General features: G+C 76.2%; 109 protein-coding genes, 2 tRNA genes and 3 pseudogenes (2 of these 114 cut by a window edge). 45 read left to right on the plus strand and 69 right to left on the minus strand.

Features of this window, described 5'->3' with window-relative positions; all coding sequences use genetic code 11:
* Together F1641_RS08920 and F1641_RS08925 are read left to right on the plus strand one after the other, a co-directional pair.
* Window positions 1-401, plus strand: partial view of an ABC transporter permease gene (locus F1641_RS08920; RefSeq protein WP_194904523.1) — the end only. The gene continues 772 nt to the left of window position 1, outside the view; 401 of the gene's 1,173 nt are visible here — the last part of the coding sequence; the start codon falls outside the window, past its left edge; it ends in the stop codon at window positions 399-401.
* Window positions 398-1,615 carry a substrate-binding domain-containing protein gene (locus F1641_RS08925; RefSeq protein ID WP_194904525.1) on the plus strand — a complete coding sequence of 406 codons (1,218 nt, stop codon included), beginning with the start codon at window positions 398-400 and terminating at the stop codon, window positions 1,613-1,615. Before F1641_RS08920 ends, F1641_RS08925 begins: the two co-directional genes overlap by 4 nt.
* 60 nt (window positions 1,616-1,675) lie before the next feature.
* On the opposite strand, the gene F1641_RS08930 is transcribed toward F1641_RS08925, so the two are convergent.
* Together F1641_RS08930 and F1641_RS08935 are read right to left on the minus strand one after the other, a co-directional pair.
* On the minus strand, window positions 1,676-2,353 hold the full coding sequence (locus tag F1641_RS08930) for a histidine phosphatase family protein (protein ID WP_194904527.1): 678 nt from the start codon (window positions 2,351-2,353) through the stop codon (window positions 1,676-1,678).
* Window positions 2,350-2,748 carry a helix-turn-helix domain-containing protein gene (locus tag F1641_RS08935; RefSeq protein WP_194904529.1) on the minus strand — a complete coding sequence of 133 codons (399 nt, stop codon included), beginning with the start codon at window positions 2,746-2,748 and terminating at the stop codon, window positions 2,350-2,352. The genes F1641_RS08930 and F1641_RS08935 overlap by 4 nt, the downstream gene beginning before the upstream one ends.
* 82 nt (window positions 2,749-2,830) lie before the next feature.
* On the opposite strand from F1641_RS08935, the gene F1641_RS08940 reads away from it, so the two are divergent.
* The gene (locus F1641_RS08940; protein ID WP_194904531.1) at window positions 2,831-3,691 is read left to right on the plus strand and encodes an NmrA family NAD(P)-binding protein; all 861 of its coding nucleotides are present in this window, start codon (window positions 2,831-2,833) and stop codon (window positions 3,689-3,691) included.
* Between the two features lie 7 nt (window positions 3,692-3,698).
* On the opposite strand, the gene F1641_RS08945 is transcribed toward F1641_RS08940, so the two are convergent.
* The 3 genes from F1641_RS08945 to F1641_RS08955 form a co-directional block, all read right to left on the minus strand.
* Window positions 3,699-4,352: a response regulator transcription factor gene (locus F1641_RS08945; protein ID WP_194904534.1), complete on the minus strand. Its 654-nt coding sequence runs from the start codon at window positions 4,350-4,352 to the stop codon at window positions 3,699-3,701.
* A 91-nt stretch (window positions 4,353-4,443) separates the two neighbouring features.
* A complete protein-coding gene (locus F1641_RS08950; protein WP_194904535.1) occupies window positions 4,444-5,736 on the minus strand; it encodes a sensor domain-containing protein in 1,293 nt (430 codons plus the stop codon).
* A 260-nt stretch (window positions 5,737-5,996) separates the two neighbouring features.
* Window positions 5,997-6,072: transfer RNA gene (locus F1641_RS08955), tRNA-Thr, on the minus strand.
* A gap of 104 nt (window positions 6,073-6,176) precedes the next feature.
* Here F1641_RS08955 and F1641_RS08960 point away from each other — a divergent pair.
* The gene (locus F1641_RS08960) at window positions 6,177-6,461 is read left to right on the plus strand and encodes a hypothetical protein (protein WP_194904537.1); all 285 of its coding nucleotides are present in this window, start codon (window positions 6,177-6,179) and stop codon (window positions 6,459-6,461) included.
* 96 nt (window positions 6,462-6,557) lie between these two features.
* Here F1641_RS08960 and F1641_RS08965 read toward each other — a convergent pair whose 3' ends face one another.
* The 11 genes from F1641_RS08965 to F1641_RS09015 all read right to left on the minus strand — a co-directional run bounded on the left by F1641_RS08965 (window position 6,558) and on the right by F1641_RS09015 (window position 22,187).
* The gene (locus F1641_RS08965) at window positions 6,558-8,144 is read right to left on the minus strand and encodes an alpha/beta hydrolase (protein WP_194904539.1); all 1,587 of its coding nucleotides are present in this window, start codon (window positions 8,142-8,144) and stop codon (window positions 6,558-6,560) included.
* The gene (locus F1641_RS08970; protein ID WP_194904541.1) at window positions 8,141-9,280 is read right to left on the minus strand and encodes a DNA polymerase III subunit delta'; all 1,140 of its coding nucleotides are present in this window, start codon (window positions 9,278-9,280) and stop codon (window positions 8,141-8,143) included. The genes F1641_RS08965 and F1641_RS08970 overlap by 4 nt, the downstream gene beginning before the upstream one ends.
* Window positions 9,277-11,517 carry a dTMP kinase gene (gene tmk, locus F1641_RS08975; RefSeq protein WP_309225500.1) on the minus strand — a complete coding sequence of 747 codons (2,241 nt, stop codon included), beginning with the start codon at window positions 11,515-11,517 and terminating at the stop codon, window positions 9,277-9,279. The genes F1641_RS08970 and tmk overlap by 4 nt, the downstream gene beginning before the upstream one ends.
* A gap of 120 nt (window positions 11,518-11,637) precedes the next feature.
* Entirely contained in the window at window positions 11,638-12,465 is an 828-nt protein-coding gene (locus F1641_RS08980) for an anti-sigma factor domain-containing protein (protein WP_194904542.1), read from the minus strand.
* A gap of 41 nt (window positions 12,466-12,506) precedes the next feature.
* On the minus strand, window positions 12,507-13,115 hold the full coding sequence (locus F1641_RS08985; RefSeq protein ID WP_219729520.1) for a sigma-70 family RNA polymerase sigma factor: 609 nt from the start codon (window positions 13,113-13,115) through the stop codon (window positions 12,507-12,509).
* Window positions 13,116-13,236: 121 nt separating this feature from the next.
* Window positions 13,237-16,059, minus strand: coding sequence for a type I DNA topoisomerase (gene topA, locus F1641_RS08990; RefSeq protein WP_309225501.1), 2,823 nt, complete (start codon window positions 16,057-16,059; stop codon window positions 13,237-13,239).
* A 129-nt stretch (window positions 16,060-16,188) separates the two neighbouring features.
* Window positions 16,189-17,157: a phosphatase PAP2 family protein gene (locus tag F1641_RS23115; protein WP_194904544.1), complete on the minus strand. Its 969-nt coding sequence runs from the start codon at window positions 17,155-17,157 to the stop codon at window positions 16,189-16,191.
* The gene (locus F1641_RS09000; RefSeq protein ID WP_194904546.1) at window positions 17,154-18,719 is read right to left on the minus strand and encodes a methyltransferase; all 1,566 of its coding nucleotides are present in this window, start codon (window positions 18,717-18,719) and stop codon (window positions 17,154-17,156) included. The genes F1641_RS23115 and F1641_RS09000 overlap by 4 nt, the downstream gene beginning before the upstream one ends.
* A 15-nt stretch (window positions 18,720-18,734) precedes the next feature.
* A complete protein-coding gene (locus tag F1641_RS09005) occupies window positions 18,735-21,284 on the minus strand; it encodes a sodium-translocating pyrophosphatase (protein ID WP_194904548.1) in 2,550 nt (849 codons plus the stop codon).
* Window positions 21,285-21,390: 106 nt separating this feature from the next.
* A complete protein-coding gene (locus tag F1641_RS09010; RefSeq protein ID WP_219729521.1) occupies window positions 21,391-21,828 on the minus strand; it encodes an ATP-binding protein in 438 nt (145 codons plus the stop codon).
* Window positions 21,829-21,830: 2 nt separating this feature from the next.
* On the minus strand, window positions 21,831-22,187 hold the full coding sequence (locus F1641_RS09015; RefSeq protein WP_194904549.1) for an STAS domain-containing protein: 357 nt from the start codon (window positions 22,185-22,187) through the stop codon (window positions 21,831-21,833).
* 197 nt (window positions 22,188-22,384) lie between these two features.
* Here F1641_RS09015 and F1641_RS09020 point away from each other — a divergent pair, with 197 nt between their 5' ends.
* Together F1641_RS09020 and F1641_RS09025 are read left to right on the plus strand one after the other, a co-directional pair.
* Window positions 22,385-24,856, plus strand: a complete 2,472-nt coding sequence (locus F1641_RS09020) for a DEAD/DEAH box helicase (protein ID WP_375541465.1) — start codon at window positions 22,385-22,387, stop codon at window positions 24,854-24,856.
* A 52-nt stretch (window positions 24,857-24,908) separates the two neighbouring features.
* A complete protein-coding gene (locus tag F1641_RS09025) occupies window positions 24,909-25,319 on the plus strand; it encodes a hypothetical protein (protein ID WP_194904553.1) in 411 nt (136 codons plus the stop codon).
* 8 nt (window positions 25,320-25,327) lie between these two features.
* Here the strand turns inward: F1641_RS09025 and F1641_RS09030 are convergent, their stop codons facing one another.
* The 7 genes from F1641_RS09030 to ssd form a co-directional block, all read right to left on the minus strand.
* Window positions 25,328-25,708: an Rv3654c family TadE-like protein gene (locus F1641_RS09030; RefSeq protein ID WP_206690794.1), complete on the minus strand. Its 381-nt coding sequence runs from the start codon at window positions 25,706-25,708 to the stop codon at window positions 25,328-25,330.
* Window positions 25,705-26,091, minus strand: a complete 387-nt coding sequence (locus tag F1641_RS09035; protein WP_194904555.1) for a TadE family type IV pilus minor pilin — start codon at window positions 26,089-26,091, stop codon at window positions 25,705-25,707. The genes F1641_RS09030 and F1641_RS09035 overlap by 4 nt, the downstream gene beginning before the upstream one ends.
* Window positions 26,088-26,276, minus strand: a complete 189-nt coding sequence (locus F1641_RS09040; protein ID WP_194904557.1) for a DUF4244 domain-containing protein — start codon at window positions 26,274-26,276, stop codon at window positions 26,088-26,090. Before F1641_RS09040 ends, F1641_RS09035 begins: the two co-directional genes overlap by 4 nt.
* A gap of 181 nt (window positions 26,277-26,457) precedes the next feature.
* The gene (locus F1641_RS09045) at window positions 26,458-27,048 is read right to left on the minus strand and encodes a type II secretion system F family protein (protein WP_194904559.1); all 591 of its coding nucleotides are present in this window, start codon (window positions 27,046-27,048) and stop codon (window positions 26,458-26,460) included.
* Window positions 27,049-27,055: 7 nt separating this feature from the next.
* Window positions 27,056-27,778, minus strand: coding sequence for a type II secretion system F family protein (locus F1641_RS09050; protein WP_194904561.1), 723 nt, complete (start codon window positions 27,776-27,778; stop codon window positions 27,056-27,058).
* Complete coding sequence (locus tag F1641_RS09055) at window positions 27,775-28,818, minus strand: TadA family conjugal transfer-associated ATPase (protein WP_194904563.1); 1,044 nt, start codon at window positions 28,816-28,818, stop codon at window positions 27,775-27,777. Before F1641_RS09055 ends, F1641_RS09050 begins: the two co-directional genes overlap by 4 nt.
* Window positions 28,815-30,038 (minus strand): septum site-determining protein Ssd, encoded by a 1,224-nt coding sequence (gene ssd / locus F1641_RS09060; RefSeq protein WP_194904565.1) that lies wholly within the window; start codon window positions 30,036-30,038, stop codon window positions 28,815-28,817. Before ssd ends, F1641_RS09055 begins: the two co-directional genes overlap by 4 nt.
* Window positions 30,039-30,267: 229 nt before the next feature.
* Here ssd and F1641_RS09065 point away from each other — a divergent pair, with 229 nt between their 5' ends.
* The 5 genes from F1641_RS09065 (at window position 30,268) to F1641_RS09085 (ending at window position 35,873) form a co-directional block, all read left to right on the plus strand.
* A complete protein-coding gene (locus tag F1641_RS09065) occupies window positions 30,268-30,618 on the plus strand; it encodes a DUF485 domain-containing protein (RefSeq protein WP_194905085.1) in 351 nt (116 codons plus the stop codon).
* Window positions 30,619-30,674: 56 nt separating this feature from the next.
* On the plus strand, window positions 30,675-32,246 hold the full coding sequence (locus tag F1641_RS09070) for a cation acetate symporter (protein WP_206690955.1): 1,572 nt from the start codon (window positions 30,675-30,677) through the stop codon (window positions 32,244-32,246).
* A gap of 98 nt (window positions 32,247-32,344) precedes the next feature.
* On the plus strand, window positions 32,345-34,336 hold the full coding sequence (gene acs / locus F1641_RS09075; protein ID WP_194905087.1) for an acetate--CoA ligase: 1,992 nt from the start codon (window positions 32,345-32,347) through the stop codon (window positions 34,334-34,336).
* 154 nt (window positions 34,337-34,490) lie between these two features.
* Window positions 34,491-34,889, plus strand: a complete 399-nt coding sequence (locus tag F1641_RS09080; protein WP_194904566.1) for a phage holin family protein — start codon at window positions 34,491-34,493, stop codon at window positions 34,887-34,889.
* A gap of 36 nt (window positions 34,890-34,925) precedes the next feature.
* Complete coding sequence (locus F1641_RS09085; RefSeq protein ID WP_309225506.1) at window positions 34,926-35,873, plus strand: alpha/beta hydrolase; 948 nt, start codon at window positions 34,926-34,928, stop codon at window positions 35,871-35,873.
* A gap of 25 nt (window positions 35,874-35,898) precedes the next feature.
* Here F1641_RS09085 and F1641_RS09090 read toward each other — a convergent pair whose 3' ends face one another.
* From F1641_RS09090 to F1641_RS09115, 6 genes are all read right to left on the minus strand, one after another.
* Entirely contained in the window at window positions 35,899-37,083 is a 1,185-nt protein-coding gene (locus F1641_RS09090; RefSeq protein WP_194904568.1) for a MarP family serine protease, read from the minus strand.
* Window positions 37,080-37,799 carry a CoA pyrophosphatase gene (locus F1641_RS09095; RefSeq protein ID WP_206690795.1) on the minus strand — a complete coding sequence of 240 codons (720 nt, stop codon included), beginning with the start codon at window positions 37,797-37,799 and terminating at the stop codon, window positions 37,080-37,082. The genes F1641_RS09090 and F1641_RS09095 overlap by 4 nt, the downstream gene beginning before the upstream one ends.
* On the minus strand, window positions 37,796-38,461 hold the full coding sequence (nth, locus tag F1641_RS09100; RefSeq protein WP_194905091.1) for an endonuclease III: 666 nt from the start codon (window positions 38,459-38,461) through the stop codon (window positions 37,796-37,798). Before nth ends, F1641_RS09095 begins: the two co-directional genes overlap by 4 nt.
* A 148-nt stretch (window positions 38,462-38,609) precedes the next feature.
* A complete protein-coding gene (locus tag F1641_RS09105) occupies window positions 38,610-39,290 on the minus strand; it encodes a Crp/Fnr family transcriptional regulator (RefSeq protein ID WP_194904570.1) in 681 nt (226 codons plus the stop codon).
* 79 nt (window positions 39,291-39,369) lie between these two features.
* The gene (locus F1641_RS09110) at window positions 39,370-39,846 is read right to left on the minus strand and encodes a RidA family protein (protein ID WP_194904572.1); all 477 of its coding nucleotides are present in this window, start codon (window positions 39,844-39,846) and stop codon (window positions 39,370-39,372) included.
* Between the two features lie 3 nt (window positions 39,847-39,849).
* On the minus strand, window positions 39,850-40,011 hold the full coding sequence (locus F1641_RS09115; RefSeq protein WP_219729533.1) for a DUF4177 domain-containing protein: 162 nt from the start codon (window positions 40,009-40,011) through the stop codon (window positions 39,850-39,852).
* A 65-nt stretch (window positions 40,012-40,076) separates the two neighbouring features.
* Between F1641_RS09115 and F1641_RS09120 the strand changes: the two genes are divergently transcribed.
* From F1641_RS09120 to F1641_RS19795, 3 genes and pseudogenes are all read left to right on the plus strand, one after another.
* The gene (locus F1641_RS09120; RefSeq protein WP_194904574.1) at window positions 40,077-41,153 is read left to right on the plus strand and encodes an ArsA-related P-loop ATPase; all 1,077 of its coding nucleotides are present in this window, start codon (window positions 40,077-40,079) and stop codon (window positions 41,151-41,153) included.
* Window positions 41,154-41,230: 77 nt separating this feature from the next.
* Window positions 41,231-41,668, plus strand: a pseudogene (locus F1641_RS23790) (ArsA-related P-loop ATPase); the annotation flags it as partial.
* A 391-nt stretch (window positions 41,669-42,059) separates the two neighbouring features.
* Window positions 42,060-42,392, plus strand: coding sequence for a hypothetical protein (locus F1641_RS19795; protein ID WP_206690796.1), 333 nt, complete (start codon window positions 42,060-42,062; stop codon window positions 42,390-42,392).
* Window positions 42,393-42,447: 55 nt separating this feature from the next.
* Here F1641_RS19795 and F1641_RS09130 read toward each other — a convergent pair whose 3' ends face one another.
* Entirely contained in the window at window positions 42,448-42,771 is a 324-nt protein-coding gene (locus F1641_RS09130; protein ID WP_194904576.1) for a WhiB family transcriptional regulator, read from the minus strand.
* A gap of 275 nt (window positions 42,772-43,046) precedes the next feature.
* Between F1641_RS09130 and F1641_RS09135 the strand changes: the two genes are divergently transcribed.
* The 3 genes from F1641_RS09135 (at window position 43,047) to F1641_RS09145 (ending at window position 46,859) form a co-directional block, all read left to right on the plus strand.
* Complete coding sequence (locus tag F1641_RS09135) at window positions 43,047-45,227, plus strand: transglycosylase domain-containing protein (RefSeq protein ID WP_194904578.1); 2,181 nt, start codon at window positions 43,047-43,049, stop codon at window positions 45,225-45,227.
* Window positions 45,209-45,568 carry a hypothetical protein gene (locus F1641_RS09140; RefSeq protein ID WP_194904581.1) on the plus strand — a complete coding sequence of 120 codons (360 nt, stop codon included), beginning with the start codon at window positions 45,209-45,211 and terminating at the stop codon, window positions 45,566-45,568. Before F1641_RS09135 ends, F1641_RS09140 begins: the two co-directional genes overlap by 19 nt.
* Window positions 45,569-45,635: 67 nt before the next feature.
* Window positions 45,636-46,859 carry a nucleoside transporter C-terminal domain-containing protein gene (locus F1641_RS09145; RefSeq protein ID WP_206690797.1) on the plus strand — a complete coding sequence of 408 codons (1,224 nt, stop codon included), beginning with the start codon at window positions 45,636-45,638 and terminating at the stop codon, window positions 46,857-46,859.
* 221 nt (window positions 46,860-47,080) lie between these two features.
* Here the strand turns inward: F1641_RS09145 and F1641_RS09150 are convergent, their stop codons facing one another.
* Entirely contained in the window at window positions 47,081-47,569 is a 489-nt protein-coding gene (locus F1641_RS09150) for a GatB/YqeY domain-containing protein (protein ID WP_194904584.1), read from the minus strand.
* A 26-nt stretch (window positions 47,570-47,595) separates the two neighbouring features.
* On the opposite strand from F1641_RS09150, the gene F1641_RS09155 reads away from it, so the two are divergent.
* From F1641_RS09155 to F1641_RS19805, 4 genes are all read left to right on the plus strand, one after another.
* Window positions 47,596-48,507: a metallophosphoesterase gene (locus F1641_RS09155; RefSeq protein ID WP_309225508.1), complete on the plus strand. Its 912-nt coding sequence runs from the start codon at window positions 47,596-47,598 to the stop codon at window positions 48,505-48,507.
* 65 nt (window positions 48,508-48,572) lie between these two features.
* Window positions 48,573-48,646, plus strand: a tRNA-Pro gene (locus tag F1641_RS09160).
* Between the two features lie 165 nt (window positions 48,647-48,811).
* Window positions 48,812-49,321, plus strand: coding sequence for an amino acid permease (locus tag F1641_RS19800; RefSeq protein WP_206690798.1), 510 nt, complete (start codon window positions 48,812-48,814; stop codon window positions 49,319-49,321).
* Window positions 49,303-50,370, plus strand: coding sequence for an APC family permease (locus tag F1641_RS19805; protein ID WP_206690799.1), 1,068 nt, complete (start codon window positions 49,303-49,305; stop codon window positions 50,368-50,370). The genes F1641_RS19800 and F1641_RS19805 overlap by 19 nt, the downstream gene beginning before the upstream one ends.
* An 82-nt stretch (window positions 50,371-50,452) precedes the next feature.
* Here the strand turns inward: F1641_RS19805 and F1641_RS09170 are convergent, their stop codons facing one another.
* On the minus strand, window positions 50,453-51,559 hold the full coding sequence (locus tag F1641_RS09170; protein WP_194904587.1) for an aspartate-semialdehyde dehydrogenase: 1,107 nt from the start codon (window positions 51,557-51,559) through the stop codon (window positions 50,453-50,455).
* Window positions 51,556-52,830, minus strand: a complete 1,275-nt coding sequence (locus tag F1641_RS09175) for an aspartate kinase (protein WP_194905097.1) — start codon at window positions 52,828-52,830, stop codon at window positions 51,556-51,558. Before F1641_RS09175 ends, F1641_RS09170 begins: the two co-directional genes overlap by 4 nt.
* A gap of 159 nt (window positions 52,831-52,989) precedes the next feature.
* Between F1641_RS09175 and F1641_RS09180 the strand changes: the two genes are divergently transcribed.
* The gene (locus tag F1641_RS09180) at window positions 52,990-54,345 is read left to right on the plus strand and encodes a DUF4032 domain-containing protein (RefSeq protein WP_194904589.1); all 1,356 of its coding nucleotides are present in this window, start codon (window positions 52,990-52,992) and stop codon (window positions 54,343-54,345) included.
* Here F1641_RS09180 and F1641_RS23120 read toward each other — a convergent pair.
* The 6 genes from F1641_RS23120 to F1641_RS09210 all read right to left on the minus strand — a co-directional run bounded on the left by F1641_RS23120 (window position 54,231) and on the right by F1641_RS09210 (window position 62,254).
* Window positions 54,231-55,367: a GGDEF domain-containing protein gene (locus F1641_RS23120; protein WP_194904590.1), complete on the minus strand. Its 1,137-nt coding sequence runs from the start codon at window positions 55,365-55,367 to the stop codon at window positions 54,231-54,233. The two genes, F1641_RS09180 and F1641_RS23120, sit on opposite strands and share 115 nt — an antisense overlap.
* Window positions 55,364-57,175, minus strand: coding sequence for a bifunctional diguanylate cyclase/phosphodiesterase (locus F1641_RS09190; protein ID WP_194904591.1), 1,812 nt, complete (start codon window positions 57,173-57,175; stop codon window positions 55,364-55,366). The genes F1641_RS23120 and F1641_RS09190 overlap by 4 nt, the downstream gene beginning before the upstream one ends.
* Window positions 57,176-57,247: 72 nt before the next feature.
* Window positions 57,248-58,297, minus strand: a complete 1,050-nt coding sequence (rlmB, locus tag F1641_RS09195; protein ID WP_194904592.1) for a 23S rRNA (guanosine(2251)-2'-O)-methyltransferase RlmB — start codon at window positions 58,295-58,297, stop codon at window positions 57,248-57,250.
* A gap of 35 nt (window positions 58,298-58,332) precedes the next feature.
* Window positions 58,333-59,784, minus strand: coding sequence for a cysteine--tRNA ligase (cysS, locus tag F1641_RS09200; RefSeq protein WP_194904593.1), 1,452 nt, complete (start codon window positions 59,782-59,784; stop codon window positions 58,333-58,335).
* A 122-nt stretch (window positions 59,785-59,906) separates the two neighbouring features.
* Window positions 59,907-61,316 carry an APC family permease gene (locus F1641_RS09205; protein WP_194904595.1) on the minus strand — a complete coding sequence of 470 codons (1,410 nt, stop codon included), beginning with the start codon at window positions 61,314-61,316 and terminating at the stop codon, window positions 59,907-59,909.
* Window positions 61,313-62,254: a proline iminopeptidase-family hydrolase gene (locus F1641_RS09210; RefSeq protein ID WP_309225509.1), complete on the minus strand. Its 942-nt coding sequence runs from the start codon at window positions 62,252-62,254 to the stop codon at window positions 61,313-61,315. The genes F1641_RS09205 and F1641_RS09210 overlap by 4 nt, the downstream gene beginning before the upstream one ends.
* 262 nt (window positions 62,255-62,516) lie before the next feature.
* On the opposite strand from F1641_RS09210, the gene F1641_RS09215 reads away from it, so the two are divergent.
* Genes F1641_RS09215 through F1641_RS09225 form a run of 3 tightly spaced genes read left to right on the plus strand, consistent with a single transcriptional unit; the run spans window position 62,517 to window position 64,668 of the window.
* A complete protein-coding gene (locus tag F1641_RS09215; RefSeq protein WP_194904597.1) occupies window positions 62,517-63,602 on the plus strand; it encodes an S-(hydroxymethyl)mycothiol dehydrogenase in 1,086 nt (361 codons plus the stop codon).
* Window positions 63,599-64,243, plus strand: coding sequence for an MBL fold metallo-hydrolase (locus tag F1641_RS09220; protein WP_194904599.1), 645 nt, complete (start codon window positions 63,599-63,601; stop codon window positions 64,241-64,243). The genes F1641_RS09215 and F1641_RS09220 overlap by 4 nt, the downstream gene beginning before the upstream one ends.
* 20 nt (window positions 64,244-64,263) lie before the next feature.
* A complete protein-coding gene (locus F1641_RS09225; RefSeq protein ID WP_219729522.1) occupies window positions 64,264-64,668 on the plus strand; it encodes a GntR family transcriptional regulator in 405 nt (134 codons plus the stop codon).
* Between the two features lie 107 nt (window positions 64,669-64,775).
* Here F1641_RS09225 and F1641_RS09230 read toward each other — a convergent pair whose 3' ends face one another.
* Window positions 64,776-65,729: a ferritin-like domain-containing protein gene (locus F1641_RS09230; protein ID WP_309225510.1), complete on the minus strand. Its 954-nt coding sequence runs from the start codon at window positions 65,727-65,729 to the stop codon at window positions 64,776-64,778.
* Between the two features lie 312 nt (window positions 65,730-66,041).
* On the opposite strand from F1641_RS09230, the gene F1641_RS09235 reads away from it, so the two are divergent.
* Complete coding sequence (locus F1641_RS09235; protein WP_194904601.1) at window positions 66,042-66,668, plus strand: superoxide dismutase; 627 nt, start codon at window positions 66,042-66,044, stop codon at window positions 66,666-66,668.
* Between the two features lie 54 nt (window positions 66,669-66,722).
* Here the strand turns inward: F1641_RS09235 and ispF are convergent, their stop codons facing one another.
* The 3 genes from ispF to F1641_RS09250 are packed head-to-tail and all read right to left on the minus strand — an operon-like array spanning window position 66,723 to window position 68,424.
* A complete protein-coding gene (gene ispF, locus F1641_RS09240) occupies window positions 66,723-67,211 on the minus strand; it encodes a 2-C-methyl-D-erythritol 2,4-cyclodiphosphate synthase (protein ID WP_194904603.1) in 489 nt (162 codons plus the stop codon).
* Window positions 67,208-67,900, minus strand: a complete 693-nt coding sequence (locus F1641_RS09245) for a 2-C-methyl-D-erythritol 4-phosphate cytidylyltransferase (RefSeq protein ID WP_375541466.1) — start codon at window positions 67,898-67,900, stop codon at window positions 67,208-67,210. The genes ispF and F1641_RS09245 overlap by 4 nt, the downstream gene beginning before the upstream one ends.
* A gap of 41 nt (window positions 67,901-67,941) precedes the next feature.
* Entirely contained in the window at window positions 67,942-68,424 is a 483-nt protein-coding gene (locus F1641_RS09250) for a CarD family transcriptional regulator (protein WP_194904605.1), read from the minus strand.
* A 195-nt stretch (window positions 68,425-68,619) separates the two neighbouring features.
* On the opposite strand from F1641_RS09250, the gene F1641_RS09255 reads away from it, so the two are divergent.
* Window positions 68,620-69,249: a hypothetical protein gene (locus F1641_RS09255; RefSeq protein ID WP_194904607.1), complete on the plus strand. Its 630-nt coding sequence runs from the start codon at window positions 68,620-68,622 to the stop codon at window positions 69,247-69,249.
* An 82-nt stretch (window positions 69,250-69,331) separates the two neighbouring features.
* On the opposite strand, the gene F1641_RS09260 is transcribed toward F1641_RS09255, so the two are convergent.
* Both F1641_RS09260 and F1641_RS23125 read right to left on the minus strand, forming a co-directional pair.
* Complete coding sequence (locus tag F1641_RS09260; RefSeq protein ID WP_194904609.1) at window positions 69,332-70,021, minus strand: response regulator transcription factor; 690 nt, start codon at window positions 70,019-70,021, stop codon at window positions 69,332-69,334.
* Entirely contained in the window at window positions 70,018-71,196 is a 1,179-nt protein-coding gene (locus tag F1641_RS23125) for a cell wall metabolism sensor histidine kinase WalK (protein ID WP_206690800.1), read from the minus strand. The genes F1641_RS09260 and F1641_RS23125 overlap by 4 nt, the downstream gene beginning before the upstream one ends.
* A 223-nt stretch (window positions 71,197-71,419) precedes the next feature.
* On the opposite strand from F1641_RS23125, the gene phoU reads away from it, so the two are divergent.
* A complete protein-coding gene (phoU, locus tag F1641_RS23130; RefSeq protein ID WP_194904613.1) occupies window positions 71,420-72,082 on the plus strand; it encodes a phosphate signaling complex protein PhoU in 663 nt (220 codons plus the stop codon).
* Window positions 72,083-72,177: 95 nt separating this feature from the next.
* Here phoU and F1641_RS09275 read toward each other — a convergent pair whose 3' ends face one another.
* The gene (locus F1641_RS09275) at window positions 72,178-72,918 is read right to left on the minus strand and encodes a phosphoglyceromutase (protein ID WP_194904615.1); all 741 of its coding nucleotides are present in this window, start codon (window positions 72,916-72,918) and stop codon (window positions 72,178-72,180) included.
* A gap of 52 nt (window positions 72,919-72,970) precedes the next feature.
* Window positions 72,971-74,256: pseudogene (mshA, locus tag F1641_RS21250) on the minus strand (D-inositol-3-phosphate glycosyltransferase).
* A 149-nt stretch (window positions 74,257-74,405) separates the two neighbouring features.
* On the opposite strand from mshA, the gene F1641_RS09285 reads away from it, so the two are divergent.
* Window positions 74,406-75,239 carry a class I SAM-dependent methyltransferase gene (locus F1641_RS09285; protein ID WP_194904617.1) on the plus strand — a complete coding sequence of 278 codons (834 nt, stop codon included), beginning with the start codon at window positions 74,406-74,408 and terminating at the stop codon, window positions 75,237-75,239.
* Window position 75,240: 1 nt separating this feature from the next.
* On the opposite strand, the gene F1641_RS09290 is transcribed toward F1641_RS09285, so the two are convergent.
* From F1641_RS09290 to F1641_RS09300, 3 genes are read right to left on the minus strand one after another with little or no spacing between them, the layout of a single operon-like run.
* The gene (locus tag F1641_RS09290; protein ID WP_194904620.1) at window positions 75,241-75,570 is read right to left on the minus strand and encodes a DUF2516 family protein; all 330 of its coding nucleotides are present in this window, start codon (window positions 75,568-75,570) and stop codon (window positions 75,241-75,243) included.
* 30 nt (window positions 75,571-75,600) lie between these two features.
* Window positions 75,601-76,038: a D-aminoacyl-tRNA deacylase gene (dtd, locus tag F1641_RS09295; protein ID WP_194904622.1), complete on the minus strand. Its 438-nt coding sequence runs from the start codon at window positions 76,036-76,038 to the stop codon at window positions 75,601-75,603.
* Window positions 76,039-76,048: 10 nt separating this feature from the next.
* Window positions 76,049-77,131: an asparaginase gene (locus F1641_RS09300; protein ID WP_219729523.1), complete on the minus strand. Its 1,083-nt coding sequence runs from the start codon at window positions 77,129-77,131 to the stop codon at window positions 76,049-76,051.
* A 131-nt stretch (window positions 77,132-77,262) separates the two neighbouring features.
* Here F1641_RS09300 and F1641_RS09305 point away from each other — a divergent pair, with 131 nt between their 5' ends.
* The gene (locus tag F1641_RS09305; protein WP_194904623.1) at window positions 77,263-79,554 is read left to right on the plus strand and encodes a bifunctional diguanylate cyclase/phosphodiesterase; all 2,292 of its coding nucleotides are present in this window, start codon (window positions 77,263-77,265) and stop codon (window positions 79,552-79,554) included.
* Window positions 79,551-81,023 (plus strand): bifunctional diguanylate cyclase/phosphodiesterase, encoded by a 1,473-nt coding sequence (locus F1641_RS09310; RefSeq protein WP_194904625.1) that lies wholly within the window; start codon window positions 79,551-79,553, stop codon window positions 81,021-81,023. The genes F1641_RS09305 and F1641_RS09310 overlap by 4 nt, the downstream gene beginning before the upstream one ends.
* On the opposite strand, the gene F1641_RS09315 is transcribed toward F1641_RS09310, so the two are convergent.
* Window positions 80,986-81,531, minus strand: a complete 546-nt coding sequence (locus F1641_RS09315; protein ID WP_194904627.1) for an aerial mycelium formation protein — start codon at window positions 81,529-81,531, stop codon at window positions 80,986-80,988. The genes F1641_RS09310 and F1641_RS09315 overlap by 38 nt on opposite strands.
* Window positions 81,532-81,697: 166 nt before the next feature.
* Here F1641_RS09315 and F1641_RS09320 point away from each other — a divergent pair, with 166 nt between their 5' ends.
* On the plus strand, window positions 81,698-81,940 hold the full coding sequence (locus F1641_RS09320; protein WP_194904629.1) for a hypothetical protein: 243 nt from the start codon (window positions 81,698-81,700) through the stop codon (window positions 81,938-81,940).
* Between the two features lie 10 nt (window positions 81,941-81,950).
* Here F1641_RS09320 and F1641_RS09325 read toward each other — a convergent pair whose 3' ends face one another.
* Entirely contained in the window at window positions 81,951-82,472 is a 522-nt protein-coding gene (locus F1641_RS09325) for an FABP family protein (RefSeq protein WP_194904631.1), read from the minus strand.
* A gap of 294 nt (window positions 82,473-82,766) precedes the next feature.
* On the opposite strand from F1641_RS09325, the gene F1641_RS09330 reads away from it, so the two are divergent.
* Window positions 82,767-82,994 (plus strand): hypothetical protein, encoded by a 228-nt coding sequence (locus F1641_RS09330; protein WP_194904634.1) that lies wholly within the window; start codon window positions 82,767-82,769, stop codon window positions 82,992-82,994.
* A 24-nt stretch (window positions 82,995-83,018) separates the two neighbouring features.
* Here the strand turns inward: F1641_RS09330 and F1641_RS09335 are convergent, their stop codons facing one another.
* The 3 genes from F1641_RS09335 to F1641_RS09345 form a co-directional block, all read right to left on the minus strand.
* Window positions 83,019-84,125, minus strand: a complete 1,107-nt coding sequence (locus F1641_RS09335) for a folate-binding protein YgfZ (RefSeq protein WP_194904636.1) — start codon at window positions 84,123-84,125, stop codon at window positions 83,019-83,021.
* Between the two features lie 78 nt (window positions 84,126-84,203).
* Window positions 84,204-84,353 carry a hypothetical protein gene (locus F1641_RS09340; RefSeq protein WP_194904638.1) on the minus strand — a complete coding sequence of 50 codons (150 nt, stop codon included), beginning with the start codon at window positions 84,351-84,353 and terminating at the stop codon, window positions 84,204-84,206.
* A 119-nt stretch (window positions 84,354-84,472) separates the two neighbouring features.
* The gene (locus F1641_RS09345; protein WP_194904640.1) at window positions 84,473-85,243 is read right to left on the minus strand and encodes a hypothetical protein; all 771 of its coding nucleotides are present in this window, start codon (window positions 85,241-85,243) and stop codon (window positions 84,473-84,475) included.
* A gap of 243 nt (window positions 85,244-85,486) precedes the next feature.
* Between F1641_RS09345 and F1641_RS09350 the strand changes: the two genes are divergently transcribed.
* The 4 genes from F1641_RS09350 to F1641_RS09365 are packed head-to-tail and all read left to right on the plus strand — an operon-like array spanning window position 85,487 to window position 90,598.
* Entirely contained in the window at window positions 85,487-86,242 is a 756-nt protein-coding gene (locus tag F1641_RS09350; RefSeq protein WP_194904642.1) for a response regulator transcription factor, read from the plus strand.
* 40 nt (window positions 86,243-86,282) lie between these two features.
* Window positions 86,283-87,221: a mycothiol synthase gene (gene mshD / locus F1641_RS09355; protein WP_194904644.1), complete on the plus strand. Its 939-nt coding sequence runs from the start codon at window positions 86,283-86,285 to the stop codon at window positions 87,219-87,221.
* A gap of 12 nt (window positions 87,222-87,233) precedes the next feature.
* The gene (locus F1641_RS09360; RefSeq protein WP_194904645.1) at window positions 87,234-89,531 is read left to right on the plus strand and encodes an RNA degradosome polyphosphate kinase; all 2,298 of its coding nucleotides are present in this window, start codon (window positions 87,234-87,236) and stop codon (window positions 89,529-89,531) included.
* 11 nt (window positions 89,532-89,542) lie between these two features.
* Complete coding sequence (locus F1641_RS09365; RefSeq protein ID WP_206690802.1) at window positions 89,543-90,598, plus strand: NUDIX hydrolase; 1,056 nt, start codon at window positions 89,543-89,545, stop codon at window positions 90,596-90,598.
* Window positions 90,599-90,628: 30 nt separating this feature from the next.
* Here F1641_RS09365 and F1641_RS09370 read toward each other — a convergent pair whose 3' ends face one another.
* The 3 genes from F1641_RS09370 to F1641_RS09380 are packed head-to-tail and all read right to left on the minus strand — an operon-like array spanning window position 90,629 to window position 92,620.
* Window positions 90,629-91,051 carry a DUF3349 domain-containing protein gene (locus F1641_RS09370; protein WP_309225513.1) on the minus strand — a complete coding sequence of 141 codons (423 nt, stop codon included), beginning with the start codon at window positions 91,049-91,051 and terminating at the stop codon, window positions 90,629-90,631.
* Entirely contained in the window at window positions 91,048-91,356 is a 309-nt protein-coding gene (locus F1641_RS09375; RefSeq protein ID WP_194904647.1) for a hypothetical protein, read from the minus strand. Before F1641_RS09375 ends, F1641_RS09370 begins: the two co-directional genes overlap by 4 nt.
* A gap of 37 nt (window positions 91,357-91,393) precedes the next feature.
* Window positions 91,394-92,620 (minus strand): inorganic phosphate transporter, encoded by a 1,227-nt coding sequence (locus F1641_RS09380; protein ID WP_194904650.1) that lies wholly within the window; start codon window positions 92,618-92,620, stop codon window positions 91,394-91,396.
* Window positions 92,621-92,845: 225 nt separating this feature from the next.
* On the opposite strand from F1641_RS09380, the gene ppk2 reads away from it, so the two are divergent.
* The 5 genes and pseudogenes from ppk2 (at window position 92,846) to pstB (ending at window position 98,188) form a co-directional block, all read left to right on the plus strand.
* Complete coding sequence (ppk2, locus tag F1641_RS09385; RefSeq protein ID WP_309225514.1) at window positions 92,846-93,832, plus strand: polyphosphate kinase 2; 987 nt, start codon at window positions 92,846-92,848, stop codon at window positions 93,830-93,832.
* Between the two features lie 241 nt (window positions 93,833-94,073).
* On the plus strand, window positions 94,074-95,195 hold the full coding sequence (gene pstS / locus F1641_RS09390; RefSeq protein WP_194904652.1) for a phosphate ABC transporter substrate-binding protein PstS: 1,122 nt from the start codon (window positions 94,074-94,076) through the stop codon (window positions 95,193-95,195).
* 178 nt (window positions 95,196-95,373) lie between these two features.
* Window positions 95,374-96,311 (plus strand): annotated as a pseudogene (gene pstC / locus F1641_RS23135) (phosphate ABC transporter permease subunit PstC).
* Between the two features lie 6 nt (window positions 96,312-96,317).
* Window positions 96,318-97,379 (plus strand): phosphate ABC transporter permease PstA, encoded by a 1,062-nt coding sequence (gene pstA / locus F1641_RS09400; RefSeq protein WP_194904654.1) that lies wholly within the window; start codon window positions 96,318-96,320, stop codon window positions 97,377-97,379.
* Window positions 97,380-97,408: 29 nt separating this feature from the next.
* Window positions 97,409-98,188, plus strand: a complete 780-nt coding sequence (gene pstB, locus F1641_RS09405; protein ID WP_194904656.1) for a phosphate ABC transporter ATP-binding protein PstB — start codon at window positions 97,409-97,411, stop codon at window positions 98,186-98,188.
* An 84-nt stretch (window positions 98,189-98,272) separates the two neighbouring features.
* Here the strand turns inward: pstB and F1641_RS09410 are convergent, their stop codons facing one another.
* The 3 genes from F1641_RS09410 to F1641_RS09420 all read right to left on the minus strand — a co-directional run bounded on the left by F1641_RS09410 (window position 98,273) and on the right by F1641_RS09420 (window position 100,267).
* Window positions 98,273-99,283 (minus strand): inorganic phosphate transporter, encoded by a 1,011-nt coding sequence (locus F1641_RS09410; protein ID WP_194904658.1) that lies wholly within the window; start codon window positions 99,281-99,283, stop codon window positions 98,273-98,275.
* Window positions 99,280-99,894, minus strand: coding sequence for a DUF47 domain-containing protein (locus F1641_RS09415; RefSeq protein ID WP_194904659.1), 615 nt, complete (start codon window positions 99,892-99,894; stop codon window positions 99,280-99,282). Before F1641_RS09415 ends, F1641_RS09410 begins: the two co-directional genes overlap by 4 nt.
* 64 nt (window positions 99,895-99,958) lie before the next feature.
* Window positions 99,959-100,267, minus strand: coding sequence for a hypothetical protein (locus F1641_RS09420; protein ID WP_194904661.1), 309 nt, complete (start codon window positions 100,265-100,267; stop codon window positions 99,959-99,961).
* Window positions 100,268-100,596: 329 nt separating this feature from the next.
* On the opposite strand from F1641_RS09420, the gene F1641_RS09425 reads away from it, so the two are divergent.
* Complete coding sequence (locus F1641_RS09425) at window positions 100,597-101,655, plus strand: PHP domain-containing protein (protein ID WP_194904662.1); 1,059 nt, start codon at window positions 100,597-100,599, stop codon at window positions 101,653-101,655.
* Here F1641_RS09425 and F1641_RS09430 read toward each other — a convergent pair.
* Together F1641_RS09430 and galE are read right to left on the minus strand one after the other, a co-directional pair.
* Window positions 101,639-103,588 carry a bifunctional diguanylate cyclase/phosphodiesterase gene (locus F1641_RS09430; RefSeq protein ID WP_194904664.1) on the minus strand — a complete coding sequence of 650 codons (1,950 nt, stop codon included), beginning with the start codon at window positions 103,586-103,588 and terminating at the stop codon, window positions 101,639-101,641. The two genes, F1641_RS09425 and F1641_RS09430, sit on opposite strands and share 17 nt — an antisense overlap.
* A gap of 140 nt (window positions 103,589-103,728) precedes the next feature.
* A complete protein-coding gene (galE, locus tag F1641_RS09435) occupies window positions 103,729-104,754 on the minus strand; it encodes a UDP-glucose 4-epimerase GalE (RefSeq protein WP_194904666.1) in 1,026 nt (341 codons plus the stop codon).
* Between the two features lie 38 nt (window positions 104,755-104,792).
* Between galE and F1641_RS09440 the strand changes: the two genes are divergently transcribed.
* Window positions 104,793-105,482 (plus strand): HAD family hydrolase, encoded by a 690-nt coding sequence (locus F1641_RS09440; protein WP_194904669.1) that lies wholly within the window; start codon window positions 104,793-104,795, stop codon window positions 105,480-105,482.
* Here F1641_RS09440 and F1641_RS09445 read toward each other — a convergent pair.
* The 5 genes from F1641_RS09445 to F1641_RS09465 form a co-directional block, all read right to left on the minus strand.
* Complete coding sequence (locus F1641_RS09445; protein WP_194904672.1) at window positions 105,472-105,945, minus strand: ATP-binding protein; 474 nt, start codon at window positions 105,943-105,945, stop codon at window positions 105,472-105,474. The two genes, F1641_RS09440 and F1641_RS09445, sit on opposite strands and share 11 nt — an antisense overlap.
* Window positions 105,942-106,943 (minus strand): NAD-dependent epimerase/dehydratase family protein, encoded by a 1,002-nt coding sequence (locus F1641_RS09450; RefSeq protein ID WP_194904674.1) that lies wholly within the window; start codon window positions 106,941-106,943, stop codon window positions 105,942-105,944. The genes F1641_RS09445 and F1641_RS09450 overlap by 4 nt, the downstream gene beginning before the upstream one ends.
* Window positions 106,944-106,953: 10 nt before the next feature.
* A complete protein-coding gene (locus F1641_RS09455; RefSeq protein ID WP_194904676.1) occupies window positions 106,954-107,727 on the minus strand; it encodes an SDR family NAD(P)-dependent oxidoreductase in 774 nt (257 codons plus the stop codon).
* Window positions 107,727-108,791 carry an NAD(P)-dependent alcohol dehydrogenase gene (locus F1641_RS09460; protein ID WP_206690803.1) on the minus strand — a complete coding sequence of 355 codons (1,065 nt, stop codon included), beginning with the start codon at window positions 108,789-108,791 and terminating at the stop codon, window positions 107,727-107,729. Before F1641_RS09460 ends, F1641_RS09455 begins: the two co-directional genes overlap by 1 nt.
* A 91-nt stretch (window positions 108,792-108,882) precedes the next feature.
* Entirely contained in the window at window positions 108,883-111,381 is a 2,499-nt protein-coding gene (locus tag F1641_RS09465) for a DEAD/DEAH box helicase (RefSeq protein ID WP_194905114.1), read from the minus strand.
* A 241-nt stretch (window positions 111,382-111,622) separates the two neighbouring features.
* Here F1641_RS09465 and F1641_RS09470 point away from each other — a divergent pair, with 241 nt between their 5' ends.
* The gene (locus F1641_RS09470) at window positions 111,623-112,528 is read left to right on the plus strand and encodes an ATP-binding protein (protein ID WP_194904680.1); all 906 of its coding nucleotides are present in this window, start codon (window positions 111,623-111,625) and stop codon (window positions 112,526-112,528) included.
* A 53-nt stretch (window positions 112,529-112,581) separates the two neighbouring features.
* Here F1641_RS09470 and F1641_RS09475 read toward each other — a convergent pair whose 3' ends face one another.
* Window positions 112,582-112,800, minus strand: the end of a protein-coding gene (locus tag F1641_RS09475; RefSeq protein WP_194904683.1) for a TrpB-like pyridoxal phosphate-dependent enzyme. Its footprint extends 1,152 nt past the window's final position; 219 of the gene's 1,371 nt are visible here — the last part of the coding sequence; its start codon lies off the right edge, out of view — the gene reads right to left on this strand; it ends in the stop codon at window positions 112,582-112,584.

Consider the following 112,800-nt stretch of genomic DNA (forward strand, 5'->3'; position numbering starts at 1 on the left):
GGCCGGAGTACCTGCTGCCGGCGCTGACCGCCGCCTTCCTGGGGTCGACCACCATCCGCCCCGGTCGCGTCAACGCGCTCGGCACCCTGCTCGGGGTCGCCATCGCCACCATCGGCATCTCGGGCCTCCAGCAGCTGCTGCCCGGACGGTTCTACCTCGAGCCCCTCTTCAACGGCCTGACGCTCGTGGCGGCCATCACCATCGCCAGCCTCGCGAGCCGCCGCCGCGTGGCGCAGGCCGACGCACCCCCCGCAGCCACCGCTCCCGACGAGGGGGCGGGAGGGGTCCGGGCCGACCCCGGGGGCGGCCCGGCCGACACGGCCGACCCGCCCCCGGGGACCACCCCTGACCGCTCGACCAGCACGACCCGTCCACCCACCACCACGAGGAGCACCCCATGAACCGCACCCGGAGGACGCAGCGCCGCGTCCTCGCAGCCCTCGCCCTCCCCGTCGCCCTCCTGCTCGCCTCGTGCTCCAGCGGCTCCGTGGCGGAGCAGAGCGGGAGCACCGCGGCCGGCAGCGCCTCGACCGCAGCGTCGGACGGGGCCACCGCCTCGGACACCTCCACCGCCGACTTCAGCTCGATCCTGCCGCAGGGCGACCCGGTCCAGTTCAGCAAGGACCTCGTCGCCACCAGCCTCGAGGGCAAGGAGGGCTTCACGCCCCCCTCGACCGGGCCGAAGGCCCAGCAGCCGGGGGCGACCATCGCGTTCGTCGCCGGAGACCTGTCCAACGGCGGGCACAACACGGTGTCGAAGGCCGTCGAGGAGGCCGCGGGCGCCATCGGGTGGAAGGTCAACGTCTACGACGGCCAGGGCACGCCGCAGGGCAACACCGACGCGATGAACCAGGCCATCACCTCGGGCCCGGCCGCGATCGTCCTGGGCGGGCTCGACCCCACCGAGCAGGCCGCCCCCGTCAAGCAGGCCACGGACGCGGGAATCCCCGTCATCGGCTGGCACGCGGGCGTCCTGACCGGGCCGGGCAACGGCATGGTCACCAACGTCAGCACCGACCCGCTCGTCGTCGCGCAGCTCGCCGCCGCCTACGCCGTGGCCGACTCCGACGGGAAGGCCGGTGTCGCGATCTTCACGGACGGGCAGTACGAGCTGGCCGTCACCAAGGCCCGGGCCATGGAGGCCTACGTGAAGGCCTGCTCCGGGTGCCAGGTGCTCAGCTTCGAGGACTCGCCGATCGCGGACGCCGACAGCCGCATGCCCGGTCTGGTCAGCAACCTGCTCCAGCAGAACGGTGACGCCCTCGGCTACCTGATGGCCATCAACGGCAACTACTTCGGGGGTGCCGCCACCGCCCTGCGCGACGCGGGGCGCAGCGCCGACGGGCCGCCGAAGTCGGTCGCCGCGGGCGACGGCGACGCAGCCGAGATGCAGCGCATCCGCACCGACAACTACCAGGCCGTCACCGTCGCGGAACCGCTCGACCTGCAGGGCTGGCAGCTGGTCGACGAGGTGAACCGCGCGCTCGCCGGCGAGGCGCCGTCGGGGTTCGTGGCCCAGCCGGGTCTGATCACGAAGCAGAACGTGCCGACGGGCGACGTCTTCGACCCGCCGAGCGGCTACAAGGACATCTACACCGCGATCTGGAAGGGCTGAGCAGCAGTTCCGTCCCGGGTCCCCGCCGCAGCGGTCGGCGGTGGGGGCCCGGCGTCCGGGCTACCCGCCGAAGGCGGCGGGGCGCACCGGCTCGGCGGCCGGGCCTGAGGCCCACAGGGGGCTGTCCGGGCCCTCGAGCGGCTCCCCCGCCCACGTCAGCGCGGTCCAGCCGCTGCGCGGGTCGCCGTCGACGACCACCAGGCCGGTGTTGAACAGCGGGTGCGACGACGCGAAGTCGGCGCTGACCTGCGTGCGCGCCGCGACCCAGCCGCGGATCGCGGCGCCGTGGCTCACCACGAGCGCCGTCCCGCCCTCGGGCAGCGACGCTGCGACGGCGGCCACGCCGGCGTCGAGCCGGGCGAGGGCGGTGTGCCCGTCCTCGGCGCCCGGGAGGTGCGCGCCGAGGTCGCCGCGGGCCCAGGTGAAGGTGGTCTCCAGGTAGGCCAGGACGTCGTCGTCCTCCCCCGACATCTCCAGGTCTCCGGCCTCGAGCTCGCGCAGGCCGTCTTGCACCCGGACCTCCATGCCGCGCGCCCGCGCCAGCGGGCCGGCCGTCAGCTGGGTGCGGACGGCGCTGGAGGCCCACACGGCGTCGACCCGCTCGTGCGCGAGCGCGTCGACGAGGGCGCGCGCCTGCTCCTCGCCGAGCTCGGTGAGCCCGGGGCCGGGGACCTGCGTGTCGAGCACGCGCAGCACGTTGGACGGGGTCTGGCCGTGGCGGACGAGCAGGAGCCTCACGCCTCGATCCTGCCCGCCTCCCGCGCGCCGTGCGCCGCCCGGGCCACCTCGACCTCGCCGACGGAGCCCTCGAGGACCTCGACGAGGTCGCGCAGGCGCGCCGCGATGCGCCGCCCGAGGGGGGTGAGGGCGTACTCGACGCGCGGGGGCGCGGTGCTGACGACGTCGCGCACCACCACGCCGTCGCGCTCGAGCGCCTGCAGCGTCTGGGACAGCATCTTCTCGCTGACGCCGTCGACCCGGCGGCGCAGCGCGCCGAACCTGGCGGTGCCGTCGGCGAGGGCCAGGACGGCCAGGGAGCCCCAGCGGCCGGTGACGTCGGCGAGCAGGGAGCGGGAGGTGCAGGCGCGGGCGAAGACGTCGGCCACCAGGGCGTCGTCGGGCTCGGCTTCCACGTGGTCAGCCTACCGCCGCAGCGGGGGTACGCTGCGTTTCCGAAAGCCCTCACTTTTCGTAAGCACCCCTTGGAGGCCTCACATGACCACGCACGCCGTCACCGGAGCCACCGGCCAGCTCGGCCGCCTCGTCGTCAGCGAGCTGCTCGAGCGCGGGACCTCCCCCGCCGACGTGGTGGCCCTGGTCCGCACCCCGTCGAAGGCCGCCGACCTCGCCGCGCTCGGCGTCCAGGTGCGCGAGGCCGACTACGACCGTCCGGAGACCCTCGCCCCGGCGCTGGCCGGCGTGGACGCCCTGCTGCTCGTCTCCGGCAGCGACATCGGCCAGCGCGAGCGCCAGCACCGCGCCGTCGTCGACGCGGCCGTCGCCGCGGGCGTCCAGCGCGTCGTCTACACCTCGGTGCTGCGCGCCGACAGCACCGAGCTGCCCGTGGCCCCCGAGCACGTGGTCACCGAGGAGCTGCTGCGGGCCTCCGGCCTGCCCACCACCGTGCTGCGCAACGGCTGGTACACCGAGAACTACGCCTCGACCCTCGACCAGGCCCGCGCCACCGGCTCCGTCACCAGCGCCACCGGAGGCGCGCCGATCGCGGCCGCCGCCCGCGCCGACTACGCCGCCGCCGCGGCCGCGGCCCTGCTCGACGCCTCGACGGCGGGTCGCACCTACGAGCTCGGCGGCACCCCGTTCACCTACGACGACCTCGCCGCCGCCCTCTCGGAGGTCCTGGGCCGCGAGGTCCGGCACCAGGTCGTGGGAGCCGACGAGCTGGCCGGCGGCCTGCGCGCCGCCGGGCTCGACGAGGGCCTGGTGGGCTTCCTCGTGGCGGTCGACACCGCGACCGCCCGCGGCGCGCTCGACGCGGACCCGGCCCCCCTGGCCCAGCTGGCCGGACGCCCCAGCACCCCGCTGGTCGACGTCCTGCGCGCCGCCGCGCAGGGCTGACGGGCCCTCAGGTGCTGGTCGCCCGCAGGTAGGTGACGGCGGCCAGCACCCGGCGGTGGTCCGTGGTCGAGGGCGGCAGCCCGAGCTTGGTGAAGATGTTCGCCACGTGCTTCTCCACCGCCCCCTCGCTCACCACGAGGGCCTCGCGGATGGCGGTGTTCGAGCGGCCCTCCGCCACCAGCGCCAGCACCTCGCGCTCGCGCGGGGTCAGGGCGGCGAGGGGGTCGTCGGGGCGCCGGCGGGCCAGCAGCTGCGCGACCACTTCTGGGTCGAGGGCCGTCCCACCTCCGGCGACGGCGTCCAACGCCCGGATGAGCGCGTCGAGGTCCGCCACCCGGTCCTTGAGCAGGTAGGCCACCCCGCCGCGCCCGTCGCCCAGGAGGTCGGCCGCGTAGGAGGCCTCCACGTACTGCGACAGGACGACGACGGCCAGCCCCGGCTGGCGGCGCCGGGCCTCGACCGCGGCGCGGAGCCCGTCGTCGGTGTGGTCGGGAGGCATCCGCACGTCGACGACGGCGACGTCGGGCGCGTGCTCCGCGACCGCGAGGAGCAGCGACGGGGCGTCACCGACGGCCGCCACCACCTCGTGGCCGGCCTCTGCGAGCAGCCGCACCAGGCCCTCGCGCAGGAGCACCGAGTCCTCGGCCAGCACCACCCTCACGCCCCCGATGCTCGCAGACCCCCACGCGGAGCACCGTGATCGTGGGCTCCCCGAACACCGCGTTCGGGAAGCCCATGATCTCGAAGCGGGATCAGCGGAGGGGGAGGCGGGCCTCCACCACGGTGGGGCCGCCCGCGGGGCTCGAGACGGTCAGTGCGCCGTCCACCGACTCCGCGCGGGCGCCCAGCCCCCGCAGCCCGGTGCCCGTGGCGCTCTCGGGGTCGGCGCCTCCGACGCCGTCGTCCTCCACCCGCACCACCAGCCAGGTCGCCTCCGGCTGCGGCTCGCCGCGCAGGTCGACGACCACTGCGCGTGCGCCGCTGTGCTTGGCGGCGTTGGTCAGGGCCTCGGCGACCACGAAGTACGCGGTGCGCTCGACGGCGCTGGGCAGGCGGCGCCCCTCCAGCGACGGCCCCAGGTCGGCGTGCACCACGGTGGGCACCGCACTGCGCGAGGCCAGCGACTCCACCGCGGCCACGAGCCCGCGGTCGACCAGCACCGGAGGCGCGATCCCGCGGGACAGCGCCCGCAGCTCGGCCAGGGCCTCCTGCGCCTGCAGGCGCGCCTCGCCGACGGTGGTGGCCGCGGCGTCGGCGTCGCCGGCGGCCAGGCGGCGCTGGGCGGCGGCGAGGTCCATCTCCAGGCGCACGAGGCGCTGCTGGGGACCGTCGTGCAGGTCGCGCTCCAGGGAGCGCAGGGCGGCGGCCTCGGCGTCGGAGGCCGCGGCGCGGCTGGCGGTCAGCACCTCGACGCGCTGGGCGAGGGCCCGCACCGAGGAGTTGCCGATGGTGCCGCGGGCGAAGGCGGCGTGGGCGAAGGCCAGGCCGCGGGCGACCGGCACGAGGGTCACGAGCAGGACGACGCCGACCACGACCTGCCACGCGACCGGGAGCCCGGTGATGCCGGCGATCGTGATGCTCCCCGGGCCCGCGGCGGCCTCGGCGCGCTCGCCCCACGCCCAGTAGCTGACCCCAGCGAGGCCGGTGACCAGCCAGGCGACGGTGATGGACCAGGTGAGGGTGGCCAGGGCGATGGCGATGGCGCCGTGCAGCAGGTCGAGCCAGAGCTGGCCGTCGCGCAGCCAGTCCCACCACCGCCACCAGCGGCCGGTGCGGTTCGGGGCGGGCGGCGTCAGCGGCGAGCCGGCGGGTGCCGGCGCGGGGATCCGCTCCCCGGTCCAGGAGAGGCGGAAGCGCTCCAGGTGGGCGAACCCGCGGGCGCAGGCCAGCGTGGCCAGGAGCACCAGCAGGGCCACGGGCAGCAGGACGACGGTGCTGGCGAGCCCCGTCACCAGGCTGGAGAGCACCCAGCCGACCACCGCCGAGGCGATGGCGACCGGGAGGCCGGTCAGCAGGTACAGCAGGTCACCGGGGGTGCGCAGCACCCACCCCAGCGGCGAGGACCCCCCGCGGCCGGGGACGGGCCCCGCGGGCGGGGGCGGCGGTGGCGTCACGGGCGCGGCGCCGGAGGGAGGGAGGGGACGGTGTCGGTCGCTGTGGACATGTCGTCGAGCCTGGTCTCCGGGGCGCCACGTTCCCAGGGTGCTCCCCGGCGTCTCCGAGGTGGGGACAGCCCCACCCCGGAAGAGGTGACACCCCCCGCTCACCAGAAGACCCCCCGCCGCTGCTGCGACGAGGGGTCTGGTGGAGCCGCCTCGGGGAATCGAACCCCGGACCTATTCATTACGAGTGAATCGCTCTGCCGACTGAGCTAAGGCGGCGCGCACGACGACGAGCGCCGTGCAGCGCGCCCACCATACCCGGCGCGCCCGCCCGGACACGCCGCACTCCTCAAGACACCGGCGCGTCGCACCGTTGAGGAGTCATGCGCAACGGTGCGACGACCCTCGACCTCACCCCCGGGCCCGCCGGGCGGCCCGCTGACCAGCCCGCCGGCCCGCCGCCGGGTCCCCGCTCGGCGGGCCTGCCCCCGGCCGCCCCCCTGCTGCAGCGCGCCCCCCGCCGGCGCCCCGCGCCGCAGGTGCGCCAGGTGGTCGACCTGGAGGCCGGGTCCGTGCTGGAGCTACTGGACGACGCCGTCGACGAGTCGGGCCTGAGCATCCAGGACCGCATCCGGCTGCGCGCCGCCGAGGCAGCCGCGCAGCGCTGACCCGCGACGCTGACCCGCGACGCTGACCCGCGACGCTGACCCGCGGCGCTGGCTCGCGGCGCTGGCTCGCGCAGCACCAGCGCAGGGGCGCTCCCCTCAGCTGGTGCAGGTGGCGCCCTGGCCCGGCAGCACCCCTTCGACCAGGTAGCCGTCGACGGCGGCGTCGACGCACGCCGAGCCCCGGCGGTAGGCGGTGTGCCCCTCGCCCTGCCAGGTCAGCAGCCGGCTCCCCGACAGCTGCGCCGCCAGCGACTGGGCCCACACGTACGGGGTGGCCGGGTCGTTGGTGGTGCCCACGACCAGCGACGGCGCCGCGCCCTCGGCCGAGACCGGTGCGGGCGTGCGCGTCGGGCCCACGGGCCACACCGAGCACTGCAGCGCCCCGTAGCTGAGCGACCTGCCGAACGTCGGCGAGCGCTGCTCCAGCTGGGCGGCCTCGGCGGCCATCGCCTCCGGGCTCGCGTCGACGGGCCGGTCGAGGCAGTTGATCGCCGTGAACGCCTCGAGCAGGTTGGAGCTGTACTGCCCGCTGGGCAGGCGCCCGGCGTAGGCGTCGGCCAGCTGCAGCAGCGGCGAGCCGTCACCGGACTCCGCGGCCTTCGTGGCGCGGTCGAGGTAGGGCCAGCTGGCCTGGTTGTAGAGCGTCGCCACCACGCCCTGGAACGCCAGCGGCGCCGTCACCGGCCGCGCCGGGTCGGAGGTGGCCAGGGGGCGCTCGCGCGCGCCGTCCAGCACCGCGCGGACCCGCTCGACGACGGCGTCGGCGGTGTCACCGAGGTCGCAGCCCGAGCGCTGCGGGCAGTCGGCGGCGTAGGCCCGCAGCGCCTGCTCGAGGCCCTGCGCCTGGACCAGCGTGACGTCGCTCGCGCTCGACGCGGGGTCGAGCGCGCCGTCCAGCACGAGGCGCCCCACGCGCTGGGGGAACTCCTGCGCGTACACCGCTCCGAGCAGCGTGCCGTAGGACTTGCCCAGGTAGTCGAGGTGCTCCGAGCCGACCACGGCGCGCAGCACGTCGAGGTCGCGGGCGGCGTCGACGGTGCCCAGGTGCCCCAGGAGCAGGCCGGCGTCGATCTCGCACCCCTGCGCGAAGGCCTCGTCCTGGGCGGTCGCCTCCTCCAGGCCCGCCGGAGTGCTGGCGTCGGTGGTGGCGGCGCGGTAGGCGTCGAAGTCGGCGTCGGCCAGGCAGTCGACGGGCTGGGAGGCCCCGGTGCCGCGCGGGTCGAAGCCCACCACGTCGTAGTGGGCGGCGACGGCGTCGGAGACGACCGCCTGGCTGCCCCCGCGCAGCCACGCCACCCCGGAGGCGCCGGGACCACCGGGGTTGACCAGCAGCGCCCCGAGGCGCTCGGAGGGGTCCGTGGCCGGCTGGCGGGCCACCGCGAGGCCGAGCTCGTCGCGGTCGGGGGCCGCCCAGTCGACGGGCACCTGCACGGTGGCGCACTCGAGCCCGCCACCGCAGTCGGTCCAGCTGGGGCTCTGCCCGTAGAAGCGCGCGAGGGCGGGGTCCGTGGCCGCCTCGCCCGGGGCGCTGACGCCCGTGCTGGGCGCGGGGAGGGTGGTGGGGGCGCCGCCGGTGGGCTGCGGAGGACCGCTGCACCCGGTGGCCAGCACCGCGACCACCGCCAGGAGCGCCAGCCGCGCCCGCCGGCGGCGGCGGGGCCCCGCGGTCGTGGTCGCGGTCACGGGCGCAGCGCCAGGGCCATCGCCTCGACCGCGAGGAGGGGGTTGACGTTGGCCGCGATCCGGGTGCGCGCCCTGCCGACCGCGTCGAGGCGGGTGAGGGTCTGCTCGGGAGCCGACCGGCGCGCCATCGTCGCGACCTCGGTGGCCAGCTCGGCGTTGACCAGCTCGACGGTGGCGCCCAGCTGCACCACGAGCACGTCGCGGTACAGGGAGGCCAGGTCGACCAGGGACCTGTCGAGCGCGTCGCGCTTGGACCGGGTGGCCCGCTTCTTCTGGTCGTCCTCCAGGGCGCGCACCTGCGAGCGCAGCGCCGGCGGCAGCGCGCCGGCGGCCTCCGCCCCCAGCGAGCGCAGCAGCGCCGCGCGCTCCGCGGCGTCGCGCTCCGCCGTGGCGGCGGCCGCCTCCTCCGACGCGACCTCGACCAGCTCGCCCGCGCGCACCACGGCATCCCCCACGCCCGTCACCTCGAGCGCGAGCTGCAGCACCTGCCGGCGCCGCAGCCGAGCCCCCTCGTCACGCGCCAGGCGCCGCGCGAGGCCGACGTGGCTCTGCGCGGCGCGCGCCGCGTGAGCCGCCATCGTCGGGTCGATCCCGTCGCGGCGCACCAGGAGCGCGGCGACGTCGTCGACGGACGGCACCCGCAGGCGCACCGGGCGGCAGCGCGACTGGATCGTGGTGACCATGTCCTCGGGGCTGGGGGCGCACAGCAGCCAGACCGTGCGCGGCGGCGGCTCCTCGATCGACTTCAGGAGCGTGTTCGCGCTCTGCTCGGTGAAGCGGTCGGCGTCCTCCACGAGCACCACCCTCCACGGTCCGGACGACGGACGGCGCGCGGCGCGCTGGACGAGCACGCGCACGTCGTCGACGCCGATGCTCAGCTTCTCCGTGGCGACGACCTGGACGTCGGCGTGGGTGCCCGCGAGCACCGTGCGGCAGGCGTGGCAGCGGCCGCAGCCGGGCTCGCCGACCCGCTCGCACTGCAGGGCCGCGGCGAAGGCGCGCGCCGCGGTCGAGCGGCCCGACCCGGGCGGCCCGGTGAAGAGCCAGGCGTGGGTCATGGCCGTCGGGTCCTCGGCGGCGCCGCGCAGCTGGGCCACCACCTCGGGCTGGCCGGCGACGTCGTCCCAGACGCTCACCGGCCGGCGTCCCAGCCGTCGGCGGGGTCGTCGAGGGGCTGTGCCGGGGGCGCCGCGGGGGGCGCCGCGGGGGACGGCGCGGGGGACGGCGGCTGGGCTGGCGACTGGGCTGCCGGCTGCCCTGCCGACGGGGCCGCGACCGGCGTCGTGGCGTCCGCCGCCGGCCGCGGCCGGCGGCGCCGGTCGAGGTGCGGCGGGGGCGGCAGCAGCGGGTCGAGCCCCCCGCGCACCTGCTCCGCGACCGCCTCGGCGGGGGCGCCGGCGTCGACCACGAGGTAGCGGCGGCGGCTGCGCCGGGCGATCTCGCGGAACCGCTCGCGGACGGCGGCGTGGAACTCCGCCGGCTCACGCTCGAGGCGGTCGAGGTCGGACCCGAGCCGCGCGCGGGCGGCGGCCGGGTCGAGGTCGAGCAGGACGGTCACGTCGGGGAGCAGGTCCTCGGTGCCCCACATCGACAGCGAGGCGACCTCGTCGCCGTCGAGGTGGCGGCCCGCCCCCTGGTAGGCGACGGAGGAGTCGACGTAGCGGTCGGTGACCACCACCGCCCCCCGCGCCAGGGCGGGCCTGACGACGGTCGCCACGTGGTGGGCGCGGTCCGCCGCGTAGAGCAGGGCCTCCGCGCGGGGGGCCACGTCACCGCCGTGCAGCAGCAGCTCGCGGATGCGCAGGCCGAGCTCGGTGGCACCGGGCTCGCGGGTGAGCACCACCTCGTGGCCCAGTGCGCGCAGGCGCTCGACGAGCAGCCGCGCCTGGGTGCTCTTGCCGGCGCCGTCGCCGCCCTCGAGGGCGACGAAGAAGCCGGGCCCGGAGCGGCGCCGCTCGGGGCGGGCGGTGGCGCGCAGCCGCCAGGCGCGGACGAGGTCGTCGCGCAGCGGGCCCGCGTGGCCGTCGTCGAGCACGCGGTAGGCGGCCAGCCCGATGCCGGTCGCGAGCACCGCCGCCACCAGCAGCGTCAGGGCGGCGCCGTTGTAGGTGATGCCGGCGGTGTCGGTGAACTCGATGCGGTGCGTGCCGAAGAGCGCCGCCAGCGCGGGCGCCAGGGCCAGGACGCCGACGAGCACCACGCGGGCCGAGGACTGCACGAAGGCGAAGGTGCGGCCGCGCACCTCGTCGGCCACCTCCAGGCCGAGCAGCGTGTAGCCGGTCACCCAGGCGATGCCGCCGCAGGCGCCGACCACCACGGACAGCGCCGCGACGATGACGATGTTGGGCACCAGCGCCAGCGGGAACAGGGCCAGGCCCGCCAGCACCAGGGAGAGCGCGAAGAGCCGCCAGCGCGGCAGCGCGGCCAGCACGCGCGGTCCCGTCCACATGCCGAGCGCCAGCCCGGTGAAGACGGCGGCGAACAGCACGCCGTAGCCGGGGTCTCCGGCGCCGAGGTCCTCCACGAAGGTCCGGGCGACGCCGATGACGAACCCGCCGGCCGCGAAGGCGCCGAGCATGCCCACCACGAGGCCGCGCACCAGGGGCGTCACCCACACGTAGCGCCAGCCGTCGACGATGCTCCGGCCCACGCCGAGCGGCTCCTCGCCGTCGTCGGTCGTCGCGGCGGTGGTGCGCGGGGGGATGACCAGGCCCGCCACCACCACGGCGGCCACCAGGTAGGTGACCCCGTTGCCGTACAGCGACAGCGAGACGCCGTCGAGGCCGCCGGGGAGCACGGGGTTGAGCAGCGACAGGCCGCTGAACAGGAGGGCGGCGACCGGGGCGGTGCCGTAGGTGACCACCAGCGTCAGCTGGTTGGCCGCCTCCAGGCTCCGGCGCGGCACGAGGTTGGGGACGGTGGCGTCCTTGGCGGGCGTCCAGAAGAGCCCGACGACCTCGATGAGGACGGTCGCCACCAGCAGCCACCACAGCTCGCCGACGACCGGGACGGTGATGAACAGCAGGCCGCGCAGCACGTCGCCGACGACCATCGTGGTCTTGCGGTCCCACCGGTCGGCGACGACGCCGGCGAGCGGCCCGAACACGATGGCCGGGGCCAGGCGCAGCACGAGCACACCGGCCACCGCGAGGTTGGCGGCCGCGTAGTCCTCCAGACCACCGCCCTCCGCCGAGCCCCCGGACAGGCTGACCGCGAGCGCGGTGGTGGCGAGCAGGCCCAGCCAGTCACCCAGGCTCGAGAGCCCCAGGCACCACCAGAGCTGCCGGAACGGCTTGATGGCCAGCACGGCGCGCACGCCGTGGTCGGGCTCGACCTGCGCGGCGGCGCCGCCCGGCACCGCTGCGTCCGTCACCGCAGCAGGGTAGCCGCGCCGCCCGGCCCCAGCGGCACCGTCCACAGCCGGGACGCGCGCGGGCACCCCGTCGGCGGAGCCGGGCCGCCAGGAGCCGGGGGCGGTCAGGCGGTCAGGCGGTCAGGCGGTCAGGGGGTAGACGGCGACCGGGGTGGTGGTCGGGGCCTGGCTCCCACCGGCGGGCTCGAGGGTCACCGCGACGGCGTCGGCGCCGTCCACGGCACCGGAGAGGACCGCGGCGGAGCCGGCGCCGGTGAAGGTCCCGGCGGGGCGGGCGTCTCCACCGGAGACGAACCAGAGCTGCCAGGTGCGCCCCGAGGGGGCGTCCTCGACGCCGGTCGGCACGAGGACCGCCTCGCCCAGGGAGCGCGACACCATGACGCGGCTGCTCCCCCAGCCGTCGGCCCCGGCCTGGGCGTCGACCATCTGGGCGTCCGGCGCGCCGGCCACCTCGGTGATGGCCTGCGCCACCTGCTGGGCGGACTGCGCGTCGGCGCGCCACTGCAGCGCGGCGTACCCGGTGACGGCAGCACCGGCCACCACCACGGCCGCCGCGGCCGCGACCAGACCCTGCACCCACCGGCGCGGGGCCGTGCCGCGGGAGCGTCCGGGGCGGGGGGCGGGGCCGCTGGCGGCCCGGTCAGCGCCCTCGTGCTGCGCGCGGCGCCTGGCCAGCTCGTCGTCCGGAGCGGACGGCGCGGTGAGGGCGGGCAGCTGGGGGACGTCGTCGAGCGCGGCCATCACCCGGGCGCGCAGGGCGGCCGACGACGGCTCGGCGGGCTCGTCGGCCACCGCAGCGGCCAGCGCCTCGCGCACCTCGACCAGCTCCTCCCGGCAGGTGACGCAGCTGTCGAGGTGGGCCTCAGCGGCCGCCACCTCCCCGGGCTCCAGGGCGTCGACCGCGTACAGGGGCGTCAGGGCGTGCGCACCGCCGTCGTACCCGTCCACGTCCCCTCCTCCGCTCGTCCCGTCCGCCCGACCCGTCTCCGTCATGATGCGCCCCCGGCCGCCGGTTCCCCGCGGGCCAGGTCACCGCGCAGCCGCTGCAGGCCGTCGCGCAGGCGCGTCTTCACCGTGGGCACCGGGACCCCGAGCTGCGCCGAGATCTCCGTGGACGTGCGCCCGCCCCAGTAGGCCATGACCACGGCCTCGCGCTGCAGCTCCGTCAGGCCCTTCAGGGCCTTGCGGACCCGGGCCTCGTCCTCGTGCTGGAGCACCTGCTCGGACACCTCGTCGTACTCGACGCGGCCCTCACCCGCGACCACGCGGTCCTCGCGGTCCTCGCGGGCGCGCACCGAGCGCACCCTGTCGACGGCGCGGCGGTGCCCGATGGTGGTGGCCCAGGCCGCCACGGAGCCCGCGGACGGGTCGTAGCGCGCGGCCTGCCGCCAGACCTCCAGCAGCACCTCCTGCGTGACCTCCTCGGCCATGGAGGGGTTGCGCAGCACCGCGCGCGTCACGGCCAGCACCTTGGGCGCGACGGCGTCGTAGACCTCGCCGAAGGCGTCGCGGTCTCCTGCGGCGACCCTGGCCATGGGTGCGGCCAGGGGGTCGACGGCGCGCTCGCGCTCCACACCGGTCCCACCTCCCCCGCTCACCGCGCCACCTCGGCGCTCCTAGGACGTGTTCGGTCCTGCGAGGGTCGTGGATGGGAGCCGTTCGGGTGGACCACGCTCGCGACCGTAACGGCTGGGCCCTCCTCGACGCGCGCGATGGTGATCAGCTCTTGCGCGCCGCCCCGGCGCTCTTCGCCGCGGGCTTCTTGGCCGCCGGCTTGCGCGCCGCGGGCTTCTTCGCGCCCTTCGTGGCCGGGGCCTTGGCGCGCTTCTCCGCGAGCAGCTCCGCCGCGCGCTCGATCGTCACGGACTCGACGGAGTCGGCGGTGCGCAGCGTGGCGTTCGTCGTGCCGTCGGTGACGTAGGGGCCGAAGCGCCCCTCCTTGACGACGACGGGCGCGCCGCTCGCGGGGTCCGTGCCCAGCTCGCGCAGGGGCGCCGCCGCCGCGCGGCCGCCGCGGCCCCGCTTGGGCTCGGCGTACAGGGCGAGGGCCTGGTCGAGGGTGACGTCGAAGAGCTGGTCCTCGCTGGTCAGCGACCGCGAGTCGGTGCCCTTCTTCAGGTACGGCCCGTAGCGGCCGTTCTGCGCGGTGATCTCCTCGCCCGTGGCGGGGTCGGTGCCCACCAGGCGCGGCAGCGACAGCAGGCGCAGCGCGTCGTCGAGGGTGACGGTCTGCAGCTGCATGCTCTTGAACAGCGACCCGGTGCGGGGCTTGGCGCTCTTGGGCGCGCCGTCCTCCAGCACCTCGGTGACGTACGGGCCGAAGCGGCCGGCGCGGACCACCACGGTGCGGCCGGTGGCCGGGTCGGTACCGAGCTCGCGGTCGCCGTCGCCGGCGGCCTCGAGCAGCTCGCGCGCCTTGGCGGGGGTGAGCTCGTCGGGGGCGAGGTCGTCGGGCACGGGAGCGCGCTGCGGGTCGGCACCCTCCGGGGAGCCCTCCGCGGGGGGCAGCTCCAGGTAGGGCCCGTAGCGCCCGACGCGCAGGGTGATGCCCTCGCCGACGTCCAGGGAGTTGATGCCGCGGGCGTCGATGTCGCCGAGGTCGTCGACCAGGGGCTTCAGGCCCACGCGCGCGCCCGGGGTCCCGGGGCCCGAGCCGGTGCCCGTGCCGCTGGCGGCCCCCGCACCGCCCTCGGCGCCGAAGTAGAACCGGCTCAGCCAGGCGCGGCGGTCCTCGGAGCCGCCGGCGATCCGGTCGAGGTCGTCCTCCATCTCGGCGGTGAAGTCGTAGTCGACGAGGTGGTCGAAGTGGTCCTCGAGCAGCCTGACCACCGCGAACGCCAGCCAGCTGGGCACCAGGGCGCTGCCCCGGCGCCAGACGTACCCGCGGTCGGAGATGGTGGCGATCGTGGCGGCGTAGGTGGAGGGGCGGCCGATGCCGCGCTCCTCCAGCGCCTTCACCAGGCTCGCCTCGGTGTAGCGCGGCGGCGGGGAGGTCTCGTGGCCGTCAGCGGAGGCGTCGAGGACGTCGACGCGCTGGCCCTGGACCAGCTCGGGCAGGCGGCGCTCGGCGTCGCCGCCGCCGGAGTGGCGCTCCTCGTCGCGGCCCTCCTCGTAGGCGGCCAGGAAGCCGCGGAAGGTGATGACGGTGCCCGAGGTCGACAGCTCGACCTCGCGGGCACCGGCGCTCAGCGAGCCGGTGCCGGGCGCCACGGCGACGTCGCCGGCGAGGCGGACGGTGGCGGTGGAGCCGCGCGCGTCGGCCATCTGGCTGGCGACGGTGCGCTGCCAGATCATCTCGTAGAGGCGGAACTCCTCGCCGCGCAGCTGGCCGGCGACCTGGGCGGGGGTGCGGAAGACGTCGCCCGAGGGGCGGATCGCCTCGTGGGCCTCCTGGGCGTTCTTGGCCTTGGAGGCGTAGGTGCGGGGCGCGGACGGCACGTACTCCGCGCCGTACAGCTCGGCGGCCTGCGAGCGCGCCGCGCTGACCGCCTGCTGCGACAGCGACACCGAGTCGGTGCGCATGTACGTGATCCAGCCGTTCTCGTACAGCGACTGGGCGGTGCGCATGGTCTGGCGGGCGGAGGAGCCGAGCTTGCGGCTGGCCTCCTGCTGCAGCGTGGACGTGGTGAACGGCGCCGCGGGCCTGCGGGTGTACGGCTTGGTCTCGAGCGAGCGCACCACGAGGGCGTCGGAGCCGGTGTCGCGCAGCGCGGAGGCGACGGCGGTGGCGGCGGCCTCGTCCAGGCGCACCAGCCCGGCGCCGAGGCCCGCGGCGCGCTCGGTGAGCTGGCCGCTGTCGGCGAAGTCGCGGCCCGTGGCCACGCGGGCGCCGTCGACGGCCACCAGGCGCGTGGTGAAGCGCTGGGAGGCCCCGGCGCCGGCCGGGGAGGTGCCGGCCTGGACGTCCCAGTACGACGCCGAGCGGAAGGCCATGCGCTCGCGCTCGCGCTCGACCACCATCCGGGTGGCGACCGACTGCACGCGGCCGGCGGACAGGCCGGCGCGGACCTTGCGCCACAGCACCGGGGACACCTCGTAGCCGTACAGCCGGTCGAGGATGCGGCGGGTCTCCTGCGCGTCGACCATGTGCGCGTCGATGTCGCGGGTCGACTCCAGCGCCCGCTGGATGGCCTCGCGGGTGATCTCGTGGAAGACCATCCGCTTGACCGGGACCGTCGGCTGCAGCGTCTGCAGCAGGTGCCACGCGATGGCCTCGCCCTCGCGGTCCTCGTCGGTGGCGAGGTAGAGCTCGTCGGCCTCCTTGAGGGCCCGCTTGAGCTCGGTGACCTTCTTCTTCTTGTCGGCGTCGACCACGTAGTACGGCTCGAAGCCGTTGTCGACGTCGACGGCGAACTTGCCGAACGGGCCCTTCTTCATCTCCGCGGGCAGCTCCGAGGGCTGCGGCAGGTCGCGGATGTGGCCGACGCTGGCCTCGACCTCGTACCCGTCGCCCAGGTAGCTGGCGATGGTGCGCGCCTTGGCGGGCGACTCGACGATGACGAGCCGGCGCACGGGCGCTGCGGAGGTGGAGCTTCGGGCCACGGACGGGCCTGCCTTCCGGGTGGGAGCGGTTCGGTTCGGGACGCGGGCGGCCGCGCTGGTCGAGCGCTGCGCCACGGCGAGTGTGCAGGACGCGGCGGCGGGGCGTGGGTCGGACGGGTCGTCCGGGCCTCAGGCGGCGCTGCGGCCGTCGGGGCCCGGCGGCCGGGCACCGGGCGCCGCCGCGGGGTGCTCGCCGTGCACGGTACCCCCCGGGGGACGCGCTCCAGCCGTCGAGCCGGTGGCGCGGTCGGCAGCGCGGTCGGCGGCCCGCTGGAGCAGGAGGAGCACCAGGAGCCCGGCGCACGCGGCCCCGCCGACGCCCAGGGCGCCGCCGACCCCGGCCACCAGCTGCCCCGTGCGGCCGGTCGGCTCGGGCGGCACGCTCACCCACACGGCGGCCAGGGCGGCGGCTCCCCCGGCCAGGCCGACGACGGCGCCGACGACCAGCACGGTGCCGGCCACCGCGCGGCCGGAGGAGCCCGCTCCGCCCGAGGCCCGGCCGCCGGCCAGCGGCGCCAGCAGGGCGCTCCAGGCGAGCACCACCAGGGCGGCGGCGACGACGTCGCTGGGCCGGTGCCAGCCCGCGGCGAGCGTCCCGACGCCGATGACCGCCGTGTAGGCGGCCCCGACCACGGCCACGAGCGGGCGCAGCCGCACGGGCGAGACGAGCAGCGCCGCGGCGGACACCGCCGCCGCGAAGGTGGTGTGCCCGCTGGGCAAGGAGTTCTCCAGCGCGTAGGTGACGTCGAGGTCCGGACGGGTCAGCAGCAGCCTCTTGACCACCTGCGTGGTGGCGAGCGCCCCCACCACCAGGGCGGTGGCCGCGAGCGCGAGCCGGACCCGGCGCTGCACCAGCGCGACCACCGCCACGGCCGCCAGCGCGGCGAGCACCGCCACCGCCGAGACGCTGTCGAGCACGAGCTCGGCGCCGTCCTGGAGGCGCCACAGCCGCGCGCGGGCCCCCACGAGGGCGGCCTCGTCGACCAGCTGGCCGTGCGCCGTGGTCACGAACACCCGGTGGAGCGCCACCACGCCCGCGGCGCAGGCGAGCGCCACCAGCACCCCGGCCACCAGCGGCAGCCTCGACCCGCGGGTCACGAGGGCCACTCGAGCAGGCCGTCCTCCAGGAGCCCCCGCACCTGCGGCAGCAGCTCGGCGCGCAGCGCCGCGGCGTCGACCTCGAGCAGCACGGCCAGGGCCGCCACCACCTGGCCGACCGCGAGCTCGCCGTCGCAGGCGCCCACCAGGCCCGCCAGCGCGGTGCCGACCGACGCGGTGCGCCCCAGCCCGCCGCCGGCCCGCAGGAGCACGGCGCGGGGGCCGCCCTCGCCGGGGCGGGCGTGGCGCTCCTCGGTGACGTCGTCCGCCACGCGCAGCCGGGCGGCGAGCAGGTCGTCGTCCCCGGCGGTGGCGAGGCGGTCCCGCGCCGCGAGGACGGCCGCGACGTGGCCCCCGAGCGGACCGTCCAGGCGGCCGGTGACCTCCTCGACCCTGCGCCAGCGCGGCCGGTCGGCGGCACCCGCGGGCGGGGCGTGCAGGACGACGAAGCCCAGCCCCACCGCCTCGACGCCGCGGGCGGCGAAGTCGTCGAGCCACGCCTCCAGCAGGGCGTCGGCGACCGGGCCGGGGCGCTGGCCGCCGTCGCGGATCCAGGTCTCGGCGTAGTCGGCCGGGTCCTGCACCTCGCGCTGGACCACCCAGCCGTCGAGGCCGGACTCCTCCAGCCAGCCGGTCACCCGGTCGCGCCAGCCCTCACCGGTGCGGTGCTCCCAGTTGCCGAGCAGCTGCGCGCTGCCCCCCGGCGCCAGCGCGGCACCGAGGCCGGTGACCAGGCGGCGCACCACCTCGTCGCCGACCAGGCCGCCGTCGCGGTACTCCCAGCCGGGCACCCCCGCGGCCCGCGGGGTGACCACGAACGGCGGGTTGGAGACGACCTGGTCGTAGCGCTCACCGGCCACGGGCTCCAGGAGGCTGCCGCGGCGCAGGTCGAGCCGCACGCCGGCGAGCGCCGCGTTGAACGCGGCGAAGTCGAGGCACCGCTGGGAGGTGTCCGTGGCGGTGACCGAGCGGGCGTGGCGGGAGGCGTGCAGGGCCTGGACGCCGCTGCCCGTGCCGATGTCGAGCACCCGGCCCACCGGCTCGCGCACGGCCAGGCGGGCCAGGGAGGCGGAGGCGCCGCCGATGCCGAGCACGTGCTCGACGGGCAGCGCCTCGCCGGTGACGGGCTCGCCGAGGTCGGAGGCCACCCACCAGGTCACCTCCCCGCCGGTGCCGGTGGCGCTGCCGGCGGCGCTGTGGGGGCGCAGGTCGACGGCGGCGCGGACCTCGTCGTCGGGCGAGGCGCCGGCGGCGCGCACCAGGCCGACCGCCTCGGCGCCGGAGGCGCCCGTGGCCGGCAGCGCGCGGTCGAGGGCGGCGCGCGGCACCGGCCGGCCGAGGAGGAACAGGCGGGTGAGGACGGCGGCGGGGTCGCCGGCGGCGGCCGGCCCCTCGGTCACCCGCAGCGCGGGGACCAGCGACTCCCGGCGCAGCGCGGCCTCGGCGACGGGGCCGAGCAGCTCCTCGACGCCGTCGACGGTCCACCCCGAGGCCTCGAGGTCGTCCCTCAGGGGCGCGACGACGCCCCCCGGCAGCACGGGCGCGGGGGGCGTCGTCGTCATGGTGCCGACGGTACGTCAGCGGGCGGGGCGCTCCGCGGGCTCGCGCCCGGCGGCCGGTGCGGCCGGTGAGCTGCTCGCCCCGACCGCCGGCTCGTCGACCCGCACCGCGGCCGGCTCGGTCGCCGGGTCGGTCGTCGGCTCGAGGGCGTCGCCGTCGCCGTCGTCGTCCAGGTCGTCGTCGAGGTCGTCGTCGTCCTCGTCCTCGTCGAGCGCGCTGGTGCGGCGGGCGGAGACGACCACGGCGATGACGATGACGAGCAGCGCAGCGCCGGCGATCCCCAGGCGGACGGCGGGGCTGGCGCTCTCGCCGATGGTGAGGGTCACGATCGCCGGGACCACCAGGATCGCCACCAGGTTCATGACCTTGAGCAGCGGGTTGATGGCCGGGCCGGCGGTGTCCTTGAACGGGTCGCCGACGGTGTCGCCGATGACCGTGGCGGCGTGGGCCTCAGAGCCCTTGCCGCCGTGCTGGCCGTCCTCGACCAGCTTCTTGGCGTTGTCCCACGCCCCGCCGGCGTTGGCCAGGAAGACCGCCATGAGGCAGCCGGTGCCGATGGCCCCGGCGAGGAAGCCCACCAGCGCCGAGACGCCGAGGCCGAAGCCGACGACGACGGGCGCGAGCACCGCGAGCAGACCGGGGGTGGCCAGCTCGCGCAGCGAGTCGCGGGTGCAGATGTCGACGACGCGTCCGTACTCCGGCTTCTCGGTGCCGTCCATGATCCCGGGCTTCTCGCGGAACTGGCGGCGGACCTCGAAGACGATCGCGCCGGCGGCGCGGGTGACCGCGTCGATGGCCAGGCCCGAGAACAGGAAGACCACCGCGGCGCCGACGAGCAGGCCCACCAGCACCGAGGGCACCGACACCAGCCCGAGGGCCACCGCGACGTCGAGGTTGTTGCGGGAGGGGACCAGGCCCAGGGAGGAGATGTCGTAGTACGAGGGCTGGTTGGCCTGGGTGAGCGTGGCGGCGGCGCTGTTGAGCGCCGTGCCGAAGCTGTCGGCCAGGGAGCCGAACAGGGCGGTCGCCGCGAGCACCGCCGTGGCGATGGCGATGCCCTTGGTGATCGCCTTCGTGGTGTTGCCCACCGCGTCGAGGTCGGTGAGGGTGCGCGCGGCGTCCTCGTCGACGTCGCCGGACATCTCGGCGATGCCCTGCGCGTTGTCGCTCACGGGACCGAAGGTGTCCATGGCCACGATCACGCCCACCGTGGTGAGCAGGCCGGTGCCGGCCAGCGCCACGAGGAACAGCGAGAGCGCGACGGCGCCGCCGGCCAGCAGGAAGCACAGCAGCACGGCGATGCCGATGATCAGCGTCGTGTAGACGGCCGAGGTCAGGCCCAGCCCGATGCCGGAGAGCACCACGGTGGCCGGACCGGTCAGCGACGTGCGCGCCACGGCCCGGGTCGGCTTGGACTCGGTGCCCGTGTAGTAGCCCGTGATCCAGAGGATGACGACGGCCAGCAGGATGCCGACGATCACCGCGGCGGAGGCGAGGAAGCGGGGGTCGCCCGCGCTCTGCGCCGCGGCCAGGCCCGGCAGGTCGGCGAAGCTGGCGGGCAGGTACAGGAACGCCACGACCGTGCTGCCCACCGCGGAGACGACGGCGGAGATGTAGAAGCCCCGCTGGATGGCGGTCAGGCCGTTCTCGGTGCCGCGGGTCCGCGTGAGCATGATGCCGAGCACCGCGGTGAGGGCGCCGACGGCGGGCACCAGCAGCGGGAAGACCAGGCCGGCGTCGCCGTAGGCCGCCCGGCCCAGGATCAGCGCGGCCACCAGCGTCACGGCGTAGGACTCGAACAGGTCGGCGGCCATGCCGGCGCAGTCGCCCACGTTGTCGCCGACGTTGTCGGCGATGGTGGCGGCGTTGCGGGGGTCGTCCTCGGGGATGCCCTGCTCGACCTTGCCCACGAGGTCGGCGCCGACGTCGGCGGCCTTGGTGAAGATGCCGCCGCCGACGCGCATGAACATCGCGACGAGCGCGGCCCCGAAGCCGAAGCCCTCGAGCATCGTGGGGGCGTCGGCCTTGAAGAAGAGGACCACCAGGGCGGAGCCGAGCAGGCCCAGGCCGACGGTGGCCATGCCGACGGTGCCGCCGGTGCGGATGGCCAGGCGGAAGCCCGCCGCGCGGCCCTCGGGGTCGCGCGAGGCCGCGGCCACGCGCACGTTGGCGCGCACCGCCAGGGACATGCCCAGATAGCCCACCGCCGCGGAGAACAGCGCTCCCACCAGGAAGAGGACGGCGCGGCCGATGCGCACCTCGGCGTCTCCCGGCAGCAGGAACAGCAGCGCCACGACCGGCAGCGCGAAGACCGCCAGGGTGCGGAGCTGGCGGCGCAGGTAGGCGCTGGCGCCCTCCTGGACCGCCGCGGCGATCTCCTGCATCCGCTCGGTGCCCGCGCCCGCGGCGAGCACCTGGCGCCGGAAGACGAAGGCCATCACCAGCCCGAGCGCGGCGACCACCGCCACGCCGACGACGATCCACTGGTCACGACCGGTCACGGCCGTGCTGGCGGTGGTGGCGCTGCCGGCTGCAGCCAGCACGGTCCCGCTCGTCAGCCCGAGCATCCGTCCTCCTCGACGAGGCTGGGGCGAGCCCCTCCTGGTGGCCTCGCGGCACCCGTCGGAGGGACAGAAGGTCGGCGTGAGACTACAAGGCGCTCCGCCGGTCGCGTCAGGACGCCGGGTCGGTGGGCAGGCCCCACGTCAGCCGGGTGGTGCCACCGGGGCCCCCGGGGCCCGCCGTCACGGAGACCTCGTCGGCGAGGCCCTCCATGAGCAGCATCGCGACCTCCTCGGACTCGACGCCGTCGTCACCGGCGCCGTCGACGACCTCGACCACGAGCACCCCCGACGCCGCGGTGAGGACCATCTCCACGAGGTCGGACGCGCCCGCGGACTCGCTGCGCTGCACCGCGCGCCCGCACGCCTCGCCCACGGCCAGGCGAACGCCCTCGACGTCGGTGGTGTCCAGGCCGACCCGGCGCGACAGCGACGTCGCCACGAGGCGGGCGGTGCGGACGTGCTCGGGCAGGGCCGTGAAGCGCAGCACGACCGGCCCCAGCGCCGCGGGGGCGCCGGGACCGGCCGGGTGCTGCGAGGGGGGCGCCACGGTCAGGAGGCGGACTCTCCGCTGGACGCGGCGACCGCGTCGTCGACGGTGCTGTGGATCGGGAAGACCTTGGTCAGGCCGGTGATGCGGAAGACCTTGAGGATCTTCTCCTGGGTGCACACCAGGTGCAGCGAGCCGTCGTGCGAGCGCACGCGCTTGAGGCCGCCGACGAGCACGCCGAGGCCGGTCGAGTCGAGGAAGTCGACCTTCTCCATGTCGACGACCAGGTGGTGGCGGCCCTCGCCGACGAGGTCGTTCAGGCGCTCGCGCAGGACGGGGGCGGTGTAGACGTCGATCTCGCCGCCGACCTCGACGACGGTCCGGCCGCCCTGCTCGCGGCTGGTCACGGACAGGTCCACGGTGGCTCCTCGGGGTCGGGCTGGAACTCGGTCGGATGATCGGGCTCGCGGCGGCGCCGGCGCTGGCGACAGCGGGCCCCTCACGGGAAGTGAACCACCCGCACCCGACCTCGGCCACGCGCGGTGGTCACCTCGCGGTCGCCCGACCACCGCCCGAGCACCGCCCGAGCACCGCCCGGCCACCGCCCGGCCCGCGGGTGGGTGACCATGGGGGTGTGGTGAGCACGAGCGGGGCGGCCGACCTCGCGGGCGCCGTGCAGCACCTCCTCGCCGCCCCCGGCCGCCGCGAGCGCGTGCTGCACGAGCACCTCGTGCCGGCCCGCGCCGGCACCACCGCCGCCTGGCCGGCCTGGGTCGACCCGGCGCTGCGGGCCGCGCTCGGCGAGCGCGGCGTGCACGAGCTGTGGCAGCACCAGGCGGTGGCCGCCGAGGCGGTCCGCGCCGGGCGCCACGTGGTGGTCGCCACGGGGACGGCGTCGGGCAAGTCGCTGGCGTACCTGCTGCCGGCGCTGACCGCCGTCGCCGAGGGCGCGGGCGAGCCGGGCGGGCGCGGGTCGACGGCGCTGTACCTGTCTCCCACCAAGGCCCTCGCCGCCGACCAGCTGGCCTCGGTGCGGGCGCTGGGCGTCCCCGGGGTCCGGGCGGCCACCTACGACGGGGACCTGCCCTCCGAGGAGCGCCGGTGGGTGCGCGAGCACGCCAACTACGTGCTCACCAACCCCGACATGCTCCACCGGTCGCTGCTGCCGGGCCACGGGCGCTGGCAGCGCTTCCTGCGGGCGCTGCGCGTGGTGGTGGTCGACGAGTGCCACCGCTACCGGGGGCTGTTCGGCTCGCACGTGGCGGCGGTCCTGCGCAGGCTGCGCCGGCTGGCCCTCGCCGCGGGCGGCCCGGGGCCGGTGTTCGTGCTGGCCTCCGCCACCGCCGCCGACCCCGCCACCACCGCCTCCCGCCTTCTCGGCGTGCCCGCCGCCGACGTGCTGGCCGTCACCGACGACACGGCCCGGCGCGGCGCCACCCGGTTCTGGATGTGGGAGCCGCCGCTGCTGCCGGGCACCGGGGAGAACGGCGCTCCCACGCGCCGTCCCGCCCCGGCGGAGACCTCCGAGCTGCTCACCGACCTGGTGGCCTCCGGCGTGCGCACGGTGGCGTTCGTGCGCTCGCGCCGCGGGGCCGAGGCCGTCGCCGTCGCCACCCGCCGCGCGCTGGCCGACGTCGACCCCGACCTGCCGCGCCGGGTGGCCGCCTACCGCTCGGGGTTCCTGCCCGAGGAGCGGCGCGCGCTCGAGCAGCGGCTGCGCTCGGGCGACCTGCTCGGCGTCGCCTCCACCAGCGCCCTCGAGCTCGGCGTCGACGTCTCGGGGCTGGACGCCGTCGTCATCACCGGGTGGCCCGGGACGCGCTCGGCGCTGTGGCAGCAGGCGGGCCGCGCCGGGCGGTCCGGCACCGACGCGCTCGCCGTGCTGGTGGCCGACGACGACCCGCTGGACACCTACGTCGTCCACCACCCCGAGGCCGTGCTGGGCGCCCCCGTGGAGCAGACGGTGCTCGACCCCGACAACCCGTACGTCCTCGGTCCCCACCTGTGCGCCGCCGCCGCCGAGCGGCCCCTGGTCCGCGACGACCTCGCCCTCTTCGGCCCGTCCGCGGAGCCCGTGCTGCGCCACCTCGTGGCGGGCGGCCTGCTCCGGGCGCGCCCCGGCGGGTGGTTCTGGACGTCCCGCCAGCGCGCGACCGACCTCGCCGACCTGCGCGGCACCGGCGGCGAGCCCGTGCGCCTGGTCGAGAGCTCCACCGGCCGCGTGCTCGGCAGCGTCGACGCCGCCTCCGCCCACCACGCCGTGCACCCCGGGGCGGTCTACCTGCACCAGGGGGAGACCCACGTGGTCGAGGAGCTCGACGAGGAGGGCTCGGTCGCGCTGGTGCGCCGCGAGGACGTCGAGCACACCACCTCGGCGCGCACCACGACGGAGGTGCGCATCCTCGCCGAGGCGCGCTCGCGCGACTGGGGCCCGGTGCGCCTGAGCACGGGCACGGTCGAGGTGACCTCGCAGGTCACCTCGTTCCTGCGGCGGCGGGCCGCGACCGGCCAGGTGCTGGGCGAGGAGCCGCTCGACCTGCCCGAGCGGGTGCTGCGGACGAGCGCCGTGTGGTGGACGGTGCCCCCCGAGCTGCTCGAGGCCGCCGGGGTCTCCCCGGCCGACGTGCCGGGCGCCGCCCACGCCGCCGAGCACGCCGCCATCGGCCTGCTGCCGCTGGTCGCCACGTGCGACCGCTGGGACGTGGGCGGGGTCTCGACGGCCCTCCACCCCGACACCGGCCTGCCCACCGTGGTGGTGCACGACGCCGCCGCGGGCGGCGCGGGCTTCGCCGAGCGCGGCTTCACCGCGGCGCGGACCTGGCTGCGCGCCACCGCCGACCTGGTCGCCGAGTGCGAGTGCGCCGCCGGCTGCCCCTCGTGCGTGCAGTCGCCGAAGTGCGGCAACGGCAACGAGCCGCTCGACAAGGCCGGGGCGCTGGCGATGCTCGAGCTGGTCCTCGCGCAGGCCGACGACGACGGCGGACCGCGCGACGCCGTCGTCGACCTGCGCGACGGCGCGGGGGGCGACGCGCCGGGGACCGAGCCGGACGCGCTGCGCCAGCGCGCCGAGCGGGCAGCCCAGCGCTAGCGTCCGTCCCCCGGCCGGCGGGCAGCGCCGGCCCGTCCTCGGGAGCGCCCTCGTGATCGTCCTCGCCGTGCTGCTGCTCCTCGTGGTGGCGCTCGTCGTGCTGTTCGTGGTCGTCACGGGCACCACCCCGACCGTCTCGCTCGAGTGGGCGCAGATCAACACCACCATCACGCTGACCGCGCTCGCGGTCTTCCTCCTCGGGGCGGCGTGCCTGCTCGTGGCCCAGCTGGGGCTGAGCCTGCTGCTGCGCGGCAACCGCAAGAGCGCCGAGCGCCGCAAGGAGCTCAAGCACCTGCGGCGCGTCGAGGCCGAGCGCGCCCGCCACGCCGGCGGGCCCGCCCCCTCGGAGGCCCCCCGCTCCGGAGGCGCCCCCACCGGCTCGGCCACCGGCTCCACCGCCCCCACCTCGACCACGGCCCCGCGGCCGGACGCCGGCGGCAGGGCGGGGTCCAGCCGGTCCTGACCGGCGGCTCACGGGACGGGGCCGGCCCGGGCCCGTGCGGTGGCCGGGCCGGTCAGCGCCCCCACCGCACCGCCCGGGGCGGCGGCCACCTCGACGTCGACGACGCCTCCTCCGGCGAGGGAGCAGCCGACCAGCTCGGCGCCGGCGGACCGGGCGGTGGCGCCGGCCACCGCGCAGGGGTCTGCGCCGGTGGTGGCCGCGGCTGCCGCGGCGAGGGCCGAGGCGTCGGCAGCCCCTGCGGCCCTCGCCGCGGCCACGGTGGTCGAGGAGGCGGCAGCCGCCCCGGCCCCCAGGAGGAGCGCGGCCGCCACCAGGGCCAGGACCAGCACGCTGCCCGACCCGTCGTCGCGGTGGGCTGAGCGGCCCGCACCCGACCGGGTCACCGTCACGGTGGCACCGGCACCGGGTCCGCGGGGGCCTCGAGGGGCGCCACCGCCTCACCGGCCACCTCGACGCGGGCGCCCAGCACGGGCACCTCCAGCGGCGCCACGACGCGGACCCGCACCAGCCCCGCCTCGTCGGCGCGCTCGCTCCTGGCCCCCTCCCCCACCGCGGACGCCACGCGCTGCTGCACGGCGGCCGGGTCCTCGCCGCGCGCCAGGGCCCGCGCGGCGGCCCCCGCGGCCAGCTGCACCCGGACCTGGGCCGCGCCGGCCGCGGCGAGCCACCCCGCCAGCACCAGGACCACGCCGACGACCAGCAGCCCGACGGCCAGCTCGGCCGTGACCGCGCCGCGCTCGGCGTCGCGGCGGGGTGGCCCGCACCGGGTCACACGAGGCTCAGGGCGCGCTGCACGAGGTCGAGGAGCATCTGGCGCACCTCGCCGCTGGAGAGGACCGCGAGCAGCAGCGCGGCGAACCCGCACGCCGCGAGCGTCGCGATGGCGTACTCCGCGGTGGCCATCCCCGCGTCGGCGGGGGCGTCGTGGGGACGGCTGGTGTCGGTGGTGGTGGTCATGGCGGGCCTCCGGTGCTCGTCGGTCGTGTCCTGGCGCCGGCCGGGGGCCCCGGCCGGCGGCCGCGGTGGGGTCCACCGGGCCTGCGTCCACCGTGGCGGCGCCGAGCGGTCCCGGGCGGTGGAGCGCGGCCCCTGTGGACGGCGGGCGCGAGCACGCCCCCTGTGGGCGCAGCGACGGCGGTCAGCCCGCCAGCAGGTCGCGGCCGAGGGAGATCAGCACGGGCACCACGGCGAGCGCGGCGAAGGCCGGCAGGGTGCACAGGCCCAGCGGGGCGACCACCCGCACGCCCAGACGCGCCGCGGCCAGCGCGGCGGCGCGCCGACGGCGCCGACGCAGCTCGTCGGCCGCGGAGCGCAGCAGCACCGCGACGGGCGCTCCCGTCTGCTCCGCCAGCTCGAGGCACCGCGCCAGCGGGCCCCGCAGCGACGCGACGGCGTGCTCGGCGCCGCGGTCCAGGTGCCCCCGGCCGCCCGGGGGCGCCGGGAGCCCCGGAGCAGCCGCGCCCAGCCCGGCCAGGTGCTCGGCGACGGGCGACCCGGCCTCGCGCAGCACCCGGGCCACCGCGTCGACCGCCGCGGGCGGCGGGGCCCCCGCCTCCACGACGGCGGCCACCAGGTCGAGCAGGAGCGCGGCGTCCGGCAGGGGCGGCCGCGCACCGCCACCACCACGAGCGGCTCGAGGGCGCGCCGGGCGGGGGCGCCCGGGCAGCACCAGGCGCGCCACCGCCACGAGCAGCGCCGCCACCAGCGCCGTCCCCGCGGCGGCGCTCACCGGGAGCTCACCGGGCGCGCTCCGCGGCACGCACGAGCAGGGCCGTCCAGACCCACCCGAGGACGGTGGCCAGCACCCCGACCGCGGCGCACCACCTCCCGGGCACCGTGCCGAGGAGCACGCCCACGGGGTCGGCCCCGACCAGCACGCCCAGCACCACCCCGGCCAGGGGCAGGACGGCGAGCAGCCGCGCGGTGGCGCGCGGACCGGCGAGCGCGGCGTCGCGGGCGTCCTGGGCGCCGGCGTCGTCGAGGAGGGAGGTGACCAGCCTGTCGAGGACCGCTGCCGCGGGCGCCCCGGTGGTCTCGCTGGTGCGCCAGGCGAGCGCCAGGGCGTCGAGCGCGGCGGCGGCACGGGGCGGCCGCGCGCCGGAGCGGAGCTCGGCCGCCAGGTCGTCGCCCCGGAACGCCGCGCGGGCGGCGCGGTCGAGGACCCCGCCCAGCGGCGCCGGCCCGGCCCCCGGGTCCCACCGCTGCGGCGCCCACGCGGCCACCGGCGGGGCGCCGGCGCGCAGGAGGGCCGCCACCTCGGCGGCGGCCCGCGCGACGACCACCCCGGCCGGCTCGGCGGTCTCGGCTCCCGGTCCGCTGCGCCACCGCGCGCGCAGGCGGCGGCCCGGCGCGGCGCGCCGTCCGCGCTCGCGCGCCGCGCCAGGGGTGGCCGGCCCCAGGAGCAGCCACCCCGCCAGCCCCGCCGCACAGACCGCCGCAGCGGGCAGCAGACCGCTCACGGCGCCGCCGGCAGCGGTGCGGCCGGGTCCTGCAGCAGCGCGGCCAGCCGCTCCCACCCGGGACCGCGGGTGCCGGGGTGGTGCGGGGAGGGGCCGGCGACCAGCGCCGGGACCACCGCGAGCGCCCCGCCGGCGCTGCTGCGCCCGACGACGCCCACCTCGACCACGCGGCGCAGGGCGCCCTCGCGGCGCAGGTGCACGACCACCTGGAGACCCGCCTCCGCCTGGGCCGCCAGGGCGGCCGGGCCGAGTCCCCCCAGGGCTCCGAGCGCCGCCAGGCGGGCGGGGACGGCGGACGCGGCGTTGGCGTGCACGGTGCAGCAGCCGCCCTCGTGGCCGGTGTTGAGGGCCAGCAGGAGGTCGGCGACCTCCGCGCCGCGCACCTCGCCCACGACCAGCCGGTCGGGACGCATCCGGAGCGCCTGGCGCACGAGCTCGCGCTGGCCCACGGCGCCGGCGCCCTCGACGTTGCCGTGCCGCGCCTGGAGCCGCACCACGTGGGGGTGGGCGGGCGCCAGCTCGCCGGCGTCCTCGACGAGGACGATCCGCTCGCGAGGGTCCGCGAGGCCGAGCAGCGCGGCGAGCAGGGTCGTCTTGCCGCTGCCCGTGCCGCCCGAGACGAGCAGCGACAGCCGGCGCCGCACGACCGCCACCAGCACCGGCCCCCAGCCCGGGGGCACGGACCCGCCCGCCTCGAGCTCGGACAGCCGCAGCGGCGCCCGGCTGGGGACCCGCAGCGACAGCAGGGTGCCGCTGCCGGAGATCGGGGGCAGCACGGCGTGCAGGCGGGTGCCGTCGGCGAGGACGGCGTCGACGCAGGGGCTGGCGTCGTCCAGGCGGCGGCCGGCGGTGGCGGCGAGCCGCACCGCGAGCGCCCGCAGGCCGTCCTCCGCCCCGACGTCGAGGTCGACGCGCTCGAGGCCGTCGCCGCGGTCGACCCACACCGAGCCGGGTCCGTTGACCACGACGTCGGTGGTGCCGGGGACGTCGAGCAGCTGCTGGAGCGGGCCGGCGGCGCCGGGTGCGGTGGCCGGGCTCATGCGCGCCTGCGCCGACCGCGGCCGCTGCGGGGACCCGTGGCGGCGACGGCCCCCGGCGCGCTGCTGACGAGGGCTGCGGCGTCGCGGGGGTCGAGGGCGTCGACGGCCCGCAGCACGGAGCGCGCGCACCGGGCGAGGGCGCCCCGCGGCCGGGGCAGCGGCTCCCCGCGGCCGAGGGCCGCGCGCACGTCAGCGCCGTGGCCGAGGTGGTCGAGCAGCGGCAGGGCGAGCGCGTCGGCGACGTCGTCGGGGGCCAGCGGAGCCCCGGGCCGGGTCGAGACGACGAGGCGCACGTCGCCCGCGGGCCCGACCAGGCCCGGCAGCAGCGCCTGCGCCGCGGTGACCGCGCGCAGCTGGGCGGGCACGAGCACCACGAGCAGGTCCAGCTGCCACAGCAGCGGCTCCACCGCGCGGCCCGTCCGGGGGAGGTCGACGACCACCAGGTCGCTGGCGCGCGCCGCGGCCGCCACCACGGCCTCCGCGGAGTCCGCCGGCACCGCACCGCCGGGCGGGACGGTGCCCCAGGGCTCCTCGCCCGGGCCGGCCGACCACGCGAGGACGGGCAGACCGGTGCTCGTGCGCGGGAGGCCGTCGCGCAGGGCGGCGGCGCGCAGGCGGGGGCCGGCACCGAGCAGGTCGGGCCAGCGCAGGCCCGGCTCGTCGTGGACCCCCAGCAGGAGGTCGGCGCCGCCGCCCACGGGGTCGGCGTCGACCAGGAGGGTGGTGCGCGGTGGTGCGGCGCGCGCCACCGCCGCGGCCAGCACGGACGCCCCCGCTCCGCCGCAGGCGCCCACCACGCCGACCAGCCGGCCCTGCAGGCCGGGACCCTCGGCGGCCGCGGCGAGGGCGCTCGCCACCAGCGGGGCCTGGTCGGGCAGCTCGGCGACGGCCGCCGCCCCGGCGTCGACGGCGGCGCGCCAGAGCCGGGCCCCTCCGCCGGCGTCGTCGGTGCCGCTGGGGGCGACGAGCAGGACCCCGGACCGGCGCAGGGGCACGCCCCGGGCGGCGGCGTCGTCGCCGAGCAGCACGGTGCCCGCGTCGCGCCACAGGCTGCCGGCCGCGGCGACGTCCTCGGCGACCCGCACCCGCACCCCCTCGGCGGCCGCCAGCCGCAGCACCTGCTCCACGACCACCGACCGGCCGGTCACGAGCAGCACCTCGTCGGCCGCGGGGGGCGAAGGCGCCCGCGCGACCCGGTCCTCAGCAGCACCGACGTCCACGGGTCCGACCCTGGTCCGGCACGGGCCGGGCGGACGGCCCGGCGGCCCCGCCTGTGGACGGAGGGCCCCTGCGGGCGTCCCTGTGGGCGCAGCGGTGCCCACGCCCCCCGGCGAGCGAACACGACCACCTCAGGACCCCGTCTTGACCTCCTCTTGACGGACGCGCCGCAGCGGGCTGCACTGTGGGCCGGTCGGTGCGACGAGGCGCCGACCGGCTCCAGGAGGTTCCATGACCGCCGACCACCGCCCGCCCGAGGGGGCCCAGCGCCCGCCGGGGTTCGACGAGGTGCGCGACAGCGCGGAGTTCGCGGCGCTGCGCCGCTCCTTCCGCCGCGTCGTCTTCCCGACCACCGCCGGGTTCCTCGCCTGGTACGCCCTCTACGTGCTCCTGGCCGCCTACGCGCCGGAGCTCATGGGCACCCGCCTCGGCGGCAGTACGATCACCGTCGGGCTGCTGCTGGGCCTCGGGCAGTTCGTGACCACGTTCGCCATCACCATGGCCTACCGGCGCTGGGCCGACCGCCGCTTCGACGCCCGGGCCGAGGCCCTGCGCGCGCAGATCACCGGCGGTGCGCGGTGAACCTCGGCAACCCCCTGGTCAACATCGGCATCTTCGGCGCCTTCGTGGCGGTGACCATGGTCATCGTCCTGAGGGCGTCCCGGAACAACAAGACCGCCGCCGACTACTACGCCGCCGGCCGCTCGTTCTCGGGCCCGCAGAACGGCACCGCCATCGCCGGCGACTACCTCTCGGCGGCCAGCTTCCTGGGCATCGCGGGCGCCATCGCCATCTACGGCTACGACGGCTTCCTCTACTCGATCGGCTTCCTGGTGGCCTGGCTCGTGGCGCTGCTGCTCGTGGCCGAGCTGCTGCGCAACACCGGCAAGTTCACGATGGCCGACGTCCTCAGCTTCCGGCTGCGCCAGCGGCCCGTGCGCATGGCCGCGGCCCTGGCGACCCTGGCCGTCTGCTTCTTCTACCTGCTGGCGCAGATGGCCGGCGCGGGCGGCCTGGTGGCGCTGCTGCTGGGCATCACCGCGCCCGCCGGGCAGTACGTCGTCGTCGCCGTCGTCGGCGTCCTCATGATCGTGTACGTGCTGGTCGGTGGCATGAAGGGCACCACCTGGGTGCAGATCGTCAAGGCCGTGCTGCTCATCGCCGGCGCCGCCGCCATGACGGTGTGGGTGCTGGCCACGTACGGCTTCAACGTCTCGAGCCTGATGCAGGCGGCGATCGACACGGCCGCCGCGCAGGGGGTGGAGGACCCGGAGGGCCTCATCGAGCCGATGAACCAGTACGGCGCGACGGCGCTGACCAAGCTCAACTTCCTGTCGCTGGCCCTGGCGCTGGTGCTGGGCACCGCGGGGCTGCCGCACGTGCTCATGCGCTTCTACACGGTGCCCGACGCCAAGCAGGCGCGCCGCAGCGTGGTCTGGGCGATCTGGCTGATCGGCCTCTTCTACCTGTTCACGCTGGTGCTGGGCTACGGCGCCGGGGCGCTGGTGGGGCCGGAGGCCATCCGCGCCGCCCCGGGCGGGGTCAACAGCGCGGCGCCCCTGCTCGCCTACGAGCTGGGCGGCACGCTGCTGCTGGGCTTCATCGCGGCGGTGGCCTTCGCGACGATCCTCGCCGTCGTCGCCGGCCTGGCCATCACGGCGGCCGCCTCGTTCGCGCACGACGTGTACGCCAGCGTGGTCAAGGACGGGAAGCCCGACCCGGGCGCGGAGGTGAGGATCGCCCGCCGCACGGTCGTCGTCATCGGTGCCGTGGCGATCCTCGGCGGCATGTTCGCCGTCGGGCAGAACGTGGCGTTCCTCGTGGCCCTGGCGTTCGCCGTGGCCGCGAGCGCCAACCTGCCGACGCTCGTGTACTCGCTGTTCTGGCGGCGGTTCACCACCCGCGGGGCGCTGTGGTCGATCTACGGCGGACTGGGCAGCTGCCTGCTGCTCATCGCCTTCTCACCGGTGGTGTCGGGCAAGGTCGACCCGGTGACCGGAGCGAGCCTGTCGCTGGTCAAGGACACCGGCGTCGACTTCGCGCTCTTCCCGCTGGAGAACCCCGGCATCGTGTCGATCCCCCTGGCCTTCCTGCTCGGGTGGGTCGGGACGATGACGAGCCGGCCGGAGCCCGACCACGAGGCGAAGGCCGACGAGATGGAGGTGCGCGCGCTGACCGGCGCGGGCGCCGAGGGTGCCGTCGACCACTGACGCCCCCTGTGCCAGGGTCGGTCGCGGACGACGCGGCCGTCGTCCCGGCCGACCCTGCCGCCTGCAGAGCACCGCGCGTGCACGACCCGGAGGACGCGATGACCGAGCCGACCAGCGAGCACCCCCACGAGCAGGTCACCTACCCGCCGCCCGCGGACCTCGCGGCCGGCGCGGTGGCCACCGCGGCGCTCTACGAGGAGGCGGCCTCGGACCGCCTCGCGTTCTGGGGCCGGCAGGCCCGCGAGCTGCTGACCTGGGACGTCGAGCCCACCCAGGTGCTCGACTGGTCCGACGCGCCGTTCGCGCGCTGGTTCGCCGACGGGAGGCTCAACGCGGCGGCCAACTGCGTCGACCGCCACGTGGCCGCGGGGAACGGCGACCGGGTCGCCTTCCACTGGGTCGGCGAGCCGGGCGACACCGTCACCACCACCTACGCCGACCTGCACGCCCAGGTGCAGCGCGCCGCCAACGCCCTGACCGACCTCGGGGTGCGCACGGGCGACCGCGTCGCCATCTACCTGCCGATGGTCCCCGAGGCCGTCGTGGCGATGCTCGCCTGCGCCCGCATCGGCGCCCCGCACAGCGTCGTCTTCTCCGGCTTCAGCGCCCAGGCCCTGCGCGACCGCGTCGACGACGCCCGGGCCGTGGCCGTGATCACCTCCGACGGCGGGTACCGCCGCGGGGAGCCCGCGCCGCTGAAGCCGGCCGTCGACGCGGCGCTGGAGCCGAGGGACGGCGTCGAGAGCACCGTGAGGGCCGTCCTCGTCGTGCAGCGCACGAAGGGCGAGGTCGCCTGGACCGAGGGCCGCGACCACTGGTGGCACGAGGCCCTCGAGGCCGCCGCCCCGACCCACGAGCCGGTCGGCGTCGAGGCCGAGCACCCGCTGTTCGTGCTCTACACCTCGGGCTCCACGGGCAAGCCCAAGGGCATCCTGCACACCACCGGCGGCTACCTCACCCAGGCCGCCTACACCCACCGCGCCGTCTTCGACCTGCACCCCGAGAGCGACGTCTACTGGTGCGGCGCGGACATCGGCTGGGTCACCGGCCACACGTACATCGTCTACGGGCCGCTGCTCAACGGGACGACCTCGGTCATGTACGAGGGGACCCCGAACACGCCCACCCAGGACCGCTGGTGGCAGATCGTCGAGCAGCACGGCGTCACCAAGCTGTACACGGCGCCCACCACCATCCGGACCTTCATGAAGTGGGGCGAGGAGCTCGTCTCCGGGCACGACCTGAGCACCCTGGAGGTGCTCGGCAGCGTCGGCGAGCCCATCAACCCCGAGGCGTGGACCTGGTACCGGCGGGTCATCGGATCGGACCGCACGCCCGTGGTCGACACGTGGTGGCAGACCGAGACCGGCGGCATCATGATCAGCGCGCTGCCGGGCGTGACCAGCCTCAAGCCGGGCTCGGCGCAGGTGCCCCTGCCGGGCATCGGCGTCGAGGTGGTCGACGACGAGGGCCGCGTGCTCCCCGCCGGCCACGAGGGCGCCGGGTACCTGGTGCTCACCGAGCCGTGGCCGGGCATGCTGCGCGGCATCTGGGGCGACGAGGAGCGCTTCCGCGACACGTACTGGTCGCGCTTCGCCAAGGAGGGCTGGTACTTCGCCGGGGACGGCGCCCGGCGCGACGCCGACGGCGACGTCTGGCTGCTGGGCCGGGTCGACGACGTCATGAACGTCTCCGGCCACCGGATCTCCACCACCGAGGTCGAGTCGGCGCTGGTCAGCCACCCGGCGGTGGCCGAGGCCGCCGTCGTCGGGGCCTCCGACCCCACCACGGGCCAGGGCATCGTGGCGTTCGTGATCCTGCGCGAGAGCGCCGCGCACGACGGCGGCGGCGGCGACATCGCCAGGGCGCTGCGCGACCACGTGGCCCGCGAGATCAGCCCGATCGCCAAGCCCCGGCAGGTGATGGTGGTCTCGGAGCTGCCCAAGACCCGCTCGGGCAAGATCATGCGCCGCCTGCTGCGCGACGTCGCCGAGGACCGCCAGGTCGGTGACGTGACGACCCTGGCCGACTCCAGCGTCATGGCCACCATCCAGGCCGGGCTCCAGGGCGGCCGGGGCTCGGAGGACTGACCGGCCACCGCCCGGGGGGCGGGGGCCGCAGGGTCCCCGTCCACCGGGTGGGGGCCTCCACCGCGCGTGAGGGCCGAGGCCCCCCTACGCTCGCCGAGCAGAGTGCGCGGCCGGACAGGTCCCGCCGCGGACCCGACGACCAGGAGGAACACCGGTGAGCCACACCACGGGCACCACGGGCAGCGAGCGCACCATCGGCCAGCTCGTCGCCGACGCCAGTCGCGACCTGTCGGCGCTCGTGCGCGCCGAGATCGCGCTCGCCAAGTCGGAGATCACCGCCGAGGTGAAGCAGGGCGCCATCGGCGCCGGCCTCTTCGTCGGCGCCGCCGTCTTCGGCGGCATCGGCGGCCTCTTCGTGCTGCTGGCGATCGCCTGGCTGCTCTCGCTCTGGCTGCCCACCTGGGCGGGCTTCCTCATCGTGGCCGTCGTGCTGCTCGTCATCGCCGGGGCGCTGGCGCTCGTCGGCAAGGGCCGGATCAGCAAGGTCGGCAAGCCCGAGCGCACCATCTCGACGTCCAAGCAGTCGATCGAGGCGCTGAAGGGCCACCACTGACCGCACCCCCCGGGGTGCCCGGGTGACGGCGCGGTGGTGAGGCAGCCGCCGCGCGGCCTGCGGGCGGGCCCCCCGGTCGACGCGGCCGACCTCCTGGACGACGGGCCCTGGCGCCACCGCTACGTCACCGCCAACGGCTGCCGCTTCCACGTCGCGGAGGCCGGTCCTGCCGACGGCTCCGCGCCGCTGGTGCTGCTGCTCCACGGGTTCCCGCAGACCTGGCGCGCCTGGAAGCACCAGCTGGTGGCGCTCCCCGCCGCCGGCTACCGCGCCGCGGCGCTCGACCTGCGCGGCAGCGGCGCCTCCGACAAGCCCCCGCGCGGCTACGACACCGCCACCCTCGCCGCCGACGCGGCCGGGGTGGTCCGCGCGCTCGGGGCCTCCAGCGCCGTCCTCGCGGGCAGCGGCTGGGGCGGCTGGGTGGCGTGGGCCTCCCCCGCGCTGCAGCCCGCCACCACCGCGGCCGTCGCCAGCCTCGGCGAGCCCCACCCCCTGCTGCCGCTGCGCGAGCCGTGGCGGGTGCTCACGCCCTCCGCGGTGCGCCACCTGGCCCGCTCCCAGGTGCCCGTGGAGCCCGAGTGGGCCGTGCGCGACGGCTCGACGGTCGAGCAGGTCCTGCGCGACTGGGGCGCCCCCGGCTGGGCGACGCCGGCGGTCGTGGCCGAGCACGCCGCGGCGCTGCGGGTGCCGTTCGCCGCGCACGCCGCCATGGAGTGCTACCGCTGGGTGGTGCGCTCGCGCGTGCGCCCCGACGGGCGCGCCCTCGCGAGCGCGCTGGCCCGGCCCGTGGAGGTCCCGGTGCTGCACGCGCAGGGCGCCGAGGACGGCGCCGTCGTCGCCCGCGCGGCGCGGCGCAGCGGCGAGCGCGCCGGCTCCGCCTACCGGTGGGCGCAGGTGCCCGGCGCCGGGCACTTCCTCGGGGAGGAGGCCCCCGAGGCGGTCAGCGAGCTGCTGGTCGACTGGCTGGGCGAGCTGCGCCTCTGAGCCCGGCGCGCCCGGGCGGGAGCCCTCAGCCCGCCGTGCAGGCCCCGGTCGACACCGGGGTGGTGGCCTCCTGCGCCTTCTGCAGCACGGGGCGGGCCTCGTCGAGGGTGAGGGCGTACCCGGTGCCCGCGTCGGTCAGGGAGCGCGCGAAGACGACGCCGACCACGTTGCCGCCCGGGTCGAGCAGCGGGCCCCCGGAGTTGCCGGGCTCGACGTCGGCGGCGAGGGAGTAGACCTCGCGCACCACCGCCGAGGTGCCGTAGATGTCCTGCCCCTCCGCGCGCACCACCTCGCGGACGCGGGCGGGCACGGCGGTGAACGGGCCGTCCTGGGGGAAGCCCGCGACGACGGCGTCGGCGGAGCCGGCCAGCTGGCGCCCGGTGCCGAGCGGCTCGGCGCGCAGCCCGGGCACGGCGAGGACGGCGAGGTCCTCCGCGGGGTCGAAGAGGACCACGGTGGCCTCGAGCTGCTCGCCCTCGCCGCCGACCTGCACGGTGGGCCGCTCGACGCCGGCGACGACGTGCGCGTTGGTGACCACCCGCTGCGGGGCGACGACGAAGCCGCTGCCCTCGCTGCCGCGCCGGCACGCCTGCGCCGTCCCCGTGATCTTCACGATGCCGCGCTGGGCCACGGAGACGGCGCCCCCCACCACGGCGTCGTTCGGCGGCGCCACCGGCGTCAGGGGCTCCTCGCCGGTGCCGCTGAAGACGCGGGGGAAGTCGTTGGCCTCGACCACCGAGCGGAACCCGGCGAACAGGGTCTCCGCCTGCGGCGGGACCAGGGTGCCGATCGTCGCGATGACCTTGGAGGACGCGACCGACCGCGCCAGGGTCGGCATCGGGCCGGCGCGGACGGCCCCGGCCACGAACCACGACACGAGCGCCACGGCGACGACGGCCGCGACCGCCCCGAGGGCGGAGTCGACCACCTGGGCGGGCTGCCAGGTGATGACGTCGCGCAGCCGCCGCCCGACCAGGGAGCCCAGCAGCTGGCAGCCCCACGCGACGAGCAGCACGCCCACCACGACGACGACCGTGCGCGTGCGCCCCGGCTCCATCGGGGTCACGACCAGCGGGAGCAGCCACATGCCGAGCCCGGCGCCGGCGATGAAGGCGCCCACCGACAGGACCCCCACCACCAGCCCCTGCCGCAGCCCGGAGAGCCCGTAGACGATGAGCAGCAGGAGCAGGACGACGTCCAGCGTGCTCACGAGCGCCCCCTCGCGCCGGGGGCCGCTGCAGCGACCGCCCCGGTCACCGAGCTCATCGGCACCTCGCGGCGGGCGTCCCACGGCTGCTCCCGGCCCGCAGCGCGCAGCAGCGCGTCGAGGAGCACCGCGGTGAAGCCCCAGACCACGAGGCCGTCGACGGCGAAGGTGGGCCCGGTCCACCCCGAGGGGCTGCGCACCACCGCGCGGGCGGACGGGTCGGCCAGGGCCTCCAGCGGCACCCGGAGCACGCGCGCGACCTCGGCGGGGTCGCCGACCACCGGGGGGACGGGCACGGCCTGCCAGCCGAGCACCGGCACCACCGAGGTGCCGGTCGGGGGCACCACCAGCGCCGGCATGCGGCCGACCACGGCCACGCCGGCCGGGTCGACGCCCGCCTCCTCCTGCGCCTCGCGCAGGGCGGCGCGGACCGGGTCGCCGCCGTCGGCCTCGTCGACGCCCCCTCCGGGGAAGGCGACCTGGCCGGCGTGGGTGCGCAGGCCGGAGGCCCGCTCGGTGAGCACCACGTCACCCGCGCCGTCGTCGCCCGGCCCGAGCAGCACGAGCACGGCGGCGCGGCGCCCGGAGCGGGCCCCGAGGGGGACGCCCTCGGCGCGGGCGGCACCGGCGCGGCCGGCGAGGAGCTCGGCGACGGCGCCACCGGCGGCGGGGAGCTCGCCGGCCAGGCGCTCCACCCACGCGGGCAGGGGGGCGCTCACTCCAGGCCGGCCTGGACCAGGCCCTTGACCAGCGCCCGGGCCTTGACCGGGTCGGTCTCGCCGACGCCGTACGAGGGGCAGTCGCGGGCCAGGGGGCAGGCGCCGCACGCCGGGCGCCGGGCGTGGCAGGTGCGGCGGCCGTGGAAGATCACGCGGTGGCTCAGGGGCGTCCAGTCGCTCTTCGGGAAGAGGGCGGCGAGGTCGTCCTCGACGGCGACCGGGTCCTCCTGCTCGGTCCACCCGAAGCGGCGCGACAGGCGCCCGACGTGGGTGTCGACGGTGATGCCCGGCAGGCCGAACGCGTCACCGCGGACCACGTTGGCGGTCTTGCGCCCCACCCCGGGCAGGGTCACCAGGTCCTCGAGGCGGCGCGGCACCTCACCGCCGTAGGCGTCCACCAGGCGGGCCGCCAGGCCCTGCACGGAGGCGGCCTTGGCGCGGTAGAAGCCGACGGGGCGCAGCACCGCCTCCAGCGCCTCGCGGTCGGCGCCGGCGAGGTCGGCGGGGGTGAGCCAGGTGCCGAACAGGGCGGGGGTGACGGAGTTGACCCGCACGTCGGTGGTCTGCGCGGAGAGCACGGTGGCCACCAGCAGCTGGAAGGGCGAGGTGAAGTCGAGCTCGCAGTGCGCGTCGGGGTAGCGCGCCGCGAGCACGCGGTGCATGCGTCGGGCGCGCCGCACGCGCCCCAGGGGCGTCTCGTGCGGGGCGCCCCCTCCCGGCGTCGGCCTCACCCGCGAAGGGTACGGGCGCGCCCCGACAGCGCCGGGGAGGTCGGCTGGCGTCGGCGGGTGTCGGCAGGTGTCGGCGGGGTCAGCGCGCGCGGCGGCGCAGGCGCTCGACGTCGAGCAGGCTCACCGACCGGGCCTCGAGCTTCACCCAGCCGCGGGCGGCGAAGTCGGCGAGGGCCTTGTTGACCGTCTCGCGGGAGGCGCCGACCAGCTGGGCGAGCTCCTCCTGGGTGAGGTCGTGCTGCACGAGCAGCCCCGACTCGGTGGTGCGGCCGAAGCGCAGGGCCAGGTCGAGCAGGGTGCCGGCCACGCGGCCGGGCACGTCGGTGAAGACGAGGTCGGCGAGGGCGGTGGTGGTGCGGCGCAGGCGGCGGGCCAGGGCCCGCAGCAGCTGCTGGGCCACCTCCGGCCGCGGCGCCATCCAGGCGTACAGCTCCTCGTAGTCGAGGGCGGCGAGGGTGGCGGGGCCCACGGCCACGGCGCTGGAGGTGCGCGGGCCCGGGTCGAACCAGCTCAGCTCGCCGAACATCTCCCCCGGCCCGAGGACGGCGAGGAGGTTCTCGCGCCCGTCCGGGGAGGTGCGCCCGAGCTTGATCTTGCCGGTCTGGACGACGAAGAGGTCGGCGGGCTCGTCGCCCTGCGCGAAGAGGACCTGCCCGCGGCGCAGCTCGACGATCCGCGCCAGGGACAGGAGGACCTCCACGGCGTCGTCGTCGACGCCCACGAACAGCGGGGCGCGGCGCAGCACGTCACGGTCGACCACGGCGGCAGTCTGCCGCACCCCGGGCGGGGGGCCACCTGCAGGCCCGCCGCCCGGGGAGCGCGCGCGGCGCGAGGAGCGGTCAGGCGACCTCGACGACCAGCTCGACCTCGACCGGCGAGCCCAGGGGCAGCTCGGCGACGCCGACGGCGCTGCGGGCGTGCCGGCCGGCCTCGCCCAGGACCTCCACCAGCAGGTCGCTCGCGCCGTTGACGACGCCCGGCTGGCCCGTGAAGCCCGGGGCGCTGGCCACGAAGCCGGTGACCTTGACCACGCGGACGACGGCGTCGAGCCCGCCGCTGCCGCGCAGCGCCGCGTCGACGACGGCGAGGCCGTTGAGCGCCGCGGTGCGGGCCAGGTCCTGCGCGGTGGCGGGGCTGACGTCACCCTCGCGCTCGCCCACGAGGCCGGTGGCCGGGAGCGCGCCGTCGACCAGCGGCAGCTGGCCCGAGGTGAAGACCAGGTCCCCGGTGCGCACGGCGGTCACGTAGGAGGCGACGGGCTGCGGCGCCGGCGGCAGCTGCAGCCCGAGCTCGGCGAGGCGGTCGAGCGCACCCACCGGTCAGGCGCCCTGGCGGGGGCGCTTGAGGTAGGCGACGAGGCCGTTGCCGCCCGGTCCCGGCACGACCTGGACGAGCTCCCACCCCTCCTCGCCGAAGTTGTCGAGGATCGCCTTCGTGCTGTGCACGATGAGCGGCGCGGTCAGGTACTCCCACTGGGTCAGCTGAGTCACGGCCACGAGCCTAGCCACGCCGGGCGGGGGCGCTGCGCCGTCCGTACTGTCGGCGCGTGGCTCCTCCCGGTGCGCCCAGCAGCAGCCCCGCCGACGACCCGGCCGACGACCCCGCGGGCACCGGGGCCCCCCGCCTGCACGTCGTGAGCGGCAAGGGGGGCACCGGCAAGACGACCCTCGCCGTCGCGCTGGCGATCGCCCTGGCCGACGCCGGGCGCCGCGTGCTGCTGTGCGAGGTCGAGGGCCGGCAGGGCCTGTCCCGGCTCCTGGGCACCGCCGAGCTGCCCTACGAGGAGGTCGAGGTGGCCGAGGGGGCCGGCGGCGGCCAGGTGGTGGGCCTCGCGGTGGAGCCCCGGGCCGCGCTGCTCGACTACCTCGACACCTTCCACGGCGGGGTGCTCGGGGGGCGGGGCCGCGGCGGGCGCGCCTCGACGGTGCTCGACCGCGCGGGCGCCGTCGACGTCATCGCCACGGTGGCGCCGGGCCTGCGCGACGTCCTGCTCATCGGCAAGGTCTACGAGGCGGTGCTGCGGACCACCACGAGCCGCGGCGGCAGCTCCGCGACGGGCACCCCGGTGTACGACGCCGTCGTGCTCGACGCCCCGCCGACGGGCCGGGTGACCCGGTTCCTGGGCATCGGGGCCGAGCTGGCGCAGCTGGCGGGCGGCGGGCCGATCGCCGGCCGCGCCGCGTCCGTGGCCGCCCTGCTGAGCTCGCCGCAGACCGCCGTCCACCTCGTGAGCCTGCTGGAGGAGCTGCCCGTGACCGAGACCGCCGAGGCCGCCGCCGAGCTGCGCGCGGCCGGGCTGCCGCTGGGGACCGTGGTGGCCAACCGCGAGCTGGCGGGGTCGTCGGCGCCGCAGCAGGTGCCTGACGACGACGTGGCGAGGGCCCTCGGCACGGCCCTCGGCACGGACCCGGGCGAGGAGGACGACCTGGTCGCGGCGCTGGTGGCCCAGAACCGGACGCGCACCGCCCAGGTGGGCGAGCAGGAGCGCTGGCGCGCGGAGCTCGCGGCGCTGGGGCGGCCGGTGCGGTCGCTGCCCGACCTGCCCGGCGGCGTCGACCTGGACGGCCTCTACCGCCTCGCCGACCACCTCGTGGCCTCGCCGCTGCTCGGGAGCACCCGGTGAGCGCGGGCGGCTGGGACGTCGACGCCCTCCTGGACGACCCGGGCACCGAGGTCCTCGTGTGCTGCGGCTCCGGCGGCGTGGGCAAGACCACGACCGCGGCCGCCATCGCCCTGCGGGCCGCCGAGCGCGGGCGCCGCGTGGCGGTGCTGACGGTCGACCCGGCCCGGCGGCTGGCGCAGGCCCTCGGCACGGACGCACCGGGTGCAGGGGCCGCAGGGGACGGGCAGGACGACGACGGGCCCGCCCCCGACGAGCCGCGCCGCGTGCCCGGGGTCGACACCGCCGCCGGGGGCAGCCTCGACGCCCTCGTGCTCGACGCGCGGCGCACCCTCGACGGCCTGGTCGACGCCGCGCTGCCCCCGCAGCGGGCGGCGGCGGTGAAGGCGAACCCCGTCTACACCTCGCTGGCGACGTCGTTCTCCGGCACGCAGGAGTACATGGCGATGGAGCGGCTCGGCCAGCTCCGCGCGGGCCGCGACGCCCCCGGGGGCTGGGACCTCGTCGTCGTCGACACCCCTCCCAGCCGCTCGGCGCTCGACTTCCTCGACGCGCCGGCCCGTCTGGCGGGCTTCCTCGACGGGCGCTTCGCCCGGCTGCTGATGGCTCCGGCGCGCTTCGCAGCCGGCGGGACGGGCGCCTCGGGCGCCGCTCCAGCACGCGGCGTGCGCGCGGCGGGCGGCCGCGTGGTCGGCGCACTGGCCGGGGGTGCTGCGGCGGCGATGGACAAGGTGCTCGGCGGGCGGCTGCTGCGCGACGTGCAGTCGCTGGTGGCGGGCCTCGACGAGGTGTTCGGCGGCTTCCGGGCCCGGGCCGAGGCGACGTCGGCGGCGCTGCAGGACTCGCGGACGGCGTTCGTGGTGGTCCACGGCACCGGAGGCCGAGCCGCTGGCCGAGGCGGCGTTCCTGGTGGAGCGGCTGCGCTCCTCGGGGCTGCACCCGGCGGCGGTCGTGGTCAACCGGGCTGCGGGCGCTGCGCCGGGGCTCGACGCCGAGCGCGCCGCGGCGGCGGCGGAGCGGCTCAGGAGCGGCCCCGGTGCCGGGGAGGCGGAGCTCGCGGCGGCCCGCGTCTTGGACCTGCACGTCGAGCTGGTGGAACGGGTCGAGCGGGAGCGGGGGCTGGTGGACGCCCTGGTGGCCGGGAGCCCGGCGACCGCGACGGCCGTGGTGCCCGCCCTGGACGGCGACGTCGCCGACCTCGGTGCCCTGCGCACCGTCGGCGGTGCGCTGGCTGCGGGCTGACCCCCTCGCCTCCTGCCCCCAGGCGGGTGCGACGGGGTGGGTCCGGTGGTGGGTGTCAGGCGGTGCGGGCGGTGGCGGCGGCCTCGACGCGGGCGTGCTCGGCCTTGGCGGCCTGCAGCAGGCGGCTCCAGGACTGCACGTTCGGGCGGCGCTTGAGGATGGCGCGGCGCTCGCGCTCGGTCATGCCGCCCCAGACGCCGAACTCGATGCGGTTGTCGAGGGAGTCCGCGAGGCACTCGGTGCGCACGGGGCAGGCCTGGCAGACGACCTTGGCGCGGTTCTGCTCGGCGCCCTGGACGAACAGCGCGTCCGGGTCGGTGTCGCGGCAGGCGGCCTGGGTGGTCCACTCGGCGGGCTCGAGGATCGCGGTCTCGCTCATGGTGGTGCCTTCCGGTCGGTGGAGCGGCGGGGAAGCGCCGATCGGGGATCCCGCCTCGGAGGGGCGTTCCGGACCTTTCGGGCCGTTCCGCTCGCTCCGGGCGAGTGACACAGATGAAGTTACGAACTGGTCACGCCCGAAGGCACCCCTCTCCCGGGCCATTTCGAGGACCACCGGTGACTAGTCACCGTCGGCTCAGCCGGCACCCGTCCGGGTCTGGTATGGGGCTTCCTGGGAGGACCGGGTGAGCGGTCCTGGGCCCGTACTCTTGACGCATGCCGCAGCGCTCCCCCGAGTCCGCCCCGCGCCGGTCCGCCTCCGCGGGGCGCGCGGTGAAGCTGCTGGCCGGCTTCCTCGCCGCGAGCGTGGGTGCGGGCGTGCTGGTGGCGGGCATCGCGGCGCCCGCCGTCATCGCCGCGGGACGCACCAGCAACGACGTCGTGGGGGCCTTCAACGACCTCCCGTCGGCCCTCGAGCAGCCCCCGCTGAGCCAGCAGTCGCGGATCCTCTACGCCGACGGCAGCCCGATGGCCACGTTCTACTACGAGAACCGCATCTCGGTGCCGCTCGACCAGGTCAACCCGGTCATGCGCACCGCGATCGTGGCCATCGAGGACAACCGCTTCTACGAGCACGGCGGCGTCGACCCGCGCGGCCTGACCCGCGCGCTGGTGCAGAACGCCCAGGGCGGGGACGTGCAGGGCGCGTCCACGCTGACGCAGCAGTGGATCAAGAACGTCCAGGTGGAGGAGGCCCTCTCCGACCTGCCCACCAACGCCAGCGCCGAGGAGCGCCAGGCGGCGTTCAACGACGTGACCGTGCGCTCGGGCCTGGAGGGCTACACCCGCAAGCTGCGCGAGATGAAGCTCGCGATCGCGGCGGAGAAGCAGTACTCGAAGGACACGATCCTCGAGAACTACCTGAACATCGCCAACTTCGGCGGCGGGCAGTACGGCGTCGAGGCCGCGAGCCGCCACTGGTTCAACCGCTCCGCCAAGGACCTCGACCTGCCCCAGGCGGCGCTGCTGGCCGGCATCGTGCAGAACCCCGTGGGCTACGACCCGGTGAAGAACCCGCAGGACGCGCAGGGCCGCCGCGACGTCGTGCTCAACCGCATGCTGCAGCTGGGCGTGATCTCCCAGGCCGACCACGACGCCGCCACCGCCATCCCGATCGACCAGATGCTGAACGTCCAGCCGACGCCGAACGGCTGCGAGCAGGCCGGCCAGGCGGGCTTCTTCTGCGACTACGCCGTGAAGCAGTTCCGCGACGACGACGCCTTCGGCGGCACCAAGGAGGACCGGCTCAAGCTGCTCTACCGCGGCGGCCTGACCATCACGACGACGCTCGACCCGGGCAAGCAGCAGGCGGCGTTCGAGGAGGTCGCCAACGCGGTCCCGGTCGACTCCTCGGTGCAGACCAACCACATCTCGGGCGGCAAGGTCGTCCGCGACGAGGGCACCTCCAACCTCGGCGCCGCCATCAGCTCGGTCGAGCCGGGCACCGGCAAGATCCGGGCGATGGCGCAGAACCGCACCTACAGCACCGCACCCGACGCGCCGTTCGGCTACACCTCGATCAACTACAACACCGACAAGAGCGAGGGCGGCTCGTCGGGCTTCCAGCCCGGCTCGAACTTCAAGCCGTTCGTGCTGGCCACCTGGCTGGCTTCCGGGCGCACCCTGAACGCCACCGTGAACGGCGTGGAGCGCTCGTACCCGAACTCCAGCTGGCAGTACGGCGACTGCGCCCCCGGCGCCAAGTACACCGCTGAGAACGAGTACGCCCCGGGCAACGCCGGAGACGGCGAGGGCAACGGGACCATGCCCGTGCTGAAGGCCACCTTCGACTCCATCAACACCGGCTACGCCGCCATGGAGAACCAGCTGCCGCTGTGCGACATCCGCAGCACGGCCGAGGCCCTCGGCGTGCACAAGGCCGCGGTCGGCGCCAACCCGACGGTTCCGGGGACCACGAAGGACACCCGCCTCGACGTCCTGCCCTCGATGATGCTGGGCTCCAACGAGGTCGCACCCCTGACCATCGCGACGGCGTACGCGGCCTTCGCGGCCCGGGGGGTCTACTGCGCGCCGACCGCCATCGAGGCCATCACCGACTCCTCGGGCCAGCCGCTCACCGTCCCGGGGGCGCAGTGCAACCAGGCCATCCCCGAGCCCGTCGCCGACGGCGTCAACTACGCGCTCCAGCGCGTGCTCACCGAGGGCACCGCCGCGGGCAAGGGCCTCGCCGGGGGCGCGAGGCGGCCGGCAAGACCGGCACCACGAACAACTCCGTCGCGACCTGGTTCACCGGCTACACCCCGCAGCTGGCCACCTCGGTGTGGATCGGGGTGCCGGAGCGGAGCATGTCGATCAACGGTGCCACGATCGCCGGCCGTCGCTACGGGACCATGTACGGCGGCACCATCGCGGCCCCCATGTGGCAGGACTACATGAACCGGGCCCTCGAAGGGGCCGAGCAGGTCGACTTCACCGACCCGCCGCAGAACATCATCGGCCGGGCTCCCGCCCCGCAGCGTCCGCAGGCGACGCGCGGCCCGAGCGGCGGCGGCGGTGGTGGTGGGCAGACGAGCGCCCCCGCCGCCGGCGGCGGCGACCAGGGCGGCGACCAGCCCCAGGGCGACGGCGGCCAGGGCCAGGGTGGCGGCGAGCAGGGCCAGGGCGGCGGCGACCAGGGCGGTGGCGACCAGGGCGGTGCCCAGGGCCAGGGCGACGGCGGTGGCGGCACCCAGGGCACCACGGTCGAGCCGGCCCCTGACGGTGCTGGCGAGGGCTGACGCCCGCCCGCTGACCGCCTGACCGCCTGACTGGCAGCCGCGGCACCGCGGCTGTTGGGTGTGCCCCGTGCGCGGACTCCTGGGCCTGGCGGTCCTCCTCGGCGTCGGGGTGCTGTTCTCGGTGCACCGCCGTCGCATCCCGTGGCGCACGGTGGGCGCAGCGCTCGCCCTGCAGGTGGTCTTCGCGCTCCTGGTCCTGCGCTGGGGCCCGGGCCGCGCCGCGCTCGACGCCGTCGCTGGAGCCGTCGAGAGCCTGATCGGCTACGCCGACGAGGGCACGGCGTTCCTCTTCGGCCCCCTCACCGAGGTGGGCCCCTCGCTCGGCTCGGTCTTCGCGTTCGGCGTCCTGCCGGTGATCATCTTCCTCGGCGCCATCATCCAGCTGCTGTTCTACCTGCGGGTGGTGCAGCACGTGGCGTGGGCGCTCGGCGGGGCCATCGGGTGGCTGCTGCGCGTCTCGCGCCTGGAGAGCTTCTTCGCCTCGGTGGTGATCTTCCTGGGGCAGAGCGAGGCGCCCCTGATGATCGCGCCGTACCTCAAGCGGCTCACGCGGTCGCAGCTGTTCGCCGTCATGACCGGCGGCTTCGCCGCGGCGGCCGGGTCGACGCTGCTGGGCTACGCGCAGCTGGGAGCCCCGCTGCCCTACCTGCTGGCGGCCACCGCCATGAACGCCCCGGCGTCGCTGCTCATGGCCAAGCTCATCCTCCCGGAGACCGAGCCGGTGCAGGAGACCACCGGCGACGACGACGTGCGCAGGGTCCGCGACACCGAGTCCGCCAACGCGATCGACGCCCTGGGCCGCGGGGCGATGGCGGGCGGGCGCATCGCCGTCGTCGTCGGGGCGCTGCTGATCGCCTTCATCGCGCTGCTGGCGCTGGTGAACGGCGTCGTCGGCGGGATCGCGAGCTGGTTCGGCGCCGACGGCGTCACGGTGCAGGGGGTGCTCGGATGGCTGCTCGCGCCGCTGGCGTGGCTGCTGGGCGTGCCGTGGTCCGAGGCGGGCCTGGCCGGCTCCTGGATCGGCCAGAAGACGTTCCTCAACGAGTTCGTGGCGTACTCCGACTTCGGGCCGCAGGTCGCCTCGCTCGACCCGCTGACCGTGGCGGTCGTGACGATCGCACTGGCGGGCTTCGCCAACCTCGGCTCGATCGCGATCATGATCGGTGTCATCGGCTCGCTGTCGCCGGAGCGCCGCGGCGAGGTGGCTGCCCTGGCCCCCCGGGCGCTGCTCGCGGGAGCGATGGCCAACCTCGCCAACGCCGCGGTCGCCGCCGTCGTCCTCTCCCTCTAGACCCCCCACCCCGCGACGATCATGCAGCTCCGCGCCACCTCAGACCGCGGCCAGGCGACGGCGGGTGCCGGTGAACGGTGCAACGGAGCACTCCACGCCCCTTCAGCGCAGCTGACGCCCCATCGGTGCTCGTGATGGGGCGTCAGCTGCGCTGGAGGGGCGTCATCTGCGTCGACGTGGCGCTCAGGCGCATGATCGTCGCGGGAGGTGGGGGCCCGCCGTCAGGCGGAGAGCTGGCGGCGCACCTCGGCGGACAGGCGCCCGCCGTCGACGGTGGAGCCCAGCTGCGGGCGCAGCACGCCCATGACGGCGCCCATCGCGCCCATCCCGGTCTTGCCGCCCTCAGCCGCCTGCGACACCGCTGCGGCGACGGCGGCCTGCAGCGCGGCGTCGTCGACCTGGGCGGGCAGGTAGGCGGCCAGCACGGCCTCCTCGGCGCGCTCGCGCTCGGCGGACCCGGTGCGGCCGGCCCCGGCGAAGGCCTCAGCGGCCTCCTTGCGCTTCTTCACCTCGGTGCGCAGGACGGCGAGGACCTCCTCGTCAGAGAGCTCCCGCGCCTCGGTGCCCGCCACCGAGGCGGTCTTGACGGCGGTCAGGGCCATGCGCAGGGTGTCGCGGCGGACGGCGTCCTGGGCCTTGAGGGCGGTGTTCAGGTCGTCGCGGAGGCGGTCCGCGAGGGACCCGCTGCTGGTGGTGCTCGTCGTGCTCACCCGGCGAGTCTGGCAGGGTTCGCGAGGTGGAGCACCGAGGTATCCGTCGCGCAGCGCTGGTCACGGGGGCCCTGGCCGCCGTCGGAGCCGGGTGCGTGGCCTGGGGCGCGGGGTACGAGGTGCGGTCGTTCCGGCTGCGGCGCTTCCAGGTGCCGGTGCTGCCCGCGGGCCAGGCGCCCCTGAAGCTGCTGCACGTCTCCGACATCCACATGATCGCGGGGCAGCGGGCCAAGAAGGAGTGGGTGCGCGGGCTCGCGGCCCTCGAGCCCGACCTGGTGGTCGACACGGGCGACAACATCACCTCCCCCGAGGCCGTCCCGGAGGTGCTGGAGGCGCTGGCGCCGCTGATGGAGCTGCCGGGGGCGTTCGTGCTCGGCTCCAACGACTACTTCGCGCCCAAGCCGAAGAACCCGGCCGCCTACCTGTGGCGCCCCTCGCGCGCCCACGCGAAGCCGACGCCGCTGCCCACCGAGCGGCTCGTGGGCGCGTTCGGCGACGCCGGGTGGGTCGACCTGACCAACGCCAGGGGGCGGCTCGACGTCGACGGGCGCCGCCTGGACCTGGTCGGCGTCGACGACCCCCACCTGCAGCGCGACCGCTACCTCGACCTCGCCGGAGCACCCGACCCGGCCGCCGACCTGTCGATCGGCATCACCCACGCCCCCTACCGCAGGGTGCTCGACGCGATGACCGCCGACGGCCACCCGCTGATCATCGCGGGGCACACCCACGGCGGGCAGCTGTGCGTGCCGGGCTTCGGGGCGCTCACCACCAACTGCGACCTGCCCCGGTCAATGGCCAAGGGCCTGCACCGCTGGGAGCGGGGACGCCGCTCCAGCTGGCTCCACGTGTCGGCCGGCCTGGGCACGAGCCCCTACGCCCCCGTGCGCTTCGCGTGCGCCCCGGAGGCGACCCTGCTGGAGCTCGTGAGCGCCTGACCCCCTGCCCGGAGGAACCGCGTCGAGCGGCGGCCCCAGGCTCGGCTAGAGTAGGTGCGCTCCACCGGGGTGTGGCGCAGCTTGGTAGCGCGCTTCGTTCGGGACGAAGAGGCCGCAGGTTCAAATCCTGTCACCCCGACCCTCCAGAGGGCCCCTGCTGATGCAGGGGCCCTCTTCCCGTTCCGCGACCCGGCGGGTGCGCTCCCAGCCGGCGTTCATGCGGACGACACACGCGCAGGTCCACACTTCCGCCCGGCATGCCCGCAGAGCCGGGCGCAGGCGCGTGACCAGCAGGTGGTGCGACGTGACAGCAGCAGGGGTCCAGGAGCCGGTCGGTCCGGTCGGTCTCGCCGGCGACGGCGAGGCGGTCAGCAGCACCGCAGCGGCCGAGAAGAGCAAGCTGCGCAAGCACTTCGGCCGCGCCGACATCTTCTTCTTCCTCGTGTGCACGCTCGTCGGCGTCGACGCGCTCGGCACGCTCTCCTCCGAGGGCGGCCAGGGCTTCACCTGGCTGGTGGTGTGCCTGCTGCTCTTCGCGGTGCCCTCGTCGGTCCTGCTGGCCGAGCTCGGCGCCACCTTCCCCGAGGAGGGCGGGCCCTACGTCTGGGTGCGCATGGCCTTCGGACGCCTGGCGGGCGCCGTCAACAACCTCTTCTACTGGGTGACCAACCCGGTGTGGATGGGCGGCACGCTGGTCGGCACGGCCCTCGGCGGCCTGATGACGTTCTTCCACGGCGGCGAGGCGTTCTCGCTGCCCTTCCAGTACGCCTTCGCGATGGTGTTCATCTGGGCGGGGTGCTGTTCGCCGTCCTGAGCTTCCGGGTGGGCAAGTGGGTCGCCACCACCGGTGCGCTGGCGCGCTTCGCCCTGCTGGGGCTGTTCAGCGCGCTGGTGCTCGGCTACGGCGTGCAGCACGGCTTCCACGGCCCGTCGATCGGCAGCTACTCGCCGACGTTCGCCGGCTTCGTGCTGCTGGCCCCGGTGGTGCTCTTCAGCCTCGTGGGCTTCGAGCTGCCCAGCGCGGCGGGCGAGGAGATGCAGGACGCCGCGAAGGACGTCCCCTCCGGCATCCGCAAGTCCGTCGTCGCCACCGGGCTGCTGTACGCGCTGCCGGTGCTGGGCATCCTCGTGGTGCTGCCCGAGTCGCAGGCCAGCGGGCTGGCGGGCTTCTCCGACGCGATCCGCCAGACCCTGACCGTGCTCGGCGGGTCCGTGACCGCCGCGGCCGACGGCACCACCACCGTGACCCTGACGCCGTTCTCCACGGCCGTCGGCTGGGCGATGGGGGTGCTCGTGGCCGTCGTGGCCTTCACCTCGGGGCTCACCTGGATCATGGGCTCGGACCGCACGCTGGCGGTCTCCTGCTACGACGGCGCGGGGCCCCGGGCCCTGGGCCGGTTCTCGGAGCGCTTCGGCACCCCGCTGCGGGTCAACGTGCTCTCGGGGGTCATCTCGACGCTCGTCTTCGTGGCCGCCAACACCGTCACCTCCGGCGACGCGGGCAAGTTCTTCACCGTCGTCCTGGCGCTGGCCGTCTCGACCACGCTGATCAGCTACCTGGGCATCTTCCCCGCGGCGTGGGTGCTGCGGCGCCGCCTGCCCGACGCGCCGCGCCCCTACCGCGCGCCCGCCATCGGGCTGCTGACGGTCGTCTCGACGGGCTGGATCGTCTTCTGCACCGTGCAGATCCTCTTCCCGGGCCTGGGCGCGGGGTGGTTCACCGAGACGTTCCGCGCCGACGGCTGGGCCTTCTCCGAGCGCTGGACCTACCTCTTCGTGGAGCTGGTGCCGCTGCTGGCCTTCACGGCGCTGGCCGTGGCGTTCTGGGCGGTCGGGCGGCGGGAGTCGCGCACCCCGGCCTGACGAGAGCGCTGGTCGTGCAGGAGACCCGCACCCGGGAGCTCCGGGTGCGGGTCTCCTGCACGACCAGCCAGGCGGCGGGGGCTCAGCGCCCGGAGAGCTCCGCGGCCACCAGCTCGGCGATCTGCGCGGTGTTCAGCGCCGCGCCCTTGCGCAGGTTGTCGCCGCACACGAACAGGTCGAGCGTGTTCGGGAAGTCCAGCGACTGCCGGATGCGCCCCACCCAGGTCGGGTCGGACCCGACGACGTCGGCCGGGGTCGGGAAGTCGCCGTTCTCCGGGTCGTCCAGGACCACCACGCTGGGCGCCTCGACGAGCGCCTGGCGCGCGTCGTCGACCTTGATGGGCTTCTGGAAGGTGGCGTGCACCGCCAGGGAGTGCGTGGTCACCACGGGCACCCGCACGCAGGTCGCGGACACCTTGAGGTCGGGGATCCCGAGGATCTTGCGGCTCTCGGCGCGGACCTTCAGCTCCTCGCTGGACCAGCCGTCGTCCTTGAGCGAGCCGGCCCACGGCACCACGTTCAGGGCCAGCGGCGCCGGGAACGGGGAGGGCTCGTCGCCCAGCGCCTCGGCGATGGCGGCGCGCACGTCACCGGAGCGGCTGCCGAGGGTGCGGTCGGCGGCGACCACGGCGAGCTCGTCGTGGAGCCTGTCGACGCCGGGCTGCCCGGCGCCGGAGGCGGCCTGGTAGGAGGCGACGACCAGCTCGGTCAGGCCCCAGCGGCGGTGGAGCGCGCCGAGCGCGTCCATCATCGTCAGGGTCGTGCAGTTGGGGTTCGCGATGATCCCCTTCGGCCGGGTGCGGGCCGCGGCGGCGTTGACCTCGGGCACCACGAGCGGGACGTCGGGGTCCATCCGGAAGGCGCCGGAGTTGTCGACGACGACGGCGCCGCGCGCCGCGGCGACCGGGCCCCACTCGGCGCTGACCTCGTCGGGCACGTCGAACATGGCGACGTCGACGCCGTCGAAGACCTCGGGCGCCAGGGCGACGACCTCGACCTCCTCGCCCCGCACGCGCAGCTTCTTGCCGGCCGAGCGCGCGGAGGCGACCAGGCGGATCTCGCCCCAGACGTCCTCGCGGGTCGACAGGATGCCGAGCATCACGGTGCCGACGGCGCCGGTGGCGCCGACGACGGCGAGGACGGGCCGGCGGCCGGCCCGCGCGCTCGCGGTGGGGTTGCTCTCGCTCATCGTCCGGTCCCTCCGTAGACGGTGGCCGGGCCCTCGCCGGCGGCGGCGTCGAGCCCGAAGGCGGTGTGGACGGCGCGCACCGCGTCGTCCAGGGAGTCGGCGCGGGTGACGACCGACACGCGGATCTCCGAGGTGGAGATCATCTCGATGTTGATGCCGTTGTCGGCCAGCGCCTTGAAGAAGCGCGCGGACACGCCGGGGTTGCTGCGCATGCCGGCGCCGATCAGCGAGAGCTTGCCGATCTGGTCGTCGTAGCGCAGCGAGCCGAACCCGACCGAGGGCTGCGCGGCGGACAGCGCCGTCATCGCGGCCTGGCCGTCGGTCTTGGGCAGGGTGAAGGACACGTCGGTCAGCCCCGTCGCCGCGGCGGAGACGTTCTGCACGATCATGTCGATGTTGATGCCGGCCTCGGCCACGTGCTCGAACAGCTCCGCGGCGGTGCCGGGCTTGTCGGGCACGCCCACCACGGTGATCTTCGCCTCGCTGCGGTCGTGCGCGACGCCGGTGATGATCGCGTGCTCCACGGGAAGGTCCTCCATCGATCCGGCCACGAGCGTCCCGGGCCTGGGGCTGAACGAGCTGCGCACGTGCACGGGCACGCCGTAGCGGCGGGCGTACTCGACGCACCGCAGCATGAGCACCTTGGCGCCGCTGGCCGCGAGCTCGAGCATCTCCTCGTAGGTGACGCGCTCGAGGCGGCGGGCGGTCGGCACGATGCGCGGGTCGGCGGAGTAGACCCCGTCGACGTCGGTGTAGATCTCGCAGACGTCGGCGTCCAGGGCCGCCGCGAGCGCCACCGCGGTGGTGTCGGAGCCGCCGCGGCCGAGGGTGGTGATGTCCTTGGTCTCCACCGAGACGCCCTGGAACCCGGCGACGATGGCGACGTCGCCGGCGTCGAGGGCGTCGCGGATGCGCCCGGGCGTGACGTCGATGATGCGGGCGCGGCCGTGGGCGGAGTCGGTGATGACGCCGGCCTGGCTGCCGGTGAACGAGCGCGCCTGGATGCCGAGGTTGGCCGTCGCCATCGCCACGAGGGCCATGGAGATGCGCTCGCCGCTGGTGAGGAGCATGTCGAGCTCGCGCGCGGGCGGCAGCGGGCTGACCTGCTCGGCGAGGTCGAGCAGCTCGTCCGTGGTGTCGCCCATGGCGGAGACCACGACCACGACGTCGTGGCCGGCGCGGCGGGTCTCGGCGATGCGGGCGGCGACCCGCTTGACGCCCTCGGCGTCGGCGACGGAGGAGCCGCCGTACTTCTGCACGACCAGGCCCAACTCCGGCACCTCCTGCACGTCGGGCGCCTCCCGGCGGCACGAGTCACGACGGGGGCGCTGCGCCCGGCCGGGTGGTCCCGCGGCCTCACCAGCGCGGTGACCGACTCTACCGGCGCGGGTCGGCAGCGCCGACCGCCTCCGGTGCGGGAGGATCGGCGCATGGCGCTGCCCCTGCAGATCACCGCCCTCGGCTCCGCGCCGGCGGCACTGGCGCTCCCCGACCTGCCGTGGGACGTGCCCCTGAGCCAGTGGCCCGCCGAGACCCTCGCGGCGCTGCCCCGCGGCATCTCCCGCCACGTGGTGCGCTTCGTGCGCCTGCAGGACACCGTGGCCGCGGTCAAGGAGAACACCGAGGAGCTGGTGCGCCGCGAGTACGGCCTGCTGCGCGTGCTGCGCCGCCTCGAGGTGCCGTGCGTGGTCCCGATCGCCGTCGTCACCGGGCGCTCCAAGCCCGACGGCGAGGCGCTCGACCCGGCGCTGGTGACCCAGCACCTGCAGTTCTCGCTGCCGTACCGCGCGCTGTTCAGCCAGTCGCTGCGGCCCGACACGGCCACGCGCCTGGTCGACGCCCTGGCCGTGCTGCTGGTCCGCCTGCACCTGGCGGGCTTCTACTGGGGCGACGTGTCGCTCTCGAACACCCTCTTCCGCCGCGACGCCGGCGAGTTCGCCGCCTACCTCGTGGACGCCGAGACCGGCGAGCTGCACAACGAGCTCTCCGACGGGCAGCGCAGCAACGACGTCGAGGTCGCGCGGATCAACATCGCCGGCGAGCTGATGGACCTCGAGGCCGCGGAGTACCTCGACGAGGGCGTCGACCCGATCGAGGTCGCCAGCTCCATCGTCGAGCGCTACCACTCGCTGTGGCAGGAGCTCACCGGCACGGACACGTTCGAGCAGGGCGAGCGCTGGCGGGTCCAGGCCCGCATCGAGCGCCTCAACGAGCTGGGCTTCGACGTGGGCGAGCTGTCGATCAGCACCGACGTCGGCGGCTCGGTGGTGCAGATCCAGCCGAAGGTCGTCGACGCCGGGCACCACTCCCGCCGCCTGCTGCGCCTGACCGGCATCGACGCCGAGAACAACCAGGCCCGCCGCCTGCTGAACGACCTCGACGGCTACATCGCCGCGACCGACCGCCAGAACGACCAGGAGGAGATCGTCGCCCACGAGTGGCTGGCGCGGGTCTTCGAGCCGGTGGTCAAGGCCGTGCCCCGCGAGCTGCGCCGCAAGCTGGAGCCGGCGGAGATCTTCCACGAGGTCCTGGAGCACCGCTGGTACCGGTCCCAGGAGCGCCAGCGCGACATCCCGCTGCTGGAGGCGGCGCGCTGGTACGTCGAGGACGTGCTGGCCCAGCGCCCCGACGAGCAGGCGCTCATCCTGCAGGCGGGGCTGATGAACACCGGTCAGCTGGCGGCGGTGGGGATGGACGGCGACGAGGCGCCGCTGCTGTCGGGCGTCGACGACCCCGACGACCCCGAGTCCGACCGCATCGACGGGTGGCTCTCCAGCCACGGCTGACCGCCGGCCAGCGCCGGCGTCCACACCTCGGTGAGTCCGCGGCCGGCGCGCTTGGCCGCGTAGAGGCCCTGGTCGGCGCGGGAGAGCGCGGCGTCGAGGTCGTCGCCGACCGCCAGCCCGGTCACGCCCGCGGTGCAGCTGCGCCCCGGCGGGAGCGCTGACCGCATCCGCTCGGTCAGGTCCGCCGTGCTGGCGGGGTCGAGGCGGGCCAGGAGAACGAACTCGTCACCGCCCCAGCGCCCGAGCACCGCGGCCGGCGGCAGCAGCGCGGCCCACGACGAGGCTGCGCGGCGCAGCAGCTCGTCACCGGCGGCGTGGCCGAGGCTGTCGTTGACCTGCTTGAAGTGGTCGAGGTCGAGGACCGCCAGCGACAGCGGTGTGCCGCCGCGGTGGGCCGCCAGGGCGGCGGTGAGGCGGTTCTCGGCGCCCCGCCGGTTGGGCAGCCCCGTCAGGACGTCGACCTCCGCGGCGGCCGTCGCCGCGGCGATGGAGCGGGACAGCAACCCGACGACGACGCCGGTGGTGGCGAGCTTCCCGGCGAGCACCACGAGGTCGCCCGATGAGACGCCCGACACCGAGGCCAGTGCGGCGCTCGCGACCACGAGGGTGAACAGCGTCATGACCGCCGCGGTGGCCCACGGGAAGTAGAAGAAGGCGACCACCACCATCACCGCGAACAGGCCGGCGTCGGTGGCGCTCGCGGTGCCGCCGCCGTCGAGGTGGACGCCGAGGCCGAGGACGAGCGCGGTCACCGGGTGCACCACCAGGTGGTGGGACGCGCGCAGGCGCCGGCGCAGCGGCCAGAGCACCAGCCCGCCCACCACGGCCGAGAGGGCGACCGCCAGCGGGGGCCAGGTGTGCGGCAGGTCCGGCCGCAGCAGGGTGGCGACCGCCACGCACCCGCCGCAGAGGACCATGACCAGCGACGTGGTGGCGCTGATGGTGGTGGTGTGCACCACCGGCTGGGTGCGGGCGGCCTGCAGCAGCGACCGCAGGACCCCGGCGGCGGTCCGGTGGCTCACCGGGACGGCGCCGGGCCTGCGGGGCGGGGTGCCGGTGCGCACACCTCGCGCAGGAGCCGCTCGGCGAAGTCCGCGGTGGGCAGGGCCGGGGCCCACAACCAGCCCTGGGCCTCCTGGCAGCCGCGCTCGCGCAGCCAGGCGGCCTGGTGCTCGGTCTCGACCCCCTCGGCCACGACCGACATGTCCAGCGCCTGCGCCAGCGCCACGACGCCCGCGCAGAGCGCCGCGTCGCTGCCGGGGGCGACGGTGCTCACGAAGCTGCGGTCGACCTTGAGCACGTCCAGGGGCAGGCGGCCCAGCCGGGCGAGGCTCGACCAGCCGGTGCCGAAGTCGTCGACGGCGAGGCGCACGCCCGCCGCGCGCAGCGCGTGCAGGTTGTCGGCCACCACCGGGGAGTCCTCGTCGAGCAGGCCCTCGACCACCTCGACCACGAGGCGGTGCCCGGGCAGGTCCGCGGCGTGGAGCGCGGAGACCACCCAGGCGGCGTAGTCCTGGTGAGCGAGCTCGGTGCCCGAGGCGTTGACGGCCACCGTCAGCGGCTCGGCGCCGGCGGGGTGGGGCCAGGCGGCGGCGTCGGCGCAGGCCCGGCGCAGCACGAAGCGCCCGAGGTCGACGACGGCGCCGCTGGTCTCGGCGTGGGGCAGGAAGTCCGATGGGGGGACGAAGCCGCCGCCGGGGCGCCGCCACCGCACGAGGGCCTCGGCCCCGGTGGTGCGGCCCGCGGCCAGGGAGACGACCGGCTGGTAGTGCACCTCGACCTCGCCGGCCTCCAGGGCCGCGAGGAACGAGCGGCTGGTGGGGGTGCCGGGGACCCACAGGTGGGAGCTGCCGCGGCGCTCCCGCTTGGCGACCGCCAGGGAGCCCTCGGCGTGGTCCACCACGGCCTCGACGTCGTCGTCGACCTCCACCGAGACCACCCCGGCGCTGAAGCTGAGGTCGTCGGGGCACCTCGCGCGCAGGACGTCGAGCAGCTCCCAGGCGGTGTCGGCGTGCGAGCGCAGGACGAGGGCGAACTCGTCCCCGCCCCAGCGGCCCAGCAGGGAGCCCGACGGCAGCGCGGCGCCCCAGGTCGTGGCGAGCGAGCGCAGCAGCGCGTCACCGGCGGCGTGGCCGCGGATGTCGTTGACGGCGGTGAAGGCGTCGAGGCCCAGCACGACGAAGGTCACCGGGTCGGCCGTGCGCCGCGACTGCTCCATCGAGCGCTGCAGGCGGGTGGTCGTGCTGGTGCGGTCCGCCAGACGGGTCAGCGGGTCGGTGCCGGTGCTCTCCGCAGCGCGGGCCAGCCCCCTGACCAGGACCGCCGTGACGGTGATGACCACCGTGGTGGTGAACAGGTCGGCGGGCGAGGTCCCGAGGGGCGCCAGTGCGGCCACCAGGGAGAGGGCGCTGACGGCGGCGTGCACCGCGACCCCGGGGCCGGAGAAGTAGAAGGCGGAGCTGGCCACCGGGAGCACCATCAGGGACGCGTCGGCGATGGCGTGCTCGCCGCCCCCGTACAGGTGCACCCCGGTGGCGATGGCGGCGGAGGACCCGAGCTGCGTGAGGTGGTAGGCCCAGACGGGCACGAGGCGCCGCAGGGCGTGGAGGACGACCGCGGCGACCACCGCCCCGACGGCGAACAGCGCCACGGCGGCGCGGTGCGGGAGGTCGTCCCTCAGCACCACGCCCACGGCGGTGGTCGTCGCCCCCACGAGCAGCAGGCCCGTGGTGGCCCGGTTCATCAGGACCGCCGAGACGGCGTCGCGCGGGGCGAGCACGCGGCGCACCACCTCCGCCGCACGGCGCAGGTGGGTGGTGAGCAGCGGCACCTGGTGGTCATCGGGTCGTGCACGCCCGACCTTGAGGGGTGCACGACCTGCGGGCCGGCCGGCGCAGGGGCCTCAGAGGCGGGCGCGGGCTCCTGCCGCGGTGCGGGCGCGGGCGACCTCGTACAGGGCGATGCTGCAGGCGACGCCGGCGTTGAGGGACTCCACGGCACCGGCCATGGGGATCGAGGCGACCAGGTCGCAGCCCTCGCGGACCAGGCGAGACAGCCCCCGGCCCTCGGACCCGATGACGATGGCCACCGGGCCCTCGGCGATGCGGGCGACGTCGGCGGAGCCCACCGGGGCGTCGGCGTCGGCGTCCAGCCCGATGACGAAGCAGCCGGCGTCCTTGGCCACCTTCAGCGCGCGCGTCAGGTTGGTCTCCCGGGCCACCGGGAGGCGGGCCGCGGCGCCGGCGGAGGTCTTCCAGGCGCTGGCGGTCATGCCCGCGGAGCGCCGCTCGGGCAGCAGCACGCACGAGGCGCCGAAGGCGGCGGCCGAGCGGACGACGGCCCCCAGGTTGCGGGGGTCGGTCACCCCGTCGAGGGCGACGACCAGGGGGGCGCGGCCCGCGGCGGCGTCGTCGTCGAGGACGTCGGCGAGGGTGGAGTACGAGTACGGCGGCACGGTGAGCACCAGGCCCTGGTGCACCGCCCCGTCGGTCATGCGGTCGAGGTCGGTGCGGGTGGTCTCCAGCACCGGCAGCCCGCGGTCGGCGGCGGCGCGGAGCACCTCGCGCACGCGGTCGTCGGTCTCGATGCGGGTGGCGACGTGCAGCGCGGTCGCCGGGACGCCGGTGCGCAGCGCCTCCACCACGGAGTTGCGGCCGGCCACCGCCTCGTTGCCGGAGCGGCTGGTGGTGGTGCGGCCCGCGCGGGGGGCGCCGACCGGCGGCCGACCGCCGGAGCGCGCCGGGGCGGCGCCCCCCGCCGCAGAGCCCTGCTCGGCGCGGCGCGCGGCGGCCGCGGCGCGCTTGGCGGCGGGGTGCTTGGTGCGCTCCTCGGCGGGGGGCGTCGGACCGCGGCCCTCCAGGGCGCGGCGGCCCTTGCCCCCGGTGCCGGTGGTGGCGCCCTTCTTGCTGCCGGCGTTGCGCACGGCGCCGCGGCGGGTCGAGTTGCCGGCCATGGGTGGGTCTCCTGTCGAGGGGGTGGGGGGCGGCGTCAGCCGCCGAGCGACCAGCGGGCGCCGTCGGACGAGTCCTGGACGCGCACGCCGGCGGCGGCGAGGGTGTCGCGCACCGCGTCGGCCGCGGCGAAGTCCTTGCGGGCCTTGGCCTGCGCGCGGGCGTCGAGCTGCGCCTGCACGAGGGCGGTCAGGGCCTTCTCCTGCGCGGCCTGCGCCGACGACGCGGCGCCGGTGCCACCGGTCCAGTGCGGGTCGAGCGGGTCGATGCCCAGCGCCCGCACGATGGCGGTGACGTCGTTCGCGGCGGCGACCGCGAACTGCTCGCGGTCGTTGTCGAGGGCGACGTTGCCGGCGCGCACCGTGTCGTGGAGCACGGCGAGCGCGCCGGGGACGTTGAGGTCGTCGTCCATGGCGGCGCGGAAGGCGGGCGGCAGGCGCAGCGCCGGGGCGCCGGAGCCGGCGGGGCGGGAGGCGTACGCCTCGACCACGGGCTGCACCCGGCGCAGGAAGGTCTCCACGCGCCCGACGGCGCTCTCCGCCTCCGCCAGGGAGGTGGCCGAGTGCTCGAGGTTCGAGCGGTAGTGCGCCGAGCCGAGGTAGTAGCGCAGCGCCAGCGGGGTGGTGCCCTTCAGCACCTCGGTGACCAGCAGGGAGTTGCCGAGCGACTTGCTCATCTTCTCCCCGCCCTGCGTGACCCAGCCGTTGTGCAGCCAGTACGAGGCGAAGCCGAGGCCGGCGGCGCGGCTCTGCGCCTGCTCGTTCTCGTGGTGGGGGAAGCGCAGGTCGAGGCCGCCGCCGTGCACGTCGAAGGCGTCGCCGAGGTAGCGGCGGGCCATGGCCGAGCACTCCAGGTGCCAGCCGGGGCGGCCGCGGCCGAAGGGCGTGGGCCAGGAGGCGGTGGCGGGCTCGCCGGCCTTGGACCCCTTCCAGAGGGCGAAGTCGCGGGGGTCGCGCTTGCCGCGGGGGTCGGCGTCCTCGGCGGGGGCGACGTCGTCGAGCCTCACGTGCGTCAGGACGCCGTACTCCGCGAAGGAGCGGACGTCGAAGTACACGTCACCGGAGCCGTCATCGGCGGCGTAGGCGTGGCCGCGCTCGACCAGGAGCTCCATGAGCTCGACCATCTCGGGCACGTGGCCGGTGGCGCGGGGCTCGTAGGTGGGGCGGCGGACGCCGACGGCGTCGTACGCGGCCGTGAAGGCCTGCTCGTGGGTGTAGGCCCACGCCCACCAGGGGCGGCCGGCGTCGGCGGCCTTGGTGAGGATCTTGTCGTCGATGTCGGTGACGTTGCGCACGAACGTGACGTCGAGGCCGTGGCCGACCTCGAGCCAGCGGGCGAGCACGTCGAAGGCGACGCCGGAGCGCAGGTGCCCGATGTGGGGCGGCGCCTGCACGGTGGCGCCGCACAGGTAGATGGAGGCCGCTCCGGGGCGCAGGGGCTCGAAGTCGCGCACGGCGGCGGCCTCGGTGTCGTACAGGCGGAGTGGCACCCCCCCAGGTTATCGGCGCCGCGGCCCCCTCTCGGCCGCCGAGCACCCTCGAGCGTGATCATGGGCGCTGGCCACCCCTGGGCGAGGTGGCCAGCGCCCATGATCACAGAAGGGGGGTGGGGTCAGCGCGCGGCGTGCTCCGGGGCCACCTCGATGCCGCGGCGGCCGCGGGCCCGCTGCACGAGCAGGACGACGACACCCACCGCCAGCCAGCACAGGCCGCCGACCTGGGCCTGCGTGCCGGCGTTGACCAGCACGTACCCGATGACCAGGAACCCGACGACCGGCACGAGGACGTGCAGGAGCACGTTGCCGCTCCGCTTCCGCACGGCGTAGTACGAGACCACGGAGACGTGCAGCAGCATGAAGGCCGTCAGGGCGCCGAAGTTGACCAGCGAGGCGATGACGGTCAGGCCGAGCTGGTTGAAGACCAGTCCCAGCACCAGGGTCAGCCCGCCGATGAGCAGGATGGCGCGGTCGGGGACCTGGTTCCTGGGGTTGACGTGCGCGAGGAAGCGCGGCAGGCGCCGGTCGCGCGCCATGGAGAACAGCAGGCGCGCGGTGGCCGACTGCGCGGCGACGGCGTTGGCGATGCCGACCGCGAGCACGTTCATGACGAGGAAGGCGACCTGCCACCCGCGTCCCGCAGCGCCCTGGACGATGTTGAAGAAGGCGTTGTCCGTCTCCAGGCCCTCGGGGAAGGACGTGGTGTCGGGCACGAGCATGCCGGCGAGCCAGGTCTGCGTGATGAAGAGCAGCGCCACGACGACCAGACCGAGGATCATGGCCTTGCCCGCGGAGGAGCGGCCGCCCCGGCTCTCCTCTGACAGCGTGGCGATGCCGTCGAAGCCCAGGAAGCTCAGGACGGCGATGGACAGCGCGGTCGCCAGCAGGGCGGGGCTGAACTCCGCCGCGTCGAACAGGGGCGTCGTCGTGAACCGGGCGCCACCGGTGCCGTTGCTGATGGCCAGCACCGCGATGACGACGAAGGCGGCGATGAAGAGCAGCTCCGCCGCCAGGAAGATGCGGTTCACCACGGCGGTGAAGGAGATGCCCACGTAGTTCACGGTCGTGTTGATCGCGAGGAAGACCACGATCCAGACCCAGCCGGGGACACCGGGGACGACCGCCTGCATCGACAGCGCCGCGATGACGTAGAGCAGCGTGGGCACCAGCAGGTAGTCGAGCAGGATGGTCCACCCGGCCAGGAAGCCGAGGTTGGGGTGGACCCCGCGCCCGACGTAGGCGTAGACGGAGCCGGCCACCGGGAAGGCCTTCGACATCTGCGCGTAGGCGAGCGCCGTGAAGATCATGGCGAAGAGGCCGATGGCGTAGACCAGCGGCACCATGCCGGCGGCGGAGTTGTAGACGCCGCCGAAGATCGCCCACGGTGCGATCGGCACCATGAAGACCAGCCCGTAGACGAGCAGGTCGGTGGTGGTCAGGGAGCGGCGCAGCTCCTGCTTGTAGCCGAGGTCGGCGAGGGCGGCCTCGCCGTCGCCGCCCGTGCTCGGGGTGGTCGCGGTGCTCACTGCTGGTCTCCTCGGGGGTCGTGCTCGGCGGTGAAGCCACCGACGACCTCGAGGAAGCTCTCGTGCTCCTCGACGTGCGGCATGTGGCTGGACTGGGGGAAGACGTGGCTGCGCACGTCGGGGATCCGCTCGACGAACGGTGCCCAGCAGGCCGGGGTGGCCTCGTCGTGGGCGCCGGCGACGACGAGCGTCGGGGCGGTGATGCCGGGCAGGCGGTCCTCGACGGTCCAGGTGAGGTTCGAACCGGTGATCGTGAACTCGCTGGGGCCGTTCATCGCGTGGTAGACGGTCGGCTCGGCCTCGATCTGCGCGAACGTCGCGGCCACCTCGGCGGGCAGCGGCTGCACCCGGCACACGTGGCGGGCGTAGAAGGCGTCGGTGGCGGTCTTGTACGCCGGGTCGTCGTAGGCCTCGGCGGCCTCCAGGCGCAGCAGGTCCGACCGGTGCGGCTCGGGCAGGGCGTCGATGAGCTCCTCGGCTGCCTCGCGCCAGGTGGTCATGGAGGCCGGGGAGTCGCAGATCGTCAGCGACTGCACCCGGTCGGGGTGGGCGAGCGCGAACTCCGGGCCCAGCATCCCGCCCCAGGACTGGCCGACCACGTGCACGCGCTGGAGGCCCAGGTGGTCGAGCAGTGAGACGAGCTCGGCCACGAACAGCTCGACCGTCCAGCTGGCCGGGTCGGCCTCGGGCAGGTGCGTGCTGCGACCGCACCCGAGCTGGTCGTAGTGGACGACGGCGCGCCCGCCGCTCGCGAGGTTCGCCATGGCGAGGGTGTAGTCGTGAGCGGCCCCGGGGCCGCCGTGCAGGACGACGACCGGCAGGGGAGCCCGCGGCGGAGCACCGGGGGCCGGCAGCTTCCCGGTGACGCGGAACCACGTCTCGTGGCCGCGGAAGGGCGCCCGGCCCTCGCGGGCGGCGGGCGGGATGACGTAGGACACGAGGGCTCCTGGTGGTGTGGGACCGGCCGCGAACGCGCCGATCTCCCGCGCGCGTGCGGTGCCCGGACTGTAGGAGCGCGTTGACCTGCATGGATGCCGCTCCGTCGTCATCGAGTGGTCTGAGGTCAAGCCTTTACTGGCGCTTGACCGTCGCTTGACCTCCCGTTTGCCCGCGGTCGGCACGGATCGTGATCCATCAGTCGGCGGAGCAGTGCGGCTCCCGCCGGTGACGCGATCGGGGCGGGCTCGCTAGCGTCGGACCATGCCGCACACCGTGAAGGGCGTCGTCGCCCTCAGCAAGGGAGCTCCCGTCGAGCTCGTCGACGTCGTCGTCCCCGACCCGGGCCCGTTCGAGGCAGTGGTCGACGTCCAGGCCTGCGGGGTGTGCCACACCGACCTGCACTACCGCGAGGGCGGGATCTCCGACGACTACCCCTTCCTGCTCGGCCACGAGGCCGCCGGCGTGGTCTCCGCGGTCGGCGAGGCCGTGACCGACGTCGCCGTGGGCGACTACGTGGTGCTCAACTGGCGCGCGGTCTGCGGCTCCTGCCGCGCCTGCCGCCGCGGCCGGCCCTGGTACTGCTTCGCCACCCACAACGCCGAGCAGAAGATGACCCTGGCGGACGGGACGCCCCTGTCCCCCGCGCTCGGCATCGGCGCCTTCGCCGAGAAGACGCTCGTGCACGCCGGCCAGTGCACCAAGGTCGACCCGGCCCTGCCCGCCGCGGCCGCGGGCCTCCTGGGCTGCGGCATCATGGCGGGCTTCGGCGCCGCGGTGAACACCGGCGCGGTGACCCGCGGCGACTCCGTGGCCGTCATCGGCTGCGGCGGCGTGGGCGACGCCGCCATCGCCGGCGCGAAGCTGGCGGGGGCCACCACGGTCATCGCCGTCGACGTCGACGACCGCAAGCTCGAGGTCGCGAAGCGCTTCGGCGCCACGCACACCGTGAACAGCCGCCGGTCCGACGCGGTGGAGAGCATCCGCGAGCTGACCGGCGGCAACGGCGCCGACGTCGTCGTGGAGGCCGTCGGCCGCCCGGAGACCTACGAGCAGGCGTTCTACGCCCGCGACCTCGCCGGCACGGTCGTGCTCGTGGGCGTCCCGACCCCGCAGATGAAGGTCGAGCTCCCCCTGCTCGACGTCTTCGGCCGGGGCGGTGCGCTCAAGTCGAGCTGGTACGGAGACTGCCTGCCCGAGCGCGACTTCCCGATGCTCGCCGCGCTGGCGCTGCAGGGCCGCTTCCCCCTGCAGGACTTCGTCACCGAGACCGTGGGCCTGGGCGACGTCGAGGCCGCGTTCGCCGCCATGGGCCGCGGCGACGTGCTGCGCTCGGTGGTGGTCCTGTGAGCGCCCCGACCGGCACCTTCCGCCTCGACCGGAGCACCGCCGAGGGCACCTTCAGCCTCGACGGGCAGACCTTCGACGTCGAGAACAACGTCCTCGTGCTGGGCGACGACGCCGAGTGCCTCGTCGTCGACGCCCCGCACGACCTCGAGGCCATCGCCGCGCTGGTGGGCGGACGGCGCGTCGTCGCCGTCGTGTGCACCCACGCCCACGACGACCACGTGCGCCGCGCACCGGCGGCCGGCGAGCGCTTCGCGGCGCCGGTGCTGCTGCACCGCGCCGACCTCGGCCTGTGGACGCTCACCCACCCGACCTCGGCGCCGACCGAGCTGCTCGAGGACGGGCAGGTCCTGACCGTGGCCGGCCACGAGGTGCACGTGCTGCACACCCCGGGGCACTCCCCCGGGTCGGTGTGCCTCTACGTGCCCTCGCTGGAGACCGTGCTGACCGGCGACACGCTCTTCGCCGGCGGGCCCGGCGCGACGGGCCGCTCGTTCAGCGACTTCCCGACGATCATCGAGTCCATCCGCGAGCGCCTGTTCGCGCTGCCCCCCGGCACCGCGGTGGTGCCCGGCCACGGCGGCTCGACGACGGTGGGCGACGAGCAGCCCCACCTGCAGGAGTGGGTCGACCGTGGTCACTGAGCCGCGCGAGCGGCGCTGAGGTGGCTCCCGACCGGGCGGCTGGGCGGGGGCTGCGCGTCGAGCTCGACCGCGGCCCCGGCGCCGCCGCGCCCTGGCAGCAGGTGCACGACCAGGTGGTCGCCGCCGTCGACGACGGCGCGCTCTCCCCCGGTGACCGCCTGCCCACGGTGCGCGGGCTCGCCGAGCAGCTGGGCGTCTCCGCCGGGACGGTGGCGCGCGCCTACCGGGCGCTGGAGGCCTCCGACGTGGTGGCCACCGCCAGCCGCGCCGGCACCGCGGTGCGCGACCGCACGGCGCCCCGCGGCGACGCCGCGGCCCGCGGTGCCGCGGCGGCGCTCGCGCAGGAGGCGGTGGCCGCGGGGCTGGACGACGAGGCCGCGCTGTCGCTGCTGCGCGGCGCGCTGGCGGTGGCGCGGGGGCGCTGACCGGGGTGCCCCCGCGGGCCGCCGGGGGCGCCTGAGCGGGCCGAGCAGCACGGCGGCCGCCGTCCGCACCGGTCGGTGCGGGCGGCGGCCGCCGTGGCCGGGGCCCGTCAGGTGGTGGTGAAGCGGGCGTCCTCGTTGTTGGTGCCGGCCGGGAAGAAGCCGCCGGAGCGGACCCCCTGCGCCGGGTTCAGGTAGGCGATGTTGTGCACCTGCTGCGGCGTGCGGCTGAAGGCGATCGCGTTGCCGTCCACGGGGGTGATGTTGATGCGGCCGCTCTTGCCCTGGGAGACGCCCTGGTCGAGGTCCGTCTTCCCGTCGAGCGAGTCGCGCGCGTCGGAGATCTTGTTCGCGGCGTCGGACAGGCCCTCGGTGTAGATGACGGTCCGCACGGCGCCCGCGTGGTACGCCTCGACGGCCAGGATGCCGGCCGCGGCGTCCAGGTACGTCTTGCTGCTGATCAGGGGGGCGCCGCCCTTGTAGGCCGTGACGCCGACGTCCTCGAACAGGAAGGCGCCGAGCAGGAAGCTCGTGTCGTCCGCGAACGCGTCGAAGGACTGCCCGTCCTTGATGAGGCCGGCGGCCTTGGCGGCGGCGTTGAAGGCGCCGGTGAAGTCGATCGCCGGCCGGGCCACGGCGGCCCCGCCCAGCGCCCCGCGGAGGAACTTCACGTGGGCGATCTCGTCGTTCGCGATCTCCTCGGCGATGCCGCGGACGAGCTTGCTCTTGAACTCGACCTTGCGGCCGCCGTTGACGTCGCCGCGGGCGCAGACGCCCGTGGTCAGCCCGTCGTCGAGGCCCCGTCCGTAGAAGGCGCGCGAGTAGAACTCCGCCTCCAGGTACTCGAGGTTCAGGGCGAAGTTGAGGATGGCGCCGTCGCTGATGGCGCCTCCGCCGTCACCGCCGCCGCCCTTGTTGCCGGTCGCCGCGGCCGGCGAGGCGAGCGCCGTGGCGCCGACCACTCCGAGGCCCGCGACACCGGCGGTGCGCAGGAACGCGCGCCGGTCGGCGCCGTTCTCGGCGCTGCGGCTGATCATGTCCGTGACGAGCTTGTTCCCGAACACGTGCTCTCCCTCTTCGAAGGCTGGGGGGTCGTCCTCGGCCCCCGCTGGCGCCACCCGTTCGGCGCAGCAGCGCCGGAGGATGGGGCCAGATGGGGGGAATCTGCCCCGAACCGGACGAAAAGGCACGACCAGGGCGCTCTCCGCCTCGAAGGGGAGACGCCGAGGGCACCCCGGTGTTGCCCGTCCTCGGGGTCGGCGGAATGCTCGGAGGGGACGGCGCACCCCGCGGCTCCGAGCCGTGCGGGGGCGGCGCACCTGACGGGCCGACCGGCACCCCTCGCGCCGGGCGGCGACTGCGACGAGGAGGAGCTCATGGCGGACTACGTCCTGCCCGACCTGCCCTACGACTACAGCGCCCTCGAGCCGCACATCAGCGGCGCGATCATGCAGCTGCACCACGACAAGCACCACGCCACCTACGTGGCCGGCGCCAACACCGCGCTGGAGCAGATGGCGGAGGCCCGCGAGAAGGACAGCTTCGGCTCCATCACCGGGCTGGAGAAGAACCTCGCCTTCAACCTCGGCGGGCACATCAACCACTCGATCTTCTGGCCGAACATGTCCCCGGACGGCGGCGACAAGCCCGTCGGCGACCTGGCCGCGGCGGTCGACGAGTTCTTCGGCTCCTTCGACGGCTTCCGCGCGCACTTCACCGCGAACGCCCTCGGCATCCAGGGCTCCGGCTGGTCGATCCTCGCGTGGGACTCCGTGGGCCAGCGCCTCGTCATCGTGCAGCTGTACGACCAGCAGGGCAACGTCCCGGTGAGCCTCGTGCCGGTCCTCATGCTGGACATGTGGGAGCACGCGTTCTACCTGGACTACAAGAACGTGAAGCCTGACTACGTCAAGGCGTGGTGGAACGTCGTCAACTGGGCCGACGTCGCCGCGCGCTTCGAGGTGGCCCGCACCAGGACCTCGGGCCTGGTCGTCCCCGCCTGACGCCCCGCCTCCCCAGGAGGGCTCCCGGCGGTCGGCGGGGGCCCTCCTGCGGGGTCAGCGGGTGACGACGAGGGCGGTGGCGATCGCCGCCACGCCCTCGCCCCGGCCGGTGAGGCCCAGGGCGTCCGTGGTGGTGCCGGAGACCGACACGGGGGCACCGCAGGCCGCGGACAGGGCCGCCTCGGCCTCCGCCCGGCGGGTGCCGACCTTGGGGCGGTTGCCGACCACCTGCACGGCGACGTTGCCGATCTCGTAGCCGGCCTCCCGCACGCGGCGCGCCGCCTCGGCGAGCAGGACGACGCCGGCCGCCCCCGCCCACTGCGGCTCCGCGGTGCCGAAGTGCGCGCCCAGGTCGCCGATGCCCGCGGCCGAGAACAGGGCGTCGCACGCGGCGTGCGCGGCGACGTCGGCGTCGGAGTGGCCCGCCAGCCCCCGCTCCCCCGGCCAGTGGAGCCCGGCCACGTGCAGCGGCCGCTCGGACCCCTCGGGGGCGACGGCGTGGACGTCGACGCCCACACCGACGCGGGGCAGCGGGGCGCTCACAGCGGGTCTCCGGCGCGCTCGCGCGCGAGCAGGGCCGACGCCACCAGCAGGTCGACGGGACGGGTCACCTTGAGGGCCTCCTCGTGGCCGGGGACGACGTGGACGCGGGCCCCGAACAGCTCGACCAGGGACGCGTCGTCGGTGACCGCCAGGGCTGCCTCGGGGGCGTCGCCTCCGGCGGCGGTGGCGTGGGCCCGCTCGAGCACGTCGCGGCGGAAGCCCTGCGGCGTCTGGACCAGGCGGAGCACCGCCCTGTCGAGCTGGACGCTGCCCGCCTCCCCGCTCGAGCCGGGGAGGCCCGTGGAGCGGACGGTGTCGGTCACGGCGAGACCGGGCACGACGGCCTCGTGGCCCGCGGCGACGGCAGCGGCGACGTCGGCGACCTGGGCCGGCGGGGTGAGGCAGCGCGCGGCGTCGTGCACGAGGACGACGTCGACGCCGGCGTCGAGCGCGGCGATCCCGGCGGCCACGGAGGACCGGCGGTCCGCTCCCCCGGGCACCGCGCGGACGGCAGCGGCTCCGGCGCCGGGTACCCCGGCGACCAGGGCCAGCGCCTCGCCCTCGCGCCCAGCGGGCACGACGAGCACGAGCTGGTCGACGGCCCCGGAGCGCAGGACGCGCTCCGCGGCGTGGACGAGCAGCTCACGACCCTCGAGGAGCACGAAGGCCTTCGGTGCCCCCGCCGCCAACCGGGTGCCTGACCCGGCGGCGACGAGGACGCAGGCGGTGCTCAGCTGGCGAGGACCTCGTCGAGGAGGGCCTCGGCGCGGGCCTCTTCGGTCTTCTCCGCGAGCGCGAGCTCGGAGACGAGGATCTGGCGGGCCTTGGCGAGCATGCGCTTCTCGCCGGCCGACAGGCCGCGGTCCTGGTCGCGGCGGTACAGGTCGCGCACGACCTCGGCCACCTTGATGACGTCACCGGAGGCGAGCTTTTCGAGGTTGGCCTTGTAGCGGCGCGACCAGTTGGTCGGCTCCTCGGTGTAGGGCTGGCGCAGGACGCCGAACACCCTGTCCACACCGGCCTTGTCGACGACGTCGCGGACGCCGACGAGGTCGCAGTTCTCCGCGGGCACCTCGATGGTCAGGTCTCCCTGGGCCACCTTGAGGCGGAGGTACATCTTCTCCTCGCCGCGGATCGTGCGGTTCTTGATCTCTTCGATGAGGGCCGCCCCGTGGTGGGGGTAGACGACCGTCTCGCCGACCTTGAATGCCATCAGCAGCTCCCCTTTCGCGACCCCCAGAATACCACGGCGCGAGGCTGCCCCCCGCCGGTCCGCAGAGCGTTCGCGCTGGTCAGAGCCGTGCAGGTCACAGGCGGGGAGCCACCCCGCAGGGCCCGCCGGGGTTGACAGGTCACAGGTCGGCGTGCTGCGCGGGCGCCGGAGGCCGGCGCCGGTAGGCTCCGCCGCGTGCACCTGACTCGACGCGCCCTGGCCGTGAGCGCGATGGCGCTGTCGGCGCTCGCCACGGCCTCCGGCTGCACGGCGACCAACGCCCAGCAGACCGCTGAGCCCTACTCCCCCGGCGCGGCCGCGGCCACCACGGTGGGCGCGGTGCACGTGGCCGGCCTGTTCGTGGCCACCGACGGAGACGGCCCCGCCGCGCTGGTCGCGCGCATCGTCAACTCCGGCGACGACGCCGCCTCCGTGGAGATCTCCGACGAGGGCGACTCGGGCCTGCGCGGCAGCTTCACGGTCGAGCCGTCGGCCACCCTCGACGTCGGCCCCGGCGGCGAGCAGGTCCGCGTGCCCGACCTGGCCGCCACCCCGGGGCAGGTGCTGCAGATGAGCATCTCCACCGGCGGCAGCTCCACCACCCTGGCCGTCCCGGTCCTGGACGGCACGCTGGAGCAGTACGCCCCGTACGTGCCCACCGCCACGCCCACGTCCAGCCCCACCGCCTCGGTGACCTCCTCGCCGACCGCCACGGGCACGCGCACCGGGTCCCCCACCGCGTCGGGCTCGCCGTCGGCCAGCTCGTCCGCCTCCCGCACGCCCTCGCCGGGCGCCTCGACGACCGACGCCGAGGGCGAGGGCTGACCGGCCCGTCCCCCGGCGCCCGGGCGCACGACGAGGGCCCCGGAGGCAGCGCCTCCGGGGCCCTCGTCGCACCCGCCGCGGCTCAGGCGGCGGGCGCCTCGACCTTGTAGCCGAGCCCGCGGACCGTGACCAGGAAGCGCGGGTCGGAGGGGTCCTCCTCGACCTTCGCGCGCAGGCGCTTGACGTGGACGTCGAGCGTCTTGGTGTCGCCCACGTAGTCCGAGCCCCACACCCTGTCGATCAGCTGCCCCCGGGTCAGCACGCGACCCGCGTTGCGCAGCAGCAGCTCCAGCAGCTCGAACTCCTTCAGCGGGAGCCGCACGGCCTCGCCGCGCACCGTCACCACGTGGCGGTCGACGTCCATGCGCACCGGGCCGACCTCGACGGCCGAGGGCACCAGGTCCTCCGGCTCCGACCGCCGCCGCAGGACGGCCCGGACCCGGGCGAGCAGCTCGCGCGCCGAGTACGGCTTGGTGACGTAGTCGTCGGCGCCGAGCTCCAGGCCCACCACGACGTCGACCTCGGAGTCCTTGGCCGTGAGCATGATCACGGGGACGGCGCTGCGCGTGCGCAGCTGGCGGCACACCTCCGTGCCGGGGATCCCCGGGAGCATGAGGTCGAGCAGCACCAGGTCGGCGCCGCCGCGGTCGAACGCCGCCAGCGCCGTCGGCCCGTCGGCCGCCACCTCCACCTCGTAGCCCTCCCGCCGCAGCAGGTAGGACAGCGGGTCGCTGAACGACTCCTCGTCCTCGACCAGCAGAACCCTCGTCATCGTGCCGACTCCTCCTGCTCGGTGCCGGCGGCCGCGCGCACGGGCCGCCTCGGGGGTGCCTGCGGCACCCTCAGCGTGAACGTGGAGCCCTGCCCCTCCTGGCTCCACAGCTGCACGTCGCCCCCGTGGCCGGCGGCGACGTGCTTGACGATGCTCAGCCCCAGGCCGGTGCCCCCCGTGACGCGCGAGCGCGCGGGGTCGACCCGGTAGAACCGCTCGAAGATGCGCTCGCGGTCGGCGGGGGCGATGCCCAGCCCCTGGTCGCTGACGGAGACCTCGACGAGCCCGGCGGCCTCGTCGAGGCGCACCCCGACGGCCACCCGGGTGCCGGCGTCGGAGTAGCGGATGGCGTTGTCGACGAGGTTGCGCACCGCCGTGGTGAGCAGCTCGGCGTCGCCGACGACCTCCAGGCCGGTCTCGGCGCCCGTCTCCAGCGCGATCCCCCGCGCCCCCGCGGTGGTGCTGCACCTGTCGACGGCCTCGGCGACGACGTCGTCGACGTCCACGCGCTCCGCGGCGGCCAGCGGCTCGCCGTCCTGCAGGCGCGACAGCTCGACGACGTCGTGGACGAGCACCGCCAGCCGCCGCGCCTCCACGCCCATCCGGGTGGCGAAGCGCCGCACGGCCTCCGGGTCGTCGGCGGCGTCGGCCATCGCCTCGGCCAGCACCGACACGGCGCCCACCGGGGTCTTGAGCTCGTGCCCGACGTTGACCACGAAGTCGCGGCGGACCTGCTCCAGGCGCCGGGCCTCGGTGCGGTCGCTGCCCAGGACCACGACGTGCAGCGGCCCGAGCGGCGCGACGCGCACCGACAGGGAGCGGCGGGCGCCCCCGGCCGCGGGCACCCTCAGGTCGACGTCGACCTCGCGGACCTCGCCGTCGGCGCGCACGGCGCGCGCGGCGGCGAGGAGGTCGGGCTCGACGAGGGCGGCGCGCCGCACGAGCCCGACGGCGTGCGCCGCCGGCGAGGCGCGGACCACGGCGTCGGAGACGTCGAGCACCACCGCGGGGCCGCCGAGCACCGCGAGCAGCTCGGGGACGCCCGCGGGGAGGTCGTCGGGGTCGGGCTGGGGGTCCGGCGCCGCCCTGGCCCCGTCGCCGTGCCGGACGGCGAGGGCGACGAGGCATCCCACGACCAGCCCCAGCAGGGCGGCCACCACCACGGAGGCCTGCACGTCCGCCACACTAGGGCCGCCCGGGGACCCCCCGGGGCCGACCGGGTGGACCGCGGGGCCCGTCCGGGGTCCGGTTCGCCACCTGTTCACCCGGGCACCTGGCGCTGTTCACCGCGGGGCGCCAGGCTCGTCGGGCCGCGCCGCGCGCCCCCGCGCACCGGCCCTCCGCAAGCCCTCCGCGGGCCCACCGGCCCCACCCGCCCGTCGTCAGGAGAAGACCCCCGTGCGCGACCTCTTCCACTCCGAGCTCGACCAGCTCGCCGAGCGCCTCCAGGAGATGTGCGGGCTCGTGGGCGCCGCCATGGGCAGCGCCACCCGCGCCCTGCTGGCCGCCGACGTGCGCCTGGCCGAGAGCGTCATCGCCGCCGACGTGCAGATCGACGAGGCGCAGCGCGAGCTCGACGAGCGCGCCGTCGCGATCCTCGCCCGCCAGGCCCCGGTGGCCACCGACCTGCGCGTCGTCGTGGCGTCGCTGCGCATGAGCTCCAGCCTGGAGCGCATGGGCGACCTCGCCCGCCACGTCGCCCTGCTGGCCCGCCTGCGCTACCCGCAGAAGGCGGTCCCGGCCGACCTCGAGCTGACCTTCGCGGAGATGGGCGCCACCGCCCAGCGCATCGCCTCCAAGGCCGGTCGCGTCATCGCCACGCGCGACCTGGCGCTGGCCGCCGAGCTGGCGAAGGACGACGACGCCCTGGACGACCTGCACCGCCAGGTCTTCGCGGCGCTGTCCTCGCCGTCGTGGAGCTCCTCGGCCGAGACCACCGCCGACGTCACCCTCGCCAGCCGCTTCTACGAGCGCTACGGCGACCACGCCGTCTCGCTGGCCAAGCGCATCACCTACCTGGTCACCGGCGACGTCGACGGGCCGCTCGACCCGGTCGTCTGACCGACCGCCCCGCGGGGCGAGCACGACGAGGGCCCCCGGACGCGCGTCCGGGGGCCCTCGTCGTGCTCAGGGGCGACGGGCGGTCGCCCGCCGGCTCAGCGGCCCTGGTTGGCCACGGCCGCGGCGGCCGTCGCGGCGGCCTCGGGGTCGAGGTAGGTGCCACCGGGGGTGGTGGGGCGCAGGTCGGCGTCGAGGTCGTAGTGCAGCGGGATGCCGGTGGGGATGTTCAGCCCGGCGATGTCGGCGTCGGAGATGCCGTCGAGGTGCTTGACCAGCGCGCGCAGGGAGTTGCCGTGCGCGGCGAGCAGGACCGTCCTGCCGGCCCGCAGGTCGGGCACCACGGACTCGTGCCAGTACGGCAGCATCCGGTCGACGACGTCGGCGAGGCACTCGGTGAGCGGGGCGTCCGCGCCGAGGTCCGCGTAGCGGGGGTCGGCGTCCTGGCTGAACTCGCTGCCGCGCTCGATCGGCGGCGGCGGCACGTCGTAGGAGCGGCGCCACGTCATGAACTGCTCCTCGCCGAAATCGGCGAGGGTCTGCTTCTTGTCCTTGCCCTGCAGCGCCCCGTAGTGGCGCTCGTTGAGGCGCCAGCTGCGGCGGACCGGGATCCAGTGGCGGTCGGCGGCGTCGAGGGCGAGGTGCGCGGTGGTGATGGCGCGGCGCAGCAGCGAGGTGTGGACGACGTCGGGCAGCAGGCCCGACTCGACCAGCAGCTCTCCGCCGCGCGCGGCCTCGGCGCGCCCCTTCTCCGACAGCGGGACGTCGACCCACCCCGTGAAGAGGTTCAGGGCGTTCCACTCGCTCTCGCCGTGGCGCAGCAGCAGCAGGGTGCTCATGGCCGCGACCCTATCGCCGCGGTCGGGCCCCCTCCGTGCGCCGGTCGGCCGGTCAGGCGGTGCGGCCGGCCCGCGCCGCGCGCGAGGCGCGGGCCGCGTCGTAGCTGCGGAGCACGCCCTCCGCGCTGGCGGCCCAGCCGAAGCGCTCGGCGTGCCGGCGCGCCCCGGGGGCGAGCGCCGCGCGGCGGTCCGGGTCGTCGACCAGGGCGCCGAGCACCTCCGCCCACCGCGCCGGGTCGTGGCCGTCGACCAGGGCGCCGGAGGTGCCGTCGGCGACGGCGGTGGCCAGGCCGCCGACGCGCGCGGCGACCACGGGCGTCCCGCAGGCCTGGGCCTCGAGCGCCACCAGCCCGAAGGACTCGTTGTGGCTGGGCACGGCGACCAGGTCGGCGGCGCGGAACCACTGCGGGAGCAGGTCGCGCGGCGCGGGCGGCTCGAACCTCACGACGTCGGGCACGCCGGGCACCCCCGCCAGCCCCAGCCGGTGGGCCAGGGCCGCGAGGTCGTACTCGCCCCGCGCCGCGGGCCCGGCCCCCGAGAGGCCGCCGACGACCGGGACGACCAGCCGGTGGCGCAGGTCGGGGCCACCGCGGCGGAGCAGCTCCGCCGCCGCGCGCAGCAGCACGTCGGGCGCCTTGAGCGGCTGCACCCGCCCGGCGAAGAGCAGCACGACGGCGTCGCGGGGCAGCCCCAGGGCCTCGCGCGCCGCGGCGCGGCCGCCGTCGGGCCCCGGGCCCGGGGAGAACCGCCGCAGGTCGACCCCGGGCGGGACGACGTCGACGCGCTCAGGGTCCGCGCCGCACAGGGAGACCAGCTCGCGGGCCTCCTCGGCGGTGTTGGCGACCAGCCTGTCGGCGGCGGCGACCACCTGGTCCTCGCCGATCACGCGGGCGCGGGGCTCGGGGACGTCGCCCTGCGCGAGGTGGGCGTTCTTGACCCGCGCGAGGGTGTGGGAGGAGTGCACGAGCGGCACCCCCACCGGTCGGCGGCGAGGTCGCCGACCTGGCCCGAGAGCCAGTAGTGGGAGTGGACGACGTCGTACCAGCCCGGCTCGTGGCGGGCCTCCGTGCGCAGCACCCCGGCCGCGAAGGCGCACATCTGGGCCGGAAGGTCCTCCTTGGCGAGGCCCTCGAAGGGGCCGGAGGGGACGTGGCGCACCAGGACGCCGGGGGCCAGCTCGACCACCGGCGGGGCGTCGGAGGAGCGGGCGCGGGTGAAGACCTCGACCTCGGTGCCGCGGCGGGCCAGCTCGGTGGCGAGCTCGACGACGTAGACGTTCATGCCGCCGGCGTCACCCGTGCCGGGCTGGTCGACCGGAGAGGTGTGCATGCTCACCATCGCCACGCGGCGGGGCCGCCAGCCTCCGCTGAGGGGTGGGCGCTGGCGGGCGCGGCGGAGCGGCACGGCGCGACGGTAGCCCTCCCGGCGGCCCGCTGCAGCGCCCGGACCACCGCCCGGGGGACTGGCAGGGGACGATGGGCGGCGCCATGGCCCCGTCGTCCCGCACCTCCCGCCCGGTGGGGCGGCCCACCCGCGGGACCACCGGGACCAACCGGCTGCGCCGGATCGACAGGTGGGCCACCGGGCCCGCGGGCGGGCTGCTGCGCTCGGCCGACGACCCGCTCGTGGTCGACCTCGGCTACGGGGCCTCGGCCACCACCACCGTCGAGCTGGCCTCGCGCCTGCGCGCCGTGCGACCCGACGTCGAGGTGGTGGGGCTGGAGATCGACCCCGGGCGCGTGGCGCTGGCCCGGGCTGCCCTCGAGCGGCTCCCGGCCGGTGCGGCCGCGGGGGTGCGCTTCGAGCTCGGCGGCTTCGAGCTCGGCGCCCCGGCGGTGCTCGCGGGGCGCCGCCCGGTGCTGGTGCGCGCCGCCAACGTGCTGCGGCAGTACCCGGTCGAGGAGGTCGCGGGCGCCTGGGCGCTCGTGGCGGGGCGGCTGGCCCCCGGCGGCCTGCTCGTGGACGCGACCTGCGACGAGGTGGGACGGCGGGCGGCGTGGCTGGTGGTCGGCGGCGACGGCGCGCCCCGCTCGCTGGTGCTCTCGCTGCGGCTCGCGGGCCTGGAGCGCCCGGGGGCGGTGGCCGAGCGGCTGCCGAAGGCGCTCATCGAGAGGAACGTGCCCGGCGAGCCGGTGCACGCCTACCTGGCGGCCCTGGACGCCGCGTGGGCGCGTCAGGCGCCGCTGGCGGTCTTCGGGGCGCGCCAGCGGTTCGCGGCGGCCTGCGCGGAGGTCGCCGCGCAGGGCTGGCCGGTGCGCGGGCGCCCGGCGCGCTGGCGCCTGGGCGAGGTGGCCGTCGACGCGGGCGCCGTCGGCCTGTGACTCACCAGCCGCCGTAGGGGCCGCTGGAGGTGCGGCCGCCGGGGCCCTGGACGGACTGCAGCGCGGGCTTCACGCCGACGAGGAAGTACGCCACCGCCGCCACGGAGATGATGTTGAGGAACCCCAGCGGGTTCGCCCCCAGGGACACGAAGCCGATCGCCGAGGCGACGGCCGTGATGGTCACCCACAGCGGCTTGCTCTGCTTGCCGGCGGCCGGGTACGAGGGCCCGCTGAAGCGGATCGCGGTGACCAGGGCCCACACCTGCAGCCCCAGCGCACCCAGCCCGAGCGCCAGGAAGACGATGTTCTGGCCGGCGCCGATGAGGTCCATCCCCTGATCGTAGGCGGCGGACCGCCGCCGTCAGGGCTGCGAGCGCGTGTCGAGCAGGATCGTGACCGGTCCGTCGTTGACCAGCTCGACGGCCATGTCGGCCCCGAAGACCCCGGTGCCCACGCGCAGGCCGCGGGCGCGCAGGTCGTCGACCACGGCGGCCACCAGCGGCTCGGCGACGTCGCCGCGGGCGGCGCCCGACCAGGAGGGCCGCCGCCCCTTGCGGGTGTCGGCGAGCAGCGTGAACTGGCTGACGACGATGACGGGCGCCCCCGCCTCCAGCACGGACCTGTCGTCGCGCAGCACCCGCAGGTCGGCCACCTTGCGGGCCACCTGGGCCGCGTCGGCGGGGCCGTCGTCGAGTCCTACGCCCACCAGCACCACCAGGCCCGGGCCGTCGAGCTCGGCGACCACCTCGCCGTCGACCACCACCCGGCCCGAGGCGGCCCGCTGGACGACGGCCCTCACAGCGCGGCCCTCACAGCAGGCCCTCGGGCAGGGACCGGTGGCCCTCGTGCGCGGGGCGGGGCAGCGGGTCGGGCAGCAGCGCAGTGACCGCGCCGACCGGGCGGCCGTGGCCGAGCACCGGCTCGCGGCCGAGCTCAGCGAGCACGGGGGCGTCGACGCCCAGGGCCCGCAGCGCCGCGGCCAGCACCACCGGCCGGGGGCGGGAGGCGCCGTCGAGCACCTTGAGGGCCACGCCGCGGCCGTCGGGCAGGCCGGCGGCGTACACGCCCTCGGCGCCGTCCTTGGCCACCAGGCCGGGCACGCCGGCCATGAAGCGGGTCACGTCGCGGCCGGTGCCGCCGACCATCTCCGGGTGGCTGCTCATGGCGCGCGCCACGGCCGCCTCGGCGCTGCCGGGGGCGCGCCCGGGCGCCCCGGCGATGCGGCCGAAGGCCCGGGCGAGGCCCGCCAGCGGCAGCGAGTGCAGCGGGGCGCCGCACCCGTCGACCGTGGTCAGGTTGTGGGCGCTCCGGGCCAGGTCCGCGACGGTCGAGCGCACCTGGCGCTGGAGGGGGTGCCCGACGTCGAGGTAGCCGCCGGTGTCCCAGCCCGCCGCGACGCAGGTCGCCAGCATCGCGGCGTGCTTGCCGGAGCAGTTCTGCACCAGCGCCATCGGGCCGCGGCCGGCGGCGCGCCAGGCGACGGCCTGCTCGGGGTCGTAGGGCACGTCGGGGGTGTTCAGCAGCGCCGACGGCGCCAGGCCCGCCCCGTCGAGGATGCGCAGGACCCCGTCGAGGTGCTGCTGCTCCCCGGAGTGGCTGGCGCACGCCAGCGCCAGCAGCGCCACCTCGTCGTCCGGGGCGTCCTCTGCCGTGCCGAGCTCCAGGCCCGCCTGCAGGCAGGCGACGGCCTGGAGCGGCTTGAGGGAGGAGCGGGGCCAGACCCGTGCCTGAGGGTCGCCGACGGCCGCCTCCACCTCGCCGTCAGGCCCGGTGACCACCAGGTGGCCGAGGTGCACCGACTCGACGAGGGGGCCGCGCACGACCGCGGCCAGCGGCACGGCGCGGCCCGCCAGGGACAGGTCCATCGGGGTTCCCGCTGCGCCGGAGCTCATCCCCGCAGCATCGCGCAGGCCGCGCGAGGGGGCCGCCCGGGTCCCCCCCTGCGGCGGCGGCGCACGTCCCCGCGCGGCTGACGCGGCTCCGGGCGGTGACGGACGGGCCGGGGTTGCGGGAGAGTGGGGCCGTGACGACAGCGGCGGCGCGGCAGCGCGGGCGGGTGCCCGTCACCCCGGTCGCCTCCGTCGCAGCGCTCGTGGCGGTGCTGGTGACCGCGGTGGTCCTGGCCCCGGAGGGCGCCTCGGTGGCCCTCGTCGGCGCCGTGCAGGTGGTCGGCCTCGTCGCCGCGGTGGCCGGGGTGCTGCACCGCCGACCCGCACGGCCCGCCGTCTGGGCCTCGCTGCTCTCCGCCGCCGCCCTGTACAGCCTCGCCTGGTGGTTCCTCGTGGCCGACGCCGGCCCGTGGGCGGTGGCCGCCACGTGCACCGCCGCGTTCCTCGCGCTCGGACGGGCGGTGGTGGCCGTGGGCCGCCAGCCCGAGCGCGACGCCCTGGTCGACGCCGTCGACGTCGCCCTGCTCGCGATCGCCGCGGCCTCGGCCTCGCTCGCGCTCGTGTCCGCCCTGCACAGCGACGCGCAGCCCGGCACCTCCACCGCCGAGACCTGGCTCGCGGCCCAGGCCGCCGCGGCCGTGGTCTTCGCGGCGGCCGCCGCCTGGTCGGTGGTGACCGGCAGGGCCCGCCAGGGCGCCATGCGGTGGCTCCTGGCCACCGCCGGCAGCCTCGTGGTCTGGCTCCTGCTCACCCTGGGCGCCGCCCTCGGCCCGGGCTACCAGCCCGGCTCCGCCGTCGACGCCGCGCTGGTGCCCGCCTGGACGGCGCTTGCGGCCGCGGCGTGGGCGCCGTCGATGCGCGCGGTTGGGCGCACGGTCGCTCCCACCAGCCGCCGCTTCCCCGGCACCCTGGCCGTGCTCGGCGCCGCGGTCACCCTGGTGGTGCTGCCCGCGCTGGCCCGCTACAGCGACGCGGAGGAGCCCGTGCCCGCCGTCACGGCCGCCTCGGCGGCCACGGTCGCGCTGCTGGTGCTGCGGCAGGTCCTCGCCACGCGCAGCGCCCGCCGCGCCGGCGGGGTCGACGCCCTCACCGGGCTGGGCACGCGCCGCACCCTGGTGCAGGCGCTGGCGGCGCGCCTGTCCGAGCCGACGAGCCCGCCGGCCCTGCTGTGCGTGGTCGACCTGGAGTCCTTCGCCGACGTCAACGCCACCCGCGGCCACGCCGCCGGCGACCGCGCCCTCGCGGCCGTGGCCGCGCAGCTGTCGGCCGCGGCCCCCGCGGGAGCGCGCACCTACCGCATCAGCGGCGACGGGTTCGCCGTGCTCGCGCCGCTCCCGCCCGCCGGCGCCCCCTCGGAGGCCGACGACGCGGCGGTCGCGCCCTCGTGGGTGTCGCAGCGCCTCCTCGAGGCCCTCGCCGTGCCCGTCGAGGTGCCCGGGGGCGAGGTCAGGCTCAGCGGGCGCGTCGGCGAGGTGGTGCTCCCGCCGCTGCCGGCGGCGGACCCCGACGACGCCCTCGCCGTCTCGATGGCGGCCACCGCGCAGCTCGGCGACGCCGAGCTCGCCCTCGGGGAGGCCGCGCGGCGGCGCCTCCCGGTGGTCACCGCGACGCCCCACATGCTCCAGGCGCGGCACGAGGAGCGGGCCCTGGCGGCCCGGCTGCCCTCGGCGCTCGCCGGCGGCGAGGTGGTCCCGCACTACCAGCCGATCGCCCGGCTCGGCGCGTGCGCCGCGGACGACCGCGTCAGCGGCTACGAGGCGCTGGCGCGCTGGCAGCACCCCGAGCGCGGCACGCTCGGGGCCGACCGCCTCGTGCCGCTCGCCGAGCGCCTCGGGGTGGTGCGCGACGTCGACGAGGCCGTGCTGCGCGTTGCGCTCGCCGACTGCGCCCGCTGGCGCTCCCGGGGCGCCCTCGACCTCTCGGTCTCGGTCAACGCGTCCGCGAGCACGCTGCTGCGCCACGACCTGCCCGCCGTCGTCCTGGGCTCGCTGGACCGGGCCGGGCTCCCCGGGAGCGCGCTGGTCCTCGAGATCACCGAGGGCTCGTGGCTGTCCGACCGCGAGCGCATCGCCGAGCGCCTCCACCTGCTCCGCGAGCAGGGCGTGCGCGTCGCCGTCGACGACTTCGGCACCGGGTACGCCTCCCTCGACTACCTGGTGAGCTTCCCGGTCGACTCGCTGAAGGTCGACAGGTCGCTGGTCCAGCGGATCGCGGAGCCGGCCTGCGCCCGGCTGCTGCGCGGGGTCGTCGACATCGCCCGCGACCTGGGCGTCCTCGCCCTGGCGGAGGGGGCGGGCACGGCCGACCAGGTGGAGCGGGCGCGCGCCCTCGGCTTCGGGGCCGTCCAGGGCGTCGCCCTGGGGGCGGCAGCGCCGGCGTCGTCGGTGCTCGCGGCGGCACCCCCGCTGGCGGGGACCGCCTGGTGAGCCCGGAGCGCACGACCGACGAGCAGGGCCGGCTGCTGGCCCCGCAGCCGGACCACCAGGCCGACCTGGCCCGCCGCGCCGCGTCCGACCCCCTGACGGGCCTGGCCAACCGCTCCGAGCTGCGCCAGCGCCTGGCCCACCACCTCGGGGAGGCCGGCGGGTCCGCCGCGGTGCTCTACCTCGACCTCGACGGCTTCAAGCAGGTCAACGACTCCCTCGGCCACGCGGCCGGTGACGAGCTGCTCGTGGCGGTCGCGGGGCGCCTGCGGCAGCAGGTGCGCACGAGCGACGTCGTCGCCCGGCTCGGGGGCGACGAGTTCGTCGTCGCCCTGCTCGACGACGACGCCTCCACCGCGGAGCGGGTCGGCCACGAGGTGGCCCACCGGGTGCTGGCGGCCCTGCGCGACCCGGTGCGCGCCCGCGGCCGCACCGTGCGGGTGAGCGCGAGCATCGGGGTGGCCGTGGCCGACGCGCGCCGCGGCGAGCGGAGCCCGCTCGACGCGGCGGTCTGCGACCACGCCCCCGCGGGCTCCGGGACGAGCGGCAGGTCCAGCGGCGACACCGTGCTCGCCGACGCCGACGCGGCGCTGTACCAGCGCAAGGCCCACGGCCGCGACGGCGTGACGTGGTTCGACGACGCCCTGCGCGAGGCGGTCCGGGCCCGCGACCGGCTCGAGGTCGACCTGCGCTCCGCCACCGGCCAGGGCCAGCTCTCGCTCGACTACCAGCCCGTCCTGGACCTGGGCACGGGCGCGGTCGAGGAGGTGGAGGCGCTGCTGCGCTGGGACCACCCGCAGCGCGGTCGCCTCGGGGCGGGCGAGCCGGTGGCCGTGGCCGAGCGCAGCGGCATGATCGCCGACGTCGGCGCGTGGGTGCTCACGGCCGCCGTCCGCGACGCCGCGGACCTGTGGGGCCACCGCGAGCCCTTCACGACCTGGGTGAACGTCTCGGCGCTGCAGCTGGTGGAGCAGGGCTTCACCGACGGGCTGCTCCACCAGCTGGCGCGGGCGGGGCTGGCGCCGTGGCGCTTCGGGGTCGAGGTCACCGAGCGGGCCCTCAGCGCCGGGGGCCTGGTCGAGCAGGAGCTGGTGCGCCTGTCGGCGAGCGGCATCAAGGTGGCCGTCGACGACTTCGGCGCCGGGTCCAGCTCGCTGGCGCAGCTCTCGCACTTCCCGGTCGACGTGCTCAAGGTCGACAGGTCCTTCACGACCGCGGCGCTGTCGCGGCGCGGCCAGGCGGTGCTCAGCGGGCTGGTGACGCTCGGGCACGCCATCGGCGCCAGGGTGGTCGGCGAGGGCGTGGAGACCGCCGACCAGCTCCGCGCCCTGCAGCGGGCGGGCTGCGACGCCGCCCAGGGGCACCTGCTGCTGCGACCGGGCCCGCCGCGCGGCGCCCTGGCCCGGGTGCTCGCCCACGACGAGCGCGGCAGGGTCACCCCACGCGCAGGCGGCGGCCCAGCTCCTCGGTGAGCCGGCCCTCGACCTGCTGCACCTTGCGGCGGGTGGTCGACAGGCGGCCCTCGATGCCCCGCAGGTGGGCGATCGTGTCGGCGAGGTCGGCGTCACCGAGCTCGGCGGGGGCGCTGGTGCGCACGTCGGCGACGGCGAGCTCGGCCTCGCGGCGGTGCTCCCCCACGCGGCTCGGCTCGACCGACAGGAAGCGCCCGATGCCCCGCGTGGAGCGGCTGTCGTCGGCGAGGATCCGCGAGAGGGCCTCGGCGAGCTCGGCGTCGCTGCGGGCCGCACCGCGCCCGGGGGCCGGGCGCTCGCCGCTGCGGTGGGCCCGCTCGGCCTCGAGCAGGTCGAGGCGGCCCTGCAGCAGCCGGCGGGTGTAGGAGAGGTCGGCCTCCTCCTGCTGCGCGTCGTCGCGCCGGGCCCGGAGCACGGCCTCGTCGAGACCGGTGAGGTCGTCGGTGTAGGCCGGGTCGAGCACGTGGTCGAGCCGTCGCCGCCCACCGGGGCGGTAGTCCAGCGTCATGGCCCGAGGGTAGCCGCGGGCACCCCCCGGCGTCCGGCTCTCGGCGCGGCGCGCCCGGTGGCGGTGGGGGACGACGCGGTCACGGCCCGGTCACGGCCCGGTCACAGCCGGTGTCGGTCCCGCGTGGCGCCGCAGAGCGGCCCCCGGGTGGGCGCACCCTTCGAGGATGATGCCGTGGCAGCGTGGCCCCGAGCAGGTGCCGGGTGACCTCTACCTCGATCCGACCCTCCCCGCCGGTGACCGGGTGGCGGTCTCGTGCGGCCCGTGGACCGCCGAGGCGACCCACGTGTGGACCGGCGGGGGCTGGGCCCGGCTGCTCACCGCCCCGGTGCAGCTCGTCCCGGGGGCGAGCCCCGCGACCAGCGCGCTCGGTGCGCCCGGGGCGCAGAGCCCGCTGCTCGCGTCCTGAGCGCGCTCGGTCAGTCGACCCGGCGCAGCCGGGCGGACAGGCGCGGGTGGAGCGGCTCGGTCGAGCTGGCGACGTCGAGCACCCACAGCAGGTCGCCCTCGACCTGTCCGAACGTGCGCTTCGCCGCGGTGTAGTCACCCGCGCTCGCGGTGCGCACCACGGCGTCGGTGACCATCTCGACGCGCGTGCCCAGGACCCGGCCGACGAGGACCTCGACCACGCCGGTGGGGTGGGCGAGCACCAGCTCGACGTCGACCCCGGGCTTGCGGGGGTCGGACTGCTCCGCGGCGGTGCGCCAGTAGCCCGACTCGGTGTCGAGGGGCTCTGTGCGACCGCCGTCGGGGTCCAGGCGCCACACCTGGGAGGTCCAGGACAGGAAGCCGCGGGGGTCGGCGACGACCTCCACCTCCTGGCCGACCTGGGCCTCACCGGCCTCGGGCGAGGCGATGACGCCAGCGCCCTCCCAGCGGCCCACGAGCCAGCTCAGGGGGACCAGCGATGCGGGCAGGGACGCGTCGATCTCGAGGGGCACCGTCACGCCTCCGCTCAGCGCTGGCCCTTGAAGAGCCTGAAGACCACGTAGAAGGAGAACCAGCCGATGACCAGGCTGCTCAGGACGAGCAGCGTCATGTAGAAGATCTCGAGGGCCTCGATGCTCACCCGTGGACCCTACCGCCGCGCGGCCCCGGGGCCCCGCCGGTGCGGCCGGCGCCGGGTGCGACGTGCGACACGTCAGGCGCACCCCCCGACGTCCCCCACCCAGCGTGACCGGATGCGTACTCTCGGCAAGGGACGCCCGCTCCGGGGGTCGGGAAGAGGGGGACGCGTGGACGTGCTCGTGGTCCTGGGGGCCTGGGCCGGCGGCTCGGTCGTCGTCAGCCTGGCGGTGGGGACCGCCATCGCCCGTGCGGACCGGCGATCCCGCGCCGCGGGAGCCGCGCGCGACCGCTCCGCACCCCGGTCGGCGACCTCCGCGCAGGTGCTGGCGCTGCTGCCCCGCCCCCGGTCGGCCGTGGCCGACGCCGCGGCGGACGGGCTCCTCCGCGCCCCCTGACCGGCGCACGAGCCCCCGGCGGCCTCAGGGCTGCGGGCGGCGCGGGCTCCCGAGCACCGGGCGCGCGTGCGCGGGCGCCACGTCGGGGTCGACGACCGCCTCCTGCGCCGCCGCGACCCCGCCCGCGCTCAGGCGCGCCTCCAGGGGCGTGCTGCGCCGCACCAGGGCCAGACCCACCGGGCCGAGCTCGTGGTGGCGCGCGGCGCTCGTGAGCCGGCCCACGACGCGGCCGCTGTCGACGTCGACCACGTCGGCCCCGGGCGCCGGCAGCGCCGCGCCCGAGCCGTCGAGGTGCAGCGCCACGAGCCGCCGCGGCGGGCGGCCGAGGTTGTGGACCTTGGCGACCGTCTCCTGGCCGCGGTAGCAGCCCTTGGACAGGTGCACCGCCGTGCGCAGCCAGTCCAGCTCGTGCGGGATCGTGCGCTCGTCGGTCTCGACGCCCAGGCGCGGGCGCCAGGCCGCCACCCGCAGCGCCTCGGCGGCCCAGGTGCCGGCGAGCGGGCGGTCGGCCACGAAGGCCTCCAGCTCCTCGCGGGGCACCAGCACCTCGCGCCAGGGGCGGTCGGCGCCGGGGTGGTCGGCGTCGGCGGGACCGTAGCGGGCGGAGACCGGCCCGGTGCGCGGCCAGGGGTCGACCCACGCCAGCGGCTCCCCCGGCAGCGACTCGCGCGCCACGGGCTCACCGACGACGGCGAAGGCGCCGGTGGCGTCGGTGACCTCCACGCGCAGCGTGAAGCGCATCGAGTCGAGCCACGCGGCCGCCGACGGCCCCTCGGAGCCCTCCAGCACCAGCCAGGTGGACCCGCCGTCGTCGACGACGTGCAGCGCGTGCTCGACCCGGCCCTCCGGGCTGAGCAGCAGCGACTCCACCGACGTGCGCGGCGGCAGGTCGACCAGGCGCTGGCTGGTGAGGGAGTCGAGCCAGCGCAGCCGGTCGGCGCCCGAGACCCGCAGCACGCTCCGGTGCGACAGGTCGACCACGGCCAGGCCCTGCTCGAGCATCCGCTGCTCGCGCACCGGGTCGCCGTAGTGCCAGGCCACCCCCGCGTCGGGACCCTCGGCCTCGACGGCTCCGGGGCGGGCCAGGAGGGGGCTGGAGGGGCGCGCTGGCTCGGTCGCGGGCTCGGTCACGCCGGGTGCAGCGCTCGCGGGGCGCCGCTGCTTCCCGGGCCGCCGCCGGGCGGCTCCCAGGCGCCTCTCGGGCAGCCGTCAGGCGGCGCGGCGGGTCGTGTCGGCGGGCGCGGGGGCGGCGGCCACCGGGGCGCCGTGCTCGCGCGCGGACGGGTCGACCGCCAGCTGCACCAGGCGGAACAGCACGAAGGCGGCCAGGAGCAGCAGCACCACGGGCAGGAGGTCCATGCCTCGACGGTCGCAGACGGACGGCCGCGCGCCCCGGCGACACGCCGCGTCCCCGCCGCTCCTGCGGCGCGGCGGGGCTGTCGGGAGGGGCCGGTCGGGGCCGGCTGCCGAGCGGCCCGTCAGCGGAGGAGCAGCGGCGCCAGCAGGCCGGCGACGGCCCCGGCAGCGGCGACCGGCGCGGCGCCGCGCCCCAGGGCCGGGAGGCGGCGCGAGGCCGGGGCCAGCGGGGCCAGCAGCACGGCCACGAGCACCACCACCGCGGCCACCGCCAGCCCCACCGCGGCGCCGGGGAGCGCTGCGCCCCCCGCGGCGGCAGCACCGAGGGCTCCCGCGGCGGCTCCGGCGGCCAGGCCGACCCCGCCGCCGAGGGCCCGCGGGCCGGGCAGGGCCGTGGCGAGGGCGGCGGCGGCGGTCGCGGCGGCCGCGCTGACCACGGGGGCGGTCCCGGCCGCGGCGGCCGCGACCCACCCGCTGCCCAGCGCCGCGAGCAGCAGACCGGCGGTCGAGCCGCCCAGGCCGTCGACGACGCGCGGGCGCAGGTCGCGCCGGAGCATCTGGTGGGTGAAGGCGCCGAGCACGGCGAAGGCCAGCACCGCGGGCAGGGCGCGCAGCGGCTCCCGGCCGTCGTCGGCGAGCGCGACGACCGCGGTGGCCGCGGCGGCGACGACGCCGGTACCGGCCACGACGGCGGCGCTCCCCCGGGGGCTCGGCAGCAGGAGCAGGCCCGGCCAGCCGAGGGCGAGCACCAGGCCCACCAGGGCGGCGGCGGCCGCGGCGAGCACGACCCCGGCACCTCCCGCGAGGGCGGTGAGGGCCGCCAGGCCGACCGAGGCGAGGACCGGGACGGCGGTCGGCACGGCCCTCGGGGCAGGGGTCGTGGTCCGCGTCACATCCCGATGCTCCCACCGCGGCGGCGGTGGCGCCGGGGGCGGCCTCGGCGCGGTCCCCGGGCGCCGGCTCCGGGGCCGGCTCCGGGGCCGGGGCGCGGCGGACGGGAGGGCGGACGGGGGGCGGACCGCGCGAGACCGTGGCGCGGCGACGCTCCCTTCACCTATCGTTCACCTCGTCGTAGCGACGTCGCACCGGCGCGGCCGTCCGTCCGCGTCGGCGCGCCCGGTCCCCCTGGAGGACGCGTGTCCCAGCTCCTGCTGCTGACCAACGCCCTCGCGCCCTCCGCCGAGGTGCTGCCCGCGCTGGGCCTGCTGGGCCACGCGGTGCGCGTGCTGCCCGCCGAGCCTGCCGCCCTGGTCGACGCGCCCCCGGCCGACTTCGTGCTGGTCGACGCCCGCCGCGAGCTGGTCGCCGCGCGCTCGCTGTCGCGCCTGCTCCGCACCACCGGGGTGTCCTGCCCCCTGCTGCTGGTGCTGACCGAGGGCGGCCTGGCCGCCGTCTCCTCGGACTGGGGCGCCGACGACGTGCTCCTCGACACCGCTGGACCCGCCGAGGTGGAGGCCCGCCTCCGCCTGGCCGCCGGGCGCGCGGCCTCGGCGTCCTCGAGCGACGACTCCCCCGAGGAGATCCGCGCGGGCGACGTCGTCATCGACGAGTCCGCCTACACCGCCAAGGTGCGCGGCCGCTCGCTCGACCTGACCTACAAGGAGTTCGAGCTCCTCAAGCACCTCGCCCAGCACCCCGGCCGCGTGTTCAGCCGGGCCCAGCTGCTGCAGGAGGTGTGGGGCTACGACTACTTCGGCGGCACCCGCACGGTCGACGTCCACGTGCGGCGCCTGCGCGCCAAGCTCGGCCCGGAGCACGAGCAGCTGATCGGCACCGTGCGCAACGTGGGCTACCGCTTCGTCCCGGCGAGCCGCGAGCGCCGCGAGCTGGAGGACGACGCCGACGCGGTGCTGGCCGAGGGCGACGAGCGCTCGCAGCCGCGCGGGCGCTGACGGCGCGCCGGGGCGCGGCGCTCCGGCTAGCGTCCCGGGGGTGGTGATCCCGTCCGTCGTCGTCCTCGAAGCGCTGTCGGCCGAGGAGGTCGGCGAGGTCGAGGAGCTCGTCGCCGCCGCGGCGGCCTCCGACGGGGGCCACCCGGTCTCCGAGGCGGCGCTGCTGGCGCTGCGCGACGCGGCCTCCGGCGCCCGGCACCTGCTGCTGCGCGAGGGCGGTGCCGTGGCGGGGTACGCCCAGCTGCCCGCGACCGGCGGCGCCGAGCTGCTGGTGGCGCCCGGGGCGCGCCGCCGCGGCGCGGGGACGGCCCTCGCGGAGGCGCTCGAGGGAGCCGCCGCCGCGAGCGGGGAGCCGCTGCGGGTGTGGGCGCACGGCCACGGCGCGGGTGCCGCCGCGCTGGCGCGGGAGCGCGGCTACGCCGTGGTGCGCGAGCTGCAGCACCGGGTGCGCCCGCTGGGCCGCTCGGCCCCGCTGCCCCCGGTCGACGTGCCCGACGACGTGCAGATCAGGGCGTTCGAGGTGGGCCGCGACGAGCGCGCGTGGCTCGACCTGAACGCGCGGGCCTTCGCCGACCACCCCGAGCAGGGCCGCTGGACCGCCGCTGACCTCGCCGCCCGGCAGGCGGAGCCGTGGTTCGACCCGGCGGGGCTGCTGCTGGCGGTCGACGCCCAGGAGGGGCGGCTGCTCGCCTCCCACTGGACCAAGCACGAGGGGGGCGACCCCGCCGCCGGGGCCGGCGGAGGTGCGGGGGAGGTCTACGTGGTCGCCGTCGACCCGGGCGCCCAGGGCCGCGGGTTGGGCCGGGCGGTGCTGCTGGCCGGGCTCCACCACCTCGACACCCGCGGCTGCCGCAGCGCGGAGCTGTACGTCGAGGGCGACAACGCGCCGGCCCTGCGCCTGTACGAGGGGCTCGGGTTCGCCCTCGACTCCTCCGACGCGCTGTACGAGCGCACCGCCGCCCCCGCCGACCGCGGCTGAGAGGATGGCGCCATGGTGACCACCGCGAGCCAGCAGCCGGAGGGTGGCCCCACGCCCGTGACCGCCTCCTCCCCGGACCAGGCGTCACCCGCCGCCGCGGAGCCGGCGGCCCCCGACCTGGCCGAGGCCTACGCCGAGCACCTCGCCGCTGACGACGACGACGTCGAGGACGGCGCGGCCCTCGACGCGGCGGAGGTCGACGCCGAGCCCGCGCCGCTGCCCGAGGACCGCTTCGCCGACCGCGAGCTGAGCTGGCTGGCGTTCAACGAGCGCGTCCTGGAGCTCGCCGAGGACCCGTCCGTGCCGCTGCTCGAGCGCACGCGCTTCCTGGCGATCTTCGCGTCGAACCTCGACGAGTTCTTCATGGTGCGCGTCGCCGGCCTCAAGCGGCGCATCGCCACCGGCCTGGCGGTGACCGCGGCGAGCGGCCTGGAGCCCCGCGAGGTGCTCGACGCCGTCAGCGAGCGGGCGCACGAGCTGATGGAGCGCCACGCGCGGGTCTTCACCGACCAGGTGGAGCCGGCGCTGCGCGGCGAGGGCATCTGCATCGTGGGGTGGTCCGACCTCGACACCGCCGAGCAGGACCGGCTGCACGAGTTCTTCCGCGCGTCGGTCTTCCCGGTGCTCACCCCGCTCGCCGTCGACCCGGCCCACCCCTTCCCGTACATCTCCGGGCTCTCCCTGAACCTCGCCGTGGTGGTGCGCAACCCCTCCACGGAGAAGGAGCACTTCGCGCGGGTGAAGGTGCCGCCGCTGCTGCCCCGCCTGGTGCGCGTGGAGACCGGCAAGGGGGTCGCCTCGCAGCGCACGGCGCGCTTCGTGCCGCTCGAGGAGGTCATCGCCGAGCACCTCGACCAGCTCTTCCCCGGCATGGACGTGGTGGCCCGCCACGCCTTCCGCGTGACCCGCAACGAGGACCTCGAGGTCGAGGAGGACGACGCCGAGAACCTCCTGCAGGCCCTCGAGAAGGAGCTGCTGCGCCGCCGCTTCGGGCCGCCGGTGCGCCTGGAGCTCACCGCCGACGCCGACGGCCACGTGCGCGACCTGCTGGTCCGCGAGCTGGGCGTCGACGAGTCCGAGACCTACGTGCTGCCCGGCCCGCTCGACCTGCGCGGCCTCAACGCGGTGGCCGACCTCGAGCGGCACGAGCTGAGCTTCCCGACGTTCGTGCCCAAGACCCACCGGCACCTGACCGACGGCCGCGAGAGCTCCCAGCCCCGCAGCATCTTCGCGGCGGTCCGCGCGCGCGACGTGCTGCTGCACCACCCGTACGACTCGTTCTCCACGAGCGTGCAGGCCTTCGTGGAGCAGGCCGCGGCCGACCCGAAGGTGCTCGCGATCAAGCAGACGCTGTACCGCACCTCGGGCGACTCCCCCATCGTCGACGCCCTCATCGACGCCGCCGACGCCGGCAAGCAGGTGCTGGCCCTGGTCGAGATCAAGGCGCGCTTCGACGAGCAGAACAACATCACGTGGGCCCGCAAGCTCGAGCAGGCCGGCGTGCACGTGGTCTACGGCATCGTCGGGCTGAAGACGCACTCCAAGCTGTGCCTGGTGGTGCGCCAGGAGGGCGACCGCCTGCGCCGCTACTGCCACGTCGGCACCGGCAACTACAACCCCAAGACGGCCCGCATCTACGAGGACCTGGGGCTGCTGACCTGCGACGACGAGGTCGGCGAGGACCTGACCAAGCTGTTCAACCAGCTGTCGGGCTTCGCGCCGCGCACGCGCTACTCGCGCCTGCTCGTGGCGCCCCGCTCGCTGCGGCGGGGCCTGGTGCAGCGGATCGACAGGGAGGCCGAGCACCACCGCGCCGGCCGCCCGGCGCACATCCGGATCAAGGTCAACTCGATGGTCGACGAGGCCGTCGTCGACGCGCTGTACCGCGCGTCGCAGGCGGGCGTGCCCGTCGACGTCGTCGTCCGGGGCATCTGCGCCCTGAGGCCGGGGGTCCCCGGGCTGTCGGAGACGATCCGCGTGCGCTCGGTGCTCGGGCGCTTCCTGGAGCACAGCCGGGTCTTCGCCTTCGAGGCCGGGGGCGAGCCGGAGGTCTTCATCGGCAGCGCCGACATGATGCACCGCAACCTCGACCGCCGCGTCGAGGCGCTGGTGAGCCTGCGCGACCCGGAGCACCAGCGGGCAGTGGTCGACCTGGTCGACCTGTCGGCCGACCCGGGCACCGCCAGCTGGCACCTGACCGCCGACGGCAGCTGGCAGCGCTCCGCGGTCGACGCCGAGGGGGCTCCCCTGCTCGACCTGCAGGAGTTCCTCATCGCGGCCCGCAGCAACCGCCGCTCGCGCCGGCGCTGAGGGGGCCTGACGTGGTCTCCCCGGCCACTGCGGCCGCCCCGCACCCCCCCGACCCCCCCGACGGCGCGCACGGCGCCCGCGGGTGGCAGGGGGAGCGCGCGCAGCGCAGCGGACAGCCCCACCCGCCCGCGGGGTCGCTGCCGCTGGTGCGCGCAGCGGGCGCGCTGTGCTGGCACCGCGCGCCCGACGGCGGGCTGCGCGTGCTGCTGGTGCACCGGCCCCGCTACCGCGACTGGTCGTGGCCCAAGGGCAAGCTCGAGGGCGAGGAGCCGCCCGCGGCGGCCGCCGTCCGCGAGGTCGAGGAGGAGACGGGCCTGCGGGTGCACCTCGGCCCGGCCCTCCCCAGCGCGCGGTACGCCCTCGGCGTCGACGCCACCAAGGAGGTCTCCTACTGGTCGGCGCACGTGCCCAGCGGCGCGGTCCCCCCTCCGCCGCGCCCCGACGAGGTCGACAGGACGGCGTGGGTGACCCCCGAGGAGGCCGACGCGCGGCTCACGCGCCGCGGTGACCGCGTGCAGCTGCGGGCGCTGCTGGAGGCCGACCGCGCCGGGGCCCTCGACACCTGGCCCCTGGTCGTGGTGCGCCACGGCCACGCCCACCCCAAGACGGCCTGGGGCCGCAGCGACGACGAGCGGCCGCTGGCGGCCCCGGGGCGCCGCCAGGCCGCTCGCCTGCCGGAGCTGCTCACGGCCTGGGCGCCGAGGCGGGTCGTGTCCAGCCCCTGGCGGCGCTGCACGACGACGGTCGAGCCGTACCTGCAGGCCACGGGCGCCAAGCTGAAGACGCGGGGGCGCCTGTCGGAGGACGGGCACCGCCGCGACCCGGCCAAGGTGACCAAGCTGGTGGCCAAGCTGCTCGGCAAGGACCGGCCGGTGCTGCTGTGCACGCACCGCCCGGTGCTGCCCACGGTGCTCGACGCGATCGCCGCGCACTCCACCGACGGCGTGGCGGCCGCGCTGCCCCACCACGACCCGTACCTCGGGCCGGGCGAGGTGCTCGTGGCCCACGTGGCGCGCGGCACCGGCCGCGTGGTGGCCGTGGAGCGCCACGCCCTGCCGTCCTCCTGAGGGGCTGTTCCTCCTGAGGGGCCGGCGGGCTCAGCGCGCGTCGGCGGGGGGCCAGCCGCCGGCGGCCAGCCGCGAGGACACGCGCGCGACGTCGGAGGGCGAGGCCTCGTCCAGCGTCGCCCTCTGGACGAGGCGCTCGACGTCGGCGGTGGTCACCTCGCCCCCGCTCTCGGCCTGCTGGACCAGCTCGGCGGCGATGAGGCGCACCTCGGTCTCGGTGAGGGTGCGGCGCAGGAGCCCCAGGAGGGCGACGTAGTCCTGCTGGGGCACGCCCGCGGGGTAGCCGGCGCGCAGCCACGAGACGACCCGCGCCACCGGTCCGGGCAGGGGCACCGACCGGGCGGCGCGCTGCTCGCGGGCGTGCTCGGCGTCCAGCGCGCGGGCCACCTCGGGGCTCGGCGGCAGGGGCCGCGGTGCTCCCAGCGGCTCCGGGTGCTCCGGCTGGGCAGTCACTTGTCGACGACCGTCGGGTAGACGTCCTCGAAGCTGACCGCCTTGCCGTAGCCCGAGGCGACGATGAAGCCGACGCCGAGCAGCGCGACCAGCACGACGAGGGCGAAGACCGCGGTGCTCAGCACGCGGCCGAGCGGGTGCGGCGGGTGGTCACCCCCGGCTGCGGCCTCGGCGCCGCCGCCGCGCCCCCAGGCCGAGGCGCGGATCCCCAGCGCGAACAGCGCGGGCAGGCCCGCGCCCAGGACGACGGCGGCGAGGGCGATCTGCCCGAGGGCCGCGGCCTCGAGCTCCCAGACGTGCGACACGGTGCGCTCCTCTCGTGGGTCTTCTGCGGGGCGGTGGTCAGGCCGAGACGGCGGTCCGGGAGGGCGCGTCGGCGGAGGACCCGTCGTGCCAGTCGTCGTTGACGTTGTCGGCGTGCACCGGGGCCGTGCGCGAGCGGCGGTACATGGCGCCGGCGGCGGCGGCGAGCACCGCCACCACGACCACGGCGCCGACGAGGCCGCCGCCCAGGAGGTGGGCGAGCCCCCACAGCAGCGCTCCCACCACGGCCGCGGCGGGGATGGTGATCACCCAGGCGACCGCCATGCGGCCGGCCACGCGCCACCTGACGGTCGCCCCGGGGCGCCCGAGGCCGGTGCCGAGCACGGAGCCGGTGGTGACGTGGGTCGTGGACAGCGGCAGGCCCAGGTGGCTGGAGACGAGGATGACGGCGGCCGATGAGCTCTCGGCCGACAGGCCCTGGGGCGGGGCGATCTCCACCAGGCCCTTGCCGAGGGTGCGGATGATGCGCCACCCGCCGAGGTAGGTGCCGAGCGCGATGGCGAGGGCGCAGGCCGCCTTGACCCAGAACGGGATGTTCTCGGTGTCGGTCCAGTGGCCGGTGGCGATGAGGCCGAGGGTGATGACGCCCATGGTCTTCTGCGCGTCGTTGGTGCCGTGGGCCAGGGAGACCAGCGAGGCGGAGCCGATCTGGCCCCAGCGGAAGCCGCTGTCGGTGAACCGGGCGGCCACGCCGGCGGTGACCCGGTAGACGAGCCAGGTGGCGAGGCCGGCCACCAGGATCGCGATCACCGGGGAGGCGAGCGCGGGGACGATCACCTTGGGGAGCAGGCCGTCGATCTTCTGCCCGTCGCCGGCCCAGTTGACCCCGCCCCAGCCGAGGCCGGCGACCGTGGCGCCCAGCAGCCCGCCGAAGAGCGCGTGGGTGGAGCTCGAGGGCAGGCTCAGCAGCCAGGTGAAGAGGTTCCAGACGATCGCTCCGGCCAGTCCCGCGAGGACGATGACGAGGAGCGCCGTGCCGCCGTCGCCGGTCAGACCGGCCACGGGTGTCCCGTCGCCGTTCTGGATCTCGACCACGGCGTTGGTCACCGTGAGGGCCACCTCGACCGAGAGGAAGGCGCCGACGAGGTTGAGGACGCCGGACAGCAGCACGGCCGTCTTCGGCTTGAGGGCGCCGGTGGCGATGGAGGTCGCCATGGCGTTCGCGGTGTCGTGGAAGCCGTTCGTGAAGTCGAACGCGAGGGCTACCACGACCAGCAGCACCAGGATCACGGTGGCGGTGGTCACGAGGTCCGAGGGTGGGCCTCCCCGGCACGGCGCGCCAGGCGGAGGGGGGCGTTCGCCGGAGTGTTCGTGGGCTGTTCACGCGGGGCCCCGGTCTCTTGACGGTCTCTTGACCCGGACGCCCGTGACGACGGCCCGGCGAAGGGTGGGTGAACAGTGGGGACGACGCCGCAGGACGGGGTGGCCCAGGGCCGGTGGCGGGCCGCGGGCGGTGGTAGAAGCGGGGCCGTGACCGATGCGCGCGACCACTCCGCCGACACCGAGCCCACCCGCGCCCCCCTGGAGGACGGGACGGCCGACGACCTCGAGGAGCACCTCGAGGGGCCGCTCGGCAGCCACCTCGACGGGCTGTCCGTCGTCGTCGACCCGGAGGGCGAGCCGGTGCTGCTGCGGCCCGACGGCAGCGAGGTGGACACCTGGCGCGAGGGCTACCCCTACCCCGAGCGCATGAGCCGCCGCGAGTACGAGGCGACCAAGCGCCTGCTGCAGATCGAGCTGCTCAAGCTGCAGCGGTGGATGGTCGAGCGCGGCGAGCGGCTCGTCATCCTCTTCGAGGGGCGTGACGCCGCCGGCAAGGGCGGCACCATCAAGCGCTTCACCGAGCACCTGAACCCCCGCGCCGTCCACGTGGTCGCCCTGGAGAAGCCCAGCGAGCGCGAGCGCACCCAGTGGTACTTCCAGCGGTACGTGGCGCACCTGCCGAGCGCCGGGGAGACCGCCCTGTTCGACAGGTCCTGGTACAACCGCGCCGGGGTCGAGCGCGTCATGGGCTTCGCGACGCCGGTCGAGTACCAGGAGTTCCTCCGCCAGGCCCCCGACCTCGAGCGGATGCTCGTGCGCTCCGGCACCACCCTGGTCAAGTTCTGGTTCTCGGTGTCGCAGGCCGAGCAGCGCACGCGCTTCCTCATCCGCCAGATCGACCCGGTGCGGCAGTGGAAGCTCTCGCCGATGGACCTGGCCTCCCTGGACCGGTGGGACGACTACACCGCCGCCAAGGAGGCGATGTTCTTCCACACCGACACCGCCGACGCGCCGTGGACGGTGGTCAAGAGCAACGACAAGAAGCGCGCCCGCCTGGAGGCGATGCGCCACGTGCTGTCGCGCTTCGACTACGACGGCAAGGACGCGGCGATCGTGGGCACGCCCGACCCGCTCGTGCTCGGCGCGGCCCGGGAGCTCTTCGAGACCGGCGAGGGCGGCCCCTCCGCGCGGTGAGGTCCGGTGACCCCGGGTGGGGCCGGGGGGCAGCCGTTGCTCCGGGCGGGTGTCCCCCACGGGGGGCGCGCCACCGTGACCAGATCGTGATCGTGCCCCTGAGCAGGGTGTTCTCCCTCCGTTCACCTGGGGCGGGCCGCCGCTTCACCTCGCTTCCGTACGTTCCGGCACGCCAGAACCGCGCTCCGCCGCCGCCCCACGAGGGCCGGTGGGCGCCTCCCTGATCTCGAGAGGTCTCACCGTGAAGCGCAGCACCCTCGCCGCCGCCGCCCTGCCCGCGGCCGTCGTGCTCACCCTCGGCCTGTCCTCCTGCGCCGCCAACGAGCAGACCGGCGCCGGCTCCACCGCGACCGGCTCCGACGGCGCCTCCTCCGCCGCCGCCGAGCTGACCGGCACCCTGAACGGCGCCGGCTCCTCCGCGCAGCAGGCCGCCCAGCAGGCGTGGATCGCCGGCATCACCGGCTCCAGCCCCGACCTGCAGGTCAACTACGACCCGCAGGGCTCCGGCGCCGGGCGCACCCAGTTCCTCTCGGGCGCCGTGCAGTTCGCCGGCTCCGACGCCTACCTCAAGGACGACGAGCTCACGCAGGCGCAGACGCGCTGCGAGGGCGGCAACGCCATCGACATCCCGGACTACGTCTCGCCGATCGCCATCGCCTACAACCTCGAGGGCGTCGACGACCTGAAGCTGAGCCCCGAGACGATCGCCGCGATCTTCGACGGCAAGATCACCACCTGGAACGACCCGGCCATCGCCGCCGACAACGCCGGCGTCTCCCTGCCGGCCACGGCCATCAACCCGGTGCACCGCGCCGACGAGTCGGGCACCACGGCCAACTTCACGGACTACCTGTCCAAGGCCTCCAACGGCGCCTGGACCTACGAGCCCGGCCAGGAGTGGCCCGCCTCCGGCGGCGAGGCCGCCCAGGGCACCTCCGGCGTCGTCGCCGCCATCGGCGCCACCGCCGGTTCCATCGGCTACGCCGACGAGTCGCAGGCCAAGGACCTGGGCCACGTCCAGGTCAAGGTCGGCGACGCGTACGTCGGCCCCACCGCCGAGGCCGCCGCCAAGGCCCTCGACGAGGCCACCCCCGCCTCGGGCCGCCCCGCCGGCGACATCGCCCTCGACATCAACCGCACGCCGACCGCCACGGACGCCTACCCGGTGATCCTGGTCAGCTACCTGATCGGCTGCACCTCCTACGCCGACGCCGCGGACGCCGCCAACGTCAAGGGCTACTTCACCTACGTGACGAGCGAGGAGGGCCAGCAGGCCGCCGCGGACGCCGCGGGCTCCGCCCCGCTGTCGGAGTCGCTGCGCACCCAGATCACCACCTCGCTGGAGTCCATCAAGACCTCCTGAGGTCCCCCGGCGCCGGCGCCGGTCCTCGCGGAGCCCTCCGGGGCCCGTCGGGGGCTGGCGCCGGCGCCGCTGCGTGCAGCACGCTCGCAGCGCACGCCCAGCCAGCACCACGAGCACGCCGCACCCCACCCCCGACCAGCGCCAGCGGACCGGCGCCTCAGGACGCCCAGGAGGGCCCGTGAGCACCACCACCCCGACCCGCCCACCGGCGGCCACGAACGCCGTGCGGCAGCGCCCGGGAGACCGCGTCTTCAAGGGCGTCGCGACCGCCTCCGGGCTGACGATCCTCGTGATCCTCGCCGGGGTCGCCGCCTTCCTGCTCTACCAGGCCTTCCCCGCGCTGGTGGCCCCCGCGTCGGACATCGCCGGCGGCGAGGGCTTCTGGAAGTACACCGCCGAGCTGGTCTTCGGCACCGCCCTGTCGGCAGCCCTGGCGCTGCTCATCGGCGCCCCCCTGGGCGTCGGCATCGCGCTGTTCATCACGCACTACGCCCCGCGCAAGCTGGCGGCGCCGCTGGGCTACGTGATCGACCTGCTCGCAGCGATCCCCAGCATCGTCTACGGCCTGTGGGGCGTCTTCGTCTTCGCGCCGGCCCTGGTCCCGGTCTACGCCTGGCTCGCCGACAACCTCGGCTGGTTCCCGCTGTTCGCCGGTCCGGTCTCCTCCGGACGCACGATGCTGACGGCCGGGCTGGTCCTCGCGGTCATGATCCTGCCGGTGATCACGGCGCTGTCGCGCGAGGTCTTCCGCCAGACCCCGACCCTCCAGCAGGAGGCCGCCCTCGCCCTCGGCGCCACGCGGTGGAGATGGTCAAGTACGCCGTCATCCCCTACGGCAAGTCCGGCGTCGTGGCCGCCTCGATGCTCGGCCTGGGCCGCGCCCTCGGCGAGACCATGGCCGTCGCCGCGGTGCTCTCGGTGGCCGGCGGGGTCACGTTCAACCTGATCAGCACCCAGAACCCGGGCACGATCGCCGCCAACATCGCCCTCCAGTTCCCCGAGTCCACCGGCCTCGGGATCAACCTCCTGGTGGCCACCGGCCTGGTGCTGTTCGTGATCACCTTCCTCGTCAACTTCGCGGCCCGCGCCATCGTGGCCCGCACCTCGAAGGGCTGACCGCCGATGACGCAGCTCACCTCCCCCCAGCGCCCCGCCGTGGGGCTGGGCACCACGCGGCACCTGCCCTCCTGGGCCCCCTACGCCGCGCTCGCCGTCTCGGCGGCCTTCGCCGGCGCCGTCCTCGCCCTGGCCGGGTTCAGCACGGCCGGCTGGCTCGTGCTGACCGCGGTGGTCTTCGTCGTCCTGCTGGTGGCCGCCTCCCGCGCCGTCGAGGGCCCCCGCAAGGCCACCGACAGGTTCGTCACCAGCCTCGTGGTCGGCGCGTTCCTCCTGGCGCTGATCCCGCTGATCTCGGTGGCGTGGACCGTCATCTCCAACGGCGCAGCGCGCTTCGACGTGGAGTTCTTCACCTACTCGATGCGCGGCATCGTGGGCGAGGGCGGAGGCGCCGCGCACGCGATCGCCGGCACGCTGATCATCACCGGCATCACGACGCTGATCTCGGTGCCGGTCGGCATCCTCACCGCCGTCTACCTGGTCGAGTACGGCCGCGGCGGGGTGGCGCAGACCATCACGTTCCTCGTCGACGTGATGACCGGCATCCCCTCGATCGTGGCGGGCCTGTTCGCCTTCGCCCTCTTCACGCTGATCCTGGGCCCGCAGGCCCGGCTCGGCATCATGGGGTCCGTCGCGCTCTGCGTCCTGATGATCCCGGTCGTCGTCCGCGCCACCGAGGAGATCCTCCGCCTGGTGCCGCACGAGCTGCGCGAGGCCTCCTACGCCCTGGGCGTGCCCAAGTGGCGCACCATCGTGAAGGTGGTGCTGCGCACGTCCGTGGCGGGCATCGCCACCGGCGTGACGCTGGCCATCGCCCGCGTCATCGGTGAGACCGCCCCCCTGCTGGTGACGGTGGGCCTCACCACGGCCATCAACTACAACCCCTTCGAGGGGCGCATGGCGACCCTGCCGACCTTCGCGTGGTTCTCCTACGCCGCGCCCTCGCTGCCGGTCGAGGCCTCGCTCGACCGGGCCTGGACGGCGGCGCTCGTGCTCGTCATCCTGGTGATGCTGTTCAACCTGATCGCGCGGATCGTCTCGCGGGCCTTCTCGCCCAAGACCCGCTGAAGCCCCCCACGACCTCCGGAAGGCGACTGATGAGCAAGCGGATCGACGTCTCAGACCTGAACATCTACTACGGCGACTTCCTCGCCGTCGAGGGCGTCTCGATGGCCATCGAGCCCCGCTCGGTGACGGCCTTCATCGGCCCCTCCGGCTGCGGCAAGTCCACGTTCCTGCGGTCGCTGAACCGCATGCACGAGGTCATCCCCGGCGCCCGCGTCGAGGGCAAGGTCGTCATGGACGGCCAGGACCTCTACGGCTCCGACATCGACCCGGTCGACGTGCGCCGCACCGTCGGCATGGTGTTCCAGCGCCCCAACCCGTTCCCGACGATGTCGATCGCGGAGAACGTGCTGGCCGGCGCGCGCCTCAACAGCAAGCGCATGCGCAGGTCAGAGGCCGACGACCTCGTGGAGTCGTCCCTGCAGGGCGCCAACCTCTGGAACGAGGTCAAGGACCGCCTCGACCGCCCCGGGGCGGGCCTGTCGGGCGGCCAGCAGCAGCGCCTCTGCATCGCCCGCGCCATCGCGGTGAAGCCGCAGGTGCTGCTGATGGACGAGCCGTGCTCCGCGCTCGACCCGATCTCGACCCTCGCCATCGAGGACCTGATCCAGCAGCTCAAGAGCGACTACACGATCGTCATCGTGACCCACAACATGCAGCAGGCGTCGCGCGTCTCCGACATGACGGCGTTCTTCAACATCGCGGGCACCGGCAAGCCGGGCAAGCTCATCGAGATGAGCGACACCGCGTCGATCTTCTCCAACCCGAGCCAGAAGGCCACCGAGGACTACGTCTCGGGCCGCTTCGGGTGATCCTCGGCTGACGCGTCGAGGGGCGCAGCGGGAGGGGCGGGCACCGGTCGGTGCCCGCCCCTCCTGCCGTTCCGGGCGGGCCGCTCAGACCACCGCGGTCAGCAGCAGCGCCGCGGCGGCGGCCACTGCGGCCGAGGCGGGGGCGGTGAGCACCCAGAACCACGAGACGCGGCGCAGCACGCGCCAGCGCACCGCCGACAGGCGGCGGACGGCACCGGAGCCGGCCACCGCCGCGGTGACCGCGTGGGTGGTGGAGACGGGCACCGCGGCGCCCGCGGCAGCGGCCGTGAGCAGACCGGCGGTGGCGGCCTCGGCGGCGAAGCCGGCCGCGGGGTCGACGGCGGTGATGCGGCTGCCGACGGTCCTCACGATGCGCCACCCGCCGGCGGTGGTGCCCAGGGCGAGTGCCACCGAGGCGGACAGGACCACCCACAACGGCACGCCCCCGCCCGCGGTGGTGGCCCCCGCGGCGACGAGCGCGAGGACGACGACACCCATCGTCTTCTGGGCGTCCTGGAGGCCGTGGCCGAGCGCCACGCCGGCGCTGGAGAAGACCTGGGCGTAGCGGAAGCCGCGGTTGGCCCGCCCGGGCGAGGCGTGGCGCAGCACCCAGGCGATGGCCAGGGCGATGCCGGCGGAGAGGAGGAACGCGACCATCGGGGAGACCACGAGCGGCAGCACCACGCGGACCAGCACCACCTGCCAGTCGACGGCGGCGCCGACCACGAGCCCCGCGCCGGCCAGCCCGCCCACGAGGGCGTGGGTGGAGCTGCTCGGCACGCCCCGCCACCAGGTGAGCAGGTTCCAGGTCAGCGCCCCCACGAGGGCCGCCAGCACGAGCACCAGCCCGGCGGAGCCGAGCACCGGGCTGACCAGCACGTAGCCGATGGCCTCCGCCAGGCTGCTGCCGAGGAGGCCTCCCACGAGGTTCAGCACGGCCGCCAGCAGCAGCGCGGCGCCCGGTGCCATCGCGCCCGAGGCCAGGGGGGTCGCGATGACGACGCTCGCGTCGTGCAGGCCGTTCACGACGGCGAAGAGCAGGGCCACCCCGACGACCACGACCAGCAGGGCGGCGAGCGCCGGGTCCGGGCTCACGCCTCCTGCGCCGCGATGAGCTCGACGGTGCGGGCCACCCGCTCGAAGGCGTCGGCGGCGGCCTCGAGGCGGTCGGAGACCTCCTTGACCGCCAGCAGGGCGACGGCGTTGCGCTCGGTGGCGAACAGCTCGGCGAGCAGGCCCCGGTGCACCCGCCCCGCCTCGTGCTCCAGCCGGCCGACCTCGCCCCAGTAGCCGGCGAGGTCGCGGACGGCGCGCATGCGCGACATGGCGGCGGCGGTGACCTCGGCCTGGCGCTGGACCAGGGCCACCTGCTCCACCACGCCCCGCGGCAGCTCGGCGACCCCGGTGGCCACCACCACCGCGGCGGCCTCCTCGAGGGCGTCGACGCAGTCGTCCAGGCCCGCGGCCAGGGCCACCAGGTCGCGCCGGTCGTAGGGGGTCACGAAGCTGGAGGTGACGCGGCGCACCACGGCGCGGGTGTCGGCGTCGGCGCGGCGCTCCAGGTCGACGAGGCGCTGGGCCAGGTCGGCGCGGTCGGCCGGGTCGGTGCCCAGCTGGCGGGCGAGGAGCTCCGCGGCGTCGGTGAGGTGCTGTGCGAGCGTCTGCAGGTCGTCGAAGACGGCGCTGTCGCGCGGCAGCAGGCGCATCGAGGACTCCCAGGACGTTCGGATCCGGCCGCGCCGGGAGGGTCAAGGCTAGGTCAGGGCCCGGTCAGGCCCTGCCGCCCTCTGCTCCGGCCGTGCTCGGGGCTCCCCCGTCCGGGTGGAGACCGCTGCCGCCGGGGCCGCCGCCGGCGTCCTCCGCGCCGTCGCCGGCCTCGCCGCCCTCGCCGTCGTCAGGGCCGTCATCCGGGCCGTCATCCGGGCCGTCGTCCTCGCCGTCGTCCGCGAGGCCGAGCAGCCTGTCGATGGCGGCCCGCGGCAGGGTGCCGTCGGCCGCCGTGGCGGCGACGACGAGGTCGCCGTAGAGCTCGATCTCCTCGGCGAGGGCGTCGTCGCCGAGACGACGGCTTCGCTCCATCCCTGCACGGTAGCGGGCGGTGGTCGGGTGCGGCTCGGGAACCCGTCCTCGCAGGTCCGCCGGGGTGCGCCCGAGGTCCGGGCGCGTGGTGCGCGAGGCGCGGGAGGGGCTGCGGGGGCGGAGGAGCCGCCGCCCGGGCGGCGAGAGGGGGGGTCCCTCCGCCCGGACGGCGGGTCCGAGGACGCCTCGCTGCGGCGGGGTGGTGACCACCCCGCGCGAGACGCCACCAAGATCGTACGGTCCCGCGCGGGCGGGAGTCACCCACCCGGCTGACATCCAGCCGGTCACCTGCGGGCGCGGTGGCGGCGACGGCCTGCTGGGATGGCCGGGTGCACCCCGTCGACGCGCTGCGCCGCACCGCGTTCCTGCTGGAGCGGGAGCAGGCCGCCACCCCCCGCGTGAAGGCGTTCCGCACCGCTGCGGGCGTGCTGGCGGCCCTCCCGGAGGAGGAGCTGGCGGAGCGGCTCGCCGCCGGCACCCTGAGCGCGCTCAAGGGGGTGGGGCCGCGCACCGAAGAGGTCGCCGCCCGCGCCGCCGCCGGTGAGGTGCCCGCCTACCTCGCCGAGCTCGAGGCCCGCCGCGACGCCGCCGGTCCGCTGGCCGACCTCGACGGGGCCGGGGCGGAGCTGCTCGCCCGGCTGCGCGGAGACCTGCACGCGCACAGCGACTGGAGCGACGGCGGCTCGCCGCCGGAGGAGATGGCCGCCACCGCCGTGGAGCTGGGACACGAGTACCTGGCCCTGACCGACCACTCCGGGGGCCTGCGCGTGGCCGGGGGGCTCTCGCCGCAGCGGCTGGAGCGCCAGCTCGACCTCCTCGCCGCGCTTGCCCCCTCGCTGGCGCCGTTCCGGCTGCTGAGCGGCATCGAGGTCGACATCACCCCCGAGGGCGGCCTGGACTGCCCTGACGAGCTGCTGGACCGCCTCGACGTGGTGGTCGCCTCGGTGCACAGCGGGCTCGGCGGGCGCACCAGCGCCGAGGCGATGACCGCCCGGATGCTGGGCGCCCTGGAGCACGACCGGGTGCGGGTGCTCGGGCACTGCACCGGGCGGATGGTGGCGGCGGGGGCCGACGGCTCGCGCCGGCCCTCGCAGCGCGCCGAGGCGCCCTTCGACGCGGCCGCCGTCTTCGCCCGCTGCGCCGAGCGCGGGGTGGCGGTGGAGGTCAACTCCCGGCCGGAGCGGCTCGACCCGCCGATGCGCCTGCTGCGGCAGGCGCTTGAGGCCGGGTGCCTGCTGAGCATCGACACCGACGCGCACGCCCCCGGCCAGCTCGACTGGCGCGGGCTGGGCGCGGCCCGGGCGGCTGCGGCCGGCGCACCGGCCGAGCGGGTCGTCACCACGTGGCCCGTCGAGCGCCTGCTCGGGTGGCTCAGGGACGCAGGCTGAGGGCCCGGGGGGCGCCGAGCGCCGCTGCCGGCACCTTCGGCGCCGTGCGGGCCGGGGGCGCCGCGGGCGCCGCGGGCTCCAGGGCCCAGGAGCCGAACCGCGCGGCGCGGGCGCGGGTGTGCCAGGCGCGGATCGCGTCGTCCAGCTCCTCCTCGGGCGTGGGGCGCCCGAACCAGTAGCCCTGGCCGTGGTCGCAGCCCATCGCGATGAGCATCCGCGCCTGCTCCTCGGTCTCGATGCCCTCCGCGATCACCGTGAGGTGGTGGGCGTGGGCGAGGTCGATGACGGCCTGCACCACCGCCGAGGCGGAGGAGTCGACACCCAGGCGCGAGACGAAGGCGCGGTCGACCTTCATGAACGCCAGGTCGAGCGCGGACAGGTAGCTGAGCGCCGACCACCCGGTGCCGAAGTCGTCGATGCCCACGGAGACGCCGAGGTCGGTGAGGCCGTCGAGGGTGTCGCGCGCGCCGTCTCCCTGGTCGAGCAGGGAGTGCTCGGTGATCTCGACGAGCAGCCGCGAGGGGTCGCTGCCCGAGCGCTGCAGCGCACCGCGCACCAGACCGGCCAGGTCGGGTCGCTGCAGGGTCTTCGACGACATGTTCACCGCCACCGTGGGCAGGCCCGGGTGAGAGGGCGTGTCCGGCAGCGCGATGGTGGTGGGGGCTCCCGAGGCCGGCGGCGACCACTGCTGGGCCATCGTGCTGGCCCGCCCGAGGACCCACTCGTCCAGCCTCACCACGAGCCCGGTCTCCTCGGCCACGTCCACGAAGAGGGCCGGGGAGATGGCCCCGCGCTCGGGGTCGATGACGCGGGCGAGGGCCTCGACGCCGACGACCTCACCGGTGCGGAGGTCGATGACGGGCTGGTACAGCACCCGCAGCCGCTCGGCGTCGAGCGCGGAGCGCAGCATCGTCTCGGTCGCCACCCGGTGCAGCGCGGCCTCGCCGAGCCCCGGCGCGTAGTGGACGACGCGGTCGCCGCCATCGCGCTTGGCCCGGCGCAGCGCCAGGCCGGCGCGGCGCACGACGTCCTCCGGGTCGGCCTCGGTGCCGTCGGTGGTGACCAGGCCGACGGAGGCGGTCAGGGTCACGTGGTCGGTGCGGCCGTGGAGGCGGGTCGGGCGGCGCAGGGCGGCGAGGAGGCGCTCGGCCAGCCCCGCCGCGTCCGGTCCGGCGGCGGGGCGGTGGTGGCCGCCCGAGGCCAGGGCCACCCGGGCGGTGTCGCGACCCACGACGACGGCGAAGCTGTCGCCGTCCAGGCGCGCGACCGTGGCGCCCTCCGGCGCCGCGGTGCGCAGCCGGTCGGCGGTGGCCACGAGGAGCGCGTCGCCGGTGTCTCGGCCGAGCGCGTCGTCGAGCACGGAGAACCTGTCGAGGTCGAGGACGGCGAGCACCGCTCCCCCGGGCACCCGCTGGCGCCGGGCCTCGGCGGCCTCCGCAGCCAGGTGGGCGACCACCGCGTGGCGCGTGCCGAGGTCGGTCAGGGGGTCGCGGTGGCCCACCGCCGCGGCCGCGCTGATGTCGACGGCGGAGCCGAACAGCCGGGTGGCCCCACCCGCGGCGTCGAGCTCCACCTCGGTCCAGGCGTGGACGCGGCGCTGCACGCCGTCGGCACCGACGAGGTCGAACTGCTCCTCGCTGCCGCGCCGGCCCTCGCGCACCACGAGCAGCCAGGCGCGGACCCGCGCGCGGTCGGCGGGGACCACCAGGGAGGTCCACCACTGCATCGAGGGCCGCGTGGTGGTCGGGTCGCTGCCGGCGATCCGGTGCATGCCGTCGGACCAGTGCAGCGCACCGGTGACGAGGTCGAGCTCCCAGACGGCCGCCGCTACCGACGAGGTCGGCACCGCGGCCCAGGAGGGCTCGGCCGGGTGCGCCGCGCGCTGCACCGGGGGCGCCGGGGAGGCGCTCGGTGACCACGGCGGAGGGGGCATCCGCCTACGGTGTCACCGCGCGTCACCGATCGGGCCCGTTCGCCCGCAGACACGCCGGACCCGCCCATGACGACCCGCCAGATGTGACGCGCAGTGACCGCCCGAGCACCCTGGGTCGGCGTGCTCGGGCGCGTCGGCGGTCAGGAGGTGGCGTAGCCCTGGGGGTTGCCGCTCTGCCAGCGCCAGGTGTCCTCGCACATCTCGTCGAGGCCGCGCCGCGCCGTCCAGCCGAGCTCGTCGCGGGCGCGGGCCGGGTCGGCGTAGGAGGTGGCCACGTCACCCGCCCGGCGGGGAGCCACGCGCACCGGCACCTCGCGGCCGCTGGCGCGCTCGAAGGCCGCGACCACCTGGCGCACCGACGAGCCCGTGCCGGTGCCGAGGTTCCAGGCGTGCGCACCGCGCACGCCGTCCGGCCCGGAGATCTTCGCCAGGGCGGCCACGTGCCCCTCCGCCAGGTCGACCACGTGGATGTAGTCGCGCACGCCGGTGCCGTCGGGGGTGTCGAAGTCGTCACCGAAGACCGTCAGCTGCTCGCGGCGGCCGACGGCGACCTGCGCGATGAACGGGACCAGGTTGTTGGGGACGCCGCGCGGGTCCTCCCCGATGCGGCCGGAGGGGTGGGCGCCCACCGGGTTGAAGTAGCGCAGCAGCGCCACCGACCAGCGCTCGTCGCTGGCGGCGACGTCGCGCAGCACCTGCTCGGTCATGAACTTGGTCCACCCGTAGGGGTTGGTGGCCCCGAGCGGGGAGTCCTCGGTCAGCGGCATCTGCGTGGCCGCGCCGTAGACGGTGGCGGAGGAGGAGAAGACCAGCGTGCGGCAGCCGACGGCATCCATCGCCCTGACGAGGTTGAGGGTGCCGCCCACGTTGGTGCGGTAGTACCGCTCGGGCTGCTCCACCGACTCGCCCACGGCCTTGAGCGCGGCGAAGTGGACGACCGCCTCGGGCCGGGCCCCCTCGAGCGCGGCGAGGACGGCGGCCTCGTCGGTGACGTCGACCTCGAGCAGCTCGACCTCGCGGCCGGCGATCTCGCCCACCCGGCGCAGCGCCTCGGCGCTGGCGTTGGAGAGGTCGTCCAGGACGACCACCTCGTGCCCCTGCGCCAGCAGCTCCACCACCGTGTGGCTGCCGATGTAGCCCGCTCCGCCCGTCACCAGGATCTGCACGACGCGCGACGCTACACGGGCGGTGCGACCCTCGGACGATGGCTGCCCCAGCGGACGACCGCCCCGACGCCGTGCTCTTCGACGTCGACGGGACCCTCGTCGACTCCAACTACCAGCACGTCGTCGCGTGGACCCGGGCCCTGCAGGGCGTCGGGGTGGTGGTGCCGGCGCCCGCTCTGCACCGCGCGATCGGCATGGGCGGTGACCAGCTGGTGGCGGCCGTGGCGGGTGACGACGTCGAGCGCGAGCACGGCGACGCCGTCCGGGACGCCTGGACGCGCGAGTTCACCGCGCTCACCGACGCCGTGCCGCCGCTGCCCGGAGCGGTGGACCTGCTGCGGGCGTGCCACGAGCGGGGCCTGCGGGTGGTGCTCGCCAGCTCGTCGTCGTCGGACCTGCTCGAGCGCTTCCGCGCCGTGCTCGGCGCCGACGACGCGATCGACGCGGTGACCACGTCCGACGACGTCGAGGCGTCCAAGCCCGCCGGAGACCTGTTCGGCGTGGCCGCCGAGAAGGTCGGGGCGCAGCGGCCGGTGGCCGTGGGCGACTCCCCGTGGGACGCGCGGGCGGCGCGCGCCGCCGGCGTGCCGGTGGTGCTGGTGCGCTCCGGGGGCTTCTGCGACGACCTGCTGCTCGCCGAGGCGCCCGGCGCGGCGCTGTACGACGACGCCGCGGCGCTCCTGGCGGGCCTGGAGGGCTCCCCGCTGGTGCGCCCCGTCAGTCGCTGACGCGGAACCAGACCACCTTGCCGGTGGCCTGGCGCGGGACCCGACCCCCCAGGGCGGCGGCCAGCGCCGCCGGCAGCGCCGGGGTGGAGCCCCGCTCGGCGTCGGTGCCGCCGGCGGGGCTCACGGGCTCGAGCTCGCGCAGGCCGCCCTCGCGGACGCCCCACTCCACCGAGAGCTTGTCGACGAGCTCGAGGCCGCGGCCGCTCTCGTCCAGCAGCTCGGTCTCGCGCAGCACCGGGTGCACCGGGCTGCCGTCGGCGACCTCCACGAGCACCGCCCCGGAGGCCTCGCTCACGACGTCCATGGTCACCAGGGAGCCGGCGTGGACGACGGCGTTGGTCACCAGCTCGGACGCGAGCAGCTCGACGCGGTCGCGGACCTCGACCGAGTGCAGCTCACCCAGCTCCTTGCGCACGAAGGCGCGAGCCAGCAGGGGAGCCCGGGTGTCCTTGGGAAGCCTCACGCGCACGGCAGCACCCTGCCACCGAGGTCGACCTCCCCGTGGGAACTCAGCCAGACCAGCGCCTCGCGCAGGACCTCCGGGCTGGTCCACCGGGGCTCGTACCCGAGGAGCCGGCGCCCCTTCTCGACCGAGGCGCTGTGGTTGCGCACCAGGTGCTCCCACGAGGCGCCCGCGTGCTCGGCGCCCTCGGCCTCGCCCAGCCGGTCGGCGTAGCCGGCGCGGAACTCCTCCCAGCCGACGTCGCGCAGCCGGGCCTCCTGCCCGAACCACGAGGCGACCTGCTGGGCCAGCCCGCGGGCGGTCCAGCCGCGGTCGGAGACGGCGAAGAAGCTCTCCCCCACCGAGGTCGAGCGGTGCTCGAGGGCGCGCTGGAACACCTGCGCGACGTCGTCGGCGTGCACGTGGTGCATGAGCTGGTGCCCGCCGTCGGGCACCGCCAGCTCCTCGCCCGCCGCGAGCGCCTCCCAGACCCCCGGGTCGGTGTTCCCCAGCGGGTTGACGACCCGCCACCCCGGCCCGCTGATGTGCCCGGGGTGGACGACGGTCGTGGGCACCCCGCCGCGGCGCGACTCGGCGAGCAGCAGGTCCTCGCAGGCGACCTTCTGGACGCCGTAGTCGCCGAAGGGCTCGTGCGGGTCCTCCTCGCGCAGGGGCGCCGCCGCGGCGCGGCCGTGGGTCCAGATGGTGCCCGCGTGCAGGAGGTGCCCGACGCGCCCGCGCAGCGCCTCGACCAGCTGCGCCGCCGAGCCGGGCGTGAAGCAGACCATGTCGACGACGACGTCGGCGCCCAGGTCGGCGACGCGGCCGCCGAAGGTCCCCGCGGCGTCCTCCGCCTCGCGGTCGACGGCGACGCGCTGGACGCGGTCCCACGCCTCGTGGGGGCGGTAGGGCTCGCGGGTGCCCCGGGACAGGGCCACCACCTCGTGCCCCGCCGCGACGAGGCGGGGCACGAGGTAGGTGCCGACGTGGCCGGTGGCTCCGATGACGACGACGCGCACGGGGTGCTCCTCAGTAGACGGTGTAGCCGCCGTCGGCCACGAGCACGGTGCCCGTGACGAAGCTGGCGGCGTCGCTGGCCAGGAACACCACGCTCGGCGCGATCTCCTCCGGGGAGGCGGCGCGCTGCTGCGGTGCGTCCTCGATCCACTGCCGGCGGAACCGGGGCTCGTCGACGGGGGCCATCGCGGTGCGCACGTACCCCGGGGCGAGGGCGTTCACACGGATCCCGTGCGGAGCCCACTCGGCCGCCAGTGACTTCGTCAGCTGGTGCACGGCCGCCTTGGACGCGTTGTACGCGGCCTGCTCCTGCGGGCGGTTGACGATGATCGCCGAGATCGAGCCGATGTTGACGATCGAGCCGCCCCCGGCCTCGCGCATGTGGCGGCCCACCGCGAGGGACGTCTTCCACAGCGCCCGCACGTTGAGGTCGAACACCGCCGACCACTCGTCGTCGGGCACCTCCCAGCTGGAGCGGTGGAAGCACGTGCCGGCGTTGTTGACCAGCACGTCGATGCGACCGCCCAGGCCCTCCAGGGCCTCGGCGGTGGCGCGCTCCACGTCGGCGTCGACCGTCAGGTCGGCGTCCACGCGGACCAGCTCCACGCCGTCCGCAGCGGCCTCCTCGACGAAGGCCTGCGACCGGGCGCCGTCGCGGGCGATGATCGCGACCCTGGCGCCGGCGGCCGCCAGGCCGAGCGCGAACGCGCGGCCCAGGCCCTGGTTGCCACCGGTGACGACGGCGGTGCGCCCCTCGAGGCTGAACGGCCCCCAGCTCCCCGCCATCAGCGCCAGGGCTCCACGACGGACTTCAGGCTCTCGGGGTCCGTGTCGGAGTCGAGGGCGTCGGGGGCGTGGTCGAGGTCGTAGCGGCCGGTGACGAGGGAGTCGACGTCCACCTGGCCCGACGCCACGAGGTGCGCCGCCAGCGGCCAGGTGTCGGTGTACCGGAAGATGCCGGTCAGCGAGATCTCGTTGTCCTGGATGTAGCTCACCGGCAGGGTCAGCTCCGGGTTGCCCAGGCCCACCAGCACGGCGGTGCCGCCGCCGCGCACGGCGCGGATCCCGGAGGTGATGGCCGGCGCCGCGCCGGAGGCGTCGATGAAGGAGTCGACCTGCAGCTCCGTCACGTCGGTCTCCCGCGGGTCGACGGCGTGCGTGGCGCCGAAGCCCAGCGCGCGCTCGCGGCGGGGCGCGACGAGGTCGGTGATGATGACCTCGCGGGCGCCGAACGCGCGGGCGACCTGCGCGGTGATGATGCCGATCGGGCCGGCGCCGGCGACGAGCACCCGCTGGCCGGGCACCACGCGGGCCTTGCGCATCGCGGCGATGCCCACGCTGAGCGGCTCGAGGAGCGCGGCGGCGTCGTCGGAGAGGCCGTCGGCGACGGGGAAGGCGAACTCCGCCGGCGCGGTGACGTACTCCGCGAAGGCGCCGTCGACCGGGGGCGTCGCGTAGAAGCGCATGTGCGGGCAGAGGTTGTAGCGGCCGGCCAGGCACTGCGAGCAGTGGTGGCAGGGGCGCTGCGGGTCGACGGCGACGCGCTCGCCGACGCGGGAGGCGTCGACGCCGGAGCCGACGGCCACCACGGTGCCGCCCATCTCGTGGCCCAGCACCATCGGCTGCTCGACGACGAACTCGCCGGCGCGCATGTGCCGGTAGTAGTGGACGTCGGAGCCGCAGACCCCGACGGAGCCCACCCTGACGAGCACCTCACCGGGGCCGGCCTCGGGGACGGGGCGCTCCTGCACCTCGACCGTGTTCTCGGCCAGCAGCACGCTGGCCCGCATCGTCTCCGGGAGGCGGTCGGGCACGCCCGGCGCTCCCCTCTGCTCCGTCGCAGCGCTCATGCGCCCCATCATGCCCCGCCGGTGCTGAGAACGTTCTCAGCGGCCAGCCCGCTGGCGCGACCGCCGCGGTGTGGCGCCCGCCGGGCGGGGGTCACATGCGCTGCAGGCCGTGGCCGGTGATGACGGCGGTGCCCTCCAGGTCGGAGGCCTCCAGGTCGACGGTGGCCACGAAGGCCCAGTCGCGGTCGCCGGCCGGGTCGTCGACCACCTGCCGCACCTGCCAGAGGCGCGCCTCCCGGTCGTGCTGGACCTGCAGCATCGCCGGGGCCCGCGACGCCGCGGAGACGCCGACGTCGTCGTGGTCCTCGTAGTAGGCCGCGACCGCCTCCTGCCAGGCGTCGAGGTCGAGCTCGGGGTCGAGCACCGACAGGTCCCACGCGCGGCGGCGCGCCAGCAGCTCCACGCGGCGCCACATGGCGTTGCGCACCTGCACGGTGAACGCGCGGGTGTTGGCCGTGATGCCGCGCAGGGCCGGGGGCGGCGGGGGGGCCCCGCCCTCCACCAGCGCCTCGGGGTGCGTCAGCGCCTCCCACTCGTCGAGCAGGCTGGAGTCGGTCTGGCGGACCACCTCGCCGAGCCACTCGAGGACGTCGTCGAGGCCCTCGCCGCGCTGCGCCTCCGGCACGGTCTGGCGCAGGGCGCGGTAGGCGTCGGACAGGTAGCGCAGCACCGCCCCCTCGGACCGGGTGAGGTTGTAGCGCCGCACGAGGTCGCCGAAGGTCATCGCCTCCTCGAGCATCGTGCGCACCACCGACTTCGGGGAGAGCGCGTCCTCGGGCAGCCACGGGGCGGTCAGCCGGTACTGGGTGAACGCCGCCTCGAGCAGCTCCTCCAGCGGCTTGGGCCAGGTGACCTCCTCGAGCAGCTCCATCCGCTCCTCGTACTCGATGCCCTCCGCCTTCATCGCCGCCACGGCCTCGCCGCGGGCGGCGAACTGCTGGGCCAGCAGGATCGGGCGGGGGTCGTCGAGGGTCGCCTCGACGACGCTGACCACGTCGAGCGCCGGGGTGGGCGACTCCGGGTCCAGCACGTCGAGCGCGGCGACGGCGAACGTCGACAGCGGCTGGTTGAGCGCGAAGTCGGCCTGGAGGTCGACGGTGAGGCGGAAGCGCCGCCCGGTCTCGTCGGGCTCCTCCAGCCGCTCGATGACGCCCGCCGCGAGCAGCTCGTGGGCGATGGCGACGGCGCGGCGCACCAGCCGGACCTGCGCTCCGCGGTCGGAGTGGTTCCCCAGCAGCAGCTTCCTGAGGTGCTGGGCGGCGTTCCCCGGCCGGGCGATGGTGTTGAGCACCATCGCGTGGGTGACCTTCATCTGGCTGGTCAGCGGCTCCGGGGCCGCGGCCACGAGGCGCTCGAAGGTCGGCTCGGCCCAGCTGACCTCGCCCTCCGGCGGCTTCTTCTTGACGATCCGCTTCTGCTTCTTCACGTCGTCGCCGGCCTTGGCCAGGAGGCGGGCGTTCTCGACGAGGTGGTCGGGCGCCTGCACCACGCACGTGCCGGAGGTGTCGAAGCCCGCACGGCCCGCACGGCCGGCGATCTGGTGGAACTCCCGGGCGCTGAGCAGCCGGGTGCGCCGCCCGTCGTACTTGGTCAGGGAGGTCACGAGCACGGTGCGGATCGGCACGTTGATGCCCACGCCCAGGGTGTCCGTGCCGCAGATGACGGGCAGCAGCCCCTCCTGCGCCAGGGTCTCCACCAGGCGCCGGTACTTCGGCAGCATCCCGGCGTGGTGGACGCCCACGCCGTGGCGCACCAGCTTGGAGAGCACCTGCCCGAAGCCGGCGGTGAAGCGGAAGCCGCCCAGCGCCTCTCCGATGCGCTCGCGAGCGCCCTTGTCGGCGACGGTCACGGAGAGCAGCGCCTGCGCGCGCTCGAGCGCCGCCGCCTGCGTCGGGTGGACGACGTAGACCGGGGCCTCCTTCGACTCCAGCAGCTCCTGGAGGGTCTCGTGCACCGGCGTCAGGGCCCACCGGTGGTGCAGCGGGACGGGCCGGTCGGCGTGCGCCACCAGCACCGTCTCGCGGCCGGTGCGGCGGCGCAGGTCCTCCTCGAAGCGGGAGGTGTCGCCGAGCGTCGCGCTCATGAGGAGGAACTGGGCCCGCGAGAGCTCCAGCAGCGGCACCTGCCAGGCCCAGCCGCGGTCGCGGTCGGCGTAGTAGTGGAACTCGTCCATGACCACCAGGCCGACGTCGAGGTCGGCGCCCTCGCGCAGCGCGCGGTTGGCGAGCACCTCCGCGGTGCAGCAGACCACGGGGGCGTCGGCGTTGACGGCGCCGTCACCGGTGACCATGCCCACGTTCTGGGCTCCCAGGACCTCCACCAGCGCGAAGAACTTCGCGCTGACCAGGGCCTTGATGGGGGCGGTGTACACCGAGCGGCGCCCGGAGGCCATGGCCGCGGCGTGCGCGCCGAGCGCCACGAGCGACTTGCCCGAGCCGGTGGGGGTGGCGAGGACGACGTTCGAGCCGGAGACCAGCTCGATCAGGGCCTCCTCCTGGGCGGGGTAGAGCGTGGTCCCCCGCGACGACGCCCACCCCTCGAAGGCGGCGAAGACCTCGTCGGGGTCCGGGTCGGTGCCCGGGCCGACCACCGGGAGGCGGCCGGGCAGGTCGGCGCGCCGGTCGACGGTCACGGGCTGGGGGTCTGGCACACCGGCGAGGGTGTCACGACCGCGGAGGCCGGCCGCCTCCGCGGCGACGAGACCGCGCGGAGTTGATCACCCGTGCGGACGACGCCCGAGGGGGGTCCTGTCACCTACAGTGACCCCTGCTGCTCGCCCAGGGGTCGCCTGCCCCACCGGGTCGCCGGCGGCCGAGCGCTGGGAGGGATGGGTGGCCGTCGACGTGCCACGCAGCGCCGCGCAGGAGCGCCGCACCGCCCGCTACGAGCCCGAGGCCGCCTCGGTCCGGGCCGCCCGGCGCTTCGTCGAGGAGCAGCTGGTCGCCCTGGAGCGGGCTCCCCTCGCCGACGACGCCGGCCTGGTGCTCAGCGAGCTCGCGGCGAACGCCGTCCTGCACGCGCGGACCCCCTTCGAGGTGGTGGTCGTCGCCGTCGGCACCGACGAGGTCCGGGTGGAGGTGCTCGACGGGAGCACCGCGACGCCCCTCGTGGGGGTGTCGGTCGGGACGTCGACCACGGGCCGCGGCATGGTGCTGGTCGACGCGCTCGCGACGCGCTGGGGCGTGCGGCCGCTGGAGACCGGCAAGGCGGTGTGGTTCGAGGTCGGGGGCGCCCGCGCCGAGGGCGAGTCCCCGGCCGAGGCGAGCGCCGAGGACCTGCTGGCGATGTGGGCCGACCTCGACACCTCGCCGACCGTGGTGGTGCACGACGTGCCCGTCGCCGAGCTGCTGGCGGCGAAGGAGCACGTGGACGACCTCGTCCGCGAGCTGCAGCTGGTCGCGCTCGACCCGGCCCTCCTGGAGCGCCGCGAGGCCGAGGCGCCCTGCGAGGTGCACCTGGCGCGCCGCCTCGACGTCGCCACGCGGGCCTTCGACGCGGCGCGGGTCCAGGTGCGGTCGCAGGTGGTGCGCGCGGCGCGGGCCGGCCGGTCGGTGGTCGACCTCGAGCTGGTGCTCGGGCCCGACGACGGCGAGCACGCGCGCCAGTACCGCGACGCGCTCGAGGAGGCGGAGCAGCTGGCGCGCAGCGGCGTCCTGCTGACCCGCGGCGACGTCCTCGGACGCCACGCCGCGGTGCTGCAGCACTACCTCGACGAGGTCGTCCGGCAGCTCGGCTGAGCCGCTGCTCCGCTGAGCTGCTGCTCCGCCGCGCTGCCGGACGACCCCCCGCGTCAGCCGATCTGCGGCACCGCCGCGAGCGCGGAGCGCAGCGCGTCGTCGGACAGGCCCGAGTCGGTCATCCGGCCCGAGAGGAACGCCTCGTAGGCCGCGAGGTCGAGCAGGCCGTGGCCGCACAGCGCGGTGACGATGACCTTCTCCTCCCCCGTCTCCTTGCAGGCCAGGGCCTCCTGGATGGCGACCGCGAGCGCGTGGGTCGGCTCGGGCGCCGG

This window comes from Quadrisphaera sp. INWT6 (assembly GCF_015390235.1).
Classification (GTDB): Bacteria; Actinomycetota; Actinomycetes; order Actinomycetales; family Quadrisphaeraceae; genus Quadrisphaera.

What these genes read in the sequence shown, in the direction of transcription:
- F1641_RS08925 (WP_194904525.1), top strand. Translation starts at nt 398, where the DNA reads ATGAACCGCACCCGGAGGACGCAGCGCCGCGTCCTCGCAGCCCTCGCC.
- F1641_RS08940 (WP_194904531.1), top strand. Translation starts at nt 2,831, where the DNA reads ATGACCACGCACGCCGTCACCGGAGCCACCGGCCAGCTCGGCCGCCTC.
- F1641_RS08960 (WP_194904537.1), top strand. Translation starts at nt 6,177, where the DNA reads ATGCGCAACGGTGCGACGACCCTCGACCTCACCCCCGGGCCCGCCGGG.
- F1641_RS09000 (WP_194904546.1), bottom strand. Translation starts at nt 18,719, where the DNA reads ATGACGACGACGCCCCCCGCGCCCGTGCTGCCGGGGGGCGTCGTCGCG.
- F1641_RS09005 (WP_194904548.1), bottom strand. Translation starts at nt 21,284, where the DNA reads ATGCTCGGGCTGACGAGCGGGACCGTGCTGGCTGCAGCCGGCAGCGCC.
- F1641_RS09040 (WP_194904557.1), bottom strand. Translation starts at nt 26,276, where the DNA reads ATGACCACCACCACCGACACCAGCCGTCCCCACGACGCCCCCGCCGAC.
- F1641_RS09055 (WP_194904563.1), bottom strand. Translation starts at nt 28,818, where the DNA reads ATGAGCCCGGCCACCGCACCCGGCGCCGCCGGCCCGCTCCAGCAGCTG.
- F1641_RS09065 (WP_194905085.1), top strand. Translation starts at nt 30,268, where the DNA reads ATGACCGCCGACCACCGCCCGCCCGAGGGGGCCCAGCGCCCGCCGGGG.
- F1641_RS09070 (WP_206690955.1), top strand. Translation starts at nt 30,675, where the DNA reads ATGGTCATCGTCCTGAGGGCGTCCCGGAACAACAAGACCGCCGCCGAC.
- acs (WP_194905087.1), top strand. Translation starts at nt 32,345, where the DNA reads ATGACCGAGCCGACCAGCGAGCACCCCCACGAGCAGGTCACCTACCCG.
- nth (WP_194905091.1), bottom strand. Translation starts at nt 38,461, where the DNA reads ATGCACCGCGTGCTCGCGGCGCGCTACCCCGACGCGCACTGCGAGCTC.
- F1641_RS09130 (WP_194904576.1), bottom strand. Translation starts at nt 42,771, where the DNA reads ATGAGCGAGACCGCGATCCTCGAGCCCGCCGAGTGGACCACCCAGGCC.
- F1641_RS09135 (WP_194904578.1), top strand. Translation starts at nt 43,047, where the DNA reads ATGCCGCAGCGCTCCCCCGAGTCCGCCCCGCGCCGGTCCGCCTCCGCG.
- F1641_RS09140 (WP_194904581.1), top strand. Translation starts at nt 45,209, where the DNA reads ATGTGGCAGGACTACATGAACCGGGCCCTCGAAGGGGCCGAGCAGGTC.
- F1641_RS09170 (WP_194904587.1), bottom strand. Translation starts at nt 51,559, where the DNA reads ATGAGCGAGAGCAACCCCACCGCGAGCGCGCGGGCCGGCCGCCGGCCC.
- F1641_RS09180 (WP_194904589.1), top strand. Translation starts at nt 52,990, where the DNA reads ATGGCGCTGCCCCTGCAGATCACCGCCCTCGGCTCCGCGCCGGCGGCA.
- rlmB (WP_194904592.1), bottom strand. Translation starts at nt 58,297, where the DNA reads ATGGCCGGCAACTCGACCCGCCGCGGCGCCGTGCGCAACGCCGGCAGC.
- F1641_RS09215 (WP_194904597.1), top strand. Translation starts at nt 62,517, where the DNA reads ATGCCGCACACCGTGAAGGGCGTCGTCGCCCTCAGCAAGGGAGCTCCC.
- F1641_RS09235 (WP_194904601.1), top strand. Translation starts at nt 66,042, where the DNA reads ATGGCGGACTACGTCCTGCCCGACCTGCCCTACGACTACAGCGCCCTC.
- F1641_RS09250 (WP_194904605.1), bottom strand. Translation starts at nt 68,424, where the DNA reads ATGGCATTCAAGGTCGGCGAGACGGTCGTCTACCCCCACCACGGGGCG.
- F1641_RS09260 (WP_194904609.1), bottom strand. Translation starts at nt 70,021, where the DNA reads ATGACGAGGGTTCTGCTGGTCGAGGACGAGGAGTCGTTCAGCGACCCG.
- F1641_RS09275 (WP_194904615.1), bottom strand. Translation starts at nt 72,918, where the DNA reads ATGAGCACCCTGCTGCTGCTGCGCCACGGCGAGAGCGAGTGGAACGCC.
- F1641_RS09285 (WP_194904617.1), top strand. Translation starts at nt 74,406, where the DNA reads ATGGCCCCGTCGTCCCGCACCTCCCGCCCGGTGGGGCGGCCCACCCGC.
- F1641_RS09290 (WP_194904620.1), bottom strand. Translation starts at nt 75,570, where the DNA reads ATGGACCTCATCGGCGCCGGCCAGAACATCGTCTTCCTGGCGCTCGGG.
- F1641_RS09300 (WP_219729523.1), bottom strand. Translation starts at nt 77,131, where the DNA reads ATGAGCTCCGGCGCAGCGGGAACCCCGATGGACCTGTCCCTGGCGGGC.
- F1641_RS09315 (WP_194904627.1), bottom strand. Translation starts at nt 81,531, where the DNA reads ATGACGCTGGACTACCGCCCCGGTGGGCGGCGACGGCTCGACCACGTG.
- F1641_RS09320 (WP_194904629.1), top strand. Translation starts at nt 81,698, where the DNA reads ATGATGCCGTGGCAGCGTGGCCCCGAGCAGGTGCCGGGTGACCTCTAC.
- F1641_RS09340 (WP_194904638.1), bottom strand. Translation starts at nt 84,353, where the DNA reads ATGGACCTCCTGCCCGTGGTGCTGCTGCTCCTGGCCGCCTTCGTGCTG.
- F1641_RS09360 (WP_194904645.1), top strand. Translation starts at nt 87,234, where the DNA reads ATGGTGACCACCGCGAGCCAGCAGCCGGAGGGTGGCCCCACGCCCGTG.
- pstA (WP_194904654.1), top strand. Translation starts at nt 96,318, where the DNA reads ATGACGCAGCTCACCTCCCCCCAGCGCCCCGCCGTGGGGCTGGGCACC.
- pstB (WP_194904656.1), top strand. Translation starts at nt 97,409, where the DNA reads ATGAGCAAGCGGATCGACGTCTCAGACCTGAACATCTACTACGGCGAC.
- F1641_RS09415 (WP_194904659.1), bottom strand. Translation starts at nt 99,894, where the DNA reads ATGCGCCTGCTGCCGCGCGACAGCGCCGTCTTCGACGACCTGCAGACG.
- F1641_RS09420 (WP_194904661.1), bottom strand. Translation starts at nt 100,267, where the DNA reads ATGGAGCGAAGCCGTCGTCTCGGCGACGACGCCCTCGCCGAGGAGATC.
- F1641_RS09430 (WP_194904664.1), bottom strand. Translation starts at nt 103,588, where the DNA reads ATGCCCCCTCCGCCGTGGTCACCGAGCGCCTCCCCGGCGCCCCCGGTG.
- F1641_RS09440 (WP_194904669.1), top strand. Translation starts at nt 104,793, where the DNA reads ATGGCTGCCCCAGCGGACGACCGCCCCGACGCCGTGCTCTTCGACGTC.
- F1641_RS09455 (WP_194904676.1), bottom strand. Translation starts at nt 107,727, where the DNA reads ATGGCGGGGAGCTGGGGGCCGTTCAGCCTCGAGGGGCGCACCGCCGTC.
- F1641_RS09460 (WP_206690803.1), bottom strand. Translation starts at nt 108,791, where the DNA reads ATGAGCGCTGCGACGGAGCAGAGGGGAGCGCCGGGCGTGCCCGACCGC.